At 65.2% G+C, this 115,343-nt stretch carries 103 protein-coding genes, 2 tRNA genes and 1 other RNA gene (2 of these 106 cut by a window edge); 35 read left to right on the forward strand and 71 right to left on the reverse strand.

What is annotated here, in order from left to right:
* Together pgi and zwf are read right to left on the reverse strand one after the other, a co-directional pair.
* On the reverse strand, positions 1–1,047 hold the 5' portion of the coding sequence (pgi, locus tag CKO27_RS01735) for a glucose-6-phosphate isomerase (RefSeq protein ID WP_200373134.1). The gene continues 603 nt to the left of window position 1, outside the view; 1,047 of the gene's 1,650 nt are visible here — the first part of the coding sequence; its start codon is at positions 1,045–1,047; its stop codon lies off the left edge, out of view.
* Positions 1,048–1,181: 134 nt separating this feature from the next.
* Positions 1,182–2,651 (reverse strand): glucose-6-phosphate dehydrogenase, encoded by a 1,470-nt coding sequence (zwf, locus tag CKO27_RS01740; protein ID WP_200373135.1) that lies wholly within the window; start codon positions 2,649–2,651, stop codon positions 1,182–1,184.
* Between the two features lie 117 nt (positions 2,652–2,768).
* Between zwf and glgA the strand changes: the two genes are divergently transcribed.
* A complete protein-coding gene (glgA, locus tag CKO27_RS01745) occupies positions 2,769–4,304 on the forward strand; it encodes a glycogen synthase GlgA (protein WP_200373136.1) in 1,536 nt (511 codons plus the stop codon).
* A gap of 93 nt (positions 4,305–4,397) precedes the next feature.
* Here glgA and panD read toward each other — a convergent pair whose 3' ends face one another.
* From panD to pcnB, 4 genes are all read right to left on the reverse strand, one after another.
* Entirely contained in the window at positions 4,398–4,778 is a 381-nt protein-coding gene (panD, locus tag CKO27_RS01750; RefSeq protein ID WP_200373137.1) for an aspartate 1-decarboxylase, read from the reverse strand.
* Positions 4,779–4,962: 184 nt separating this feature from the next.
* Positions 4,963–5,817, reverse strand: a complete 855-nt coding sequence (gene panC / locus CKO27_RS01755; RefSeq protein ID WP_200373138.1) for a pantoate--beta-alanine ligase — start codon at positions 5,815–5,817, stop codon at positions 4,963–4,965.
* Positions 5,818–5,834: 17 nt separating this feature from the next.
* Positions 5,835–6,638 (reverse strand): 3-methyl-2-oxobutanoate hydroxymethyltransferase, encoded by an 804-nt coding sequence (panB, locus tag CKO27_RS01760; RefSeq protein WP_200373140.1) that lies wholly within the window; start codon positions 6,636–6,638, stop codon positions 5,835–5,837.
* 157 nt (positions 6,639–6,795) lie between these two features.
* On the reverse strand, positions 6,796–8,130 hold the full coding sequence (gene pcnB, locus CKO27_RS01765; protein WP_200373142.1) for a polynucleotide adenylyltransferase PcnB: 1,335 nt from the start codon (positions 8,128–8,130) through the stop codon (positions 6,796–6,798).
* A 169-nt stretch (positions 8,131–8,299) separates the two neighbouring features.
* Here pcnB and CKO27_RS01770 point away from each other — a divergent pair.
* Together CKO27_RS01770 and CKO27_RS01775 are read left to right on the forward strand one after the other, a co-directional pair.
* A tRNA-Glu gene (locus CKO27_RS01770) sits at positions 8,300–8,374 on the forward strand.
* Between the two features lie 331 nt (positions 8,375–8,705).
* The gene (locus CKO27_RS01775; protein WP_200373144.1) at positions 8,706–9,281 is read left to right on the forward strand and encodes a class I SAM-dependent methyltransferase; all 576 of its coding nucleotides are present in this window, start codon (positions 8,706–8,708) and stop codon (positions 9,279–9,281) included.
* 196 nt (positions 9,282–9,477) lie between these two features.
* Here CKO27_RS01775 and pufA read toward each other — a convergent pair whose 3' ends face one another.
* The 5 genes from pufA to queC form a co-directional block, all read right to left on the reverse strand.
* Positions 9,478–9,627: a light-harvesting antenna LH1, alpha subunit gene (gene pufA, locus CKO27_RS01780; protein WP_200373146.1), complete on the reverse strand. Its 150-nt coding sequence runs from the start codon at positions 9,625–9,627 to the stop codon at positions 9,478–9,480.
* Positions 9,628–9,652: 25 nt separating this feature from the next.
* Entirely contained in the window at positions 9,653–9,787 is a 135-nt protein-coding gene (pufB, locus tag CKO27_RS01785) for a light-harvesting antenna LH1, beta subunit (RefSeq protein ID WP_200373263.1), read from the reverse strand.
* A gap of 294 nt (positions 9,788–10,081) precedes the next feature.
* Positions 10,082–10,726: a 7-carboxy-7-deazaguanine synthase gene (gene queE / locus CKO27_RS01790; protein ID WP_200373148.1), complete on the reverse strand. Its 645-nt coding sequence runs from the start codon at positions 10,724–10,726 to the stop codon at positions 10,082–10,084.
* Positions 10,723–11,817 carry a 6-carboxytetrahydropterin synthase gene (locus CKO27_RS01795; RefSeq protein ID WP_200373150.1) on the reverse strand — a complete coding sequence of 365 codons (1,095 nt, stop codon included), beginning with the start codon at positions 11,815–11,817 and terminating at the stop codon, positions 10,723–10,725. The genes queE and CKO27_RS01795 overlap by 4 nt, the downstream gene beginning before the upstream one ends.
* Positions 11,814–12,545 (reverse strand): 7-cyano-7-deazaguanine synthase QueC, encoded by a 732-nt coding sequence (queC, locus tag CKO27_RS01800; protein ID WP_338115832.1) that lies wholly within the window; start codon positions 12,543–12,545, stop codon positions 11,814–11,816. The genes CKO27_RS01795 and queC overlap by 4 nt, the downstream gene beginning before the upstream one ends.
* A 71-nt stretch (positions 12,546–12,616) precedes the next feature.
* Between queC and CKO27_RS01805 the strand changes: the two genes are divergently transcribed.
* Positions 12,617–13,318 carry a cytochrome b/b6 domain-containing protein gene (locus tag CKO27_RS01805; protein WP_338115833.1) on the forward strand — a complete coding sequence of 234 codons (702 nt, stop codon included), beginning with the start codon at positions 12,617–12,619 and terminating at the stop codon, positions 13,316–13,318.
* 133 nt (positions 13,319–13,451) lie between these two features.
* On the opposite strand, the gene CKO27_RS01810 is transcribed toward CKO27_RS01805, so the two are convergent.
* The 3 genes from CKO27_RS01810 to CKO27_RS01820 form a co-directional block, all read right to left on the reverse strand.
* Positions 13,452–13,913: a c-type cytochrome gene (locus tag CKO27_RS01810; RefSeq protein WP_200373154.1), complete on the reverse strand. Its 462-nt coding sequence runs from the start codon at positions 13,911–13,913 to the stop codon at positions 13,452–13,454.
* Between the two features lie 70 nt (positions 13,914–13,983).
* Entirely contained in the window at positions 13,984–15,969 is a 1,986-nt protein-coding gene (locus tag CKO27_RS01815) for a M48 family metallopeptidase (RefSeq protein WP_200373156.1), read from the reverse strand.
* Between the two features lie 9 nt (positions 15,970–15,978).
* Complete coding sequence (locus tag CKO27_RS01820) at positions 15,979–16,563, reverse strand: LemA family protein (RefSeq protein ID WP_200373158.1); 585 nt, start codon at positions 16,561–16,563, stop codon at positions 15,979–15,981.
* Positions 16,564–16,782: 219 nt separating this feature from the next.
* On the opposite strand from CKO27_RS01820, the gene CKO27_RS01825 reads away from it, so the two are divergent.
* Positions 16,783–16,872 (forward strand) — tRNA-Ser (locus CKO27_RS01825).
* Positions 16,873–17,053: 181 nt separating this feature from the next.
* On the opposite strand, the gene CKO27_RS01830 is transcribed toward CKO27_RS01825, so the two are convergent.
* The gene (locus tag CKO27_RS01830) at positions 17,054–17,230 is read right to left on the reverse strand and encodes a hypothetical protein (protein WP_200373160.1); all 177 of its coding nucleotides are present in this window, start codon (positions 17,228–17,230) and stop codon (positions 17,054–17,056) included.
* 233 nt (positions 17,231–17,463) lie between these two features.
* Between CKO27_RS01830 and CKO27_RS01835 the strand changes: the two genes are divergently transcribed.
* The 3 genes from CKO27_RS01835 (at position 17,464) to CKO27_RS01845 (ending at position 20,460) form a co-directional block, all read left to right on the forward strand.
* Positions 17,464–17,946 (forward strand): Crp/Fnr family transcriptional regulator, encoded by a 483-nt coding sequence (locus CKO27_RS01835; RefSeq protein ID WP_200373162.1) that lies wholly within the window; start codon positions 17,464–17,466, stop codon positions 17,944–17,946.
* 54 nt (positions 17,947–18,000) lie between these two features.
* Entirely contained in the window at positions 18,001–19,086 is a 1,086-nt protein-coding gene (locus CKO27_RS01840) for a TRAP transporter substrate-binding protein (protein ID WP_200373163.1), read from the forward strand.
* Between the two features lie 165 nt (positions 19,087–19,251).
* The gene (locus CKO27_RS01845) at positions 19,252–20,460 is read left to right on the forward strand and encodes an MFS transporter (protein WP_200373164.1); all 1,209 of its coding nucleotides are present in this window, start codon (positions 19,252–19,254) and stop codon (positions 20,458–20,460) included.
* Positions 20,461–20,494: 34 nt separating this feature from the next.
* On the opposite strand, the gene CKO27_RS01850 is transcribed toward CKO27_RS01845, so the two are convergent.
* A complete protein-coding gene (locus CKO27_RS01850) occupies positions 20,495–21,451 on the reverse strand; it encodes an ADP-ribosylglycohydrolase family protein (protein ID WP_200373165.1) in 957 nt (318 codons plus the stop codon).
* A gap of 294 nt (positions 21,452–21,745) precedes the next feature.
* On the opposite strand from CKO27_RS01850, the gene CKO27_RS01855 reads away from it, so the two are divergent.
* The 4 genes from CKO27_RS01855 to CKO27_RS01870 all read left to right on the forward strand — a co-directional run bounded on the left by CKO27_RS01855 (position 21,746) and on the right by CKO27_RS01870 (position 25,970).
* The gene (locus CKO27_RS01855; protein ID WP_200373166.1) at positions 21,746–22,297 is read left to right on the forward strand and encodes a YaeQ family protein; all 552 of its coding nucleotides are present in this window, start codon (positions 21,746–21,748) and stop codon (positions 22,295–22,297) included.
* A 400-nt stretch (positions 22,298–22,697) separates the two neighbouring features.
* Positions 22,698–22,940 (forward strand): OadG family protein, encoded by a 243-nt coding sequence (locus tag CKO27_RS01860; RefSeq protein WP_200373167.1) that lies wholly within the window; start codon positions 22,698–22,700, stop codon positions 22,938–22,940.
* 104 nt (positions 22,941–23,044) lie between these two features.
* Positions 23,045–24,832, forward strand: coding sequence for a sodium-extruding oxaloacetate decarboxylase subunit alpha (gene oadA / locus CKO27_RS01865; RefSeq protein WP_200373168.1), 1,788 nt, complete (start codon positions 23,045–23,047; stop codon positions 24,830–24,832).
* A gap of 4 nt (positions 24,833–24,836) precedes the next feature.
* Entirely contained in the window at positions 24,837–25,970 is a 1,134-nt protein-coding gene (locus CKO27_RS01870; protein WP_200373169.1) for a sodium ion-translocating decarboxylase subunit beta, read from the forward strand.
* Positions 25,971–26,022: 52 nt separating this feature from the next.
* Here CKO27_RS01870 and CKO27_RS01875 read toward each other — a convergent pair whose 3' ends face one another.
* The 3 genes from CKO27_RS01875 to CKO27_RS01885 all read right to left on the reverse strand — a co-directional run bounded on the left by CKO27_RS01875 (position 26,023) and on the right by CKO27_RS01885 (position 29,412).
* On the reverse strand, positions 26,023–27,963 hold the full coding sequence (locus CKO27_RS01875; RefSeq protein WP_200373170.1) for a bifunctional metallophosphatase/5'-nucleotidase: 1,941 nt from the start codon (positions 27,961–27,963) through the stop codon (positions 26,023–26,025).
* Between the two features lie 198 nt (positions 27,964–28,161).
* A complete protein-coding gene (locus CKO27_RS01880) occupies positions 28,162–28,479 on the reverse strand; it encodes a helix-turn-helix domain-containing protein (RefSeq protein WP_200373171.1) in 318 nt (105 codons plus the stop codon).
* Positions 28,480–28,764: 285 nt separating this feature from the next.
* A complete protein-coding gene (locus tag CKO27_RS01885) occupies positions 28,765–29,412 on the reverse strand; it encodes a DUF4126 domain-containing protein (RefSeq protein WP_207280552.1) in 648 nt (215 codons plus the stop codon).
* Positions 29,413–29,533: 121 nt separating this feature from the next.
* On the opposite strand from CKO27_RS01885, the gene CKO27_RS01890 reads away from it, so the two are divergent.
* Positions 29,534–30,028: a DUF2939 domain-containing protein gene (locus CKO27_RS01890; protein WP_200373173.1), complete on the forward strand. Its 495-nt coding sequence runs from the start codon at positions 29,534–29,536 to the stop codon at positions 30,026–30,028.
* A gap of 149 nt (positions 30,029–30,177) precedes the next feature.
* Here CKO27_RS01890 and CKO27_RS01895 read toward each other — a convergent pair whose 3' ends face one another.
* The 3 genes from CKO27_RS01895 to tal all read right to left on the reverse strand — a co-directional run bounded on the left by CKO27_RS01895 (position 30,178) and on the right by tal (position 33,619).
* Entirely contained in the window at positions 30,178–30,603 is a 426-nt protein-coding gene (locus CKO27_RS01895; RefSeq protein ID WP_200373174.1) for a universal stress protein, read from the reverse strand.
* Positions 30,600–32,066 (reverse strand): citrate transporter, encoded by a 1,467-nt coding sequence (locus CKO27_RS01900; protein WP_242470678.1) that lies wholly within the window; start codon positions 32,064–32,066, stop codon positions 30,600–30,602. The genes CKO27_RS01895 and CKO27_RS01900 overlap by 4 nt, the downstream gene beginning before the upstream one ends.
* A gap of 581 nt (positions 32,067–32,647) precedes the next feature.
* Positions 32,648–33,619, reverse strand: coding sequence for a transaldolase (gene tal / locus CKO27_RS01905; protein WP_200373175.1), 972 nt, complete (start codon positions 33,617–33,619; stop codon positions 32,648–32,650).
* Between the two features lie 223 nt (positions 33,620–33,842).
* Between tal and CKO27_RS01910 the strand changes: the two genes are divergently transcribed.
* Positions 33,843–34,376, forward strand: coding sequence for an HD domain-containing protein (locus tag CKO27_RS01910; protein WP_200373176.1), 534 nt, complete (start codon positions 33,843–33,845; stop codon positions 34,374–34,376).
* Between the two features lie 67 nt (positions 34,377–34,443).
* Here CKO27_RS01910 and CKO27_RS01915 read toward each other — a convergent pair whose 3' ends face one another.
* Positions 34,444–35,493: a DUF475 domain-containing protein gene (locus tag CKO27_RS01915; protein WP_200373177.1), complete on the reverse strand. Its 1,050-nt coding sequence runs from the start codon at positions 35,491–35,493 to the stop codon at positions 34,444–34,446.
* Between the two features lie 246 nt (positions 35,494–35,739).
* Here CKO27_RS01915 and CKO27_RS01920 point away from each other — a divergent pair, with 246 nt between their 5' ends.
* The 5 genes from CKO27_RS01920 to lnt all read left to right on the forward strand — a co-directional run bounded on the left by CKO27_RS01920 (position 35,740) and on the right by lnt (position 42,222).
* Entirely contained in the window at positions 35,740–36,381 is a 642-nt protein-coding gene (locus CKO27_RS01920) for a vWA domain-containing protein (protein WP_200373178.1), read from the forward strand.
* A 33-nt stretch (positions 36,382–36,414) separates the two neighbouring features.
* The gene (locus tag CKO27_RS01925; protein ID WP_200373179.1) at positions 36,415–37,467 is read left to right on the forward strand and encodes a TerY-C metal binding domain-containing protein; all 1,053 of its coding nucleotides are present in this window, start codon (positions 36,415–36,417) and stop codon (positions 37,465–37,467) included.
* 5 nt (positions 37,468–37,472) lie between these two features.
* Positions 37,473–39,014 (forward strand): PP2C family serine/threonine-protein phosphatase, encoded by a 1,542-nt coding sequence (locus CKO27_RS01930; protein ID WP_200373180.1) that lies wholly within the window; start codon positions 37,473–37,475, stop codon positions 39,012–39,014.
* An 88-nt stretch (positions 39,015–39,102) separates the two neighbouring features.
* Positions 39,103–40,602, forward strand: coding sequence for a helix-hairpin-helix domain-containing protein (locus tag CKO27_RS01935; RefSeq protein ID WP_200373181.1), 1,500 nt, complete (start codon positions 39,103–39,105; stop codon positions 40,600–40,602).
* 87 nt (positions 40,603–40,689) lie between these two features.
* Positions 40,690–42,222, forward strand: a complete 1,533-nt coding sequence (gene lnt / locus CKO27_RS01940; protein WP_200373182.1) for an apolipoprotein N-acyltransferase — start codon at positions 40,690–40,692, stop codon at positions 42,220–42,222.
* Here lnt and CKO27_RS01945 read toward each other — a convergent pair.
* Positions 42,219–43,031, reverse strand: coding sequence for a UDP-2,3-diacylglucosamine diphosphatase (locus tag CKO27_RS01945; RefSeq protein WP_200373183.1), 813 nt, complete (start codon positions 43,029–43,031; stop codon positions 42,219–42,221). The genes lnt and CKO27_RS01945 overlap by 4 nt on opposite strands.
* 225 nt (positions 43,032–43,256) lie before the next feature.
* Between CKO27_RS01945 and CKO27_RS01950 the strand changes: the two genes are divergently transcribed.
* Positions 43,257–44,477 carry an argininosuccinate synthase gene (locus tag CKO27_RS01950; RefSeq protein ID WP_200373184.1) on the forward strand — a complete coding sequence of 407 codons (1,221 nt, stop codon included), beginning with the start codon at positions 43,257–43,259 and terminating at the stop codon, positions 44,475–44,477.
* A gap of 102 nt (positions 44,478–44,579) precedes the next feature.
* On the opposite strand, the gene CKO27_RS01955 is transcribed toward CKO27_RS01950, so the two are convergent.
* The 18 genes from CKO27_RS01955 to thrC form a co-directional block, all read right to left on the reverse strand.
* Positions 44,580–45,197: a COG4315 family predicted lipoprotein gene (locus CKO27_RS01955; RefSeq protein ID WP_200373185.1), complete on the reverse strand. Its 618-nt coding sequence runs from the start codon at positions 45,195–45,197 to the stop codon at positions 44,580–44,582.
* 8 nt (positions 45,198–45,205) lie between these two features.
* Positions 45,206–48,574 carry a hybrid sensor histidine kinase/response regulator gene (locus CKO27_RS01960; protein ID WP_200373186.1) on the reverse strand — a complete coding sequence of 1,123 codons (3,369 nt, stop codon included), beginning with the start codon at positions 48,572–48,574 and terminating at the stop codon, positions 45,206–45,208.
* Between the two features lie 11 nt (positions 48,575–48,585).
* Positions 48,586–50,409, reverse strand: a complete 1,824-nt coding sequence (locus CKO27_RS01965) for a methyl-accepting chemotaxis protein (protein ID WP_200373187.1) — start codon at positions 50,407–50,409, stop codon at positions 48,586–48,588.
* A 29-nt stretch (positions 50,410–50,438) separates the two neighbouring features.
* Positions 50,439–50,972, reverse strand: coding sequence for a chemotaxis protein CheW (locus tag CKO27_RS01970; RefSeq protein ID WP_200373188.1), 534 nt, complete (start codon positions 50,970–50,972; stop codon positions 50,439–50,441).
* Positions 50,972–51,349 carry a response regulator gene (locus tag CKO27_RS01975; protein ID WP_200373189.1) on the reverse strand — a complete coding sequence of 126 codons (378 nt, stop codon included), beginning with the start codon at positions 51,347–51,349 and terminating at the stop codon, positions 50,972–50,974. The genes CKO27_RS01970 and CKO27_RS01975 overlap by 1 nt, the downstream gene beginning before the upstream one ends.
* Before the next feature lie 27 nt (positions 51,350–51,376).
* Positions 51,377–52,096, reverse strand: a complete 720-nt coding sequence (locus CKO27_RS25125; protein WP_200373190.1) for a response regulator — start codon at positions 52,094–52,096, stop codon at positions 51,377–51,379.
* Positions 52,097–52,444: 348 nt separating this feature from the next.
* Complete coding sequence (locus tag CKO27_RS01985) at positions 52,445–53,215, reverse strand: bacteriorhodopsin (protein WP_200373191.1); 771 nt, start codon at positions 53,213–53,215, stop codon at positions 52,445–52,447.
* A 236-nt stretch (positions 53,216–53,451) separates the two neighbouring features.
* Positions 53,452–54,450: a Brp/Blh family beta-carotene 15,15'-dioxygenase gene (locus CKO27_RS01990; protein ID WP_200373192.1), complete on the reverse strand. Its 999-nt coding sequence runs from the start codon at positions 54,448–54,450 to the stop codon at positions 53,452–53,454.
* Positions 54,425–55,660: a lycopene cyclase family protein gene (locus CKO27_RS01995; protein ID WP_200373193.1), complete on the reverse strand. Its 1,236-nt coding sequence runs from the start codon at positions 55,658–55,660 to the stop codon at positions 54,425–54,427. The genes CKO27_RS01990 and CKO27_RS01995 overlap by 26 nt, the downstream gene beginning before the upstream one ends.
* Before the next feature lie 15 nt (positions 55,661–55,675).
* Positions 55,676–56,020 carry a phenylpyruvate tautomerase MIF-related protein gene (locus CKO27_RS02000; protein ID WP_200373194.1) on the reverse strand — a complete coding sequence of 115 codons (345 nt, stop codon included), beginning with the start codon at positions 56,018–56,020 and terminating at the stop codon, positions 55,676–55,678.
* Between the two features lie 283 nt (positions 56,021–56,303).
* Complete coding sequence (locus CKO27_RS02005) at positions 56,304–57,470, reverse strand: PQQ-dependent sugar dehydrogenase (RefSeq protein ID WP_200373195.1); 1,167 nt, start codon at positions 57,468–57,470, stop codon at positions 56,304–56,306.
* Positions 57,471–57,495: 25 nt separating this feature from the next.
* The gene (locus CKO27_RS02010) at positions 57,496–57,954 is read right to left on the reverse strand and encodes a gamma-butyrobetaine hydroxylase family protein (protein WP_200373196.1); all 459 of its coding nucleotides are present in this window, start codon (positions 57,952–57,954) and stop codon (positions 57,496–57,498) included.
* A 236-nt stretch (positions 57,955–58,190) separates the two neighbouring features.
* On the reverse strand, positions 58,191–59,291 hold the full coding sequence (gene hemH, locus CKO27_RS02015) for a ferrochelatase (protein ID WP_200373197.1): 1,101 nt from the start codon (positions 59,289–59,291) through the stop codon (positions 58,191–58,193).
* A gap of 16 nt (positions 59,292–59,307) precedes the next feature.
* Positions 59,308–59,859, reverse strand: a complete 552-nt coding sequence (locus CKO27_RS02020) for a hemerythrin domain-containing protein (RefSeq protein WP_200373198.1) — start codon at positions 59,857–59,859, stop codon at positions 59,308–59,310.
* 45 nt (positions 59,860–59,904) lie between these two features.
* Positions 59,905–61,611 carry a potassium channel family protein gene (locus CKO27_RS02025; RefSeq protein ID WP_200373199.1) on the reverse strand — a complete coding sequence of 569 codons (1,707 nt, stop codon included), beginning with the start codon at positions 61,609–61,611 and terminating at the stop codon, positions 59,905–59,907.
* A gap of 40 nt (positions 61,612–61,651) precedes the next feature.
* On the reverse strand, positions 61,652–62,035 hold the full coding sequence (locus CKO27_RS02030; RefSeq protein WP_200373200.1) for a DUF6394 family protein: 384 nt from the start codon (positions 62,033–62,035) through the stop codon (positions 61,652–61,654).
* A gap of 220 nt (positions 62,036–62,255) precedes the next feature.
* Positions 62,256–63,827, reverse strand: a complete 1,572-nt coding sequence (locus CKO27_RS02035) for an alpha-isopropylmalate synthase regulatory domain-containing protein (RefSeq protein WP_200373201.1) — start codon at positions 63,825–63,827, stop codon at positions 62,256–62,258.
* Positions 63,824–65,221: a threonine synthase gene (gene thrC / locus CKO27_RS02040; protein WP_200373202.1), complete on the reverse strand. Its 1,398-nt coding sequence runs from the start codon at positions 65,219–65,221 to the stop codon at positions 63,824–63,826. The genes CKO27_RS02035 and thrC overlap by 4 nt, the downstream gene beginning before the upstream one ends.
* A gap of 412 nt (positions 65,222–65,633) precedes the next feature.
* Between thrC and CKO27_RS02045 the strand changes: the two genes are divergently transcribed.
* From CKO27_RS02045 to CKO27_RS02095, 11 genes are all read left to right on the forward strand, one after another.
* Entirely contained in the window at positions 65,634–65,891 is a 258-nt protein-coding gene (locus CKO27_RS02045; RefSeq protein WP_200373265.1) for a DUF4212 domain-containing protein, read from the forward strand.
* A 12-nt stretch (positions 65,892–65,903) separates the two neighbouring features.
* Positions 65,904–67,703: a sodium:solute symporter family protein gene (locus CKO27_RS02050; RefSeq protein WP_200373203.1), complete on the forward strand. Its 1,800-nt coding sequence runs from the start codon at positions 65,904–65,906 to the stop codon at positions 67,701–67,703.
* Between the two features lie 346 nt (positions 67,704–68,049).
* Complete coding sequence (locus tag CKO27_RS02055; protein ID WP_200373204.1) at positions 68,050–69,915, forward strand: putative nucleotidyltransferase substrate binding domain-containing protein; 1,866 nt, start codon at positions 68,050–68,052, stop codon at positions 69,913–69,915.
* 57 nt (positions 69,916–69,972) lie between these two features.
* Complete coding sequence (locus tag CKO27_RS02060) at positions 69,973–70,650, forward strand: exonuclease domain-containing protein (protein ID WP_200373205.1); 678 nt, start codon at positions 69,973–69,975, stop codon at positions 70,648–70,650.
* A 147-nt stretch (positions 70,651–70,797) separates the two neighbouring features.
* Positions 70,798–72,744 (forward strand): acetate--CoA ligase, encoded by a 1,947-nt coding sequence (acs, locus tag CKO27_RS02065; protein WP_200373206.1) that lies wholly within the window; start codon positions 70,798–70,800, stop codon positions 72,742–72,744.
* 236 nt (positions 72,745–72,980) lie between these two features.
* Positions 72,981–73,814: an NYN domain-containing protein gene (locus tag CKO27_RS02070; protein WP_200373207.1), complete on the forward strand. Its 834-nt coding sequence runs from the start codon at positions 72,981–72,983 to the stop codon at positions 73,812–73,814.
* A 26-nt stretch (positions 73,815–73,840) separates the two neighbouring features.
* Positions 73,841–75,556, forward strand: a complete 1,716-nt coding sequence (gene pilB / locus CKO27_RS02075) for a type IV-A pilus assembly ATPase PilB (protein ID WP_200373208.1) — start codon at positions 73,841–73,843, stop codon at positions 75,554–75,556.
* A 21-nt stretch (positions 75,557–75,577) separates the two neighbouring features.
* Positions 75,578–76,837: a type II secretion system F family protein gene (locus tag CKO27_RS02080; RefSeq protein ID WP_200373209.1), complete on the forward strand. Its 1,260-nt coding sequence runs from the start codon at positions 75,578–75,580 to the stop codon at positions 76,835–76,837.
* A gap of 5 nt (positions 76,838–76,842) precedes the next feature.
* A complete protein-coding gene (locus CKO27_RS02085) occupies positions 76,843–77,733 on the forward strand; it encodes a prepilin peptidase (RefSeq protein ID WP_200373210.1) in 891 nt (296 codons plus the stop codon).
* Positions 77,730–78,359 (forward strand): dephospho-CoA kinase, encoded by a 630-nt coding sequence (gene coaE / locus CKO27_RS02090; RefSeq protein ID WP_200373211.1) that lies wholly within the window; start codon positions 77,730–77,732, stop codon positions 78,357–78,359. Before CKO27_RS02085 ends, coaE begins: the two co-directional genes overlap by 4 nt.
* A gap of 278 nt (positions 78,360–78,637) precedes the next feature.
* A complete protein-coding gene (locus CKO27_RS02095; protein WP_200373212.1) occupies positions 78,638–78,913 on the forward strand; it encodes a hypothetical protein in 276 nt (91 codons plus the stop codon).
* Positions 78,914–78,966: 53 nt separating this feature from the next.
* On the opposite strand, the gene CKO27_RS02100 is transcribed toward CKO27_RS02095, so the two are convergent.
* The 6 genes from CKO27_RS02100 to CKO27_RS02125 form a co-directional block, all read right to left on the reverse strand.
* On the reverse strand, positions 78,967–79,881 hold the full coding sequence (locus CKO27_RS02100; protein ID WP_200373213.1) for a 2-hydroxy-3-oxopropionate reductase: 915 nt from the start codon (positions 79,879–79,881) through the stop codon (positions 78,967–78,969).
* Positions 79,874–81,103 carry a glycolate oxidase subunit GlcF gene (gene glcF, locus CKO27_RS02105; protein WP_200373214.1) on the reverse strand — a complete coding sequence of 410 codons (1,230 nt, stop codon included), beginning with the start codon at positions 81,101–81,103 and terminating at the stop codon, positions 79,874–79,876. The genes CKO27_RS02100 and glcF overlap by 8 nt, the downstream gene beginning before the upstream one ends.
* 9 nt (positions 81,104–81,112) lie before the next feature.
* Entirely contained in the window at positions 81,113–82,195 is a 1,083-nt protein-coding gene (glcE, locus tag CKO27_RS02110) for a glycolate oxidase subunit GlcE (RefSeq protein ID WP_200373215.1), read from the reverse strand.
* A 66-nt stretch (positions 82,196–82,261) separates the two neighbouring features.
* Complete coding sequence (gene ruvA, locus CKO27_RS02115) at positions 82,262–82,870, reverse strand: Holliday junction branch migration protein RuvA (RefSeq protein WP_200373216.1); 609 nt, start codon at positions 82,868–82,870, stop codon at positions 82,262–82,264.
* Positions 82,871–83,077: 207 nt separating this feature from the next.
* Positions 83,078–83,614, reverse strand: a complete 537-nt coding sequence (gene ruvC, locus CKO27_RS02120) for a crossover junction endodeoxyribonuclease RuvC (RefSeq protein WP_200373217.1) — start codon at positions 83,612–83,614, stop codon at positions 83,078–83,080.
* Positions 83,615–83,665: 51 nt separating this feature from the next.
* Positions 83,666–84,415, reverse strand: a complete 750-nt coding sequence (locus tag CKO27_RS02125) for a YebC/PmpR family DNA-binding transcriptional regulator (RefSeq protein WP_200373218.1) — start codon at positions 84,413–84,415, stop codon at positions 83,666–83,668.
* A gap of 309 nt (positions 84,416–84,724) precedes the next feature.
* Between CKO27_RS02125 and CKO27_RS02130 the strand changes: the two genes are divergently transcribed.
* The 3 genes from CKO27_RS02130 (at position 84,725) to yacG (ending at position 87,997) form a co-directional block, all read left to right on the forward strand.
* Positions 84,725–86,707, forward strand: coding sequence for an LOG family protein (locus tag CKO27_RS02130; RefSeq protein ID WP_200373219.1), 1,983 nt, complete (start codon positions 84,725–84,727; stop codon positions 86,705–86,707).
* 317 nt (positions 86,708–87,024) lie between these two features.
* Positions 87,025–87,792, forward strand: a complete 768-nt coding sequence (gene zapD, locus CKO27_RS02135) for a cell division protein ZapD (RefSeq protein ID WP_200373220.1) — start codon at positions 87,025–87,027, stop codon at positions 87,790–87,792.
* Between the two features lie 4 nt (positions 87,793–87,796).
* The gene (yacG, locus tag CKO27_RS02140; RefSeq protein WP_200373221.1) at positions 87,797–87,997 is read left to right on the forward strand and encodes a DNA gyrase inhibitor YacG; all 201 of its coding nucleotides are present in this window, start codon (positions 87,797–87,799) and stop codon (positions 87,995–87,997) included.
* On the opposite strand, the gene CKO27_RS02145 is transcribed toward yacG, so the two are convergent.
* The 4 genes from CKO27_RS02145 to CKO27_RS02160 all read right to left on the reverse strand — a co-directional run bounded on the left by CKO27_RS02145 (position 87,991) and on the right by CKO27_RS02160 (position 93,979).
* Positions 87,991–88,968: a Nudix family hydrolase gene (locus CKO27_RS02145; RefSeq protein ID WP_276570113.1), complete on the reverse strand. Its 978-nt coding sequence runs from the start codon at positions 88,966–88,968 to the stop codon at positions 87,991–87,993. The two genes, yacG and CKO27_RS02145, sit on opposite strands and share 7 nt — an antisense overlap.
* Positions 88,937–90,148: a bifunctional glutamate N-acetyltransferase/amino-acid acetyltransferase ArgJ gene (argJ, locus tag CKO27_RS02150; RefSeq protein ID WP_200373223.1), complete on the reverse strand. Its 1,212-nt coding sequence runs from the start codon at positions 90,146–90,148 to the stop codon at positions 88,937–88,939. The genes CKO27_RS02145 and argJ overlap by 32 nt, the downstream gene beginning before the upstream one ends.
* 12 nt (positions 90,149–90,160) lie before the next feature.
* The gene (secA, locus tag CKO27_RS02155) at positions 90,161–93,001 is read right to left on the reverse strand and encodes a preprotein translocase subunit SecA (RefSeq protein WP_200373224.1); all 2,841 of its coding nucleotides are present in this window, start codon (positions 92,999–93,001) and stop codon (positions 90,161–90,163) included.
* A gap of 99 nt (positions 93,002–93,100) precedes the next feature.
* Positions 93,101–93,979 (reverse strand): M23 family metallopeptidase, encoded by an 879-nt coding sequence (locus CKO27_RS02160; protein ID WP_338115835.1) that lies wholly within the window; start codon positions 93,977–93,979, stop codon positions 93,101–93,103.
* Between the two features lie 196 nt (positions 93,980–94,175).
* On the opposite strand from CKO27_RS02160, the gene CKO27_RS02165 reads away from it, so the two are divergent.
* Entirely contained in the window at positions 94,176–94,637 is a 462-nt protein-coding gene (locus CKO27_RS02165; RefSeq protein ID WP_200373226.1) for a DciA family protein, read from the forward strand.
* Here CKO27_RS02165 and lpxC read toward each other — a convergent pair.
* The 19 genes from lpxC to rsmI form a co-directional block, all read right to left on the reverse strand.
* Positions 94,634–95,545 carry a UDP-3-O-acyl-N-acetylglucosamine deacetylase gene (gene lpxC / locus CKO27_RS02170; RefSeq protein ID WP_200373227.1) on the reverse strand — a complete coding sequence of 304 codons (912 nt, stop codon included), beginning with the start codon at positions 95,543–95,545 and terminating at the stop codon, positions 94,634–94,636. The genes CKO27_RS02165 and lpxC overlap by 4 nt on opposite strands.
* A gap of 248 nt (positions 95,546–95,793) precedes the next feature.
* A complete protein-coding gene (gene ftsZ / locus CKO27_RS02175) occupies positions 95,794–96,957 on the reverse strand; it encodes a cell division protein FtsZ (RefSeq protein ID WP_200373228.1) in 1,164 nt (387 codons plus the stop codon).
* Between the two features lie 268 nt (positions 96,958–97,225).
* Entirely contained in the window at positions 97,226–98,461 is a 1,236-nt protein-coding gene (gene ftsA, locus CKO27_RS02180) for a cell division protein FtsA (protein ID WP_200373229.1), read from the reverse strand.
* A 6-nt stretch (positions 98,462–98,467) separates the two neighbouring features.
* Positions 98,468–99,259, reverse strand: coding sequence for a cell division protein FtsQ/DivIB (locus CKO27_RS02185; RefSeq protein WP_338115836.1), 792 nt, complete (start codon positions 99,257–99,259; stop codon positions 98,468–98,470).
* A gap of 1 nt (position 99,260) precedes the next feature.
* The gene (locus CKO27_RS02190) at positions 99,261–100,187 is read right to left on the reverse strand and encodes a D-alanine--D-alanine ligase (RefSeq protein ID WP_200373230.1); all 927 of its coding nucleotides are present in this window, start codon (positions 100,185–100,187) and stop codon (positions 99,261–99,263) included.
* Positions 100,184–101,089: a UDP-N-acetylmuramate dehydrogenase gene (gene murB, locus CKO27_RS02195; protein ID WP_200373231.1), complete on the reverse strand. Its 906-nt coding sequence runs from the start codon at positions 101,087–101,089 to the stop codon at positions 100,184–100,186. Before murB ends, CKO27_RS02190 begins: the two co-directional genes overlap by 4 nt.
* A 113-nt stretch (positions 101,090–101,202) precedes the next feature.
* Positions 101,203–102,630 carry a UDP-N-acetylmuramate--L-alanine ligase gene (gene murC / locus CKO27_RS02200; protein WP_200373232.1) on the reverse strand — a complete coding sequence of 476 codons (1,428 nt, stop codon included), beginning with the start codon at positions 102,628–102,630 and terminating at the stop codon, positions 101,203–101,205.
* The gene (gene murG, locus CKO27_RS02205) at positions 102,627–103,763 is read right to left on the reverse strand and encodes an undecaprenyldiphospho-muramoylpentapeptide beta-N-acetylglucosaminyltransferase (protein ID WP_200373233.1); all 1,137 of its coding nucleotides are present in this window, start codon (positions 103,761–103,763) and stop codon (positions 102,627–102,629) included. Before murG ends, murC begins: the two co-directional genes overlap by 4 nt.
* Complete coding sequence (gene ftsW / locus CKO27_RS02210) at positions 103,748–104,950, reverse strand: putative lipid II flippase FtsW (protein WP_200373234.1); 1,203 nt, start codon at positions 104,948–104,950, stop codon at positions 103,748–103,750. The genes murG and ftsW overlap by 16 nt, the downstream gene beginning before the upstream one ends.
* Entirely contained in the window at positions 104,947–106,323 is a 1,377-nt protein-coding gene (gene murD / locus CKO27_RS02215) for a UDP-N-acetylmuramoyl-L-alanine--D-glutamate ligase (RefSeq protein WP_200373235.1), read from the reverse strand. Before murD ends, ftsW begins: the two co-directional genes overlap by 4 nt.
* A gap of 5 nt (positions 106,324–106,328) precedes the next feature.
* Positions 106,329–107,411, reverse strand: a complete 1,083-nt coding sequence (gene mraY / locus CKO27_RS02220) for a phospho-N-acetylmuramoyl-pentapeptide-transferase (protein ID WP_200373236.1) — start codon at positions 107,409–107,411, stop codon at positions 106,329–106,331.
* Positions 107,411–108,769 (reverse strand): UDP-N-acetylmuramoyl-tripeptide--D-alanyl-D-alanine ligase, encoded by a 1,359-nt coding sequence (locus CKO27_RS02225; protein WP_200373237.1) that lies wholly within the window; start codon positions 108,767–108,769, stop codon positions 107,411–107,413. The genes mraY and CKO27_RS02225 overlap by 1 nt, the downstream gene beginning before the upstream one ends.
* On the reverse strand, positions 108,769–110,319 hold the full coding sequence (locus CKO27_RS02230) for a Mur ligase family protein (protein WP_200373238.1): 1,551 nt from the start codon (positions 110,317–110,319) through the stop codon (positions 108,769–108,771). Before CKO27_RS02230 ends, CKO27_RS02225 begins: the two co-directional genes overlap by 1 nt.
* The gene (locus CKO27_RS02235; RefSeq protein WP_200373239.1) at positions 110,316–112,088 is read right to left on the reverse strand and encodes a peptidoglycan D,D-transpeptidase FtsI family protein; all 1,773 of its coding nucleotides are present in this window, start codon (positions 112,086–112,088) and stop codon (positions 110,316–110,318) included. The genes CKO27_RS02230 and CKO27_RS02235 overlap by 4 nt, the downstream gene beginning before the upstream one ends.
* Entirely contained in the window at positions 112,075–112,365 is a 291-nt protein-coding gene (gene ftsL, locus CKO27_RS02240; protein WP_200373240.1) for a cell division protein FtsL, read from the reverse strand. Before ftsL ends, CKO27_RS02235 begins: the two co-directional genes overlap by 14 nt.
* The gene (rsmH, locus tag CKO27_RS02245) at positions 112,362–113,285 is read right to left on the reverse strand and encodes a 16S rRNA (cytosine(1402)-N(4))-methyltransferase RsmH (protein WP_200373241.1); all 924 of its coding nucleotides are present in this window, start codon (positions 113,283–113,285) and stop codon (positions 112,362–112,364) included. The genes ftsL and rsmH overlap by 4 nt, the downstream gene beginning before the upstream one ends.
* Before the next feature lie 48 nt (positions 113,286–113,333).
* Positions 113,334–113,789, reverse strand: coding sequence for a division/cell wall cluster transcriptional repressor MraZ (gene mraZ, locus CKO27_RS02250; protein ID WP_200373242.1), 456 nt, complete (start codon positions 113,787–113,789; stop codon positions 113,334–113,336).
* 302 nt (positions 113,790–114,091) lie between these two features.
* Positions 114,092–114,461: RNase P RNA component class A (rnpB, locus tag CKO27_RS02255), an RNA gene on the reverse strand.
* Between the two features lie 25 nt (positions 114,462–114,486).
* Positions 114,487–115,343, reverse strand: partial view of a 16S rRNA (cytidine(1402)-2'-O)-methyltransferase gene (gene rsmI, locus CKO27_RS02260; protein WP_200373267.1) — the 3' portion only. The gene runs 49 nt beyond the window's last position; 857 of the gene's 906 nt are visible here — the last part of the coding sequence; its start codon lies beyond the right edge, outside the window; its stop codon occupies positions 114,487–114,489.

Consider the following 115,343-nt stretch of genomic DNA (forward strand, 5'->3'; position numbering starts at 1 on the left):
TTGCAGATAGGCGGCCAGGAAGCGCAGGGATTGATCGTAAGGGAGCACGGCATGGGTGCGCGCCCCGGCGAAGTTGGCGTACCAGACGCCGATCAGGCCCAGGAGCGCCGGCATGTTGTCCTTCACATCCGCCGTGCGGAAGTGCTCGTCCATCGCGTGCGCGCCTTCCAGCAGTTCGACGAAGCGGTCGAAGCCGACGGCCAGCGCGATCGGCAGCCCGATCGCCGACCAGAGCGAATAGCGCCCGCCGACCCAGTCCCAGAAGCCGAACATATTGGCGGTGTCGATACCGAAGGCCGCGACCTTCTCGGCATTGGTGGAGACGGCGACGAAGTGCCTGGCCACCGCCGCCGAGTCACCGAGCGCGGCCAGCAGCCAGTCGCGCGCGCTGGTCGCGTTGGTCATGGTCTCCTGGGTGGTGAAGGTCTTGGAGGCGACGATGAAGAGCGTGGTCTCGGCGTCCAGACGTTGCACGGTCTCGACCAGATGGGTGCCGTCGACGTTGGAGACGAAATGGACCCGGAGATGCTCGCTCTGATAGGGCGCGAGCGCGGCGCAGACCATCTTGGGTCCGAGATTCGAGCCACCGATACCGATATTGACCACGTCGGTGATGCGCTTGCCGGTATAGCCGCGCCATTCGCCCGAGCGCAGGCGACCGACGAAGGATTCCATGCGCGTCAGCACGCCATTGACCAGCGGCATGACGTCCTCGCCGTCGACCAGGATCGGCCGGTTGGAGCGGTTGCGCAGCGCCACATGCAGCACGGCGCGCTGCTCGGTGTTGTTGATGGGCTCGCCACTGAACATGCGTCGGGTCCAACCCTTGAGATCGACCGCCTCGGCCAAGTCGAGGAGCCGCGCAAGCGTCTCCTGGGAGAGGATGTTCTTCGAATAATCCAGACGCAGGCCGGCGACCTCCAGGCTCATAGCCTGGACGCGACCGGGATCGGCCGCGAAGAGGTCGCCTATCCGCGCGTCCTTCATCTCATCATCCCAATGCTGCCTTAGCGCCTGCCATTGATGGGTCTGAGTCACGAGCGACATGATGATTGAGTCTCCTTATGGGCGGGATGGGGGCGCATTGGATCACAGTTAGCCGGCTTGGGCGACGTCAGGGGGCTTGGACCGCGTCTCCCAAGCCTGCGCGCGAGCTGGCGTCCTACCCGGTACACTCGGAATCACAACCCGTTGCGCCACTCCTGATCCTCACGGTCGAACAGGCGGTTCGCCTCCAGCGGTCCCCAGGATCCGGCCGGATAGGTGTGGATGAAGTCGCGCTCGATCGCCCAGAGCTTGAGCACGGGATCCAGGATCCGCCAGGCCCAGTCGACCTCGTCGAAACGCAGGAAGTGGGTGTGATCGCCCTCGATGACGTCGAGGATCAGCGCCTCGTAGGCGTCGATGTGCTCGGGCGGCAGGTTGCAACTGCTGGCGTCCAGACACTCGGTCTGGGTACGCATCTCCAGCCCCGGCTGCTTGACCTGGATCTCCAGTCGCATGCACTCGTTGGGCTGGATGTTGAGCAGCAGCCAGTTGCGCTGGAGTTTCTCGATGGCCGTGGATTGGAACAGCCGCTGGGGCGGGTGCTTGAAGCGGATGGCGATCAGCGAGTTGGTCTGACCGAGCCGCTTGCCGGTGCGCAGATAGAAGGGCACGTTGCGCCAGCGCCAGTTGTCGATGTAGAGCTTGAGCGCGGCATAGGTTTCCGTGGTGCTGTTATGCCCGACGCCGGGCTCCTCGGCGTAACCCGCCAGTTTGGTCTCTCCGCTCCGGCCCGGCCCATACTGAGCACGGAACGCCTGCGCATGCACCGTCTCGCGCGCGATCGGGCGGATGGAGCGCAGCACCTTGACCTTCTCGTCGCGCAGCGCCTCGGCATCCAGATTGGGCGGCGGTTCCATGGCGACTAGGGCGAGCATCTGGAGCAGATGGCTCTGGATCATGTCGCGCATGGCGCCCACCCCATCGTAAAAACCCGCGCGCTCCTCGATCCCGCGCGCCTCGGCGTGCGAGATCTGGACATGGTCGATATAGTTGCGATTCCAGAGCGGCTCCAGGATCAGATTGGCGAAGCGGAAGACCAGGATGTTCTGGACCGTGCTTTTCCCCAGATAGTGGTCGATCCGGTAGATCCGGTCCTCGGAGAAATGCTGGCGCAACTGGCGATCCAGGATGCTGGCGCTCTCCAGGTCGAAGCCGAAGGGCTTCTCCACCACCAGCCGGGACCAGCCCCCGTCTTCCCCGTGCAGTCCGTTGGCGGCGAGTTGCTCGACGATCGCCACGTAATGCCCCGGCGCCACCGCCAGATAGGAAAGCAGATTCGGCGGCAGCCCCTCGGCGCCCCTCAGCCGCTCGGCCAGCCGGCGAAAATCCTCGGGCCGTTCCACATCGCCGGGAGCAAAATGCAGGCGCCCGAGCAAACGTCTCAAAACCTCCGCATCCAGTCGCCCGGCGAAGTGTTCGCCGAGGAGCGCGGACACCCGCGCGCGCCAGTCGTCGTCCGACCAGTCACGCCGGCCAAAACCGAGGATACGGCTGCCCGGGTGCAGCCGCCCGGCCGCCTCGATGTGGTAGAGGGCCGGCAACAGCTTGTATGTCGCCAGATTACCGGTGGATCCGAAGATAAGAATCGTGCAGGGTTCCATCATTGGCCGGTTACCTCGATCCAGGGCAAGTGTGCTAACGTGAAGTCTGTCATAAGGTAGCCTCGCCTTGCATTTTCGTCTGCCAGACACATCCGTCTGGACTGAGAGATTTCCAAGAGAATGGAGCCGTCAATAAGCCCTTTTTCCTTTCCCGCTCTTGAGCCCAGTCGTCTGCGTGTGCTGATGGCCTCAAGTGAAGCGCATCCCCTGATCAAGACCGGCGGACTCGCGGATGTCGCCTCCAGTTTGCCCGCGGCCCTGCGCCAGCTCGGTCATGACGCGCGCCTGGTCATCCCGGCCTTTCCGCGCGCCGCGCGCGAGCTGCGCGAATCCAGGCCACTGTGCGAGATCAAGGTTCCGGGCAACCGCGCCACGATCCGCATCCTGGAGGGCCGGCACCCCGACCACGACCTCCCGGTCTATCTGGTCGACGCGCCCGACTACTTCGCGCGCGAGGGCAATCCCTACACCGACCCCACGGGACGCGACTGGGGTGACAATCCCGATCGCTTCATGCTGTTCTGCCGCGTCCTGGCGCGTCTGGCCCAGGGTCTGCCGGCGATCGGCTGGCGCCCGGACGTGCTGCATTGCAACGACTGGCAGACCGGCATGGCCCCGGCACTCCTGGAAGACCTCCCGGAACCTCCGGCGCGAGTCTTCACCATCCACAACCTGGCTTACCAGGGTCTGTTCGACCGCGCCACCTTCGACCGGCTCGCGCTCACGCCCTCGCTCTGGAGTCTGGCCGGGGTCGAATTCCACCAGCGCATGTCCTTCATCAAGGGCGGCATCATCTACTCGGACCGCGTCAACACCGTCAGCCCCACCTATGCCGACGAGGTGCGCACGCCAAGGTACGGTTTCGGGCTCGATGGCCTGCTGCGTCAAATCGGATCGCGCTTCAGCGGCATCCTCAACGGGATCGACTATCAGGTCTGGGATCCCGCGACGGATCCGCTCATCCTCCAGAACTATGATGTCGGGCGCTTCGGCCTTAAGGCCGAGAACAAGCTGGACGTGCAGCGCGAATTCGGACTGCCGCGCAGCGAGGATGCCTTCGTGCTCGGCTATATCGGACGCCTGGTGGAGCAGAAGGGCGTGGATCTGATCCTCTCCGTGCTCCCCGAGCTGCTACAGGATCCCAGGGTTCAGGTCCTGATCCTGGCCTCGGGCGAGCGCCAGACCGAGCAGGCGCTGCTCGACCTCGCCGAGGCCCATCCGCGTCAGGTCGGCGTATTCGTCGGGTACGACGAGATTCGCGCCCATCGCATCGAGGCCGGCTGCGACAGCTTCCTCATGCCCTCGCGCTTCGAGCCCTGCGGGCTCAATCAGATCTACAGTCTGCGTTATGGAACGCCACCGATCGTGCATCGCACGGGCGGACTGGCGGACACGGTGCTGGCGGCCACGCCCGAGAGAATCGCGGATGGATCGGCCACGGGCTTCGTCTTCGACGAGCCGCGACCGGCGGCGCTGCTTCAGGCCATCCGTCAGGCGATGCGCTTCTATCGAGAGGATCCCGAGGGCTGGCGCCGACTGGCCGTCACCGGCATGTCGCAGGATTTTAGCTGGGAGGCCAGCGCGAACCGCTACATCCAGCTCTACGCCGACGCGATCGCGGATCATCAGGGACAGAACAGCGCGGCATCGGCCTGAGGATCGCCGGAGCACGCTTGGAGGGTACGGCCTCCCCGGATCGCTCGTCCGAGGCAGGAGCGAGTGACCGGGGTGGCTGGCGGAGGAATCGAATCAGGCGGCTTGGGCGGGAATGGCGTCGCAGGTACGGATCACGCGGTTCTGCTCGTTGAGATAAACGAGGCTGGGCTTGAAACACTCGGCCTCGGCCTCGGTCAAGCCCGCGTAGGCGCAGATGATCACCCTGTCCCCAGGGGCGGCCTTGTGCGCCGCCGCGCCATTCACCGAAATCACCCGCGAGCCGGCCTCGGCGCGAATCGCATAGGTCGTGAAACGCTCCCCATTGGTCACGTTGTAAATCTGGATCTGCTCGTATTCGCGGATGCCAGCCAGCACCAGCAGTTCCTCGTCGATCGCGCAGGAACCCTCGTAGTCCACTTCGGAATGCGTCACGCAAGCGCGATGCAACTTGCACTTCAGCAAGGTTAAATGCATTGACTCGATCCTCTCTATGGCCGTCGGGCCAGGTCTTCCCATTCGATGAAGACTATTGTAATTCAGTTGACGCCAAGTCTACCGCACCCTTTGCTGCAATGCAGCATCCGACGATCATGGCGTCTTCAAAAGCGCCATCCCGTCCTCGGGCCTGCCGGGTCGACTAGGGCCAAGGACGCCGGATTCAGCCGGAATCCAGGGTCAGGCGCAGATTATCGATCAGGCGCGCCCGGCCGAGATAGGCCGCTCCCAGGATGACCAGATCGGCATCGCCCGAATGGGCCGGGCTCAGGTCCGAGGCGACACGAACGCTCAGATAATCGGGCCGCAACCCGCTCTCCAGGATAGCCTCCGTGGCCGCCCGCTCGACCCTTTCGATCGACTCGCCCTGCCGCAAGGACTCGCCGGCCTGTCGCAGCGCCTGATAGAGCGCGGGCGCGCGGAGCCGCTCCCCGGCGTCCAGATAGCCATTGCGTGAACTCATCGCCAGTCCGTCGGCTTCACGCACCGTCGCCACCCCGACGATCTCGACCGGCATGTCCAGATCCTCGACCAGACGCCGGATCACCAGGAGTTGCTGGAAATCCTTCTCACCGAAGAGGGCGACATCCGGCTGGGCCATGTTGAGCAGCTTGCAGACCACGGTGGCGACACCGGCGAAGTGCCCGGGCCGGGTGGCGCCGCAGAGGATGTCCGAAAGACCGGGAACCTCGACACGCGTCTGGATCTCCTGGCCGCGCGGATAGACCTCGCTGGTCCTGGGCGCGAACAGCAGATCGCAGCCCTCCCCGGCGAGTTGGCGCTGGTCCTCCGCGAGGGTTCGCGGATAGGCGTCCAGATCCTCGCCCGGACCGAATTGCAGAGGATTCACGAAGACCGTGGCGACCACGCGCTCGGCCCGCGCCCGCGCCTCGCGCACCAGTCTCAGGTGTCCGGCGTGGAGATTGCCCATGGTCGGCACCAGGGCCACCCGCTCGCCAGCCGAGCGCCAGGCGCCGACGCGCTCACGCAGATCCCGCACCCGCTCGATTCTATCCATCGGACCGTCCGGTTCACTCAATGGGGCGTCTCGTCGGCTGCGGGAAAGGTCCCGGCGCGAACCGCCTCGACATAGGCCGACACCGCCTCGGCGATCGAGCCACGCCCACGGAGGAAATCGCGACTGAAACTCGGCGGACGGCCAGGGTTGAGACCAAGCATGTCATAGAGCACCAAAACCTGACCATCGCAGCCAGCCCCGGCGCCGATCCCGATCACCGGAATGCTCAGGGTGCGGCCGATCTCGGTCGCCAGGGCCGCCGGCACGCACTCCAGCACCAGCAGACTGGCACCAGCGTCCTGCATCGCCAGGGCATCGTGCCGAATCGCCTCGGCCGAAGCATGATCCCGGCCCTGGAAACGATACCCCCCAATCCGGTTGACCGACTGTGGCAGGAGTCCCAAATGCGCGCACACGGGCACGCCCTGTTCCGACAACCGGCGCACGGTTTCCAGCATCGGCGCCCCGCCCTCCAGCTTGACGACCTGGGCACCGCCCTCCTGCATGAGACGAGCCGCGTTCTCGAGCGCGCGCTCCGGCGTGGCGCAGGCGAGAAAGGGCAGATCCGCCACCAGGAGCGCCCGCTCACGGCCCCGCGCGACGGCGGCGGTATGATAGACCATCTGCGCGACGGTCACGGGTACCGTGGTGGCATGGCCCTGCAGGACCATTCCCAGGGAATCTCCGACCAGCATGAGATCGACCCCGGCCGAATCCAGCAGGCGCGCGAAGCTGGCGTCGTAACAGGTGAGGCTAACGATCCGCTCGCCGCGCGACTTCATGGCGGCGAGCGTGGCGACGGACATGGGCGCAACGGACATCGTCGGCTCCGAATGAATCAAGTTGGCGGGAGAATAGCGGTCGGCCCGCGCGGGCGCTAGCGGATTGGTCCGGACGGGGCGCGGCGATCCTTTTCGACGCGACTCGCCAGGGATTGGATCACCGGCGGCCATGAGAGTTCTCAGCGATCGCCCGCCATCACCCCACGACCTCGTTGGCCGAACCACTGGGCTTGCGGCGGCGGCGCGGACGTCGGCGACCACGCGCGGCATCCGTCATGCTCGCGCGCTCCTGACTGCTCGCGTCCTGAAAGCGCGTCCACCAGGCCGCCAGTTCGGGATCCGACTCACCGGACTCGGCCCGCAGCAGCAGAAAGTCATAGGCCGCGCGGAAACGCGGATGGGTGATGAGGCGATAGGGCCGCTTGCCGTCGCGCTGTTCCAGGCGCGGTTGCAAGGCCCAGATCTCGCGCATCGGCAGCGAGAACCGTTTCGGAATGGCGACCAGCGGCTGTTGCCGGGAGCACACCTCGGACGAGGCCAGGAGAATCGCCTCGTTCGCCCCCATCCCCTCCGCGACTAGGGCCTCGAAGCGCAGACGCACCGGCTCCCAAAGCAGAACCCCGAAGAGAAAGGCCGGCGTGACCGGCTTGTCTTCCAGCAGACGCTTGTCCGTGTTGGACAGACCACGACTGACGAAGGTAATGGGGAAGTCGTGATCCTCGCGCGCCAGGGCGTCCTCGGTCGCCGGGAAGAGATGACCGAACAACCCGTAGTGACGGAGCTTTTCAAAGACCCCGAGTCCATAGCCGGAGTGGAAGAGCTTGATCAGCTCATCGAACAGTCGCGCCGCCGGGATATCGCCCAACAGATGCCCGAGATCGAAGAGTGGGCGCTCCGTCGCCGGCTCGATCGTGAAGCCGAGCTTGCAGGCGAAGCGCACCGCCCGCAGCATCCGCACCGGATCCTCCCGATAGCGTTGCTCGGGCTCGCCGATCAGGCGCATCTGGCCGAGACGCAGGTCGGTCAGACCACCGGCGTAGTCGACCAGCGAGAAATCCGCGATGTCGTAATAGAGCGCATTGATGGTGAAATCCCGCCGCAGCGCATCTTCCGCGATCGTGCCGTAGCTGTTGTCGCGCACGATCATGCCGTTCTCGACTTGCCGATCCGTCGTGGTGTCGTCATCCACCCCGCTGCCGCGGAAGGTCGCGACCTCGATGATGTCGCGCCCGAAATGGACATGCGCCAGCCGGAACCGTCGGCCGATGAGTCGGCAGTTGCGAAACACCTGGCGCACCTGCTCCGGCGTGGCATCGGTCGCGACATCGAAATCCTTGGGTTCGTGACCCAGGAGCAGATCGCGCACGCCTCCGCCGACCAGATGGGCCTGGAAATTCTCCTGCCTCAGGCGGTAAAGCACCTTGAGCGCGTTCTCGCTGATATTGGCGCGGGAGATATTATGCTCGGGACGTGGTACCACCACTGGACGGATGGCGAGCGTCGAGTCGAAATGAGGGTCGGATTCCTGCATGACCTTGTTCGAGTGGATTCCTTCAAGCTGAGGGCCACGTTCGCCGAGAGCGGAAACCGAGTCCGTGGACCCTCCCCGACCGAGCATGACTTCAAGGTAATTAGCCAGTAACAGCCGCTTGTCTAATACAGCGACATGCGTATAATACGCGATTCTTGGATGCTTTACCGCTCTCTTCGTCTAGTGGTTAGGACGCTGGCCTCTCACGCCGGTAACAGGGGTTCGAACCCCCTAGAGAGCGCCAATCACAGCAGGCGCTTCCACCCCAGGAGGAAGCGCCTTTTTGTTGTCCGCTCGCCTTGAACCTCGGCGCTGACCGCACGACCCAACGGATCGAAGACGACGCCGGTCCCGCCCGCGCCAGCCTCCACTCTTAACGCCAAACCCGCGCGCTTCCGAATCCTTGATGCCGGAGCACGTCCTCCGGCCGGACATCCGGAACTCGATTCGCGCGCCCGCCAAGACGGCTCGCCAGCGAACGCATTCGGCCAGAACGCCCCTATCCGCGCCTTTACACAAGGGACGAACCGCCGATGTCGCTACCGCATGTGCGATGCACGCACGGAATCCAGATCATGAAGACCCGGCACCCCGACATCCGGTCGCTGAACAAGACCGGAGTCAAGCCGGGCATTCACGGAACGCACGTCTGGCCGTCCAGCTTCATGATCATGGAATATCTGGAAACGCACCCCATGGAAGACGGACAGCGCGTCATGGAGATCGGTTGCGACTGGGGACTGCTAGGCATCTTTTGCGCCAAGCACTTCCCGGTCAAGGTACTTCTGACCGACGCGGACCGGCAGGTATTTCCCTACGTGGACACACACGCTCGACTGAACAAGGTCCAGGTACGGACGGAACAGATGGATTTCGAGCGCATCCCCGACCGACGTCTGCGCGAGCATGATGTCCTGATCGGCGCGGACATCTGCTTCTGGCCGGAACTCGGCACCCAGCTTCGCCGACTCGTCCAGCGCGCCCTGTCCCAGGATGTCGGTCGGATCATTCTGGCCGATCCGGGGCGGTCGACCTTTCTTCGACTCGCGGACTACTGCGAGCACCAGTTCGCGGCCACGCTCACCCCCTGGCAAACCAGCGGCCGGGCGAAATCGGATGGATACCTTCTCGTGATCGGCGGCGAAGGCTGAGATATGGAGCCGCGAGAGCGGGAGCCCACGCGAACGAAACGAGACACGAACAAAAACGGCGTTGGTAGCCTAGGCTACCAACGCCGTTTTTTAACCAACACCCTAAACCAAACTTTCTAGGCGGCTTGAGTTCAAGCCCGGAGCGGCTGGACAAACCAAGGTCCGCTGGCCTCGAAAGCGGTCGGTGGCGTGGTGCTTACTGCCAGCCCAGACCGACCGAGAAAACGACGGCATGCACGGCGATCGCCAGAAGCAGCAGCGCGTAAAAAATCGGCATCAACCAGGTAGCGGGATTCACGACCAGCCAGATCTTCCAGTCGTCAGCGGGATTGCTTGGTTTGCTCATCTTATTTGGCCTCGTGTGACTCGACTTAGAACCAGGGTTTCGCAGCGATGACGAACAAGTGAGCAAGCGCGGCCAAGCCGACGAATGCGGTGTAGGTCACTTTGAACTGCTCGTGGAATTCTTTGGCTTGCTGATCGGTAAGACCGGAAAGACTTGCCATTGGCTTGGTCTCCATTGCGGGTTTGGCGATTCCGCCACCCTTGACTTGGGCGGTCGGGGTTTTTTGTTCAGCCACTGAGTAAGGACTCCGAAGGAAATGAAACGATGTCGTAGTCGTGACGCGCGGGTAACGGCGCGAAAACGTTCACTTCCAACGACAATGCCTCGCCTGACCAGATGTCACGGGTTCAGGGGATTCCGCTGAGCGGTGTTGTCATCTTAACTTGACACTGCCAGTTGTCAAGCCCGATTTACAAAAGAAACCGAGAAAGTACGAATCGGAGCCACGCCTGCCTCAGGGGATATCCAGCCACTTGTGCATTTGCAGACCCAGGCGCCAGCGCGGATGGGCCTTGCAGTAGGCGATGGCCAGCCGGGTATTGGCGACGAGCCTCGGGCCATCCATCGGCTGGAGGAAGAAATGCCTGAAATCGAGCAGCCGCGCGCATGTCTCGGGGTCGATCTCGGGCTGAGGGTAGACCAGCTTGAGCTCATCGCCGGCCATCAACCGAAGCGGCGCGCCGGCCTTGGGGCTCACGCAGATCCAGTCGAGCCCCGGCGGCGCCTCGCGGGTTCCGTTGGTCTCGACGGCCACCTCGCCGCCACGCCGATGCAGGGCCTCGATCAGCGGGGCATCGAGCTGCAACAGAGGCTCGCCGCCCGTGCAGACGACGTAGGGCTTGACGCCCCCCGCCGACCCACTCGGCCACAGCGCCAGAATCCGCTCGGCCAGTTCCTCGGCGCCCCGATAGCGACCGCCACCCTCCCCGTCCGTGCCCCGGAAGTCGGTATCGCAGAAGCGACAGATGGCCCGGTCGCGATCCGCCTCCCGGCCCGACCAGAGGTTGCAGCCGGCGAAACGGCAGAAGACCGCCGGGCGACCGGACTGGGCGCCCTCGCCCTGAAGAGTGAGGAAGATCTCCTTGACCAGATAGCTCATGTCGGCAAGGCCGGACCCAGTTCGCCCCAGCAGAGCGAGGCCCCGCACCCAGGGGTGACGTGAAGATCGATGCGATCCAGCTCGGGCAGATCGCCCACCACCGCCGCGCGAATCCAGCGCGTCAGACTCCCTGGATCAGCCGCCGCCAGATCTGGCAGCACGTCGAGCCGATGGTGATCGAGACGCTCGTAGACGGGTTTGAACAGCCGCTTGACGTCGCCGTAGTCGATGGTCCACCCGAGCACGGCGTCCAGCGGCGCGGTGAGATGCAGTCGCAGCCAATAGCTGTGGCCATGCAAGCGCCGCCGCGCGTCGCCCTCCGGCGCCCTGACCAGCCTTAACGCACTCTCGAAACGCTGTTCCTTCCAGATGCGGTAATGGGCGCCATCGAAGTGACAGCCCGCGGTCGCGGTCTCGTAGACGCTGACCCAGGACAGCGCGGGGAATTCCGACTTGAGCCGCCGCCAGATCCAGCTCGCCAGCCGCTCGCTGGTCGGATTTTCCAACCCCTCGATGTCGTTGAGACAGACCAGATGCAGTTGCGCGCGCAGCGGCTCCCAAAGGGCGGCGAGCCGATCGAAATCGACACCCATGTCGCGCCCGGCCAGATCCTGGTCGGCGTGCAGGATGACCTCGAAGCCATGGCCGTGCATCCGCCCGCAGGGGTGCCCCTCCGGAACGTTCGGCAGTCGATGGGCGGACTCGAAGCGGAAACGGCGCCAGACGTGAATATGCTCCAAGCGGTCCAGATCCGCGCCCTGATCCCGTGTGCTCTGAATGCCAATGGATTGGATGCCGGGTACGGCGAGTCGCTCGCGCACCCAGCGGGCCAGATTCTCGTCGGTCGGAACCGCGAGGAAGTCATTGAGATCGCGATAGTCGAGCGCGCCGACGCAGCCCGTCAGCGCCTCGCCCAGGTCGTCGGTCTCGGCGCCCGGAAAGGACGCCCAATCCGTCGGCAGCTCGGCCCGGACACGCGCCAGGAAGCCATGGCCATGCCGGCGCCGACTGGGGTGTCCCTCCGGCAGAATGGCCACCCGACGCGCGGCCTCGAAGGGCGCGGCGGCGACATGAAACAAACGCTCGCTCATGAGCCAGCCTCGAACCGACCGAGCTGCGGATCGACCAGCCCCGCCTCGGTGAAGCCCTTGGCCCGCAACAGACAGGAGTCGCAACGCCCGCAGGGCCGACCCTCGGGGCCAGGATCGTAGCAACTGCTGGTCAGGGCATAATCGATCCCGAGCGCGACGCCCGCGCGGATGATCTCGGCCTTGGTCATCTGGATCAAAGGGGTATGGACTCGATAGACCTGACGCCCCTCGACCCCGGCCGCCGTGGCCAGATTCGCCAGGCGCTCATAGGCCGCGATGTACTCGGGGCGACAATCCGGATAGCCGGAATAATCCAGGGCATTGACCCCGATGAAAAGATCGCCCGCGTCCAGCACCTCGGCCCAGGCCAGGGCGAAGGACAGGAATACCGTATTCCTGGCCGGCACATAGGTGACCGGGATGCCCTCGCCCATCGCCCCCGGATCCCGCCCCTTGGGCACCTCCAGATCGGCGGTCAGGGCGGATCCGCCGAAACGGCGCAGATCGATTTCGGCGATGACGTGCTCCGCGACCCCCATGGACGCGGCGATCCGCTCCGCCGCGTCGAGTTCGATCGCATGGCGCTGACCATAGCGAAAGGAGAGCGCATAGGGGACGAACCCCTCGGACTTGGCGATCGCCAGGGTCGTCGTCGAGTCCAGCCCACCGCTCAACAGGACCACGGCCCGTTTCATGGAGACAGCTCGCCGGAGGCGCGACCGTGACACGCCGGCTTGGCGTCGACGGACGCTTTGGGTGACACTCTTGGCATGTTGTAACAACCAACCTCTGGTATCGGATGATGGAAGAAAACCGCATCAAACTTTGGGATCTGCCGACCCGCCTCTTCCACTGGCTCCTGGTCGCGCTCGTGGCGCTGGCCTTCGCGACCGGCCTGTCCGGCGGCAACTGGATGGTCTGGCATGGTCGTATCGGACTCGCAATCCTCGGCCTGCTGGCCTTTCGGCTCGCCTGGGGCTTCATCGGCTCGACCTACGCCCGCTTCGCCAAATTCGTGCGTGGACCTGGGACCATTCTCGCTTACTTGCGTGGTCATTGGCAGGGTGTCGGCCACAACCCACTGGGAGCCCTCTCGGTCTTGGTCCTGCTCGGCCTCTTATTGTTCCAAAGCCTGAGCGGCCTGTTCGCCACCGACGACATCGCCTTCAAGGGGCCACTGCAGGCGCTGGTTCCAACCGACACGAGCGACTGGCTCAGCGGTCTGCATCGCCAGGCGATCTGGCTCATTGGCGGGCTCGTCAGCCTGCATCTCGGCGCCACGCTGTTCCACACCTGGTTCCACAAGAACGATCTGATCCGCCCCATGCTCAACGGATACGCCTCGGTCAAGGATTCGACGGCGATTTCAGCCACCGGAGGCGGTCCGCTGGCCTTCCTCATGGCGCTCGCCATCGCGGCCGTCCTGGTCTGGATCGCCGCCGGGGGCCTGCTTCCGCCTCCTCCAGCCCCGCCGCCACCCGGAAGCGTGCCGAACTGGTAGGGACGTCGCCAGTCGCGAATTCGCCGGTCCAGCGGCGAGCGGCCGGATCCCCCCGACCCGACCATCCAGGTCGTAAAAACCAAGAGGCCGCCCAGAGGGCGGCCTCGGTCATCGGTGGCGAGCGGACAATCGATCAGTCGGCCCGATACTTCTTGTGACACGCCTTGCAGGCGTTACCCAGGTCACCGAAGGCGGCCTTGGTCTTGTCGGCATCCCCATCCGCGGCGACTTCCGCCAGGGTATTGGCCGCGTCGACGAAATCGCGGGCAATCTGGCCGACGTCTTCCATGTTCTGGAAGAGTTCCGGCTTCACCCGAGTCTTCACCTCACCGATATCCTTGTCGGTGCCCGGCCCGAAGAGGGCGCCCATGCCGGAGTTGGCGATACCCGCGATCGCGTTGGCGGCGGCCGAGACCTGATCGGCGTTGTAGTCGCCTTCCAGACTCGCCTTGATCTTGCCCATGTTCCAGCCCATGAACTCGTAACCGGCCTGACGGATTTCAATCTGCTCTTCCGGCTTGAGATCGGCGGATGCGGGACTGGCAAGGGCCACGGCGACGAGAGCGACGGCGGTGCTGGCTAGCATGCGTTTCATTGACTATCTCCATTTCGTTAGGGATCAGAAGTAAGCGTCCTTCCCGCGATCATCCGCGAGACGACCCAAGCTAGGCTTGATCGACGGCCGGCGTGAACACCGGCAAGGGCATCCGCAGGGTCGCGCAGATGGCCCGCAATAGTTCCAACTCAGCCACGACGACCCGTCCATCCGCGATGACGGTCGCCGCCATGGCACCGAGCAGACGTTGCTTGTCTTCCAGACGAAGCTGGTCGAGCCGGGCAAGCGCCCTGTCCAGCCGCCGGGACCAGCCCTGGCCGAGCCATTCCGACTCGAGCCAGCCCTCTTTGATGGCATCAAGGGCTTCTGGTTTCGCGCCGAGACGTTTTATTCCGGCCAGCAAGGCCGCGTGGGCGGCCTCCCGCGCCTCATGACCATGATGGGCGAGGAGGCTCAGCAACTCGACGACCTCCGGTGTGGCATCCGCGAGCTGACCACGACCCGCGATCCGGGCGGTCGCGGGACTCGCCCTATCCGCGAGGTATCGCGCCAGTAATTTCGCCAGGACGTACTCGAACAGATCGACCCGATCGTCCGCGTGGATCAGTCGCTCGACCAGATCCGAGAGGGCCGCGAGTTCCTGTTCGGGGCGTCGACGCAGCGCCGGAAAGCAGATCTCAAGAAGCGGTATCCGCAGTGCCGGCTCCAGGATGGGCGTGTCGCGCCGCAGCAGATCCACCTGTCGTTCCGCCTCCAGACCCAGCGCCTCGGCCACCATCGCAAGCTGACGCTCGCGAATCTCCGGATCCTCGCTCATCAGCAGATAGCAGATCACCTCCGGCGCCCATTCGGGCGTATGCGCCGCACGCTCCAGCGTCCTGGGGATCGCCGCCGCCAGGAGTCCGGCGTTCATCACCTGACCGAGCCCCGGTGCGCCCATCTCCAGGACCCGCTCCGGAGTCAGCGGCAGGCCGCCGATTCCAGGTGCTGCCTCGCGTACCGCGGCAGGGGCCGGAGCCTCAGTCTCCGTCTCCGCATCGAGCGCCTGCGAATGGCGCCGCATCCGCGACGCGATCTCCGTCAGCTCGCGCGGATCGAAACCCGGCTCGATCGCCCGAATACGCTCGACCAGGGGCGGATGGGTCGCGAACAGCGGCCTGGCCAGCCCCTTGGCGAAGAGCATATGGGCCACCTCCTCGGTATCCGCGGTCAAGACGGATCCGGAGCCCGCGGCGCCGATTTTCTTCAGCGCCCCGGCGATCCCGGATGGCTCGCGGGTAAAGCGCACCGCCGAGGCATCGGCCAGGAATTCGCGTTGACGCGAGACCGACGCCTGAATCAGGCGACCGAAGAAAAGTCCGACATAACCGACCGCGACCAGCGCCAGGCCGATCGCCAGGACACCCCGCCCATCGCGGCGCGCCGACAGCCGAGCCGAACTCAGCAGGAAACGCCCCAGCAACGCCAGCACCAGGATGCCGAACAGAACCCCCATCAGCCGAATGTTCAGCCGCATGTCGCCATTGAGGATATGCCCGAACTCATGGGCGATGACGCCTTGCAGCTCGGCCCGGCTCAGGGTCTCCAGCGCGCCCTGGGTCACCGCGACCGCCGCGTCGGCGGGCGTGTAACCGGCCGCGAAGGCATTGATCCCGGCCTCCTGCTCAAGCAGGTAGATCTCCGGCACCGGCACGCCCGAGGCGATCGCCATTTCCTCCACCACATGGCGCAGCCGTCGACGCAACGGATCCGTGGTATCCGGGGTCACCAGCGTACCGCCGAGCCCACGCGCCACCGTGCCGCCACCACCACGCAGGGTCAGGATACGCCACTGACTCGCCAGGGTGATCGCCCCCAGCGTCGCCACCGAGACCCAGAACAGCAGCGCCAGGTTCGGCTCGATATGACGCGCGAACAGCCCCGGCCCGATATCGCTCAGGTAGACATCCGGTCCCGACAGGTTCTGATCGGAGCCGAAGAACAGCAGCGCCACCAGATCGACGAGCGCCACGATGCAGACCAGCGCCAGCGCGAACAGCGCCAGCAGGCCCCAGGTCCGACGCCGGGCGCGGGCTTGATGCTCGAAGAAATTCATCACGCCGGCCTATTGGAAAGCGATCTGGACCGCCTCGCGCTTCTCCGGAGCCTCGATCTCCAGTAGTTGAGCCGGCTGGAAATTGAAGCTGTTGGCGATCAGGCTGCCGGGAAACATCTCGCGCAGATTGTTGTAGGCCATGACCGCGTCGTTGAACGCCTGACGCGCGAAGGCCACGCGATTCTCGGTACTGACCAACTCCTCCGAGAGCTGCATCATGTTCTGATTCGCCTTGAGATCGGGATAGGCCTCCGAAAGCGCGAACAGTCGACCCAAGGCCCCCGACAGCCCTTGATCGGAGGCCGAGAGCCGACGCATGGCATCGGCGTCGGTCGGATCTGCCGCCACCTGTTGCAAGCTGCTCACCGCCTGATTGCGCGCCTGGACGACCGCCTCCAGCGTCTCCCGCTCGTGTTGCATGTAACGCTCGGCGACCTTGACCAGGTTTGGGATCAGGTCATAACGCCGCGTCAACTGCACATCGATCTGCGCGAAGGCATTCCTGTAGGCGTTACGCCCGCCAACCAAGCGGTTGTAGATAACGATGGCCACGATCGCCAGCAGCACGACAACCCCGAGAAACACCCATCCCATGACACTCTCCCCCTGTGGATTCGGAAACGCGCGACAGGCCCCTGAAGGACGCCAAGTCTAAACCGATTCAAGGTGCCAGCGAAAACAGCCACCCGCCCGACAAGCCCCCGAGCGACCGTGCCTACCCGAACGGCACGAATCCAGCGTGGACAGAAACCGCGACCGGGATTATATTGTCATGCTTGCTGTTGGCCCGGCTCCAAGCCACCGACAGCGCTCGGAGAGGTGCCGGAGTGGCCGAACGGGCTTGACTCGAAATCAAGAGTAGGCGTAAGTCTACCGTGGGTTCGAATCCCACCCTCTCCGCCAAATCAATTACTTAAGCCTAGCCTTCCCCTCACGTATCGTTACAGGAATGTACCTGTAACTGCGTCCGCCCTTTCGATCCATCCAACACTCGGATCCGGACTCCCGATGAGGCCGCGGTACTCCCCGTAGTGACCCACGAAAAACCCGCCACGCGGGCGGGTCTCGGCGTGGAGGCATGCCGCTAGCGTTTCATCATCTCCATCAGCGTCGCGGCGATCCGTTTGGCTTGATCGCCCTTGATCTGGGTCGCTTCCATCTCCGAGCGTAGCTTGGCCAGAGTGGCGGCTTCCTGTCGCCTGGCTTCCGCCATGCGCTTCCTGGCCTGCTGGATGGGCGAAGGCTGGATGGTGTCGGGCATGGGTCATCTCCTGGATGTCGGCCTGATGGGCTTCAATTCGAGAACCTGAGTGTACAAGCCTTTTCGTCGCGTCGCGGGCACTCTTGATCCTCGACTGGGGCGGTAACGCGGACCTGGGCGTCAAAACCGGCGTTTCACGGTAAACTGACGCCCGACGCGCACGGAGATTTCTCTCGGACGATGAGCCCCGGCGTTCCCCGCCTTGGGCTTTGTGACAACCAGGAGTCGAGCCGATGAACGACATCAACAAATCGGAAGCCTTGGCCCAGTCGATATTGGGCGGCGAGCTGGATGAGGGCGAATGCCTGGCGCTGGCGGAACACATGGGGGTTCTGACCCTCAAGATCGGCGAGACGCTGGTCACGGAGGACGAGGACCGGCGCACGCTGTTCGTGCTGGCCGAGGGACGGCTGTGCGTCTGCAAGTCGGTCGGGGGGGCCGAGGAGACCGTCTATCAGATGCGCGCCGGTGAATGCGCGGGCACCCGCGCCTTCGTCGATGGCTCCAGGCGCCGGGCGGCGCTCCGGGCCGAGGGCGATGTGACCGTCCTGACCCTGGAGCCGGCCGACTTCGAGGCCATGGTCGAGACCCATCCGCGCCTGATCTACAAGGTCATGCGGGCCTTCTTCCGGATCACCCACGGCAACCTGATGCGGATGAATCTGGAGAGTGCCGAGATGCGCAATTACCTGCTGAAAACGGGCGGTCGATACTGAATCGAGGCGCCGCGGCATCGCTCAATTACAACCGCTCGAATCCTGGAGGATCCTATGCAGAGACGCGATTTCCTTAAATCCGCGGGTGTCGGCGCCGTGGCCGCTGGCCTTTCGCTTCCCGCCCGCGCGGAGACTCCCGCCATCAAGTGGCGCATGGCCTCAAGCTTCCCCAAGAGCCTGGACACCATCTACGGCGGCGGCGAAACACTCGCCAAGCGCGTCGCGGAGCTGACCGACGGTCGCTTCGAGATCCGGGTCTTCGCCGGCGGCGAGATCGTGCCGCCCTTCGGTGTGCTGGACGCGGTGCAGCAGAACACGGTGGAGTGCGGCCACACCGCCTCTTATTACTACTACGGCAAGAACAAGGCGCTGGCCCTGGAGACCACCCTGCCCTTTGGGCTGAACACGCGCCAGCTCACCGCCTGGATCCTGGCCGGCGGCGGCATGGAGCTGTTGCGTGAGATGTTCGCCGAATATGGTGTCGTCAATTTTCTGGGTGGGAGCACGGGCGCCCAGATGGGTGGCTGGTTCCGCAAGGAGATCAAATCGCTCGCGGATCTCAATGGGCTCAAGATCCGCATCCCCGGATTCGGCGCCGAGATCTTCTCGCGTCTGGGCGCCGTGCCTCAGTCGCTTCCCGGTGGCGAGATCTATCCCGCCCTGGAGCGCGGGGCCATCGACGCGGCCGAGTGGACCGTCCCCTATGACGACGAGAAGCTCGGCTTCCACAAGGTCGCCAAGTATTACTACTACCCAGGTTGGTGGGAGCCGGGCACGCACTTGGTCTTCTATGTGAACAAGGACCAGTGGGAGGCGCTTCCGCCGAGCTACCGGGCCGCCTTCGAGGTGGCCGCGAACGAGGCGCATCTAGAGATGCTCGCCGCCTATGACGCCAAGAATCCCCCGGCGCTGCAACGCCTGATCGCGAGCGGGGCGGAGCTGCGCCGCTTCCCGGACGACGTGCTGCTCAAGGCGTATGAGGTCGCGCAACAGGTCTACGGGGAGGAATCGGCCAATAACCCCACCTTCAGAAAACTGTACGAGGCCATGAGCGAGTTCCAGAAAGGCTCGGATGTCTGGTGGGGCATCGCCGAGTCCTCCATCTCGAACTTCGGTCAGGCCGTGCGCCGGATGAAATGACCGAGGGCTAAGCTCCGCCCCTGTCGCCATCCAACCCCGGCGAACGTATCGCGCCGGGGTTGATCGCGGTCAGGCCAGCCTCGATCTCCCGGAAGCCCCGGCGCCATCCGCTCGCGCCTCGACGTGACCTGGCCAGGGCACCCGGAAATCACTCTGGAGAAGCCCATGACCACCGACCATCCCGCCACGCGGACCTCCCCGACCGGACTAGCGATCTATCTGGGCGTGGTGCAGTTCTTTCTGCTCCTGACCTGGACGGTTTACGCCATCTATCTGCCCGGACTGCTTGAATCCGTCGGCATCGCGAAACAATGGGCCGGCTGGGTGCTGCTGGCCGATCAGGTGCTGTTCGCGCTGTTCGATATCACGGCCGGCTTCATGGCGGATCGCGCCTTTCGGCTCTACGCACGGATCGGTCCTCTGGTGATGGCGGTCACGGCGGTGTCCTGTCTCGCCTTTCTGCTGCTGCCCTGGCTGCCGGGCCTTGGGGCCAGACCCGAGATCTTTCTCGCCATCACCGCGCTCTGGGTGATGAGTTCCGCCGCGCTGCGCTCGCCGCTGTTCGGGTTGCTCGCGCGCCATGCCGCGACACCGGCGGTCCCGCGCCTGGCGGGCCTGGCCCTGGTCGGCCTGGGGCTGGCGGCGGCCCTCTCGCCCTATCTCGGAACCCTGTTGAAGGGGCAGGATCCGCGTCTGCCGTTCCTGATCGCGAGCCTGGCCCTGATGCTGGTCGCGGCGGGGGTAGTGCTCGCGGAGCGGCGGGGCGCCCTCGCCAAGCCGGCCGTCGAGGAGGACGCACCGGCGCGGCGGTTGCCGGTCCTGGGTCTGATGACGGCGGTTCTGCTGGCCGCGCTCGCCATCCAGGTCGCGGTCTTCATCCAGGCCGGCCCCCGCTATCTGCGCGAGGTCGATGCCGCCTGGCTGCCCTGGCTGCTGCCGGTCTTCTGGGTGGCCTTCAGTCTCCTGGCCTTCGTCGCCGGACGTTTCAACCGCCAATGGGGCACGACGCGGGTCTTCGTGATCGGCGCGGTCGTCGGCGCCCTGGGGCTGGGTCTGACCAGCCTTCCCGGCCTGGTCGCGGCGATCGGCGGCTATGCGCTGGCGGGGCTCGGTTGGGGCGCCGCCCTGCCGAGCGCCTTCGGGCTGGCCGCCGAGCGCGGGCGTCCGGATCGGGTCGCGACCCTGACCGGCGTGCTCTTCGCGGTCCTGGCCGGCGCGGCCTTCCTGCGCATCGGCCTCAACCTGAGCGGCTGGCCCACGCAGCCGGAGTGGACGAGCTGGATCCTGGCCACGCCACCGATCGCCTGGCTGCTGGGTGGCGCCCTGATGGGATTCTTGATCCACCGATACCTGACTCGCGCCAGATCGGTCTAGATGCCGCGCGGCGATCGGCGCCCCTGACCGGCGCCTAAAGCCCGGCGGATCCCCGCTCGGAGAGATCCAGCAGTCGGTCGGCCAGATCCAGGATCTCATCGGCGCGTGCGATGCGGGCTCGCCAGGACTCGGGGATGGCGTCCAGACCATAGTAGGCGCCCGCGAGCTGGCCATGGATGGCGCCCGTGGTGTCGGCATCCTCTCCCAGATTGACCGCCTTCAGCACCCCGTCGCGGAAATTGTCGGTCGTCCAGAAGGCCCAGAGCGCTGCTTCCAGCGACTGGACCACATAGCCGGTTCCCCGGATCGCCGGCGGCCGACGGTCCTTGAAGCGGCCCCTGGCGATGAGATCGATCTGATGACCGAGCGGATGCGCCACCCAATCGACACCCTCCGGGGCGAACCGGGAGGCGAGCAGTTCGTCCTTCGCAAGACCGTGCAGCGCGCCCACCATCAGCCCCGCCATGTACCGACAGGCGTCGACCGCCTCCGAGGCGCCGTGGGTGGTCCGCGACATGCCGCCGGCGCACCGCACCGCGCCCACCGGATCCGTCGCGAAGGCCAGCGGTACGGGGGCCAAGCGCATCAACGAGCCATTGCCGGCGCTGTGCGGATCCGTGGATCCGGCATAGGGATCGGCGCCGCTCTCGAAGCGGGCGAGCGCGGCGGCGATGGTGTTGCCGATGTCGAAACAGCGCCCGGTGCTGCTCCAATAGCCCTCGTCGCGCCAGCGCAGATAGCGGCGCATCTGGTCCTCGGGGTCGAAGCCGGCGCGCTCGATCAGGCTCTCGGCCAGACAGAGGGCCATGGCGGTATCGTCGGTCCACTGGCCGGGCGCGAGCCGGAAGGGTCCGCCGCCGACCATGTCGTCGATGGGCTGGAAGGATCCGGGCCGGGTGAATTCGAGCGTCGTGCCCAGGGCATCGCCCACGGCCAGGCCGATCAGGGCACCGCGATAGCGATCGCGTCGGGTGAGAGTGGATTCGGACATGTTTCAATCCGCGCCTGGCTTGGCCACGAGAAACCGTGCGGAACATGTTTCAATCCGCGCCTGGCTTGGCCACGAGAAACCGTGCGGAAGCGGTTAGGCCTCTCCCGCGCGGCATGATCTCCCTACGGGGAGAGGCTTCGTTTCAATCCACGCCCGGCCAAGCCGGGCGATACGCCACGGAAGAGGTTACGCCTCTCCCGTGCGGCATTATCCCCCTGAAGGGGGAGGTTTCAATCTGGAGATTTCGATGAGCCCCCGCCTTCCGAGCAACTCCACCGACTTCAGGATAGACCCATGGCCCTCAAAGCGACCCTGTTCAAGGCTCAAGTCACGATCAGCGATCTGGATCGACACTACTACGAGAGCCATGCGCTGACCCTGGCCCGTCATCCCTCGGAGACCGACGCGCGGATGATGGTCCGGCTGCTCGCCTTCTGTCTTTATGCCGACCCTCGGCTCGGCTTCACCAAGGGGCTCTCCACCGACGAGGAACCGGATCTGTGGCAACACAGCCTGACCGGCGAGATCGAACGCTGGATCGAGGTGGGTCAGCCGGACGAGCGACGTCTGCGCCAGGCCAGCGGGCGCGCCCGCGAGGTCATCGTGATCACCTACGCGGGCCGCGCGGCGGACCTCTGGTGGGAGCGGGTCGAAGACGGGTTGCGACGTCTGCGCAACCTCCGTGTGCTGGACGTGGCCAGCGCCGAACTCCAGGCCCTGACCGAACTGGTCGAGCGTTCCATGGATCTCCAGTGCACCATCGACGGCGGCCAGGTCTGGATCGGCGACGGACAGCGGACGGTGGAGTTGAATCCGACCCTGCGTCAGGGTCGGGACGGCCCATGAGGATCGGCTTGGCCCATCCACGCGGGTTTTTCACGAGCTCCGAGTCGACCCGTAGAATTGGCGCACGACCGACGCGAATACCAACCAGAAAGCCCGGAGTCGCGAAATCTTGCCGATCCACGTCTTCGCGGTTACGCTCGCGCCATTGCCTTGTCTCGGGTGCGGGCCATGCACCCCGAGAGGATGGTCGCTCGATCATCACTGACGAGACCGTTGGTCGCGGCACCGTCAATCCGCTGGCAACTGGTCGCGACCCGATTGGAATCGCGAGGCCCGCGCGGCTGGCACCAAGGTAAGCGTCTCTCGGAAAGGAGGCCGTCGGAGCCTAATCACTCCCGATCAGGGATGCCGTGGGAAAGCTGGCGCGTCCAAGCCGCGCGATAGGGTGGAACACTAGAGAATGAACGACAGCTCCTTGTTATTCGAGAGCCTGTGGCTGATGGTGATCGGCATGGGCATCGTCTATGGTTTCCTGCTGCTGCTGGTCGGCATCCTGCGGTTGATGTCCAGGGTGGCGTTGCGCCTCGCGCCAGACGAACCGCCGCCGGCTCCCTTGGCCCACAGATCCATCGGCAGCGGCGATTCGGAAGATCTGATCGCCGTCATCTCGGCGGCGATCGCGCGTTATCGCCACCCTCGTTGAGGCCGAGCGCCCAACAGCCCGCCAAGGATCCGAGCATCCCATTTGACCAGGCCCGGTCCAGGCGTCCCTGACGTCGGATCGGCGCGAACACGCGGAAATCTCCCATGAATACGAAGACCCCACTCGGTATCACCGAAGTTGTCCTGCGCGACGCCCATCAGTCCCTGTTGGCGACACGCATGCGCATCGAGGACATGCTGCCCATCGCCTCCAAACTGGATCAGGTCGGCTACTGGTCCATGGAGTCCTGGGGCGGCGCGACCTTCGACGCCTGCATCCGGTATCTGGGCGAGGATCCCTGGGAGCGTCTGCGTCTGCTCAAGGCCGCGATGCCGAGAACGCCCCAGCAGATGTTGCTGCGTGGGCAGAACCTGCTCGGCTATCGCCATTACGCCGACGATCTGGTCGAGAAGTTCGTGGAGCGCGCGGCGCTCAACGGGATTGGCGTCTTCCGCATCTTCGACGCGCTGAACGATCTGCGCAATCTGGAGCAGTCGGTCCATGCCGCGCTCGCCACCGACGCCCACGCCCAGGGCACCCTGTCCTACACCGTGAGCCCGGTGCACAACGTCGATTACTGGGTGGACCTGGGCCGTCGACTGGAGGACATGGGCTGTCACTCCATCTGCATCAAGGACATGGCGGGGCTGCTGCGTCCCTATGTCGCGGAGGAACTGGTCACCCGGCTGAAGGCGTCCTGCTCCATCCCGATTGGCATGCAATGTCACGCGACCACCGGACTGAGCACGGCGTCCATCCTGAAGGCCACCGAGGCGGGGATCGACATGGTCGATACCTCTATCTCCTCGATGAGCATGACCTACGGGCATTCGCCGACCGAATCGGTGGTCGCCATCTTCCAGGACACCGATCGCGATACCGGGCTGGATCTGTTGCTCCTTGAGGAGATCGCGGCCTATTTCCGCGAGGTCCGCAAGAAATACGCGCGCTTCGAGGGTTCACTCAAGGGCGTGGATTCGCGCATCCTGGTCGCCCAGGTTCCCGGCGGCATGCTGACCAACATGGAGAACCAACTGCGCGAGCAGGGCGCCGAGAATCGGATGGACGAGGTGCTGGCCGAGATCCCCAGGGTACGCGAGGAACTGGGCTTCCTACCCCTGGTGACCCCGACCTCGCAGATCGTCGGCAGTCAGGCGGTGCTCAACGTGATGATGGGCGAGCGCTACAAGAGCATCACCAGCGAGACCGCCGGCGTGCTCAAGGGTGCCTATGGCGCCACGCCCGCTCCCGTCAATGCCGAACTCCAAGCGCGCGTGCTCCAGCCCGGAGAGGATCTCATTACCTGCCGTCCGGCGGATGATCTGACGCCCGAGTTGGATCGCCTGACCGAGGAACTGGAAGGCATCGCCAGCGAGCGCGGTTTGAAACTGAGCGACCAGGTGACCGATGACGTACTCATCTACGCCATGTTCCCGCAGGTCGGTCTGAAATTCCTGGAAAACCGGGACAACCCCTCGGCCTTCGAGCCTCGCCCCTGGGAGATTCAGGAGAAGCCCGTCGCGCCGGCCCCGCTCGCGCCTGTCGCGCCGTGTGGTCCCGAGCGCTATCGGATCGATGTCAATGGCCGGTCCTACGATGTCAGCGTCTCGCCACAGGGCACGGTCGAATCCGTCGCTCCGGCAACCCAGGCCGCGGCTCCCGTGACGACCTCGGTTCAGGCGCGGAGCGTCGACTCACCGCTGGCGGGCACCATCGTCAAGGTGACCGTGGGCCTGGGTCAGGATGTCGCCTCTGGTGATGTCATTGTGATTTTGGAGGCGATGAAGATGGAAACCGAAATCCGCGCGCCCTGGGCTGGCCGTATCACGGAGATCCGCGTGAAGGAGGGCGACCCCATCGCGCTCGGCGCCCCACTGCTGACCCTGGGCTAACACCATGGAAGAAATCGACAAGCTCTGGCTATCCATGGGGATCGCCAATATGGAGTGGGGCCAGGTTCTGATGATGGCGGTCGGCTGCCTGCTCGTCTATCTGGCCCTGGTGAAGAAATTCGAGCCCCTGCTGCTGGTGCCGATCGGGTTCGGCGCGCTGCTGTGCAATATCCCGGTCGCGGGCATCGGCGGACCGGATGGCATGATCGGCATGATCTACCACGCCGGTATCGAGACCGGGATCTTCCCGCTGCTGATCTTCATGGGGGTCGGAGCGCTCACGGACTTCAGCGCCCTGATCGCCCGGCCCTCGACGCTGCTGCTCGGCGCCGCCGCGCAGTTCGGTATCTTCGGAACCCTGATCGGCGCGGTCGCGCTCAACTATCTGCCTGGCTTCGATTTCACCATGGCGGAGGCGTCGTCCATCGCCATCATCGGCGGGGCGGACGGGCCGACCGCCATCTTTCTGGCCTCCCGCCTGGCGCCCGAACTGCTGGGAGCGATCGCGGTCGCGGCCTACTCCTACATGGCGCTGGTCCCGATCATCCAGCCGCCGATCATGCGCGCCCTGACCACCAAGAAGGAGCGCGCGGTGGTGATGGAGCAGATGCGTCCGGTCTCGCGGCTGGAGCGCATTCTCTTCCCCTTCGTCGTGCTCATTCTCTGCGCGCTACTGCTGCCGTCCGCCGCGCCCCTGATCGGCATGCTGACCTTCGGTAACCTGCTGCGCGAGGCCGGTGTCGTGGAGCGGCTGAGCCGGGCCGCGCAGAACGAGATCATCAATGTCGTGACCATCATGCTGGGTCTGGCGGTCGGGTCGAAGCTCTCGGCGGACCAGTTCCTCCAGACGGAGACCTTGGGGATTCTGGTGCTTGGGGCTCTGGCCTTCTGCATGGGCACGGCCGCCGGGGTCATCATGGGCAAGATCATGTGCTATGCCACCGGCGGCAAGGTGAATCCACTGATCGGCGCCGCCGGCGTCTCGGCCGTGCCCATGGCCGCGCGAGTGGCCAACAAGGTCGGACTGGAGGAGAACCCGCACAACTTCCTGCTGATGCACGCCATGGGGCCGAACGTGGCGGGCGTGATCGGCTCGGCGGTCGCGGCGGGCGTGCTGCTCGCCCTAGTCGGGAACTGAGCCCTGGCTCCGGCAACGCGAGACAGGCGTTGCCGGGCCAGCATCCAATCGCTTATCGCCCCGTCGGACTCCCCCCAGTCGACTCGCAGGCCCTCGGAACTTCGGGGTCGGGTCGCTGGACTTTTCCTCCGGCATTCACGAAACGCCGTGTGCTGTACTCCGAGCAGGCGAGCGGGCGGACCTCGGGTGGGTTGGCGAGGATGGGATCGCCGGGCCGCGCGCCGCCAAGATCCTGCTGCAGATAATCGATGAAGCCCTGGGCATAGTCGATGAAGGTATCCACCGCGCGGCCGGAGTCGCTCACCGCCTTGAAGGTCGAGAACCCATCGCCGCCGCGCGCGAGGAAGCTGTTGGTCACGACCGTTACCTGGTCCGCGTCCTCCAATGAGGTCCATTGGATCCCGCCTTTGCGCCGGATCTCGATGTTCGAGAACCGACGCCCCTTGGGTTGGCTCAGATCCAGTTCCCAGCGCAGATTGGCGGCATAGGGATAGGCACCGGTGGAACCGTCGGTCCGGTCCATGAAACTGGAGACCGCCGTCTCCAGCGCCTGCCTGATCTCGGCGCCCGTCATCCGGAGATTGACCAGGGTGTTGGAGAAGGGCAGGAGTCGATGGACGTCATCGATGCTGATGGCGCCGGCCGGGAGGTCGATCCGAACGCCGCCGGCGTTCTGGATCGCCACGTCCGACTCGAAGCCGCGCGCCAGATAGGCGGCGCTGACCAGTTGCTGGATGTCGCCGCCATTGGCCTGGGTCGCCCGCGCGTCGCAGATGGCGCTGAGTCCCTGACCGGGAACCCGCTCCAGGCAGAGATTCTCGCTCGCCACGCCCACCAGGGTCGTCTTGAGCCGCTCCACGTCCCTGGAATAGAGATCGATGACGGCGGTGGTCGCCGCGTCCGGCTCGACGATCCCAAGCTCCGGGGCCGAGTCGATCCGACCGAGCACCGCTTGCCGGTCGGCGCCCTCCAGCGGCCGGCCATCGCGCTCGAAGCTGTCCCCCAGCAGCAGATGGGGTGTCCCCGCGCATTGAATCACCCGACCCTGGCTGTCGAAGCCCAGGCGCAGCTCGCCGACCAGATCCGTGTATTGCCAAGCCTGAGCGACGCAGACCGGATGGCCATCCAGGTCCGAGGCCAGCGTCGGATAAGGACCGCTGGGATTCAGCCCCCAATGGGCGAAGGACTCGCCGAGCAGGGTGTGCGAATCGCCCCCCAGGATGGCGTCGACGCCGCGCAGCTTGCGCGCCAGATCCAGATCGTTGAGGTACTGGTAGTGCGTCAGCAGGATGATCTTGTCGATCCCCACGGCGGTGAGCGCGTCGATATGACGCTGCGCGCTCTCGCGCTCGTCCAGGAATTGGGTCGAGGCGAGCGGGCTCGATGAATTCCTGGTCTTGCTCGCGATATCGAGGCCAAGAATGGCGATCCGCTGACCGCCAACCTCCTTGATGACGTATGGCTGGATCAAGGCCGCCGTCGCCTCCGGATACAGCGGCGTCCCCAGCGCGGGGACCACGTTGGCCGCCAGCACCGGGGTCCGGCAACGCTCGGGGTCGCGGTTCAGATAGCCGATGAATCGCGCGAGACCCGCGTCGCCGTTATCGAATTCGTGATTGCCCAAGGCCAGGGCATCGAAGCACACCTGGTTCATCGCCGCCGCGTCGGCCTCGCCCCTGAACAGGGAGAAATAGACGCTGCCGGTCATCGCATCGCCCGCGTGCAGGGTCAATACATTCGGGTGCCGCGATCGCAGTTCCCTCACCTTGGTCACGACACGGGCGAAACCGCCCGTCTCGACATCCGTGGCGGCCGCCCCGTCGCCCCCGAATCTCAGCCTGAGACCGCGATTGGAGTCGAGATGCGAATGGTGGTCGTTGATGTGCAGGACGGTGAGTTCGAAGCTCGGCGTTTCGACGGGTCCGGCCAAGGGGTGACCCAAGGCCATGACGGTCAGCAGGGTCACGACCAGGGATAGGGTCGGGCTCGACATGATCGGCTCCTGTTCTTAAGGCGATGTCCAGGAAACCTTGTACCAGTGATCGGCCCGACCATGGACAGGATCGGCAGGATTTCGCGGGATTAACTGGAGTGCTGCGGTAGCCGATTTCCTCCAGGCTGGGCCGGCGCGGGTCGTTCTTGAGTTTGGGACGGTCGGCCAGGACAGGCATGTGGTTGAGCCTGCGGGCGCTCATGCGATGGCTTGAATCCCTTTCTTCTCGATGATGGTCAGGAGTCGCAGCGCCGGGCCACCGGGGCGCTTAACGCCTCGCTCCCAGTCCGAGACGAGGTTCTTGCTCACGTTGATGTAGCGGGCAAAAACAGGCTGCGAGAGATGCTCTCGCTCGCGTAGGGCGCGGATAGCCTCGGGCGAGAGGGGGGCGACCGGCGTCAAACAGGCGTCGTCGAACTCACGCATGGTTTGCTTGCCGATGGCGTCCGCCGCGTGGAGGGCTTCCATGGTTTCATGGATCGAAGCCAGCGCGTCGCCGCGGTATTGCTTAGCCATGATCATCCACCTCTAAAAATTGCCCGTTCTGGATCAATGCCGCGAGTTGATCATCGGTCAGATCAAGGACGTGCCGCGCGGCCTTCTGGAAGACCGACTCGTTGTGAGGGATGAGCGCGGAGACCAAGGATCCCTCCACCCCTGGAGCCGGATGCCGGGTTGTCGGGGCGAATGAATTCGCCCCTACAAGGATGTCGGGCGACGTCCACGTCGCGCGCGTCGCTCCGAGCCTTGAAACCGTGGCCGGGCGGACGATCCCAGTACGAAGACAGTTGATGATACGCCCTAAGGTTCCCCCCGCGGTCTCTCGGGGTCGCGCGGTTCGTCCCGTCCGCCGCCGAACAAGCGCGCGACGAATCGAAATACCCGCTTGATCCCACGCCACACCTTCGGCAGCAGCCAGACCAGCATCAGCAGGAAGAGGGCGAGCAGCCCCAGGAATACGGCTGGATGATTGATCGCGATGAACAGACCCGCCACCACGCCGACGTCCTCGGTGACGGAGGCGGCCCAGTTGGTGAAGGGCTCGGGCGAGGTGTTGATCAGCACGCGCGTGCCCGACTTGGCGGCATGCGAGGCGGCGGCGAGCCCGCCGCCCAGGAGGGCCGCCGCGAGATCCGCGCCCGGTCCGAGATCGCCGATCGCGCCGGCGGCCAGCATGGCGCCGGCCGGGATGCGCACGAAGGTATGCAGCGAATCCCAGGCGGTGTCGACGCCCGGAATCTTGTCGGCCACGAACTCGACCATGTACATCGCGCCCGCCGCGAGCAGCACCAGCGGGTCCGTCAGGATCTCAAGCCCAGGCGGCAGATCCAGATGGCCGCTCGTCCCGAGCAGACCCAACATCAGGACCGCGGCATAGAGATTGATGCCGCTGGCCCATCCAGCCCCCAGGGCCAAGGCCAGGGTTTGAGTCAGATCGTCCACGGGCATTCCTCGCTGCGATGGATATAGGGCTGGGATTATAGACGCGGCCTCGCTCGCCGCCGCGTGCTCGAATGTCCCGGTCTCATCCGCGATACTGCACGGCCATCATCCCAAGGAGAACTCACTCATGACTCGCCTGTTCGCCTTTCTACTGGCCTTCCTGGTCATCGGCTACGCTGTTTGGCCCTATTACGGCGTCTATCGGCTGGATAGCGCGCTCGGCGCGGACGAGGCGCGGGCGATCGCGCCATTCGTCGATCTTCCGGCGATCCAGGCCAACTACAAGGAACGCATTGGCGGCGCGCTCAAGGAGATGGTTCCCGAGAGCAACCGCGAGGGCGAACGTGTCATCGCCTGGCTCGCCGAAAGCCTGCGGCCATTCGGCGAGGCCGCCCTGGAGCAGACCATCACCCTGGACTGGGTGCGCCACCAACTGCGCGAGGCCGCCTCCCGCTCGACCGAGGAGCGCCCGGCTTACTTCATGGCTGGAATCGATTACGCCTTCTTCGAGTCCTGGAACCGCTTCCTCGTTCGGCTTGGACCGCCCGAGAGCGCGACGCGCGTGGTCATGAGACTTCAAGGCGCGAGTTGGCGGATAACGGATATCCTGGAACCTGATTAGCCCAGCCGGATCCCGCCTGCTCAAACTCAAGCCCCGCATCACGGCGGCTCAGGCGACTGGCCGCCGTGATGCGGGACATGACACGCCAGCGACCGCCGCCGCTGGCATGAGCCCTATCGCTGATTGGGACAACCCGATTCCGGACCGGTCTAGCGGACCAGCGTGACCGGTATTTTCACCAGATGAATGACCTGGGTCGCCACCGACCCCATCAGCAGGCTCGCGAGTTCCCCCCGACCATGACTGCCCATGACGATGGCGTCGCAGCCCTGCTCATTGGCGTAATTCGCGATGGTTTGCGCGACCGGCCCGATGAGCACCTCGGCCCGGTACGGGAAGCCCGCTTCGTCGAGCAAGGCGCGCGCCGCCGCCATCTCGGTCTCGCCCTCGGCCTGCTGGGTATGCGCGATCTCTTCCTCGGTCAGAAAACGTCGGACCTCCCAGGCATCGACCGGTCGACGCACATTGATCAGATGGATCTCGGCCGGCTCCTTGCAGCGAGCCAGGCGTATCAGATAGCGGACCGCGTTCTCCGAGGACTTCGAACCATCGACCGGCATCAGAAACTTGATCATTGAGTGACCTCCCGTGCCGCCCCTGGCTGGGCGGCGAATTGGATGGTGGATGCTTGACCCTGCGTGGCGATCGGTTGCGCCGCCCGCGAGACATTCGCCGCCGGTGCTTCCGCGTCATGGGCCGCATGCGGTTGCCAGCCGAGGGTGAGGAAGAGCGCGGCGAAACCGATCACATAGGCGACGGCCACATGCCAGCCGTGACGCAGCCAGGAACCAACCGATTTGGCTTGCGGGTAAAGATTCGAGAGCGCCACGCCGGCGGAGCTGCCAAACCAGATCATGGAGCCTCCGAAGCCAACCGCATAGGCCAGCATTCCCCAATCGAAGCCGCCCTGCTCGATCGCGAGCGCGGTGAGCGGGATATTGTCGAACACGGCCGAGACGAACCCCAAGGTGAAGGCGGAGTACCAGGAGGCCTCGGGCAGTTTCTCCACGGGCATCATCGAGGCGCAGACCACCAGGGTCAGCAGGAAGAGACTGCCCTTGAAGGCCTCCGGCAGCAGGCTCCACTCGGGCTTGCGCAACGCGGTGGCCAGCAGCAGGGCAACCCAGACCGCGACGCCGAGAACCGGAAAGGTGTTCCCCAGATCCTTGAAACTGGAGTTCACGACAATGTTGGTACCGACGGCGGCGATGAGAATCCAGGCGACGATACCAAGCCGTGTCCAGTCGATCTGGCTTCCCGCCGGGACATCGCGCACCATCGGCGAGAAGCGATGCTGTTGGAGCGCGGCCGGGATGCCGAACACCACCAGGGCCACGCCAGCGGCGACATAGGCGTGGAACACCTCCGAGGGCGCGACGCCGGAAATCCACATCATGGTGGTCGTGGTATCGCCGACCACGCTGCCGGAGCCGCCGGCGTTGGAGGCGGCGACGATCGCCGCGAGATAGCCGATATGCACCCGACGCTGGAAGACGGTAAAGGCGATCGTACCGCCGATCAGGGCGGCGGCGATGTTGTCGAGGAAGCTCGACAGCACAAAAATCGCGGCCAGGAGCGCCAGCCCGCCGAACCAGCCGCCCGGCAGGTAACGGGGCAGGATCTGGGGCATCCCGCTATCCTCGAAATGTCGCGCCAGGAGCGCGAAGCCGAGCAGCAGACCAAGCAGGTTGGTCAGAATGACCCATTCATGCCCCAGGTGTCCCGCCAGACCGGCCAACCCCATGCCGGCGTGAAAACCCGTGAAGGTGAGTTTGTACAGCGTGATCGCGCCAAGACCGGTCAGGGCCACGGGAAGGGTGTGATTGTGAAAGAAGGCGACCCCGAGCAGGGTGAGCGCGAAGAGGATGAATTCGATCGGCACACCCAAGAGCGCGATCTCATGGACCGCCGGCGCGGCATTGGCCGTGAGCGGGACCAGCGTGCTGATCAGGATCAGGGCGATGACCTGGGGCCAACGCAGGCGTCGAAACGCGGGCATTCCCTGGGCGGCGGGTATCAAGCTGGGTTGGGAGTTCAATCGATCAACCTCTTAAACTGCATCTTATGTTGTCGACGGTTTCCATGCCGTGTCGCCGAGACGCGCTCCTGTCGGGGCTTCCGAGTACGGAACGATCAGGTTGCGATCTGGTTGAGTCATGTAAGTCTTGATCGGGCGCGACCCATTGATTCATGCGCGTGAAGACCGCCGGGATTCCGTGGTGGATGAGACAGGGAATGAATCGCTGCCCTGTCCCTGGGCATGGCGGCAACCCCTGTTGCCCGTCCATATTCCCAAGGCCCACCCGCTCAACCGCCATGGACGTCGCATCGACGACCGGGTGGCGAGCGGCGCGATCTTGTTCTTGCCGCGGGTGAGCTGTCAATGAAAGGCCTCGTGCCTCAGGGGGATTCGCTCGAACGGCACGTCCCATCGACGCCTTCCGGGGTGGAGACGATCCTGTGCGAACGTGGTTTGCCGAGCGTGCCGAACGGCCGGGCCGGCTATTTTTCAGGCGAGGGATCCGGCCTGGCCGACGAAGGTGGCCAATCGGGTCGGGGGAAAAGGATCTTGCCTGTCGCCGCCACCCTCCCGCGAAGAGTCATGGCGGCGCGGATCGCCTAGGAATGCTGGCAAACCTCGTGGGCGAATTGCTCCAGCTTGCGGGTATCCGCGGCGAAGAGACGGATGCCCTCGGCGAGTTTCTCGGTGGCCATGGCCTCTTCGTTGAGATCCCAGCGGAAACTGGCCTCGTCGAGGGAGACCCTGGGGATATCCATGGCGAGCGCCTTTTCCGGGTCGAGTTTCCTCGGCAGATCGCCCTCGGCGGAGGCGAGTTCGCCGAGCAGGGCGGGCGCGATGGTGAGATAGTCGCAGCCGGCCAGTTCCAGGATCTCTTCCAGAGTGCGGAAACTCGCGCCCATGACGACCGTCTGGTAATCATGGCGTTTGTAGTAGTTGTAGATGCGCGTGACGGATCGAACGCCCGGATCCTCGTCGGAGGGATAACCCGCGACGTTCTCGGCCTTCTTGTACCAGTCGAGAATACGGCCGACGAAGGGCGAGATGAGGGTCACGCCCGCGTCGGCGCAGGCGACGGCCTGGGCGAAGCCGAACAGCAGGGTCAGATTGCAATGAATGCCCCGGCGCTCCAGCGCCTGCGCCGCGCGAATGCCCTCCCAGGTCGAGGCGATCTTGAACAGCACCCGTTCCGTCGGATCGATCCCGGCCTCCTGGTAAAGCTTTACCAACTCCTCGGCGCGACGCAGGGTGGCGTCGCTGTCGAAGGAGAGACGCGCGTCGATCTCGGTGGAGACCCGCCCTGGGACGATCTTGAGGATCTCGACGCCGAAGTTGACGGCCAGTTTGTCCATGGTCCAGCGCGCCCGCGCCAGGCTGTCTTCGCCGCCCCGGTTCATGCCGAAGAGCACCGCGTCCTCGACCAGTTCGCGATAGGGCGGCATCTGGGCGGCCTTGTAGAGAAGCGAGGGATTGGTCGTGGCGTCCTGGGGCTGGTAGTCGAGAATCGACGCGAAATCGCCGGTATCCGCGACCACGGTGGTCATGCTCTTGAGTTGCGCGAGTTTGCTCATGCGTCGGGGCCTCTGGGTTGATGGTTCGGCCAGGCATCCAGCCGTCTGGCCGAACGGGATGACGGGTTCGACAAGTGTCGAGCCCGTTGGTTTTCGTGCTCACCGCCGCCGATTCCGGCACGGCGGGTCGGGCGTTGTTCCATTCAACGATCGATCCCAACTGGAGGCTGGAGAATCGGCGCGAGCGGCGAGTCGATCAAAGATGCGATAGAACGGAGGAACGATGGATCAAGCGGATTTTTCGCGAGTCGTGGACGCCCTGGGTTTCGCGGCCCACAAGCATCGGGATCAGCGGCGCAAGGACCAGGAGGCATCGCCCTATATCAACCACCCCATCGCGCTGATGCGGGTGCTCTCGCTGGAGGGGGACGTGCGGGATCCGCTCGTGCTCTGCGCGGCCCTGCTCCATGACACGGTGGAGGATACCGAGACCACGCCCGAGGAACTGGCCGAGCGTTTCGGCCCCGAGATTCGTGATCTGGTGATGGAGGTCACGGACGACAAGCGTCTGCCCAAGGAGGAGCGCAAGCGTTTGCAGATCCAGCGCGCCGGGGGCGCGAGCGAGCGGGCGCGGCTGGTGAAGCTCGCCGACAAGATCTGCAATCTGCGCGACATGGCGGACAGTCCGCCGCATAGCTGGGACTTGCGCCGACGTCGGGAGTATTTCGATTGGGCCGCCGAGGTGATCTCGCGGTTACGCGGGACTCACCCCGAACTGGAAGCCCTGTTCGACCGAGCTTACGCACGGCGGCCCTGAAGGATTGTGCCGGCATGGGTTGCCGGCACGGTTCGTTGCAAGCGTGGCGCTCAATCTCGAGACGCGGTCATACGCCTTCCCCCACGCCATCCGCATGCTTTCGTTTGTAACGCACCGAGGAAATCAGAGCGAAGACGATGAAGGCGACGCCGATCAGGCCGGTGATGACCTCGGGGATATGGAACACGATGCTCGCCAGCATGATGCCCGCCAGGGCGCCGATCGCCCAATGCGCGCCGTGCTCCAGGAAGACGTACTCGTCCAGGGTGCCCTTGTTGACCAGATAGACGGTCAGCGAGCGCACGAACATGGCGCCGATGGCCAGACCCAGCATGATGATGACCACGTCGCGGGTAATGGCGAAGGCCCCGATCACGCCATCGAAGGAGAAGGAGGCATCCAGCACCTCCAGGTAGAGAAAGCCCGCGATGCCCGAGCGCTTGGCGGTTTCCACCATGGCCTCGCCTTCCTCTTCGTTCTCGAAGAGGCTGTCAAGGCTGCTCACGGCGACATAGAGGATCACACCGCCGACACCCGCCACCAGAAGCGACAGACGCTCGGCCGGTTCAAGCGGTAGGAACGCCTGGAGGAGAAAGAGCACGACCAGCGCCACCATGACCTCGATGGCATCGAGCTTGCCAAGCCGCGACAGGCGTTCCTCAATGGCGCCGAGCCAGTGCAATTCCTTCTCTGAGTTCAGCATGAAATAGAGGAACACCAGCAGGAGGAACATCCCGCCGAAGGCCGAGATGCCGATATGGCTCTCCTCCAGGTACTTGGCGTATTGCTCCGGTTGTTGCAGCGCCATGGAGGCGACCTCTCCCATGCCCTGCCCGGAGGCGATGGCCACGATCACGATGGGAAAGACCAGGCGCATGCCGAAGACGGCGATCAGGATACCGACGGTCAGGAAGATCTGCTGCCATTTGGCGTCCATCTCCTTGAGTACGGAGGCGTTCACCACGGCATTGTCGAACGACAGACTGACCTCCATGACACCGAGGATGATGACCAGGAACACGGCGGCCATGCCCCCCGCCGGCGTCTGAAGTCCCCAATAATAGGCGGCGATCACGCACGCGATGGTGACCAGGATGGAATAACGAAAGGCTTTCATCGACTACCCTATTCGAGTGGTTTAGGTACGTTTCTCCAAGGCGCACTTTAACCGATTTTAGTGGCGCTCACGGGGCGCGATCACGGGGCGTCGAGGGTGTAATGGATCGGGCCAGCGGAGGCCGGGCAACCTCCAGCCTCCTGGTCGCGAGGATTTGAAGGCAAGGGGCGCTTCCAATAGGATGCGGATCAGTGGCCTCGCCATCGGTCAACACCCCCATCGTCCACGAAATCCGAGCGCGACGAAATGCCCATCAGAAGACTCCCCGTCTACATCCTGCTCGACACCTCCGGCTCCATGCGCGGAGAGCCCATCCACTCCGTCAACGTCGGTCTGCGGGCGATGTTCAGCGCGCTGCGGCAGGATCCCTATGCCCTGGAAAGCGTCCATCTTTCCATCATCACCTTCGATATCGAGCCGCGTGAGTATCTACCGCTGACCCCATTGGACGGCGTGAACATCGGCGAGATCCAGGCGCCGGATTCCGGCGCGACCTTCCTGGGCGCGGCGCTGGAGTTGCTGCTCCAGTGCGTCGATCGCGATCTGCGCCGGAACACGCCCGAGGCCAAGGGCGACTGGCGTCCGCTGCTGTTCCTCATGACCGATGGAAGCCCCTCCGACCTGCACGCTTTCCGCCAGGCGATTCCGGAGGTCAAGCGGCGCGATTTCGGCTCGATCGTCGCCTGCGCCGCCGGACCCAAGGCCCGCCAGGACTATCTGCGCGAACTCACCGACCGGGTCGTCACGCTCGACACCCTGGACGCGGCGGCCTTCTCGGGCTTCTTCAAGTGGGTATCCGCGAGCGTCGCGGTCGGGTCGAGCAGCGCCGGCCTCGCGGATCAGGTCTCGCTGCCGCCACCCCCGCCCGAGATCCAACTGTTACCTTGATTCAAGACGATCCACCTTGGCAGGAGTACATCCATGCGCAGGCTTCCCGTGTTCTTCGTCCTGGACTGCTCGGAGTCGATGGCCGGAGACAATCTCAAGAAGATGGAGGATGGCTTGCAGGCCGTCGTGCGCGCGCTGCGCGGCGATCCGCATGCGCTGGAGACGGTTCATCTTTCCGTCATCGCTTTCGCCGGGATCGCGCGGACCATCGTCCCGCTGCTGGAGATCGCCTCCTTCTATCCGCCGAAGCTCCCGCTGGGCGGCGGCACCAGTCTCGGCGCCGCGCTCGACACCCTGATGGGCGAGCTTGACCGCTCGGTCGTCCGGACCACCGCCGAACGCAAGGGCGACTGGAAGCCGATCGTCTATCTCTTCACCGACGGACACCCGACCGACGATCCGGGACCGGCGATCGAGCGCTGGAACGCGCGCTACGCCAGTCGCGCCAACCTGATCGCCGTGGGCATCGGCCAGGGCGCGGATTTTTCCCGACTCAAGCGTCTGACCGAACAGGTGATTCTCTTCGAGGAGACGCGGGAGGGTGACTTCCGGACCTTCGTCAATTGGGTCAGCGCCTCGCTGGTCGCCCAGAGCCGAAGCCTGGGCGAGGGACTCTACAATCAGGCGCGGCCGCTGCTGGACAAGCGTGTGCTGACGCTCGTCAAGGAGCCGCCGCCGACCCCGGTCGACGAAGCCTGCGTGACCCTGGTCGGTCGCTGTCAGAAGACCCGCAAGCCCTACCTCATCAAGTACGACCGTGAACTCCAGGATGTCGCCACCAACGACTTCCAGTTCCAGGTCTCGCTCTACCGGCTGTCGGGCTGCCATGCGCTCGACGAGGACTATTTCGCCTGGTCGGACCCGCGCGCGAGCGACCGCAAGGTCAATACCACCGAGCTGATCGGCGCGCCGGCCTGCCCGCACTGCGGCAACGCCACGGCCTTCGCGAAATGCGGCTGCGGTCAACTGCTATGCATCAATGGCCCTGGGAAGGCGACCTGCCCCTGGTGCGAGACCACGGTGGTCTTCGCGCCCTCGCCCTCCGCGGACGATACCGGGTTCGAGGTCGGTCGCGGGCGAGGGTGAAGCCGATGTCCGACAGCCCCGAAAAACCGAGGCCCCAGGCGCGCGAGGTCTTCGCCCCGAACATCGAGAACCTGGTGCAAGGTCTGTTTGGGCGCGGGGCCTATCCATTCTTCGACACCTCGGGGGTGACGCCCGAAGCGCTCTCGGAGTTCGTCCAGCGCGAGGAGGTGTTCGAGGCCGCCTTCCAGTTCGCCACGACCCTGATGACACTCTGGCGGGCAGGCCATCCAGAAACACCGCTGAGGCCCCTTCCCCCACCCAGCCGGGGTGGCTCCAGCGACAGCCAGTCGACCCCGTCCCAGCCTCGGACGCAACCCGCCGGACTCCGGCCTGGTCAGGTTCCCGCCGCCGCCTCACCCAGGCCCCAAGCGCTGGAACCCAGGGCCTCCTTCCGTCTGCCCAACGGGAAAGTTGGCGTCCCTTATGTCGAACGCATCGCCGGCGGGGAGAGCGACGGCGGGGTTTTCCGGATCCTGGACGCGCGGGTTCCCGCCGGGCTTGGTCTGACCTTCGATCCCGCGAGCGGCGAGCTGAGCGGAACTCCGATCCTGGACGGCGAGCACCGGATCGCGCTGCGCTGGACCCTCGACGGGAAGGGGCCGTACTCCGGTGACGGCGCGCTGATCGTCAATCCAGACCCCAGGAGTCTATGGAAAGTCGTGGAACCTCCCGCCGACGCGCCCTATCGGAAACCCCACGCTGACGGCCGCTGGCTGTCGGGACAGGGGTTCAGGCTCGCCGCCGCCAGCCGACGCGGCCGTTCTCACGAGCACGCCGGGAGCTTCAGGGATGACGACTTCCTCATCCATGCCGACCCGTCCAGCGGCTGGAGTCTCATCCTCGTCGCCGACGGCGCCGGCAGCGCGCCCTGGTCCCGCGAGGGTTCCAGACTCGCCGTCTCGGTGGCGGGCGAGCATCTGCGGACACGACTGGCTGGCGATCTCGGGACCAGCATGGCCGCCGCCCTGGCTCGATGGGACGCCGATCCCTCGGCCACCAGGCAGACCATGGGCGAGGCGTTCGGCGAGCTCTTCCGCCAGGCGTCCCTGTTGGCCGTGGAGGCTATCGAGCGGGAGGCCCTGGCCCAGGGCGCCGCGTTCCGGGACTACGCGACCACACTGCTGGCGGCGGCCGTCCGGCGCGCGGGTCGCGAGACCTTTCTCGCGACCTTTTGGATGGGCGACGGGGCGATCGCGGCCTACGAACCCGGCGGTGGGGTTCGGCTCATGGGGACACCCGACAGCGGCGAGTTCGCCGGACAGACACGCTTTCTGGACCGGGCCGCGCTCTCCGCCGGGGACTTCGCCAAACGCATCGGCATCGGCCGCTACTCGGATCCGACGGTGGTCCTGCTGATGACCGACGGGGTGTCCGATCCCTATTTCGAGACCGACAATGGATTGAGGGATCCAGCCCGCTGGGACCGGCTCTGGGAGGAGATCGCGCCACGCCTCGATGCGTCCGAGCCGGACCAGCGACTGATCGATTGGCTCGGGTTCTTCTCGCCGGGTCATCATGACGATCGCACCCTGGCCCTGCTCTGGTGAGCGGCCAGGCAACCGCTCTTGTCCCGACCCAAAGGGGCCAGTAACCGACCGCGATCACCCTGTTTTACAAACACTCCAGGAGCGCCCGATGGCCAGGGTCGTCACATGCCAGACGTTCGAGGGGCGGACGGTCGCGTTCGTCGATGAGGTCATCGGATCGGGTGCGATGAAGGAGGTCTATTTCTCGCCCGACCGCTCCTATATCGTCGCCTTCTACAAGACGCGCCCGGATCCTCGGGCGAGGGAACGTCTGGAGATGATCACCGGTCGCTACCGGGAGAGCATCTTCGATCAGGTCGGCGGCGACTACTGGCGCAACCTCTTCTGCTGGCCGACGGCGATGCTGGAGCACCAGGGTCGACTCGGGCTGGTGGCGCCGACCTATCCGGGGCATTTCTTCTTCGAGCACGGTTCGCGGAACGACGACAGGCTCGGCATCAAGGGCAAGGAAAAGGAGGGCAAGTGGTTCGCCGCCGCCAATCTGCGCAACCGCTTCGTCGATCCGCGCGAGCTTGGCGACTGGCTCGGTCATCTCCAGGTCTGTCTGCGGCTCGCGCGCGCCGTGCGTCGTCTGCACATGGCCGGACTCGCGCACTCGGACCTTTCCTATAAGAACGTCCTGGTCGATCCGTCGCGCGGCCTGGCCTGCGTCATCGATGTCGACGGCCTGGTGGTGCCCGGCAAATATCCGCCCGACGTGGTCGGCACGCCCGATTTCATCGCCCCGGAGGTGGTCATAACCAGCCATCTCCCCAAGGACGACCCCGCCCGCCAGTTGCCGCGACGCGAGACGGACCTGCATGCCCTGGCGGTCCTCATCTATATGTACCTGCTCTACCGGCATCCACTGCGCGGCGGCCAGGTGCATGACATCGACGACGAACAGCGCGACGAGCGTCTGGCCATGGGCGAGCGGGCGCTCTTCATCGAGCACCCGAGCGAACCGGGCAACCGGATCCGAGTCGCGGACGCCAAGCCGACCGAACTGCCCTGGGCGGATACCGAGCGGTTGCCCTTCACGCTCACCGGACCTTATCTGTCGCCATTGTTCCAGCAGGCCTTCGTCACCGGTCTGCGCGACCCATCCCAGCGTCCATCGGCGAACGACTGGGAGACCGCCCTGATCAAGACGGTCGATCTGATTCAGCCCTGCCGGAACCTGGGTTGCGAGCAGAAATGGTATCTGTTCGACAACTCGACCCAGCCCCGCTGTCCCTTCTGCGGGACCGCCTTCCACGGTCAGCTACCGGTCCTCAACCTTTACTCGTCCAGGGCGGAGGGGCTGTTCCGGCCGGACAACCGTCGCCTCATGGTCTGGACCGGCCAATCGCTCTTCGCCTGGCACGCCAACAGCCTGATCGTCCCTAACGAGCGGCTCGCCGAGACCGAGAAGGCCCGTGTCGGCTATTTCGTCTTCCATGCCGGGAGCTGGTGGCTGGTCAACGAGCGCCTTCCCGACCTGATGGACCTGGCGACCAAAACCCCGGCGCCGATCGGCGGCCAGCTCCAGCTCCTGGATGGTCAGCGGATCCTCTTGGCCAAGGGAGAAGGCGGTCGACTCGTCGTGGTGCAGATGGTCGAGATTTGAGCGCGGTCGCGCTTTCTTCATTTGACCCTGGGAGTGGCGACTGCTAGAAACGGCGGCCTCTCCTCTGTCTAGCCCCCGGCGGTTCTCATGCTCCCCCTGCTCACTTCGCGCTTTGGCCCGATCTGGCCTTCGCTGCTCGCGCTCGGTTGTGGCGGGCTGACGGTCCTCGGCTTCGCGCCCTTCTCGTTGTTTCCGGTCGTGGTCATCGCACTCGCGGGCTTCTACCAGTCCTTGATCGGCGCCACGCCGCGCGCCGGATTCTGGCGCGGCTGGCTGTTCGGCGTGGGCCTGCTGGGCTTCGGGGTCTTCTGGATCCGGATCAGTCTGAACGAGTTCGGCAACATGGACGCCTGGGTGGCGCATCTGCTCACGGCGATCTTCATCGGCGCGATGGCGCTCTATTACGGGGTCGTCGGCTGGCTGATCCGCCGTCTGGACCAGGGCACCGCCTGGGTCGGGCCGCTGCTCCTGCTGCCCGGCGGCTATGTGCTGCTGGAATGGCTGCGCGGCTGGCTCTTCACCGGTTTCCCCTGGCTCAACCTGGGCTACACCCAGATCAGCGGACCCCTGGCCGGCTACGCGCCACTGATAGGGGTGCATGGCCTGAGCCTGCTGGTCGCGCTCTCGGGCGGTCTGCTGTGGGGATTGGTCCGTTGGTCGGGCCGGGCGAGACTGGCCACCGGGATCGGCCTGGCGGCCATCTGGCTCGGCGGCGCCCTGCTGGAGCGAATCGAATGGACCGAGCCCTCCGGCCCAGCGTTCAAGGCCAGCGTGCTTCAGGCCAACATCCCCCAGGAGGTCAAGTGGACCCCAGATGCCGGGGTGATGATCGCGGAGACCTATCTGACGCTGACCAGGGAGCACCTGGATTCGGATCTGATCGTCTGGCCCGAGACGGCCCTGCCGGATTTCCTGCACCAGATCCGCGCGCCGCTGATCGATCCGCTGGCCGAACTCGCCCGCGAGGAAGGGACCGAGATCGTGCTCGGCATTCCGGTGATGGATCTGGAGTCCGGGCGTTATTACAACGGCCTGCTGGGCATCGGCACCCAGGAGGATTTCTACGCCAAGCGCCATCTGGTGCCCTTCGGCGAGTTTCTGCCCTTCAAGGACTGGCTGGGGCCGCTGGTGCGGCTGTTCGAGGTTCCCATGTCGGACTTCAGTCGCGGCGACAGCGAGCGCCCCCTGCTGGCCGTGGGTCGACACCAGGCAGGCGTTTCCATCTGCTACGAGGATACCTTCGCCGCCGAGGTGGTCGAGGCGCTGCCCGAGGCGGCCTATCTGATCAATGTCAGCAACGACGCCTGGTTCGGAGACTCGCTCGCCCCGCATCAACATCTGGAAATCGCCCGGATGCGGGCGCTGGAGAACGGACGGTTCATGATCCGCGCCACCAACACCGGGATCTCCGCCATCGTGGATCACCGGGGCCGGGTCATCGCCACCCTGCCATCCTTCGTCAGCGGGGGAATCGCGGCCGAGGTCCAGCCACGCCAGGGAGCCACACCCTTTACGCTGGTCGGCAACTGGCTGGCGATCGGATTGGCGCTGGCACTGGTCGCGGCGGCTTCCCTGTTCCGCCTGATCGGCTCGGGGATGGCGAAAGGCCGAGCGCCCTAGCTCGCCCGCGCCAGCGCGACGACGGTCTCGGGGACGCGGATGGACTCCGGGTAGGCGTCCGTCCAGCGCAGCAGTTCCAGACGACCGTCGTGGTGCTCGACCAGCGCGGTGCAACTCTCGACCCAGTCGCCGCAGTTGCAGTAGGTCAGACCATCGATGTCGCGCATCTCGGCCTGGTGGATATGACCGCAGATCATGCCGTCCAGGGCACGCCGCTCGGCCTCCATCGCCACGGCCTTCTCGTAGCTGCCGATATAGCTGACCGCGTTCTTGACCCTGTGCTTGAGGTAGCCGGCCAGGGACCAGTACTTGAGGCCGAACAGCGACCGGATCCGACTCAGCGAGCTGTTAAGCGCGAGCAGGTTGTCATAGGCGCGCGATCCGAGCTTGGCGAGCCAGAGGCTGTTCTGCACGACCCCGTCGAACTTGTCCCCGTGCAGCACCAGGAAACGCCGGCCATCGGCGGTCGTATGGATGACTTCGTCACGCACCTGGACATCGCCGAAGCAGGCGCCGAGATGATCGCGGAAGAGTCCGTCATGATTGCCGGGGATATAGATGACCTCGGTTCCCTCCCGTGCCTTGCCGAAAATCTCGCGCACCACCTGATTGTGGGCCTCGGGCCAGTAGAGACCGCTTTTCATCGCCCAAAGATCAATGATGTCGCCCACCAGATAGAGTTGCTTGCACTGGGTCGACCGGAGGAAATCCAGGACAAATCCGGCCTGGCAGCCGCGTAATCCCAGATGTACATCCGAGATGAAGATACTGCGGTACTTCAAGGGGTTCATGCGGCTGATGTCGGACATGGGCGACCGGCCTCTGACGGATAAATTTCCGGCAATGGTCGCCAAATTCGATGACCAGCCGGTTGAGGCCCGGTGAAGATGCGATGAAGAATTTGGTCGCTAGCCGGTGGCGGACAGGGATTGTCACTGGTTCACGTCTCTGGCCGGCTCCCGCTCTCCGGCACGCCCGATCTATACTTAGCGTTTGGCCCGCGTGGGCTTTTTACCCTGATCTGGAGCAAGACGATGGCGCAAGGCGCAATCAAAAAGGTGGTCCTGGCCTATTCCGGCGGACTGGACACCTCGGTCATTCTGAAATGGCTGCAAGAGGAGTACGGCTGCGAGGTGGTGACCTTCACCGCCGACATCGGCCAGGGCGAGGAGTTGGAGCCGGCGCGCGCCAAGGCGACGGCGGCCGGGGTCAAGGAGATCTATATCGACGATCTGCGCGAGGAGTTCGTGCATGACTTCGTCTTCCCCATGTTCCGCGCCAATACGATCTACGAGGGCGAGTATCTGCTCGGCACCTCGATCGCCCGTCCGCTGATCGCCAAGCGACTGATCGAGATCGCCGCCGAGACCGGCGCGGATGCCATCGCCCACGGCGCGACCGGCAAGGGCAACGATCAGGTCCGCTTCGAGCTGACCGCCTACGCGCTCAACCCCGAGATCAAGATCATCGCCCCCTGGCGCGAGTGGGATCTGCTCTCGCGCGAGAAGCTGATGGCCTATGCCGAGCAACACGGTATCGCGGTCGAGATGAAGCGCGACGGGACCAAGTCGCCCTATTCCATGGACGCCAACCTGCTGCATATCTCCTACGAGGGCTATGACCTGGAGGATCCCTGGGTCGAGCCGGGCGCCGACATGTGGCGCTGGAGCGTCGCGCCCGAGGAGGCCCCGAACGAGCCAACCACCATCGAGCTAACCTTCGAGCAGGGCGATCCGGTCGCCATCGATGGGAAGCGACTGAGTCCGGCGGAACTGCTGGCGGAACTGAACCGCATCGGCGGGGCCAACGGCATCGGTCGCGCCGACCTGGTCGAGAACCGCTATGTCGGCATGAAGTCGCGCGGCTGCTACGAGACCCCCGGCGGCACCATCCTGCTCAAGGCCCATCGCGCCATCGAGTCACTGACCTTGGACCGCGAGGCGGCGCATCTCAAGGACGAGCTGATGCCGCGCTATGCCAGCCTGGTCTACAACGGCTACTGGTTCACGCCGGAGCGTCAAATGCTGCAAGCCGCCATCGATCACACTCAGAAGGTCGTCAACGGCGAGGTGCGGATGCGGCTCTACAAGGGCAACGTCATGGTGGTCGGGCGCCGGTCCGAGACCGACAGCCTCTTCGACGCCTCGATCGCGACTTTCGAGGAAGACGCCGGGGCCTACGATCAAAAGGACGCGACCGGCTTCATCCGGTTGAACGCGCTGCGTCTGCGGGTCGCCGGGCGTAAGCGGGGCTGATCCGGACAGTCACCCGTCCGGTCTCTAGCCGTTGGGCGGTTCAGGTGTCATCCAGTCGCGACCCTGACCGCCCAACCCGTCCCTTCGCTCGGTGCGAACAGGTCATCCAGGCCGGACAAGTACCGCGAACCAGACCCCATCGACTCCGTCGCCAGTGACGTCGCCGGGATTCTCGTCGCCGATCCAGCGGTAGAGTGGCCGCCCCTCGTAACTCCACTGCCAGCTTCCGTCCGCGCGCTGGAGCCGACCGAATGGCGCGGCGGGCCTGATCGCCTCGGACGCCGCGAGGGGTCGCCATGCCCCGAGGCAGCCATCGCCGCAGGCCGAGGGATCCGCGCGCTCCGCGACCGGCGCATAGAGGGTTCGCCCCCCATGATCAGCAAGCACCGCGCCAAGGCGGCCCTGCTCGACCCTGAAGGTTTCCGCGACAGCCGCGAGTTCGACGACCCGCGCCAGTAGATGGCGCTCCCGCCGAGGCTCATCCTCGCCCCGATCCGAGATGGCCGGGAGTGCCGCGGGCGCGGGCATCGGGGCCGACGGCATCGGCGCGACCGGCCGAGGCGCGGCCGAATATCCTGGCGCGGGATACCCCTGGGGCGCGTATGGGGCGTAATAGTATGGCTGGGGATAATAGTAATAACCTTGGGTCGTCGGCGACGGCTCCGCTTGAGAGATCGCCGGAAACGACAGGGCCAGACAACTCAGAATTCCAATAGGCATCCATCCATTCACTGGGACGCAGGCTCCACGGCTTGTTGAAGAAAATCCAGTACCTCTTCGTCGCGATAGGGTTTGACGAAATAGGCATCGACCCCGGCCCGCACCGCCTCGCGCCGATGCTTCTCGGTCGAGCGCGAGGTGATCATGGCGATCGGCAAGGCGCTGGTCGCGGGCTGCGAGCGCAGGTGCGCGGTCAGCTCCAGACCGTTCATCTGAGGCATCTCCATGTCGACCAGCAGCGCGTCCACCGGGTCGCGAGCAAGGATCCGGATCGCCTCCAGGCCATCGCGGGCGGCGAGCGGCCGGTAACCGCTGTCCTCGACGAGCCGGGACAGGATCCGTCGCATGGAGAGCGAGTCATCGACGACCAGAACGGTCGGAGGCCGCGCGCGCTCGGTCGCTTGCTGGGCGAGCCTGTCGGAGCTATCGGCGCCCGCGACGACGCGCGACAGGCCGCGCGGCTCGATGATGGGAACCACCCGACCGTCGCCCAGGATCGACGCCGACATCAATCCCGGCACGCGCGGGATCAGCGCGCCGAGCTTCATGATCACCAGCTCGCGGCCTTCGAGCAGCGCCTCGACCATGATCGCCCGCTCGCCGATCTCGGAATCCACCAGCAGGACCACCTGGCGGCCCTGCCTGGGATCGCGCGCCGGCACACCCATGAGACTGTTGAGATGGCTCAGGGCGAAGGTGCCTTCGGCGTGGCGGAAGGTCCAGCCATCCCCGGTTTCCTGGATCTCGCCTTCGTCCGAGACCACCGCCAGCCGCACTTCGTTGGCGGGAATCGCCAGCAACTGCTCATCGCAGCGGACGAGCAGACAGTAGAGGGTCAGCAAGGAGGCGGGCAGTCGCACCGTGAGCCGATAACCCTTGCCGGGCTCCGAATCAATCGCCAGCGAACCTCCGAGCGCTCGGACGGTGCTGGCCACGACATCCATGCCGACGCCCCGACCCGACACCTGCGTCACCTGACCGCGGGTGGAGAAGCCGGGCCGAAGCGTCAATAGGGCCGCTTCCTGATCCGACAGCTCGGCGTCGGCGTCGATCAGCCCGATGTCGATCGCCTTGGCGCGGACCCGCGCCAGGTCCAGGCCGCGTCCGTCGTCGCCGATGACGAGCTGGATCCGGTCGCCCAAGTGTCCGAACCCGATGTCGAGCCGACCCTGACGCGGCTTGCCCGCGATCTCCCGCTGGTCGCCCAGCTCGATGCCGTGATCGATCGCGTTGCGAATGACGTGCAGCAGGACGGGCATCAGCCGGTCCATCACCTCGCCGTCGATCCTCGTCTCCCCGCCGTGAACGATCAGCTCGACCTCCTTGCCGGTCGCGCGGCAGGTCTGGCGCGTCACGCGCTGCAAGCGCGCGACGACCGAAGCGACCGGGACCAATCGCGTCGCCATGGTCAACTGACGCATCCGCTGGCTCAGCTTGATCTGCTGACGCGACAGCTCGTCGAGATCGCCGAGCGTCTCGCCCAGGGTTCGCGCCAGCTCGCGCGCATCGCTCACGCCCTCGTTGAGGTGACGGGTGGCGATGTACATCTCGTTGTACTGCTCCAGTTCCAGCGGGTCGAAGACGCTTTCGGGACTGGAAGAGCCGCCTCCGACGCCCTGACTGCCCAGCCCGCGCAGATCGACCAGTTTTTCCAGCTCCGCCACATACAGGAAATTGCGCTGCTCGATCTCGCCGGACTCGCGCAGGGTGCGTTGTGCCTGCCGCAGCCGCTCCTCGGATTGCGAGAGAGTCATCGTCAGCTCGCCGACCTGACGCAGGAGATCGTCGATCACCCGGGCGGGAACCTGGATATAGGCTTCGTCCTCGTCCGGAGCGGCCTCGGGAGCCGCCTCCGCCGAGTCGGAGGCCACCGTGGAGCGCGGCGCGGACGCCTCGTCGCCGAGCGCGGCAAGGCCCTCGCGATCGATGCGATTGGCCCAGTCCAGCACCTCCAGCATGATCGGACGCAGCGCCTCGGGATCCCAGGGTTCGACGCCTTCCAGGACGTCGAACATGATCGCCAGTCCATCGGCCCCCGCCGTCAGGGTCTCGCCCAGGGCCGCGCTCGGCGCCACGCCCTGCTCGGTCAGGAATTCCAGAAGATCTTCCAGGTGATGACTCAGGACCGCGATGGCGCGCACGCCGCAGACATTGGCCGAGCCTTTGAGCGTATGCGCGAAACGCTGGGCCTCGCGCAACGCCGCCTCACCGCCCGCCCCGGCGATAATCCGTTGCAGGACCGTCGCCAATCCGAGCGCCAGATCGGGTCCCTCGCGGCGGAAGCTGGCGAGGATCGCGGCATCGATCTCCTCGGCCGGGCGCAGATCCAGATCCTCGGGCTCGATCTCTCTCGCGCGCGACGGACGCTCCTCGCTCTCCACCAGCAGCGGATCGCGGTACAGCTCCAGGATCAGCTCTTCGGCGTTGACCGGCGACAGCGGGTTCGGCCAGCGTGGATCGAGCAAGGTCTCCACCAGCTCGATCCGCGTCGACGCGACCAGCGGTGCCTCCAGATACTCCAGCAGACACCGCGGCAGACGCTCCAGATCCTCCAGCATGGAATCCGGCCAGGCGACCTCCGGGGGCATGGCGGCGAATTGATATCCGAGACTGGCGCATAGCGTCGCCAGGGACACGAAGCCCGCCTCGGCCGCCGCTCCGGCGAATCGCGCCAGAATGTCGCGACAGGCGCGCGCGGCACCGGCGCGAGCCTCGCCATCGCTCGCGCCGGCGATGGCCCGGATGCGTCGCAGCAACTCCTCGCGGCTATCCTCGACGGCATAGGCCAGAAGCGCATAGAGCTCGGCCGCGGCGTCGCCGAGCTCGGTCTCGTCGGGTTCCTCGATCACCTGATGCGCGGCGACGGCCGACGCGAGCGAAGCCCCCCGAGGCGGCTCTACCCCGCCGCGCTCGGCCGCGACCCGTTCCAGCGGTTCGGCGGCTTCGGGCTCTGGCTCGGTTCGCGGTTCGGCAGGCGCGCGCCATCGGGACGCGGACTCGTCGCTCAGGGGCGGGTCGAAGGACTCCGAAGTCGCCAGATCAAGCAGCGCCTCGATGACTTCCTCGTCGTCGGGCGCCTCGAAGTGAGCCTCCAGCAGGGCCAGCAGTTCCAGAACCAGCGCCATGGCCTCGCCATCGCTGTCCTCGGCCAGATCGGGAAGGCCGCTGACGGCCATCTCCATCAGCCCCAGCAGTTCGGCCAGATGCGGCCCCAGCGGCTCAAGCCTTGACCAGATATCCGCCAGAATTTCGGCGAAATCATTCGCCGCCGCCAGGCGGTCCTCGCTCGACGCCGAGGACTCGCCGGCCAGTTCCACGGCCTCTTGCAGCGCGGGCGCCGCCGCGACAAAGACCTCGGCCATCGCGCCAGGGTTCATGTTGCTCGGTCCTAGCCCTGAACGGGCTCGTTGGCCTTGGCCGGCGTCGGCAGACGGAACAGCGCGATCGCCTTGATCAATTGCTCCGAGTCATCCACAAGCCGATTGGTCTCCAGCGCCTGATGATCGAGCTGATCGGTGGTCTCGACCGAGCTCGCGCGCATGGACTCGACGCGCTCCATCAGGGCGCGGTTGGCATCCACCTGCGCCTGGGCGCGCGCGTCGATCTGACGTACCGCCTCGGCCAGATCGGTCGTGTTGCGCTGGGTCGCCAGCATCAGCTCGCCCGCGCCCTCGACCGTGCGTGATTCGGTTCCGACGGCCTCGGTCGCCTCGTTCACCGTCTGAATGCTATCCAGGGTCTCCACCTGGATGTTGGCGATCAGGGTCTCGATCTGGCTAGTCGCGCCGCGCGAGCTGTCGGCCAGACGCTGCACCTCCTGGGCGACCACGGCGAAACCGCGTCCGGCCTCGCCGGCCGTCGCCGCCTGCATCGCGGCATTGATGGCGAGGACGTGCGTGCGCTCCGAGAAGCTGTTGATGATGTCGACGATCCCGCTGATCTCCTGGGATCGCTCGCTAAGGCGCTTGATGCGCTTGCCGGTCTCCTGAATGGTGCCGCGGATGTTGGCCATGCCCGCCACCGCGCCCTTGACCGCGGCCAGCGCCTGGTCGGTGGAGGCGGACGCCTTTTCGGCCGACTCATGACAGAAGCGCGCCAGCTCGGCGACGCCGATAATCGCCTCGACCGCCTCCGCCAGGTCATTGGCCGTCTGCTCGATGGCCTCGCGCTCGACGGCGGCCACCTCGACCACCCGTCGCCCCTGTCCCTGCACTTGCTCCGAGGCCCGACCCACCCGCTCGGCGATCTCGCGCACCTGTAGCAGCACCCGGGCGCTCTCGGAGGTGATCTGGTTGAGGGCGTCGCGCAGCGGACCCGTGATGTCTTCCTTCACGGGCACCTTGAGCGTCAGGTCGCGCGCCTGACTGATCTCGGCGCCGACCACCAGCATCTCGATGATGGAGTCGTTGAGTTGGTCGTTCTGACGCTCCAGGAAATCGATGCCGCTGTTGAAGGCATCGACCGTGCGACCGAGCTCGTCGTCCGCGTCGGGCGCGAGACGCTCCGAGAAATCGCGGCGCGCCTCCATGCCATGCAGCGCGTTGCGGATGCGCTCGGCCGGGCCGAGGATGAAACGCTTGGAGAGCTTGGCGATGGCCAGATAGATGACGATGCCGGTGAGCATCGCGCTCAGGACCAGCAGCGCGATGATCAGCACGGTCGTGACCTCGCGCTGGTGCTGCGTGTCCGCCGTCAGCACGGAGAGGCGCTCGTCCAGATAGGTCTCGGCCGCCGAGCGGAAGCTCTGGTTCAGACCGATGACCACCTTGCCGACTTCCCGGCCGCCTCGCTCGATCGGAAACTCGCGAAAAGGCTTGGTGGCGTCCACCGCCTCCGCGCCTGGGATCGCCTTGCCGATCAGACTCGCGCCGGTGGCGTCCTGGATATCGACGAAGCTGAATTCCGGATCCTGCTCGACGAGCGTGGCCAACGCCGAAAGATTCGTGCCCACGTCCAACGCCGGCTCGCGTCGCGCCAGTTCCGCGAGCAGCACGCCCGCCGTCTCGATCGAGCGGATGGTCTTGAGTTGAAGCTGACTCGCCAGCTCGCCGCGTGTCTCGGCGTCGAGATCGCGCGCCAGCACCGAACGCTCTTCGTCGAGACCGTCGAGGCCCCACAAAATGGCTCCGGAGACGAGCACGAACACCGCGAGCACCAGGGCGGTGGTGGCGATGGTGAGCTTCGCCGAGATACTGAGGTCGGTAAGTTTCATGATGAGTCCCTTAACGAAATGACGACGGCTCAGAGCCTGCCGGCGTGACGGGCGAGCCGGCTCAGGAGTCCGCCGAGATCGAGTTCGGCGTACCGGATCCCTTCCACGTCAAGACCGCGGAGGATGAGATCCTCGGGCAGACCCGGCCAGGGTGGCTGAAGTTGGGCGCTCGCCTCCGCCGCAAGCCTGATGACGGTGATCTCGTCGATGCGCAAGGCGGCGCGGGCATCGCGCTCGCCCAGCACGAGGAAATAACCGCGCGCCGAGACCCCGCCGCCAGCGAGCAGGGCGCCCAGGTCGTATACGGGGACCAGTTCGCCGCGAAAATTGGCGAGCCCAAGACACCAGGGTTTGGTGAACGGCAGGCGGGCGAGGAACAGCGGGGGAGAGACCTCGGCCGGGAGGTCCATGGGGATAAGGAACCAGTATTCGCCAATCCGGAAGGCGTGAGCGATCCGGCCCGCGTCCAGCCCCGGATCCTCGGTCGCGACGGCCGGCGCGAACCAGCGCAAGGTCTCGGGGTCCAGCGGCGCCCGTTCGGTCTCCCGAGCCTGGGGGTCCATCAGGGCGCCGCCTGGCCGCCGAGGAGTCGCTCGACATGCCGCAGCACGTCCTCGGCCGAGCAGGGCTTGACCACGTAGCCCTTGGCCCCCTGCAACTGCGCCCAGACCTTGTCGGCTTTCTGATTCTTACTGCTGACGATCACCACCGGAACGCCGCCCAGCTCCGGATCCTCGCGCAGCGAGCGGGTGGCGTGATAGCCGTCGATGTCGTCCATGACGATATCCATGAAGATCAGGTCGGGACGTTGCTCGCGCGCGATCTCCATCCCTTCCCTGCCGGACGCGGCGGTTATGACCACATGCCCGGCCTTGACCAGCATGTTGCGCAAATGATCGCGATCGGTCGCCGAATCTTCCACCACCAGTAGCTTTGCCATACCCTTGATCTTGTCCTCGAAATGTATTTATTTCAGATAGCGGTGCAGCGTTTCATCCAGGCTGCCGATCGCCAGGGGCTTGGTGAGATAGCCATCCGCGTGGGCGAGCGAGCCGCGAAGTTTGTCGATCCGCGAGGTCTTCCCGGTCAACATCACGACCGGTGCCTGAACGTGGATCTCTTTTTTCAACTGGCGCGACACGTCATAGCCATTGATGCCGGGGAGCATCACATCGAGGAAGATGAGGTCGTAAGGCCGTTCCCGAGCCTTGATCAGCGCCTCTTCGCCCGTCTCCGCGAAATCGACCTCGAAGCCCTCCTTGGCCAAGCGCACCTCCATCATCTTGCGGACCGATTCGCTGTCGTCGACCACCAGGATGCGTCGGATCAGACCCGCCACCCCGGCGTGAGTCTCGGACACGCCGGAGCCAGCGATGAGATGGCGCGGCATATCGTCGTGGATCGCGAGTTCGGGGGCGAAGTGATAGACGTCGGTGACCAGTTCGTCCAGGGCCTTCAAGACCCGGCTGGCCAGCACCGGACGCTTCACGAAGACACTCTTGACGCCCTCGAACAGGTCGGAATGCTTGCTGGCCATGCCGATGCGGATGACCGGGAAGTCCGTCCGGCGGAGCCGTTGACAGAGCTCGACCCAGGACTCCGCGCCCGCCGGCAGATCCTCGTTGAGGAGACAGATGTCCGGCCGATCCCGTCCGTTCTCCCAGCGCACGTATCGCCGGGAACGCACGACGGAAAGCTTGAAGGCACTTCCCAGCGCCTTATGCTCCCGATCGGGAAACCCGCACAACGCGACCGTGAACTCTCTGCTTGCGGCTGTGGTCACTTTGGAATCACCGTTTCTTAACACAGAATTTCAGCCGGCGATCATTGCCGATCGGCTGGCGCATCGGCCCTTGTGGACCGGGGCGGCCATCATGAGCCGCGCTTTTTGGAATTCAGACGGATATCGATTCGACGAGAGGCGCGCCCATGGCTGGGACACGCCCTGGTTAAAACCGCGCCAGATTAACCCGCCGGCCGCCTGTCGGACCTTGATCGCTCTCACAGATCCGACACGGCGAGTGAACCGCCCCGGTCAGGCGTCGCGGGCGAAACGCTCGCGCCTCGCCCGCGAGATCTCGCGCGCGGCGTGGATGACCAGCAGCCCCCAGATCACCTTGTTGACGAGGTCGCCCAGGTTGAAGGTGAACTCGCGCAGCACCACGCCGATGCCTTGCTCGAACAGCACGGTGTGAAAGTAGCCCGCCGGATAGATGGTCCAGCCGACCAGAATGAAGAAGAACATGTAGCCGAGCGTATCGCGCTGCGCGGGGATCAACTCGTCGCTGGGCAGCTTGCGCAGCACGCGGTAGATCGAGATGAGCATGGAGACCCAGAGCGTGACGCCCAACGCGAAGCACAGAAGACTCAGGTTGGTCGCCTCGCCCGCGCTCAACATCGACTGCTCGCCGACATACCCCGCCGAGATCATCCCGGCATCGGCCAGCGCCAGCCCCAGCGCGAACCCCGTGCCGACCCGCTCGACGCCGATCAACAAGGGGAACATGAGGATCAGCATGACGGTGGTGATCAGCCAGTACCCATAACGGACGGATAGCGGAAACTCGCCCAGGGCGCGAATCAGGATGGCTGGCTCCGCCGCGCCGCTCACCAGAGGTTGAAGGCTCGCGAAATAGTACAGATGCAGGGCCGAGGACAGGCCGCAAATGATGACATTGAGCAGCACGAGCAAACGGAGCTTCGGCTCGATCCGCGGAAACTGAGCGAGGAAATAGACCACCGCGAGGAACGCGGCCAGGCTACAGAATAAGAACGAGAAATAGGTCAAGCTGAACAATGTGGTCATGGGTTCCGTTCCTGTCTTTCGGAATGTCGCGCGCGAAGCCGCGCGGTACTCGGGTTCCGGCCGAGGCGACACGCCCGATGCCCCAGCCGGGATCGCAAGATTAAACCCAATGCCTGGACGGGGGTGAAATTGTGCCGAAGCGGCCCGCTCACGGCCCGCGCGCCGATGGCCATGCGCGACGCCGGATGCGAAAACCGTGACGTCGAGCCCATGGCGTCGCGCCGGGAGCCTCCGCGCTAGGGGCTATCCATGGCTCCCTGGCCATCAGGATCGCGCGGTGCGACAAAACGCAGACTCATCACGAGGAGCGCGTGGGGAAAGGTCAGCGCGGCCAAACCGATGAACAGCACCTGAAGCGTCGCCTGGATCCCGGCGCGCTCGGGCGAAAGCAGCGCGAAGGCGCCAAGCGCCAGCACCCAGGTCAGGAGCGTCATCGGCCAGGCGTGGTCGAGCGCGCGCCTAACGGCCCCGGAACGCCGCGCCGATTCACCGGCCATCGCATAGCGCGTCAGATAACGGGCCGAGTGCAGCAGTCCGAAATACACCGCGAACGCGACCAGGGGCGGCGTGACCACGAAGAGCGCGGCGATGGTCGCCAGCTCGATCAGCGTCCACCATTCGCGCCGAGGGAGCGATGCGCGGCGCGCGAACAGGCCTCCCAGGAGCGACGCGGCCAGCAGGAGCAGCAACGGCCACAGCGCCCCGACCCCCTGGGTCAAGGCCAGCGCGGCCTCGGTGGGGATCAACTGACCGAACAGCCAGGCCGTCTGCGCCGGATGGAAGGCGAGCGGGAGCACGATCGGCATGGCACCGCGCAACAGCACCTCGGCGATGTAGCCGGACCTCCACGCCAGCGGTGCCCGCGTATCCTCGACGCCCCAGTGCAACACCGTCGCCGCCAGAAAGGCCGCGAGCATGGGCGCGGGAAAGGCGATCCATGCCGCGATCACCAGCCCCCCGAGCAGGAGATAGAGCACGAATCCGACCCACAGAAGCTCGGCGCGTCCGAGTCGCGCGGCTAGGGCTTTCATATGCATGAAATCCAGCGCGCCGTGCGGAATGCCCAGCAACGCCACCGAGACGACGGCGAGCGCCATCTCCAGCGCGAACGGAAGGCGCGCGTCGAGCCATCCCCAGAGGAGAATCGCGACCGCGGACATCGCCAGAAAGCTCGCGACCTGGAGCTTATCGGCCCGGCTTGGGTCTTCCCTATCGAGGATCGCTGACGTGATCATAAGGTTCTCGCTCTGATTGTGGAGGCGCCGCGCCAATCCAGCACGGGTCATCGGTTGGTCGAAGCCTGGACGTGAGCGCGCGTCTCACCGCCGTTTTAAGGAAAGGCCAGGTCGGCAGGGCGGCGATCACATCGAAATAATCCCCGAGGCTCCCTCGATCGGAGAGGAAGCGCACCGTGGCGTCGGCCTCGACCTGGTCGAAAATCGCAAAAAAGGTCGCCGCCGTGGTGGCGGGTTCGTCGCGCAGACGTTGGAGAAAGATCCCGTCCACCCAGCCGGACAGGGCCGAATAGGGTCGCGCCGGGATCGCCTCGGGGCCGGACGCGACCAAGGCGGCGGCGAAGGCTTGCGACCAGCGCTGAATGGCGAGGAACGCATATCCGGTGCTGGGCCTGACCAGCCCGGCGCGCGTCCCGATCGGGTGATAGCCAGCGGGCCACCGGGAGCGCGTGGCGATCGGCAAGCCCATCGGGATCGCACCGCGCTCTCGGTCGAGAATCGCGTAGCGCTCGGCGCCAAGACGGGTCGCCAGATAATCCCGCAGCCATCGTTCGTCGCGCTCGCGATCCCCGAACGGCTCGCTGGAAAGTCGGGTCGTCTCGACCAGGGCCTCGGTCGGCGAGTAGGGCAGCACATAGCAGAAGGCCCCGCCGCCGGCCTGGTCGGTCCAGAAGTCCATGAGGGTGACGCAGGATGGGTCGAACAGCGGCTCCTGGACACGCACATGCCAGCCCAGGAAATGCTGCGTCAGCACCGGCGGACCGAAGGCGGGCGCGGGGGGACGGGCGTCGAGCAGAATTGGCGCGCGCACTGGACCGCGCGTGGTTTCCACCTCGAAACCGCTGGACGTCGCGGAGACCCGACCCGCTCGGGTTTCCCGCCAGAGCGCCATGGTTGGAACGGCGGCGAGGCACCGCAGCGCCGAGGCGTAGAAACGGTCGGCCGGTATCCGCTCGTAAGCGTAGGCGTGCGTGGACTGCCGGGCCTCGCGTTCGCCCAGGCGCACGGACCAGGTCGTCCAGCGGTGCGTGACGCAGTCCTGGAAACTATGTGGCCAAAGGCTCCAGTAACACCACAGGCGGTCTCGCGCGTAATCCTTCCGGGGCTCGACGATCAGGACACGACCCGCGTAACCCCGCCCAGCCAGTTCGACGGCCAGGCTCAGGCCCGAGCATCCGCCCCCGAGGATCAGCAGATCGACCTGCTCCACCGGCCGCGACCGCTATCAAAAGGTTCCGCCGTTCCAGCCGAACAGATGTCCGGGCGGCGCGGCGAACTCGATATAGATTCGCTCGGAGGGCACGCCGAGCGCCCCGGACATGAGATCGCACAAGGCGCGCGAATAGTCGCTGGTCTTGTCCTCCGGCAGTCCCAGACTCTTGAGTTCGAGGTAGGCGGCGGGCCGGGCATCGCCGGCGAAGAGGATGTCGCGGCCATCCTCGAGAATCACCATGACATAGGATTCGGGCTTGCCGAGCATCTCGGCCAGCGCGCGGGACGCGGTGGCGAGCAGGTCGGCGCGGCGATCGGTGGGGGCTTGGACGTTGGTCAGGATGCGGAGCGTGGGCATGGGCATGGGTCTCGTGCGTTGGACAACGGGGCCAATGATAGGGCAAGGCCGCCGGTATCGTCCGTTCCAACGCATCCCAGGTGCGACCACACGGTGAGGCGTACCAGCCATCACCCGTAGGATGGGCAGAGCGAGAGCGATGCCCATCCCGTACGCTCCGAGGCCCAAGATACAAGGCCATGGTCGCACCCACGCATCCCGAACCCTCAAAGCGAACGCGAAACGGGGCGATCCCAGGCGTCGCTCCCGAAACCGGCCGGGCCGGATCCACTGAAGACCCGACTCACCGATCGAGCGGCAGGATCCGCAACAAGGCCCCATCGCGCTGGTCGGTCAAGACATAAAGATAGCCATCCGGTCCCTGACGCACGTCGCGGACGCGCTGGCCGATGGTCAGTTTTTCCTCGCCGATCACGGTCTCGCCATCAAGCTGGATCTTGCGGATCTGGCCGAACTTGAGCGCGCCGCTGAAGAGCTGTCCCTTCCAGCCCGGATAGCGGTCGCCGCTGTAGTAGGCCAACCCGCTGGGCGCCTTGGACGGGGTCCAGTTCACCTTGGGCGCGGGGACATCGGCGCGCTGGCCGTGGTCGGAGATCGCCGGCCCCCAGTATTCCTTGCTGTAGGTGACCTCGGGCCAGCCGTAGTTCTGTCCGGGGATGATGAGGTTCAGCTCATCGCCACCTCGGGCGCCATGTTCGGTGGCCCAGACGCGCCCGCTCTCGGGGTCGCGGGTCAGTCCCTGGATATTGCGATGACCCAGGCTGTGGATCTCGGGCCGAGCGCCGACCTCGCGGGTGAAGGGATTGTCCGCCGGAACGCCGCCATGCTCGTCCAGCCGCACGATCTTGCCGAACAGGGTTCCAAGCCGCTGGGCTTGCCGACGAATGGGCTCGCCCCGGAAGGAGACCGGCGTATTGCCGCCATCGCCGAGGCTCATCAGCAGAGTCTTGTCCGGCAGCCAGAGAAGCCTGGAGCCGAAATGCTGGCCGTCCGACTTGGTGTCTGGATTCTGGAACAGAATCTCCAGATCCGCGAGCCGGTCGCCGGTGAACCGACCGCGAGCGAGCGCGGTGCGGTTGGCCTCACTGGTTCCGGTCGCATAGGTGAGGTAAACCCAGGGATGGCGCTCGAAGTCCGGATGCGGGGCGATGTCCATGAGTCCGCCCTGCCCGTGGGACAGAATCTCCGGAAGACCGCCGATGGGCGTCGGATCCAGCTTGCCGTCGCGGATGAGGCGCAGCCGTCCAGGCCGCTCGGTCACCAGGGCGGATCCATCCGGCAGCCAGGCGATGGACCAGGGATGCTCAAGCCCCTTGACGAGGGTCTCCGCGCGCCAACCGCGCGCCTCGGGCACATCGCCCGTGGGCTTGACCGGACCCGGAGGGGAGGCGCCATGCGCGAGGGCAACGCAGACCAGGAGACAGGGAAGCAAGGCGGAAGGGGATTTCATCCGGTGCTCCGCATGGATTCGAAGTCTAGGCCGGGGACGGGGCGTCACCGGCCGGATCGGCTTCGGCGACTGGCCGCTCGGATGGAGCTTCGCCGCGCGCCTGAAGCGTCTCGAATGGATCGGGCGCCCGGCGCGCCTGCCCGGCATCCTTGAGCCGTCCGAGATAATCGAGCCAGAGCGGCTGCCAGGCGCGGCCCAGCTTGTACAGATATTGCCAGTCGTAGAGACCCGAGTCGTGACCGTCGTCGAAATGGATCTTGAGCGCGTAGAGGCCGATCGGCTGCAACTGCGTGATATTCACCCCCTCCTTGCCGACCTGGAGCTTGGCCGTGGCGGGTGAATGGCCGCGCACCTCGGCCGAGGGCGAATAGACCCGCAGATACTCGCAGGGCAGACGGAAGCGCGCCCCATCGTCGAACAGGATCTCAAGCACGCGGGACTGCTGGTGCAGTTGGATATCGGTCGGGAGCGAATGCTGTTCCATGGAAAACCCGGTCGTCGCGAATGGCTGTTGCGGGCCATGATTGGGGCGGGTTGACGAACGCCAACCATCCAGGGGACGGGGAAAGCGGGTCGGACGGGTTTCGCCGCGCTCCCCATCCATGCCCCTTGAGGCTCGGAGCCAGGAGGATGGGGATGCCGCCTCTCGGCCAGGCTCGGCCGGCTTATGTCTTGAGCTTTCGGAGTTTGGAGGATGGGTTTCGCTTTGCTCTACCCATCCTACGCCTTGGCCCCCATGGCGCGCGCGCGGGCGGCACGGGCGGCGAGTCCGGCGGCGTCGATCGCGGGTCCGCGTACCTCCGGCCAGCCACCGCAGTGCCGGATGATCAGATCGGCCAGCATCGCCATGTGGTCGGCGTCGTCGTTCAGGCAGGGGATGTAGCTGTAGGACTCGCCACCGGCCTCCAGAAAGAGGTGGCTGTTCTCGATCGAGATCTCTTCGAGCGTCTCCAGACAGTCGGCGGAAAAACCGGGCGAGAGCACCTGGACCGACTTCACGCCTTGCGCGCCCCATTCCTTGAGGGTGACGTCCGTATAGGGCTTGAGCCATTCGCGCTTGCCCAGACGGGACTGGAAGGAGAGGAACCAGCGCTCGGGGGGCAGTTCCAGATGTTCGGCGACCAGTCGCGCCGTTTTCTGGCACTGGCAATGGTAGGGATCGCCCTTCTCGAAATACTCCTTGGGGATACCGTGAAAGGAGAACAGCAGGCGCTCGGCCTGACCCTCCTTGGCCCAGTGCGCGCGGATACTGGCGGCGAGCGCCTCGATATAGCCTGGCTCGTCGTGGTACTGGTTGATGAAGCGCAGCTCCGGCAGCCAGCGCCAGCGCCTAAGTTCCTGGGTGACGGCATCGAAGACCGAGGCGACGGTGGAGGCGGAATACTGCGGATAGAGCGGGAAGACCAGAACCCGACGGGCGTTGGCCAGCCGCAGCTCGGCCAGACCGGCGGCGACCGACGGGTTGCCGTAACGCATGGCCAGGGCGACCTTGACCGGACCGCCCAGCCGGGCATCGAGCAAGACCTGCATCGCCCTGGCCTGACGTCTGGAGATGTCGAGCAGGGGCGAGCCGTCCTGGGTCCAGATCGAACGATAGGCCGCCGCCGAGCGGGCCGGCCGCGTCCTCAGGATGACGCCATGCAGCAGCAGCATCCAGGGCAGTCGCGCCATCTCCACGACGCGCCGGTCGGAGAGGAACTCGGCGAGATAGCGCCGCACGTCCGACACGCCGGGCGTATCCGGGGTGCCGAGATTGACCAGCAGGACACCGAGACATTCCGGCGTGTCGTGGCGATAGTCAGGAGAATCCAGGAAGGTCATCCAAGGTACTCGTTCTTCAGTTGTGTATTTGCTCGAAGAGTTGGCGATAAAGCGCCTTGAACCGCCGCGGGTCGGGACTGCCGAACAGCGGATCCTCGGCGACAGGCGCGACCGCCTCGATCTCGGCCCAATCCGCGTCGGTCAGACATTCGCTGGCGATCGGAAAGGCCTCCCGGTCCTCTAGGACGATGTGCCCTCGAAAATTCCCGACCAGGGCGCGGCCGTCGGCCTCCACGTCCTCACGCAACAGCACCTCCTCGCGCAGGATTCCCCCTAACGCGGTGCGAAACCGCTTGGCCAGTTGGCTTAGCCCGGCGTGTTGACGCATCAGGATGCCGAAGACCTCATGATGTCCGGCGCCCTTGTCGAGCACGCGCTGGAAAATGAGATCCTCGGTCGGGTGATGGACGGTGTCGGCATAGGTCTCCATGTATTCAAGCAATTCCTCCATGAGTTCGTAATCCGGTTCGGCGCCGTCGTGAAACCGATTGAGCACCTCCTCGAGCAGATCGATCAACCGGCCGAGCCGGGCGTGATCTTGAGCGAGTTTTATCATGACGGGATGCATATGCCTTCTCCTCGGGTGGACCAGCGATCGCTGGCCAGTATGACATCATCGGGATCGTTGCCAAGCCGCGATCCAACGCCAGACGGCGCCCTCGCGCCGGCTCTCCCCGGTCGCGACATAGCCTAGCGCATGGAGATTGCGCAGCCCCCAGTCCATGTGCCAGCGCGCCTCCTCGCGACCGCAGAAGAGCAGACGGTCCTCCTCGTGAATCCGATCGTCGAGATCCGGCAGCAGAAAACGCTCGTCGTTGCGGATCAGTAGCAGCGGGATGGCCAGCAGTTGCCGGTCGCGATCCCGAGGATCCCGCAGCAGGGTTCCCAGGGTAACGGGGCGGCCGCGCTGGTCGGCATCGCAGAGCGCGAACGCCTGCGTCCTGTCGACGGTTACCTCCCAGACATAGGGCTTGCGCTCATCGACTAGGGCGATGATCCGGCTCACCAGCACACCGGCCCAGCTCTCGTCCTGAAAGCGGGCCAGGTTGGTGAAATCCGCCAGCAGCGGGGTAACCAGGCGCACCCGGATACGATGGGCGATGATGGTGCTGGGATTCATGATCGCATGCGCCCCGACGCGATCGAACAGCTCCTGATTCTGGATATGATTCTCGCGCGCGATCACGAAGAGGTCCGAATTCAGCGACAGCGCGGTCATGATGATGGAGAGATTGTCGGCGTCATGATCGGTTCCGGCGACCAGCCCGACGGTCCGCCCGATCTCCGCCTGCTCGAGCGTCACCGCCTCGGTGCCGCGACCGTGCACCACCCCCTCCGGTGGAATACCCGTCTTGTGCGGGGCCGCCTCGATGACGGACAGCTCGAATCCCTGTTCCTTGAGATGCTTGTACATGGCCTTGCCGAAGCGACCATAGCCGCAAATGATCCAACGGCCTCGGCTCGGCGGGTATTTCGGCTCGCTCAGCACGTCGCCGCCGTATCCGGAGAGCCAGTCGACCAACAGGGTCTGACAGGGCGCCTGAATGGCGACGGCGATGTAAAGCGCGAAGGTGTCGAAGGGGTCATAGATATGATCGGTGCCGAAGGAGGCCATGTTGGCCTCGGTCTCGTGCGAATCGGCCCGGCAGATGACCTTGATGCGGGGATGCAGCAGCTTGGAGGCGATGGCGATCTTGAGATTGGCCTCGTTCACGTTGGTCAGGGCCACCACGCCCTGGCACAGGGGATGATTGAGTCCCGCGGCCCGCAGCATCTGGGGACCGCGCGCGTCCGCGCAGAGCGCGGGCACGAACTCGCGCTGGTTATCGAGCTGGAGCACGCTGATCCGCTCGGGATCGACATCGATCACGACCGCCTGGAGGTGGCGATCGGTCAAGCCGCGAACCAAGGCGCCCCCGGTCTGACCATAACCGCAGACCAGATAGAAGGGCTGAGTCAGCCGACGCACCCGATTGCGAAAGCTCAGTTCCGCGATGGCCTTTTGCAGCGCGGCGTCCTGCAGGAGCGCGATCAGATTGCCGACGGCATAGATCCAGACCGCGACCGTGAAGAACACCGAGATCGAGACCCAGAGGCGCTGGGCATCGGTGAAGGCGTTCGGCAGCTCGCCAAAACCGATGGTCGTCGACATGTAGCTGACGAAATAAAAGGCATGAAAAAGGCTCATCGTGGTCGGCTGGCCGGCGGCATCCTGGGCGGTGATGAGCGCCAGCCCCGCCATCGCCACCGCGTAGACAACGATCAGCGTCAAGAGCGGCGCGCGCATCCGCCGCAGGATGAGAAAAAAGATGGTATCCATGACAGCCTATACCCGGACAGCCCCGAAGGCGCCGCTCGTGCTAGCGGCGCAGCATGACGGTCTCGATCACCAGCAGCGTCACCGACACCACGTTGGCGATCATGGCCCCGCCGGACAGGGAGACGATGCTGGCCATGACCGATGGGGTCATTCCGATATCGGTCGCGTGGACCGCCAGTGTCCAGACCAGGGACGCGGCCAGCAGTTGCAGCATGGCCACCAGACTGGTCGCGAGCAGCACCGCGCCCATCTGGGTGCGGTCGCCGAACTTGAGCACGGTGGCGATCATGTTGACGACCACCACCGCGAACAGCTCCCAGGCATGATGATGATCAGGATTGTCGATATCCCCGACGAAGAAGCCGAAATTCAGGGTCAGGGCCAGGACGATGAAAAAGCCGAAGACGACTTTCTCTGGATTCATGGTCGGGTTTCCCGTGGTTAGAAGAGTTCGGCGTCATGGTCGCCAGTCGCGTCCACAAGGCCATTCAGCCTAAAAAGAGCTGTCAGCTTTCAGCCTCCAGCCTCCAGCCTCCAGCCTCCAGATATTGGGAATCAGCCACTTGGCCATTGACCGGGACCGGCCGAGGCTCACCCATGGGTGAAGCCTGCAAAAGGCTGGAGGCTGATCGCTGGCGGCTGATTCAGACGCGGGCCGACGGCTCGGCGCCCGCCTTGCGCTCCGCCAGTTCCCGATGCATCAGAATGTTGAGCATGCGCAGCGTGGCGGCGATGGCGGCGAAGACCTGGTTGGCGTGGACGCCGCGCGTGCGCAGCTCGCCCTGCTCGGTCTGCCAGGTGATGCTGCATTCGGTGAGCGCGTCGGTGCGCCCGCCCTTGGGGATGCGGACCTCGAAATCCGTGAGCGCCGGCAACGCGAAACCCTGTTTCTTGAGAACCTTGGACAGGGCGCTGGTGAAGGCGTCGTAACCGCCATTGCCGGCGCCGGACGCGGCGTGGATCTCATCGTCGAGCCGGATCTTGATGCTGGCCATGGACGCCAGGTCCAGGCTGGACGCGATGGAGCATCCCAGCAGCTCGGCGTGATCGTAGTCCTTGCTCTCCAGCACCTCGGCGATGATGAAGGGCAGATCCTCGGCGGTGATGGTCTTCTTGGAATCGCCCAGTTCGACGATGCGTTTCAAAACCTTGCGCTGATTGTCCTCGGACAGATCGATATCGAGCCGTTCGAGATTCTTCGACAGCGACGCCTTGCCCGCCAGCTTGCCAAGGGCGTATTTGCGCCGCCGGGCGAACCGCTCGGGCGAGAGCCGACTGTGATAAAGGCTGCCCTTCTTGTCGCCGTCGGCGTGGATGCCGGCGGTCTGGGTGAAGACATCGGCCCCGACGATGGGGGCGTTGTCAGCGATCCGCTTGCCGGAGAAGTATTCGACCAGCTCGCTCACGCGCGCCAGGTGGGTCTCGTCGATCCCGATCTCGAAGCCGAGCTGATCGCGCAGATTGACCGCGACCTCCGCCAGCGAGGCGTTGCCGGCGCGCTCGCCGAGACAGTTGACGGTGCAGTGCACGGCGGCGGCGCCGGCCTGGGCGGCGGCCAGGACATTGGCGGTCGCCAGTCCGTAGTCATTGTGCGGATGGAAGTCGAACAGGAGGCCAGGGAAGCGCCGGACCATGTCCGAAACGGCGGCGGAGACCCGATCCGGGGTCATGACGCCGAGCGTATCGGGCAGCATGAAGTGACCGATGCCGGCGTCCGCGAGGCGCTCGACCAGTGCGTAGACATAGCCGGGGTTGTCTCGGTAGCCGTTGGACCAGTCCTCCAGATAGAGGTTGGTCTGAAGACCATGCGCGCAAGCGTGCTCAATGGTGACGCGGACATCGGCGAGGTGCTGGTCGAGCGTCTTGCCGAGCTGGCCGCGACAGTGCTTCTCGCTGCCCTTGGCGAGCAGGTTGATGACGCGCCCGCCGGCGCTCCGGATCCAATCCACGCTCTGGCCGCCGTCGACGAAGCCCAGCACCTCGACCCGTTGCGCCAGATCGCGCTCCTCGGCCCAGGCGATGATCTGGGCGACGGCCGCGGCCTCGCCGGAGGAGACGCGCGCCGAGGCGACCTCGATGCGGTCGACCCGAACCTGTTCCAGCAGCGCCTTGGCGAGATTGACCTTCTCGTCGGGCGAAAAGGAGACGCCCTGGGTCTGCTCGCCGTCGCGCAGGGTGGTGTCCATGATGCGGACATAACGACCGGTCGCGCTCATGAGACCGATCCCGCCGCCAGCGTCGCTTCGAGATGACCCTTGACGGCCGCGACCGTCGCTTCCAGCTCGCTACAGCGCGACTCTTTTTCCATCAGTCCTTGCAGGGATGGCGGCTGGGGCGCCTCGCGACCGATCGCCCGCGTCACCGCCTCGCCGAACTTGGCCGGATGAGCCGTCGCGAGACAGACCGCCTCCGGCAGGCCGCGCGCCGCGCGCACCCCGACGGCGGTGTGCGGACAGAGGATGTAGCCGCTCGCCCCATGGGTGGAACGGATCTGTTCGAGGGTTTCCTGGTCGGACACCGCCGCCGCGTCGAAATCGGCCCGGACCTGCTCGTGGCGGTCCGCCGTGACCTCAAGCCGTCCCGTGCGCCGCAGATCCTCCAGCAGGGCGCGCACCCGTTCGGCGTCCCCGTCATGCAAGTAATAGAGGTAGCGCTCGAAATTGGAGGCGATCTGGATATCCATGGCCGGGCTCAGGGTCTGATATACCTGTTCGCCGACGGCATAGACGCCGGTCTCGACGAAGCGCGTCAGGATATCGTTGCGGTTGGTGGCGATCACCAGCCGATCGATCGGCAACCCCATGCGCTTGGCGACATAGCCGGCGAAGACGTCGCCGAAATTGCCGGTCGGCGCCGAGAAGCTCACCCGGCGCTCGGGATCCCCGCCGCTGACGCGCCCCCAAGCGTAAAAATAATAGACCGTCTGAGCCAGGATCCGCGCCCAGTTGATCGAGTTGACCGCGCCCAACCGGTAGGCGGACTTGAATGGCAGGTCGTTGAAGAGCGACTTGACGATGTCCTGGGCGTCGTCGAAGGTTCCGCGCACCGCGATGTTGTGCACGTTGGCGTCCAGCACCGTGGTCATCTGGCGTTCCTGGATCGGCGAGACCCGGCCCTTGGGATGCAGGATGAAGATCTGGATCCTCTCCTTGCCGCGCACGCCGTATATGGCCGCCGAGCCGGTGTCGCCGGAAGTCGCCCCGATGATGTTGAGGCACCCGCCCTCACGCTCCAGCAGGTATTCGAACAGGTTCCCCAGGAGTTGCAGGGCCACATCCTTGAAGGCGGCGGTGGGACCGTGGAACAGCTCCAGGATCCGGACGCCACCCGGCTCGACCAGGGGCGTGACCTCCGGGTGCGTGAAGGTCGCGTAGGAACGCTCGATCAGCTCACCGAGATCCTCGCGCGCAATGTCCTCGCCGACGAAAAGTGTCGACACTTCGAGCGCCAGCTCCTGAAAGCTCAGCGTCGACCAGGCCCGCAGCCGCTCGGGTGCGATCCATGGAATCTCGGTGGGCACCAGCAGACCACCATCCGTCGCCAGGCCCATCATCACGGCCTGGGAAAAACCGACCGGCGGTATGCCACCACGGGTGCTTGTGTAACGCATCATATTCTCTGTGATTGATAGGCTTCGGATCGTCAACGGTTCGCGGCCGTTCGTTGCGACCCGCCACCAGGGATCAGACTAAGAAAACCCAGGGCGATTGGCAACCGGCCATGAGTCATCAACGGACCATCCAACACCCTTTCGATCAAACTTCGGGGCGGCATTGCCAGACGGATTCTCACCCCATGGCGATGGCCAGGCACGTTGACAGCATGGCAAGCGCAACCAGACAATGCCGACAATCCGCTTATTCGGCAGATAAAGGCGGATGAATCATAACGAAGATCGAGGGGGCTTCTGCCATGTTCGAACACACCAACCCGCGTCATCGCGCGGGCGTCTGGTGCTTGCGCCCCGTCACCCCGGAACTTCCCGGCAACCACCGCAACCCTTGCACGGAGTGACACCAAAAATGACACCTGACAAGCGCGCGGATTATTGGCGGGCGAATCTTCGCCTTCTAACAATCCTTTTGATCATCTGGTTCATCGTCTCCTACGGCTTCGGCATCCTGCTGGTCGAACCGCTGAACGCGATCAAGCTGGGCGGTTATCCGCTCGGGTTCTGGTTTGCCCAACAAGGGTCGATTTACGTCTTCGTGGTGCTGATCTTCATCTACGCGGCCTTGATGAACCGGCTCGACAAAAAATTCGACGTCGAAGAAGACTAGGGGGCCGACATCATGACCGAACTCGAACTCTGGACCTATGGCATCGTCGGCTTCACCTTCGTGCTCTATATCGGGATCGCGATCTGGGCGCGCGCCAAGACCACGGGCGAATTCTACGTGGCCGGCGGTGGCGTGCATCCCGTGGCCAACGGCATGGCGACCGCGGCCGACTGGATGTCGGCGGCCTCCTTCATCTCCATGGCCGGCATGATCGCCTTCGGCGGCTACGGCGGCTCCGTCTTTCTGATGGGCTGGACCGGCGGCTATGTGCTGCTCGCGCTGCTACTCGCGCCCTATCTGCGCAAGTTCGGCAAGTTCACGGTGCCGGAATTCATCGGCGACCGTTATTACTCCAACTCCGCGCGCGTGGTGGCGGTGGTCTGTCTGATCCTGGCCTCGGTGACCTATGTCATCGGTCAGATGACGGGTATCGGCGTGGCCTTCTCGCGCTTCCTGGGCATCTCCTATGAGATGGGCATCATCGTCGGCATGGGCATCGTCGCGGTCTACGCCATCATGGGCGGCATGAAGGGCATCACCTATACCCAGATCGTGCAGTACGTGGTACTGATTCTGGCCTATACCATCCCGGCCATCTTCATCGCGCTGACCCTCACCGGCATGCCGATCCCGCAGATCGGACTCGGCGGAACCTACCTCGGCGATGGCAGCGGTATCTCGCTGCTCGGCAAGCTCGACCAGGTGGTCACGGATCTCGGCTTCAAGGAATACACCACCCAGGTCATGGGCAGCTCGCTCAACATGTTCGTCTACACCCTGTCGCTGATGATCGGCACCGCCGGACTGCCGCACGTCATCATCCGATTCTTCACGGTGCCCAAGGTTCGCGACGCGCGCTACTCCGCCGGTTGGGCGCTGGTCTTCATCGCCCTGCTCTACACGACGGCCCCGGCGGTCGGCGCCATGGCCCGACTGAACCTGATGGATACCATCCAGATCGGACCGGTCGGCGAGGAAACCGGCAACCTGGTCTATGACGAACGTCCGGACTGGTTCAAGCGCTGGGAGACCACCGGACTGCTCAAGTTCGAGGACAAGAACGGCGATGGCCGCGTCCAGTATTACAACGACACCAATCCGGAGTTCGCCGCCAAGGCCGAGGAGTTCGGCTGGAAAGGCAACGAGATGGTAACGGTCAACAACGACATCATGGTGCTGGCCAACCCGGAGATCGCCGACCTGCCCGCCTGGGTCATCGCCCTGGTGGTCGCCGGCGGTCTCGCCGCCGCGCTCTCGACGGCGGCCGGTCTGCTGCTGGCCATCTCATCGTCGATCTCGCATGACCTGCTCAAGGGCGTGATGATGCCGAGAATCTCCGAGAAGAACGAGCTGATGGCCGGACGGCTATCCATGATCGGAGCCATCGTGCTGGCCGGCTATCTGGGCCTCAACCCGCCGGGCTTCGCGGCTGGAACCGTGGCCCTGGCCTTCGGTCTCGCGGCCTCGTCGATCTTCCCGGCGATCATGCTGGGCATCTTCTCGAAACGGACCAACAACATCGGCGCGATCGCGGGCATGGTGACCGGTATCACGGTGACCCTGCTGTACGTGTTCCAGCATAAGGGGATCTTCTTCGTCAAGGGCACCGAGTTCCTGATGCCCGAGTTGGGCATGGGGGCCAACTGGTTCCTGGGCATCACGCCCGAAGCCTTCGGCGCGATCGGGGCGTTGGCGAACTTCACGGTCGCCATACTCGTCGCCAGCCTCACGGCGCCACCACCCGAGCACATTCAGCACTTGGTCGAGGATGTGCGCATCCCGCGTGGAGCCGGCACCGCCACCGCGCACTAAAGCGGCGTCTCGACGGTTCGACGCACGGATCAAGCCCCGCTCCGGCGGGGCTTTTTTTGTTTTGGAGACAGGCCTCATCCTGAAAGACGCAACGAAATCGCCACGTCGAAGCCATTGAAGCCGCCCTCCCGATGGGTCTCGCACACCCGCGATCCATTGACGTCCGCAATGGATTGAATCGCGTCCAGACCGTACCGGACGGGCGCTTTCATGTTTCAATAGTCAGCATAGCGGATGTCGATCGGGCTCGAAGCACACTGGCCAAGCCTTCGCGGGCGGCGCGGGACGTTGGGCGAGACCAAGCCCAAGAACAGACGTCATGTCAAACAACGGGGGAGTAACCACGATGGATGTCGAACTGATCGAGATCCAGGAATTCCTGGCCAGCCATCCGCCCTTCGATCAGCTCCCCGAGGAGACCCTGGCGCGTCTGCCAAGACGCCTGTCGGTGCGCTATTTCCGCCGCGGCACCCCCTTTCCGCCCGAGAAGCCGGAGCAGCCCTGCCTGTACATCCTCCGACGCGGCGCGGTCGAACTGCGCGACCCGCAAGGCGAACTGGTCGGCAAGCTGGCCGAGGGCGATCTCTGCGAGATGCATTGCCGCGCGGCCGGGAGCGAGTTCAACTACCTGGGCAACACCGCCGAGGACACCCTGGTCTATGCCCTGCCCTGTTCGGATCTGGCGGATCTGCGCGCGGGGCACGCGGCCTTTTCGGAGCACTTCGACCAGTCCATCTCGAGCCGCTTGCGCAAGGCCCTGGATGTGGTGACCGAATCACCCTCGACCGGCACCGGCCTCATGACGGTGCGGGTGCGCGACATGGTCAAGCGCGCGCCCATCTCCACCGGCCCCGAGACCAGTATCCGCGAGGCGGCGCGGATCATGTCCGAGCACCATGTCTCCTCGTTGCTGATCATGGACGAAGGGCGACTCGCCGGGATGATCACCGACCGCGACCTGCGCGGTCGCTGCGTCGCCGCCGGACTGCCGACGGAGCGGCCGGTGCGCGAGATCATGACCGAGAAGCTGACCACCGTGGACATGGAAACGCTCGGCTTCCAGGCCCTGATCACCATGACCCGGCTGAATGTGCATCATCTGCCGGTGCTGGAGAACAATCAGGTCGCGGGGCTCATCTCCTCGACCGATCTCACGCGCTTTCAGAGTTCCAATTCCGTCTATCTGGTCGGCGACATCCATCGCGCCGACTCGATCGAAACCCTGGCACGGATCAGCGCGAAAATCGGTGAACTCCAGGTCCATCTGATCACCGGCGGAGCCACGGCCAACCAGGTCGGCCAGGCCATCAGCGCCATCACGGACGCCATCACCCTGCGCCTGATCGATCTGGCCGAGGCCGACCTCGGCGCTCCACCCGTCCCCTATGCCTGGATCCTGGGCGGATCGCAGGCCCGTCGCGAGCAGTCCTCCCATTCGGATCAGGACAACGCCCTGCTGATCGCCGACCAGGCCAAGCCGGAAGACGACGCCTATTTCGCCGCGCTCGCCCGATTCGTGAACGAGGGTCTGAACGCCTGCGGTTTCGTTTATTGCCCAGGCGATGTGATGGCCAGCAATCCCAAATGGCGCCAGCCCCTGCGCATCTGGTACAAGTATTTCGTCAACTGGATCCTCAAGCCCGAGCCGATGGCCCTGATGCTGTCGAACGTTTTTTTCGACCTGCGCCCGCTGCACGACCCCGAGGGTCTGTGCTCCGAGTTGCAGGAGCGGGTTCTGGAGAAATCACGCGCCAACCGCATCTTCATCGCCTACATGGCCGCTAACGCGCTGAAGAACCGACCACCGCTGGGCTTCTTCCGCAACATCGTCCTGATCCAGGGCGGCGATCACGATCACACCTTCGACATCAAGCATCGCGGGATCGTCCCCATCATCGACCTGGCCCGGGTCTACGCCCTGTCGGCGGGAATCCCGGAGACCAACACCATCGAACGGCTACAGGCCGCCGCCGAGCAGGGCGCGCTGAGCAAGGACGGCGCGGCCAACCTGATCGACGCCCTGGAGTTCATCGGCACGCTGCGCGTGCGCCACCAGGCGCGTCAGTTACGCAATGGCGAGAAGGCGGACAATTTCCTCTCGCCCGATGGCCTGTCCCCACTTGAGCGAGGTCACCTCAAGGAGGCGTTCCTCTTGATCAACACCATGCAGGAAGCCCTTGGACAGCGTTACCAGGCGGGTCGTTTTGCCTAGCCATCGCACCGGCTTCGGCTCCACCGTCCGCGCGGCGCGCAACCCAGGGAGCCACTGATGTCGTTCCTGCTCGACTGGCGAAGACGCTGGCAGCTTCGGCACGCCCCGGAGAGTTCCCTGCGAACCTATCTGGAGCACCCCTTTGCGCGGGCGCGGACCGACTACCGCGAATTGGACTATCTGGCCATCGACCTGGAGACGACGGGGCTCGATACCCGTCAGGATCTGATCCTCAGTGTCGGATACGTCACCCTCCACGGCACCGCCATCGATCTTTCGACCGCCCGTCACCGCGTGGTTCGCATCGATCGCTCCATCCCGGAGGCGAGCGCGGTGATCCACCAGATCACGGATGATCAGTCGGCGCGAGGCGGCGAGATGGTGGATGTGCTCGAAGAGTTGCTCCAGGTGCTCGCGGGCAAGGTGATGATCGCCCACCACGCGACCATCGAGCAGGGGTTTCTGTCCAATGCCTGCAAACGCTGCTGGGGCCTGGGACTGCCGATGCGGGTCATCGACACCCAGGTGCTCGCGCACCGGACCTTCGAGCGCCGCCAGATTCCATTCAAGGCGTCGGATCTACGCCTGCATTCGCTTGGCAACCGCTACAATCTACCCCGCTACGGCGCCCACAACGCCTTGAGCGACGCGCTGGCGGCGGCGGAGCTGTTCCTGGCCCAGGCCGCCTATCGCGACGACGGCAAAGGTTTGCCGTTGGCCGATTTCCTCTGTTGAGGCCGATACTTTATGTATCCTACCTAGATACTCGCTTGTTCGACGGTTTAGTATTATCGACGCTGACCGGCCGCCGGGACCGAGGCTCTCGTCTTGCGCCGCGCCGGCTCTTACACCACACCATCCAGAATCGAGGAGATGACATCCATGTCGGAAGAAAAGGTCTATCCAGTCCCGGCCGCGATCGCCGCCAAGACCCATGTCAATGCCGAGCAATACGCGGCCATGTACCAGCGCTCGATCGATGACCCCAAGGGCTTCTGGGCCGAGCAGGCCGAGACGTTCCTGAGCTGGTCCAAGCCCTGGGACTCGGTGATGGACTACAGCTTCAAGGCCGACGATCTGCACATCAAGTGGTTCGAGGGCGGCAAGCTCAACGTCTCCTATAACTGTCTGGATCGTCATCTGGCCACCCGCGGCGATCAGGTCGCCATCATCTGGGAAGGCGACAATCCAGAGGAAGACCGCAAGATCACCTATCGCGAGTTGCACGCCGAGGTCTGCAAACTGGCGAACGTGTTCAAATCGCGCGGCGTCAAGAAGGGCGATCGGGTCTGTATCTATCTGCCGATGATCGCCGAGGCGGCGGTCGCCATGCTGGCCTGTACCCGCATCGGCGCGGTGCACTCGATCGTCTTCGGCGGCTTCTCGCCCGATTCGCTGCGCGACCGCGTGCTCGACTCCGAGAGCAAGCTGATCATCACCTCCGACGAGAGCGTGCGCGGCGGACGCCACATCCCGCTGAAGAAGAACGCCGATGTGGCGATGCTGGAATGCCCGAACGTCGAGACCGTGGTCGTGGTGCGGCGCACCGGCGGCCAGGTCGAATGGACCGAGGGCCGCGACATCTGGTACGACGAGGCCATCGCCGCCGCCTCCGCCGAGTGCGTGCCCGAGGAAATGGACGCCGAGGATCCGCTGTTCATCCTCTACACCTCCGGCTCCACTGGCAAGCCCAAGGGTGTGCAGCACACCACCGGCGGCTATCTGGTCTACGCGGCCATGACCCACAAATACACCTTCGACTATCAGGAAGGCGAGGTCTACTGGTGCACCGCCGACGTCGGCTGGGTCACCGGACACACCTATATCGTCTATGGCCCGCTGGCCAACGGCGCCACCTCGCTGATGTTCGAGGGCATTCCGAACTATCCGGATATGTCGCGTTTCTGGGAAGTCATCGACAAGCACAATGTCGCGATCTTCTACACCGCGCCCACCGCCATCCGTTCGCTGATGCGCGCCGGCGAGGAGCCGGTCAAGAAGACCTCGCGCAAGTCGCTGCGCATCCTGGGCTCGGTCGGCGAGCCGATCAACCCGGAGGCCTGGGAGTGGTATCACCGCGTGGTCGGTGACGAGCGTTGCCCGATCGTCGACACCTGGTGGCAGACCGAGACCGGCGGTCATCTCATCACCCCGCTGCCGGGCGCCACGCCGCTCAAGCCCGGCTCGGCCACGCGCCCCTTCTTCGGCGTCGTCCCGGCGCTGGTCGATCCGGCGGAAGGCACCCTGATCGAGGGTCCGGGCGAGGGCGCGCTGGTACTCTCGCGTCCCTGGCCGGCGATGATGCGCACCCTCTATGGTGATCATGGGCGCTTCGCCGACACCTACTTCCGCCAGTATCCGGGCTATTACTTCACGGGCGACGGCGCGCGACGCGACGCCGACGGCTATTACTGGATCACCGGACGTATCGACGACGTGCTGAACGTCTCGGGTCATCGTCTCGGCACCGCCGAGATCGAATCGGCGCTGGTGCTGCATCCGCATGTCGCCGAGGCCGCCGTGGTCGGCTACCCGCATGACCTCAAGGGTCAGGGTATCTATGCCTATGTGACCCCGATGGCGGGTGTCGAGCCGACCGACGAACTCAAGAAGGAACTGGTCGCCATGGTGCGCGGCGAGATCGGTCCGATCGCCATCGTCGACATCATCCAGTGGGCGCCCAGCCTGCCCAAGACCCGTTCGGGCAAGATCATGCGCCGGATTCTGCGCAAGATCGCCGCCAACGAGATCGACTCGCTGGGCGACACCTCGACGCTGGCCGATCCGACCGTGGTCAACGACCTGATCGATAATCGCGCCATCAAGTAAGGGCTCGGATCCGGCTTGGCCTGGGATGCCTGGCGCGCATGCGTCGCGCCAGGCATCCTACCGCTTACCAGGGTTCCTTCCAGATCGCCTGGAACGGCGCGGGCCGCGCCTTACTGGTCATACGTCCAGTTACAAGGGATTTTCAGATATCGCAAGGGACTTCATCCTGACCCTCGCCGTTCGGTGATCGGCGTCGAATCAGGTCGTTTTCATATTTCCATCGTACGAGGTTCGGTTTGTCTGCAAATTTTCGAGTTGGAGTTTTCGTCGACGCGGAGAATGTGCGTTACAACGGTGGCTATCAGATGCGTTACGACGTACTGCGTCGATTCGCGGGACGCGAGAATGGCGTCCTTCAGCGTCTGAACACCTACATGGCCTTCGATGCCGAACGGGCACGCGAGGATTCGGAATACAAGAAGAAGGCTCAGACCTATCAGCAAATGGTCCGTGATTTCGGTTGGAAGATCACGGTCAAGGAAGTCCGCCGTTATACCGACGAGGCCGGCAATGTCACCACCAAGGCCAACGCGGATCTGGACATGGCGGTGGACGCGATGCTCCAGGCGGACAAATTGGACCAAGTCCTGCTTGTCACTGGCGATGGCGATTTCATTCAGGTCGTCAATGCCCTGCAAAACAAGGGCTGTCGGGTGGAGCTGATCGGCTTCAAGAACGTCTCGCGCCAGCTTCAGCGGGAAGTGGACGCCTTCTATTCCGGTTTCCTGATCCCGGATCTGCTCCCCATCGCCTACGAGCCCCGCAACGAGTGGGCCAAGCCGGGATCCTGCGTTCGCGGTGTCTGTACCAAGTGGTTCGCCGACAAGGGCTACGGCTTCCTGCGGATCATGCAGAACATCTCTCCGAACCTCTGGATCACCGATCCACGCGAGGGGAATTCACCCTATGCGAGCGTCTTTTGTCATGTCAACGAACTCGCCGAGGACGTGACCGAGGACTTGCTCATGAACCGTGAAACGGTGCTGGAGTTTTACGTCAACGAAAGCGAACAGAAGGATAATGGACTGGTCGCGAACAATGTGAGGCTCGCGTTTTCGGTCAATCGATAAAGACTGCGACATAGGAAAGGCCGCCAATGTCAACGGATCAAGCCAAGATCAAACCATCTGGACTGGCCTGGCGACTGGTCAAGGATCAATTGCTCTCCGAGCAGCAGATGCTTGACGCCTATCAGGAGGCCATGACCCAGGGGCGAGCCTTCGTGCGTCATCTGGTCGAGCAGAAGCTGCTCGACAGCCGCCGGATCGCCATCGCGGCCTCGCATGAATTCGGTGTCCCCCTGCTTGATCTCGGTGCCTTCGAACCGAGCAACCTGCCACTCAATCTGGTCGACGAGCGCCTGATCAGCAAGCACCGGGCGCTGCCACTCCTGCGCCGCGGCAACCGTCTCTTCCTAGCACTCTCCGACCCCACCAACGATCAGGCGCTTGAGGAGATCCGCTTCAATACGGGTCTCGCCACCGACGCCATCCTGGTCGAGGAAGACAAGCTCCAGGCGGCGATCGAGTTAGCGATCCAGTCCCAGGACACCACCAATGTCAGCGACTTCGTCGACTCCGACCTGGAAAAGATCGATGTCGGAGGCGACGAGGACGAGCAGCGCGACGAGTCGGATGCCAACATCGACGAGGCGCCTATCGTCCGCTACATCAACAAGATCCTGGTGGATGCCATCACCTCCGGGGCCTCGGACATCCACTTCGAGCCATTCGAGAAGTTCTTTCGTATCCGCTTCAGACAGGACGGACTTCTGAGCGAGGTGGCCAACCCGCCGCTGAACCTCGCCGGACGGCTCACCGCGCGTCTCAAGGTCATGTCGCGGATGAACATCGCCGAACGGCGCGTCCCCCAGGACGGACGCATCAAGCTCAAGCTGAGCCGCACGCGCGATATCGATTTCCGCGTCAACACGCTCCCGACCCTCTACGGCGAGAAGGTCGTGCTGCGTATCCTGGACTCCAGCTCGGCGCAGGTCGGCATCGAGGCGCTTGGCCTCGAGGCCGAGCAACGTGAGGCGTTTCTCAACGCGATCCAGAAACCCTATGGCATGATCCTGGTCACCGGACCGACCGGATCCGGCAAGACGGTGTCGCTCTACAGCGCGCTCAACATCCTGAACAAACCCGAGATCAACATCTCGACCGTCGAGGATCCCGTCGAGATCCAGGTGGCCGGCATCAATCAGGTCAACATGAACCCCAAGACCGGCTTGACGTTCGCCTCCGCCCTGCGCTCCTTTCTCCGTCAGGATCCGGACATCATCATGGTCGGCGAGATCCGTGACCTGGAAACCGCCGAGATCGCGGTCAAGGCGGCCCAGACCGGCCACCTGGTGCTTTCGACACTGCACACCAACGACGCGCCGCAAACCCTGACCCGTCTCGCCAACATGGGTGTCGCCCCCTTCAACATCGCCTCCTCGGTCCTGCTCATCATGGCGCAGCGACTGGCCAGGCGCTTGTGCGTGCACTGCCGGACGAAGGTGGATATCCCGCCCGCGGCCCTGCGCGAGGAAGGCTTCACCGACGCCGACATCGAGGACGGCATCACCGTCTACGGACCAGTCGGCTGCCAGCACTGCAACAAGGGGTATCGTGGTCGCGTCGGGATCTTTCAGGTCATGCCGGTCACCGAGGCCACCTCGCGCCTGATCCTCGAAGGCGGCAATTCCATGCAGTTGGCCGACCAGGCCCAGCGCGAGGGCATCTACGATCTGCGTCAATCCGGGCTCCGCAAGGTCAAATCAGGGATGACCAGCCTGGAAGAGATCAACCGGGTCACCAAGGAATAATTCCACCACGGAGTCATCGTCATGGCACTCGCAACAGCGACCAAGTCCAGAGTCAAGCCAAAGGCCAAGCCCGAAGCCGAAAAGGCGCGCGTATTCGCCTGGGAAGGCATGGATCGGCGCGGCTCGCGGGTCAAGGGCGAGTCGCGCGCCGCCAACATCAACGCGGTGCGCGCCGATCTGCGCCGGCAGGGCGTCAACCCAACCAAGGTAAAGATGAAGGCCAAGCCGCTATTCAGCGGCAAGAAGAAGATCACCGGCCAGGATCTCTCCATCTTCACCCGCCAGCTCGCGACCATGATGACCGCCGGCGTACCCCTGGTGCAGGCATTCGATATCGTCGGACGCGGCCATGACAATCCGGCGATGCAGGACATCATCCTTTCGATCAAGCAGGACATCGAGAGCGGCACGGCGATGTCGATCGCCATGAGCAAGCATCCGCTCTACTTCGACGACCTGGTGTGCAGCCTGGTGGCGGCGGGCGAGCAGGCCGGCGTGCTTGACATCCTGCTCAACAAGATCGCGACCTATAAGGAAAAGACCGAGTCGATCAAGGGCAAGGTCAAGAAGGCACTCTTCTATCCTGCGGCGGTCATCGCCGTGGCGATCATCGTCACCGTGGTCATCCTGCTGTTCGTCATTCCCCAGTTCAAGGAACTCTTTACCAGCTTCGGCGCGGACCTGCCGGCCTTCACCCTCATGGTCATCGGTCTGTCCGACCTGATTCGGGAATGGTGGTGGGCGTTCCTGGGCGGCATCGCCGGCACCGTTTACGTGATCCGCTATTCCTTCAAGCGCTCCAGACGCTTCCGCGAGATCGTGGACCGCGCCAGTCTCAAGATCCCGGTCATCGGTAGCATCCTGAACAAGGCCGCCCTGGCGCGTTTCGCGCGCACCCTCTCGACCATGTTCGCGGCCGGCGTGCCGCTGGTCGAAGCCCTGCAATCGGTCGCGGGCGCGACCGGCAACATCGTCTATCAGGACGCGGTCCTGAAGATGCGCGAGGAGGTCGCCACCGGTCAATCGCTGCAACTGGCGATGCGTCAGCGCGACATCTTCCCGCACATGGTCATCCAGATGACCGCGATCGGCGAGGAGTCCGGCGCGCTCGACGACATGCTGGGCAAGGTCGCCGACTTCTACGAGGAACAGGTGGACAACGCCGTCGACAGCCTGAGCAGCCTGCTCGAACCCATGATCATGGTCGTCATCGGCGGCCTGGTGGGCAGTCTGGTCGTAGCCATGTATCTCCCGATCTTCAAGCTCGCCGCGGTCGTCTGAGTCCGATGTCCGGAAATCAATGGATCCTTGTACTCCAAGAGAGCCCCTGGCTGCTCAACGGGACCGCCGTGCTGCTCGGGTTGATCCTGGGCAGTTTTCTCAACGTGGTCATCCTGCGACTGCCGAGGATGATGGAGGCTGGCTGGAAACGCGATTGCGCCGAACTCTCCGGGACATTGGAGCCGACCCCGGATGAGTCCGAGCCACCCCTCAGCCTGTCCTCGCCCGCCTCGACCTGCCCCGCATGCGGACACCGGATCCGCGCCTACGAGAACATCCCGATCCTGAGCTATCTGCTGTTGCGCGGGCGCTGTTCCGCCTGCCGGACCCCCATCAGTGTCCGCTACCCCATCGTCGAGGGCTTCACGGCGATCATGACCCTGGTGGTCGTGATGCAGTTCGGTCTGAGCTGGCAGATGCCCGCCGCCCTGCTCCTGACCTGGGCGCTGATCGCCCTGGCCCTGATCGACTACGACACCCAACTCCTCCCGGACAGCCTCACCCTGCCGCTGCTGTGGCTGGGACTTGTCCTGAGCCTGTTCGGACTCTTCACCGACAGCCAGACGTCCATCATCGGCGCGGTCGCCGGCTATCTGAGTCTCTGGACCGTCTTCCAGCTCTTCCGGCTCATCACCGGCAAGGAAGGCATGGGCTATGGCGATTTCAAGCTGCTGGCGCTCTTCGGGGCCTGGCTCGGCTGGCCCTACCTGCCCCAGATCATCCTGCTCTCGGCCGTCACCGGGGCGGTGCTGGGCGTCATCCTGATCGCGACCGGCCGTCATCAAAGCGGCAAGCCGCTCCCCTTCGGTCCCTACCTGGCCGCAGCCGGCTGGATCAGCCTCGTCTGGGGCGAACAGATCAACGACGCTTATCTGCGGATAAGCGGACTCGCTTGAATCCCCCTCGGTTGGTCGTCGCGCTGACGGGCGGCATCGGCAGCGGCAAGACCACCGTGGCCGACCGCCTCGGCGAACTGGGCGCCGGAGTCATCGACACCGACCAACTCTCACGCGAGCTGACGGCCATCGGCGGGGCCGCGCTGGGACCGATCGCCGCCACCTTTGGCGCTCGGGTCATGCTCCCGGACGGATCGCTCGATCGCGCCCGACTGCGCCAGATCGTCTTCGCCGATCCCGAGGCGCGCGCGCGTCTGGAGGCCATCCTTCATCCAGGCATCAAGGCCCTGATGATGGAGCGGCTCGCGGCGCTCCAGACCCCCTACGCCGTCCTGGTGGTCCCACTCCTCTTTGAAACCGGCCAGGAGACGCTCGCCGATCGCGTCCTCGTGGTCGACATACCCGAGTCGCTCCAGATCGAGCGGGTCACCCGCCGCAGCCAGATCCCCGAGGACGAGGTCCGACGCATCATCGCGAGCCAGATCCCGCGCCGGGAACGGAACGCGCGCGCCGACGATCTCATCGACAACCGCGGCGATCTCGCCAATCTGGAGCACCAGATCCAGCGTCTTCACGCGGATTACAGTCGGATCGCCGCGACCCCGGACAGCCCACAAACACACTAAGCTCGCGGCCCATCCACGCATAGCGAACGCCAGCCATGACCCGCGTCCTGGATGACAGGGCTCGCCCTTTGGTTTCCGGAACGCCTTGCACCGCCCCATCGACTTCCATTTAAGTCTCTTTCGCCCTGCTAAAAAATCGATCGAACCGGCATTGGGCGATTTCCAGCTATCTCCAGGATCGGAAAACAGTTGCGCTTCGTGTTATGCGTGAGATATATCTATCTCTCCGTTTACACGTAAAGCGCATAGCGCATTCCAAGGACAGAGCGAGGAAAACGATGAGCAACCCATTCACCAAAACCATCCGCGCGACCCTTCTCCTGACCACCCTGCCCATGCTTGGGCTTGTGTCGCAGCCGACGCTGGCGGCCTCCGACTGTAAGGGCTTGGCGCAGGATGCATGCGCGGCGAAAGAGCACTGCCGCTGGATGAATGGCTACACCAGGAAGGACGGCATCCAGGTCTCCAGCCATTGCCGTATCGGCAAACCCAGCAAGGCCTCCGACAGCCCCGCTTCGATCATCAACGACAAAGACAGCACGGCTTCACGTTGAGAGGCACCAGGGCGCGGGCCTCCGCGCCCTGGAATAGACGATGAAAGCGGCTCTCAACCGATCCCTGACGGGAGCGAGGAGTGGGCCGAAGGCTCCCGACTCAGATCCCTCAACACCAGGTAGATCGCCGACGAATCCAGCTCGCCGAGCCCTTGACCGACCAGGACGTCGAGATAGCGGGCAACGGCGTTGGCGGACGGCAGGGACAGACCCAGCTCCTGGGCGGCCTCGGCAACGATCCGCATGTCCTTCTGGTGCAGGCGAGCCTTGAATCCAGGCTCGAAATTCTCGTCGATCATGCGTTGCCCATGGACATCCAGCACGCGACTACCCGCGAAACCGCCGAGCAGGGCCGCGCGGACGCGGGCCGGATCCACGTCGGAGGCCTGGGCCAGCCGCATGGCCTCCGCCACGGCGACGATGGTGGCCCCAACGAGGATCTGGTTGCAGGACTTGCAAACCTGCCCGGCCCCATGGCCGCCGACATGGACGATGTTCTCCCCCATGACATGGAATAGTGGAAGCACCCGCGCGAAGGTCGATTCGGCGCCGCCCACCATGATCGACAGGCGCCCGTCGATGGCGCCGGCCTCGCCGCCCGAGACCGGGGCATCCAGCATCTCGACCCCGCGCTCGCCGAGTCGCTCCGCCAGACGCCGCGTGACAGCGGCCGAGATGGTGCTCATGTCGACCACGACCGATCCTGGATGAACACCGGCGAGCACGCCGTTCTCGCCCAGGATGACGGATTCGACATCGGGGGTGTCCGACACCATGGTGAAGATCACATCCGAGCGATCGGCCAGTTCGGCGGGCGAACCGCAGGCGCTGGCCCCCGCCTCGATCAATGGCCGCATGGACTCGACCCGGCGCGCATGAACCGCCAGGGAATAACCCGCGCGGAGCAGATTCAGGGCCATGGGTCGCCCCATGATGCCCAGACCGATGAAGCCGATCCGCTCACCCATGCGCCCTAGCCTCCTCCAGATCCAGCAATTCGAGCCAATGCACGACCGGGGTTCCCGTTCCGCCCGCCAGATGGAGCTGACAACCGATATTGGCGGTGGCGATGACCTCGGGCGCGTCCGATTCCAGGGCCGCCACCTTGTCGACCCGAAGCTGCCCGGCGAGCACCGGCTGGGTCAGCGAATAGGTTCCGGCGGATCCGCAGCAGAGATGGCCATCCGGTACATGGGTCGGAGTGAAACCAAGCCCCGCCAGGATGGGTTCGACCACCCGTTTGAGCTGTTGTCCATGCTGAAGACTGCAAGGCGCGTGGAAGGCGACCCGGCGGCCCCGTCCAGGCGAGCCGAGCGGCGACAGATCCTCCTGTCCCAGGATCTCGGCCGGGTCACGCGCCAGGGCCGCGACCCGCGCCGCCTTGTCGGCGTAAAACGGATCCTGGGCCAGAACCTCCCCGTACTCCTTCACCAGGCTCCCGCAACCGCTGGCGCTGACCAGGATCGCCTCGCAGCCGGCCTCGATCTCCGGCCACCAGGCATCGATGTTGCGCCGCATGGCCTCCAGCCCCGCCTCGCGGGCGTTCAGATGATAGGCCACCGCGCCGCAACAGCCGGCCTCGGGGGCTTCCACCAGGTCGATCCCCAGGCGGGATAGAACGCGCGCGGCGGCGACATTGGTCCGGGGGGTGATGACCGATTGCACGCAACCGGCCAGCGCGAGCATCCGGCGGCGCCCGACCGGCCGAGGCCAGGCGCGCGCCGGCTGGCGAGGCGGCAGTTTGGCCTTGAGCCCGAGCGGCAACAGCGGGCGCACCCGCTGTCCCAGCCAGACCAGAGGGGCCAGGCGTGCGCGATAGGGGACGATCCAAACGAGCGCCTGGCGCAACCATCGCTCGCGCCAGGGCCGGGTGACACGCGCCTCGACGTAATGACGGCCGATGTCCGCCAGGCGCGCGTAACGCACGCCCGAGGGACAGGTGGTCTCGCAGGCGCGGCAGGTGAGACAGCGATCCAGGTGGCGTTGCGTGATCCGCGTGGGCGCCTGCCCCTCCAGCACCAGCTTGATCTGATAGATGCGTCCGCGCGGCCCATCGAGCTCGTCGCCGAGGAGCTGATAGGTCGGGCAGGTCGCGGTGCAGAAACCGCAGTGAACGCAGGCCCGGAGAATGGCGTCGGCCTCCTGGCCCTCGGGCGTGCGCAGGAATTCGGGCAGGATCTCGGTTTGCACGCTGATCCCCTAAAGACTGGCGTAGAGACGGCCGGGATTGAGGAGGCCCATCGGATCGAAGGACTGCTTGACCTGGCGGTGCAGCCGCATGAGCGGCTCGGGCAGGGGCGGATAGACCTCGCCAGCGCGGTCGCCGCCGCGAAAGAGCGTGGCGTGACCACCCAGTCTGGCGGCCTCGGCGCGGATGGTCGCGGCCTCCGCGTCGCTGCGCAGCCAGCGCTGGGATCCGCTCCATTCGATCCATTGGGGTCCGGCGAGCGCCAGAGTCGGGGCCGCCTGGGGCAGGGACAGACGCCACAAGGGGGTCTCGCCCTGGAAGAAAGGATGTTGCTGATCGCGGACCCCGTGGTGCCAGAACGCCTCGGCCTCGGACGCCTCGACCGGTTCTCCGCCGATGCGCTCCGCCGCCTCGATCAGGCCCGGCCCGGTACCGGACAGGCGCACCCAGAGACGCTCGCCATCGCAAGAGGTCGCCGTCACCGGCCAAGGCTTCGCCGCCCATCGGGTCATTCGGGTCAGCGCCTGCTCCAGGCCAGCCTCCAGGACCAGGGTCCGGGTCGCCGGTGGAATCGGCAACACCTTGAGGCTGACATCCAGCAGGATACCCAGGGTTCCCAGGGCGCCGACCATGAGCCGCGAGACGTCGTAACCGGCGACGTTCTTCATCACCTCGCCGCCGAAGCGCAGCACCTCCGCGCGCCCGGTCAGGACCCGGACACCCAGCACCAGATCGCGCGCCGAGCCCTGGTAGGGCCGGGCCGGACCGGACAGTCCGCAGGCGATGGTTCCGCCCAGGGTGGCCTCGGAAGCGTCGGGAGCCCGGAAGCGGGGGGGCTCGAAGGGCAACATCTGACCCTGCTCGGCCAGCGTGGTCTCCAGTTCCGCGAGGCTGGTTCCACACCGGGCGGTCACCACCAGTTCCTTGGGCTGGTAATCGAGAATGCCCGCATGCCCCGCCAGACTCAGCGGCTCGCCACGCGCGACCCGACCCATGAACGTCTTGGTGCCACTCCCCAGGAGCGCCAAGGGCCTCCCGCTCGCGGCCGCGGCCTCGACGCGGGCCTGAAGCTCGATCGTCAGATCCTTACCCACGGTCCGCCCTCGATCTGAGTTGAGATGGAAAGTAACCGAGCCAGGTTCCGCGCCGGGCGGGACCGGTCAGGGAGGACTGACCGTGCGCAGCGCGCTCCGGATGATCTCCTCCGACGTCTTGGCCCCATCGTCCGCCGCGCGCGCCATGCGGTTCGCGTCCGGTGGCCGGTAGCCGAGCGCCACCAGCGCGCTCACGGCATCCGCGAGGGCCTGATCCCGCTCGCCACCGGCCGGCCGGGGCATCCCGATTCCCGGCGAGCCACCGGCGCCCAATCCATCGATCCGATCGCGCATCTCGATCACCAGGCGCTGCGCGGTCTTCTTGCCGATGCCGGGGATGCGGATCAGGGCGTCGCTGTCCTCCTGCTCGACGCATTGCGCGAAGCGTGCCGCGTCCATGCCGGAGAGGATCGCCAGCGCCATGCGCGCGCCCACGCCCGTGACCTTGATCAGGGCGCGAAACAGCGCCCGATCCTGATCGCGGATGAAGCCGTAGAGTATCTGCGCATCCTCGCGCACCACCAGATGGGTGATCAGGGTCACCGTCCCGCCCACCGGCGGCAGCTCGTAGAAGGTGGACATGGGCGCTTCCAGCTCGTATCCAACCCCGCCCACGTCCAGCAGCAGTTGCGGCGGTTGCTTCGCCAGGAGCTGACCACGGAGCCGACCGATCATTGGAATCGGACGGCAGGGAGGGATCGACAGGCGACAGCCGATCGATTGAGATTGGATAAGGACCATTCAAACATCATCGTTCCGCCGCCCGCCTCGCGAATAAGGAGAAGCCAGCCAAAAGCAAGGCCGCGCCCAGCCAACTGACAACTGACAACTGACAACTGACAACTGACAACTGACAACTGACAACTGAAACCATCCCCCGCCTCAGGGCCGCCAGTCGCGCCAGGAGGCCGCAGCGCGCTTGCGTGTCGGAAGGCCCATCGAGTGGGCGTGACAGAGCGCGATGGCGAGCGCGTCGGCCTCGTCCTCGCCTGGGGTTTCGGACAGTGATAGCAGGACTCTCACCATGTGCTGAACCTGCGATTTCTCGGCCCCGCCAGTCCCGACCACCGCGAGCTTGACCGATTTCGGGCTGTATTCGTGCACGGTCACCCCACCCTTGAGACCGGCGCAGAGCACCGCGCCGCGCGCCTGGCCGATCTTGAGCGCCGCCGTCGGGTCGCGCGCGAAGATGAGCTGCTCGACGGCCATCTCGTGAGGCTGATACTCGGCCACGATGGCGGCGATCCGATCGAAGATGAGACCCAGACGACCCGGCCAGGGCTGGTCCCCGACCCGGATGCAACCGCTCGTGATTCTGACGCTGTGGCGCCCATCGCTATCGATCACGGCAAAGCCGGTATTGCGTGAGCCCGGATCGATCCCCAGGATGCGATGGCGTAGGTTCGTGGCGGGGATCATCGCGGAGCGGCCGCGATACCGGAGCGCATCGAGCCGGGAGCCCAGCCGCGATCAGGCATCCAGCGCCGCCAGGATCTCGTCGGCGATGTCGGCGTTGTGATAGACCTCCTGCACGTCGTCCAGATCCTCCAGTTGCTCGACCAGCTTGAGCAGCTTCTCGGCGGTCTCCAGGTCGAGATCGATCAGCGTGGCGGCGTTGTAACTGATCTCGGCGACCTCGGTGTCCAGCCCGGCCTGGGTCAGCGCCTCCTTGACGGCCGCGAAGTCCTCGGGCGAGCTGATGACATCGAGCGAGCCGTCGTCATTGACCACCACATCCTCGGCGCCGGCCTCGAGCGCCGCCTCCATCACCTGCTCCTCGCTGGTCCCCGGCTGGAAGCTGATGACGCCCTGCTTGGTGAACAGATAGCTCACGGAACCATCGGTTCCCAGATTGCCGCCACGCTTGCTGAAGGCATGCCTGACCTCGGAGGCGGTGCGATTGCGGTTGTCGCTCATGCAATCGACCATGACGGCGACCCCGCCGGGGCCGTAGCCCTCGTAGCGGATTTCCTCGTAATTCTCACCCTCCATGCCGCCCGCCCCGCGCTTGATGGCGCGCTCCACGGTGTCGCGCGGCATGTTGGCGCCGAAGGCCTTGTCCATGGCCAGGCGCAGACGCGGGTTGGCGCCGGGATCGCCGCCGCCCTCGCGCGCCGCGACCGTGACCTCGCGGATCAGCTTGGTCCAGACCTTGCCGCGCGTCTTGTCCTGCGCGGCCTTGCGATGCTTGATGTTGGCCCATTTACTGTGACCGGCCATGGATGGTTTCTCCTGACATGGAATTCGGCCCGGGACGGGTCACCGGGCAAGCCGAGGCGCGAAGGCGGCGCCCGACTGGGGAGCCCCAGGCTGGGGATCCACCCCCATCGAACGGGGCTCCGACGAACGCGGAGCGCCGGCCGTGCGTCTTGTTCAGCGGCGCATATTAGCATCCCGAGCCGGCCGCCTGGTAAGCGCCGGGCGCGCGCGAGGCTGAAATGGCGACGCTGAGCGGCGCGGGCACTGTGCTAATCTTGGCGACCCGATTCCCGCCCGCCGCCCCGACGATCCGAATCCCGAGAGCCCGCTATGTACGCGACACCCGAAACCGCCGATGGCTGGATCACGCACTTGCTCGCCATGGACGACGAGGGCTTCGTCGTCGCGGCGCGCTTCGCCATCTCGCCCGCCTTTCGCCGCCTGGTGGGGGGGCGCGAAGCGGATCTGGTGTTCGCCGCGCGCAGTCGTCTGGCACGCATGGGAATCAACATCCTGCCGCTCGGCGAGCCCGATCTGAACGGGGATCATTGCGACATCCAGTTGCGCATCCTGGCCGCCATCCGCTCCTATGGCATCGCCGCCCATCTGGAGCGCATCGTGGTCCCAGGGCTGCGCGTCGGCCGCCTGGTGTTCTGCCCGACGGACAATCGGCTCGATTCCGCCGGGATCCATCGGCTCATCCGCGACAATAGCCTGCAGGTTCCAGCCGGCTTCTCGCTTGATGGTCACGGGTATCTCATCCTGCGTCCACAGCAGCGGATCTATCGTTTCCAGAAGCCCCTGACGCCCGACGAGGTGACGGCCATCGCGACCCACGCCGACGGCAAGGATCTGCTCAACCGGCTACAGATACGCGAGAAGGTCGATCATATCGAGCTGCCGCCCAGGGACGGACTGGTCACCGCCTGCTCGATGTTCCTGCATCGCCATTACGTGGTGCTCCGTAACCTGGACGAGTCGCTGGGGGTGCACCTGCAAGCCACGGTGCTGGATCCGGTCTCCACGCGCGGAACCAACGTCTATCTGGAATTCATCAACCGCACCGAGCAACTCATCATCAATCCGAGCGTGGCCGCCTCGGTGCACGAGGCGATTCGGGTGGATCCCAAGCCGCGTTACTGGCATGGGCGCCCGGACGACCGCGAGGAGCCGGAGCCGCGCGAGACGATCGACGCGACGGGTTACCAGGCCCTGCTCGGGATCTTCGATCGGCTGGAGGCCAGTCCGGTGGGGAATCGCTACTCCCATCGCATGACGGCCATCACCCGCGATGCCCAGGCCCTCATGGACGGCGTGGATCCGGATCTGGTCTGGACCCAGCCCCTGACGCCTCGGGATCCGCGCGGCGGAACCGACCTCGCCGCCGGCCTGGTCGCGGAAGGGCTGGACCTCAACACTCGGACGGAGTGCGGAACCGAGATCCTGGCGCGACTCCCGGACGAGGCGCGCGCCACACTCTTGCTCGGCTATTTCCCGAACCTGATCGAGCACACCCAGATCTGCGAGGCCGCGCTGCGCCGGCGCCTCTCCCGCATCGTCTTCCGGCGCGCCTCCTTCGAGCACGGACCCTTCCTGTCCTCCCGCGATCATGGGCGACTGGCCGACTACGAAGGACTCGGGCTGCGGGTCTTCTGGTGCAACGAGCCGCGCGGTCATGTGGTGCGCCATGTCTTCAGGGGATTGCGTGGCTACTTCACGACCCCCGATCAGGTGGATCGCTTCCGCTCCTGCCTGATCTTCGCCGTCTATGGCTCGACCAAGCCGCTCAACGACCAGGCCGCGCGCCAGGTGGAACGGCTGCTCGTGAATCTGCGCGGCCTGTTCGGCAGCGATATCGGGATCCTGACCGGCGGTGGCCCAGGCGCCATGCAACAGGTGACCGATGCCGCGCACCGACAGGGGCTGATGGTCGGCTCCAGCTTCATCGAGACCATCGATCAGGAGCCCAACCAGACCGCCGAGTTCTACCAGACCTTCCAGGCACGTAGCCGACAGGCGCGGCAGCGCTGGTTCGAGATCGCGAGCTTCCATCTCTTCCTGGTCGGCGGCGTGGGCACGCTTGAGGAGATCGGGCTCACCCTCACGGACATGAAGCTGGGCGTAATCGAGACCGGCCCCGTGGTGTTTTTCGACAGCTCTGGCGGAGATTTCTATTGGGATGGACTGCGCCGCCAGCTCGATGAGATGGAGCGACAGGGCCGTGTGCCGGGTTGGCTGATCGAGCAGATTCTGATGACGACCGATCCAGACGCCATCCCGAGGTTCTACAAGCAGGCCCTCAGACTGGGCTGAACGCGCGCGAGCGGGAGCGAATCGCGGCCCGCTCGTGACATGACGCACCGAAACCAGGACAATTCCGGGGAGGCCCTCGCGCATCGTGGAACAGAGGTTCGGGAGGCGCCGATCGATGCGGACGTCAGGGCGTCGGTCGAGGATCGGAAGACGAGGATATCCAGACTCATTACATGGTTGGCGACATGCGCGCCTTGACCCGGTCGGCAGCTTCCAGGCCATCCGCGGCATGGATCGGCTCAGCGCCGCCGTAACAGTTACTTGGTCGCCTGGCGAGCCGCGTTCCGACCGCGACCAGCCGGACTCGAGACAAGGCCGTGTCAACATTGATCACCTTCGAACATCCTCTCAACGAACGTATCCGAACCTTCCTGCGGCTCGAACATCTGTTCCGTCAACTGGACCAGTTCGTCCACCAGGAGGATCAGCGATCGTCGCGCTGCGCCATCTGGGTGCTGCTGGACATCGTCGCGGTCACCGCGCGCGCGGATGTCAAGAACGAGATTCTGAAGGAGCTTGATCGCCACATCGGCAATCTCAATCGACTCTCGACCCAACGCGGCGTCGATCCGGAGGCGCTGGCCGAGGTGCTGGACGATCTGCGTCGAGCCATCGACGGCATCCAGCAACTCAATGGCCCCATCGGTCACGGCGCGCGCGAGGACGAATTTCTCAAGGCCATCGCGCAGCGCAGCAGCATCCCTGGGGGCACCTGTAGCTTCGACCTGCCGCACTTCCACTATTGGTTGATCCAGCCGACGGAGCGCCGTCAGGCCAGGTTCGGTGAATGGCTCGGGGATCTCAAGCCAGCGATCGAGGCCATCCAGCTCGCGCTCTCGCTGGTCCGCTCAAGCTCGGCCTCGCGCCAGGTCGTCGCCGAGGGCGGCTTCTACCAGGAGGCCATCGACCCCCTGGCGCCGGCTCAGATGCTGCGCGTCGGCCTGGAGGGCGAGGCGGCCATCTTCCCCGAGATCAGCGGTCACAAGAACCGCTTCAGCATTCGCTTCATGAATGCCGAGCCCCAGGGTCGGGCGACCCAGCACGGCGCGGATGTCTCGTTCCGCCTCACCTGCTGCGTCTTCTGACACCATGGTCACGACAGTCGCCTGTCCTCATTGCGGCAAACCCGTGGCCTGGACCGAACAGGCACGCTGGCGCCCCTTCTGCAGCGAGCGCTGCCGTCTGATCGATCTGGGGGATTGGATCGACGAGCAACATCGCATCGCCGATCCCACCGACGCGCCGAGCGAGGATCCCCCGGCCTCCGAGGACGAACCCTACCGTCACTGACCCGGCCAGAGCCCGCGGATCGCCCCGATCCCCTGCGCGCCGTGACGGAAAGCCTCTTCCAGATCCTCGGACCTCAGCCCGCCTAGGGCATAGACCGGAAGCGGCACGAGATCCACCAGATCGGCGAAGGTCCGCCACCCGAGCGGAATCGCCTCGGGATGACTGGCCGTGACCTGGACTGGCGAGAGTACGCCATAGTCCAGACCAAGCTCGGCCGCGCGGGCCAGTTGGGCCTGATCGTGACAGGAGGCGCCGACGATCTCGTTCGGCCGCCCAGGGCGCTCGGAAAGCCCCATGAGCGTCTGGCTGGTCAGGTGCAATCCGTGCCGTGGGACGCCGTCCACCGATCGCGGATCGCGATTGAGCAGGAGGCACGCCCCATGCGGCTCGCACAGAGCGTGGGCGGATCTCGCCAGCCGGACATAGTCGTCCAGCGACAAGTCATGCGCCCGCAGTTGGACAAGCCGGATGCCCGCCGTCAACACCTGGGCGAGTCGCTCAAGGAAATCGACTGGTCGGCGAGGATCCTCGCCCGTGATCAGCAGAACGGGAGGAAGGCGCAGGGCATTGATGATGGGCCGGTCGGCCGCCGGGAATCGTCCCGGATCCATGGCCTCCGGCGCCACCCAGGCCAGCGGCTGACCTTCGCATCCGACCGGAACGCCGGAATAACGGTCCACCCGACGCACGTCGAGTAGCACATGACGATCGCCGTAATCATGATGAACCCGGATCAAGGGCCGGCTGGCAAGAACCTGGATACCCAACTCCTCGTTCAGCTCGCGCCTCAGACCCTCCTCGGGAGTCTCGCCGATCTCCAGCTTGCCGCCGGGAAATTCCCAGAGACCGCCCTGATGGACGTGATCCGGACGCTTGGCGACGAGGATGCGCCCATCGGCATCGGCGATCGCGCCCGCCATCACATGAACGGACGCCGGGCTAGCTCCGGTATTCGGCGTTGATGCGGACATAGTCGTAGGAGAAATCGCAGGTGAGCACACGCGCGACGGCCTCTCCGCGGCCCAGCGAGACACGGATCAGGATCTCGGGCTCGGCCATGACCGCGGCCCCCGCCTCCTCCCTGTAATCCTCCGCCCGTCCGCCCGCCTCGACGATCCGGGTCGCGCCAAGCGCGATGTCGACACGCTCGATATCCAGGTCGACGATGCCCGCGCGGCCGACGGCCGCCAGGATGCGCCCCCAATTCGGATCGGAGGCGAAGAGCGCGGTCTTGACCAGCGGTGAATGGGCGATGGCGTAGGCGACGCGCCTGGCCTCGTCATGATCGACCGCTCCCTCGACCAGCACGGTGACCAGCTTGGTCGCGCCCTCGCCATCGCGGATGATCGCCGTGGCGAGATCCTGGCAGACGGCTTCGACAGCCGACAGCAAGGCCGCGTGGTCCGGATCGGCGGCGTCGCGGATAAGCGGATTGCCGAGCGCCCCGGTGGCGACCAGGACGCAGGCGTCGTTGGTCGAGGTGTCCCCGTCCACGGTGATGGCATTGAAGGAACGATCCGCCACCGACTGGAGACAGGACTGGAGGATTCCGGACTCGACGGCGGCATCGGTCGCGATGAAGGCGAGCATAGTCGCCATATCGGGACAAATCATCCCGGCGCCCTTGGCGATGCCGGTCACGGTCGCCCGCTCGCCCCTCAGCTCGAACGATCGCGATCGCAGCTTGGGCACCGTGTCGGTGGTCATGATGGCCCGCGCGGCGACTGGCCAGGCCGAGGCGTCGAACCGACCCAAGAGCTCGGGCAGCGCCGCCGCGATACGCTCGACCGGAAGATGCTCGCCGATCACGCCAGTCGAGAAGGGCAGAACCTCCTCCGGCCGGCAGCCCGCCCGCTCGGCCAGGGCCGAGCAACTGGCCAGCGCGTCCCTTAGCCCCCGCTGGCCCGTTCCGGCATTGGCGTTACCCGAGTTGATCAGGAGATAGCGCGGAGCCGCGTGGAGCAGGTGGTGACGCGCCAGGGTCACGGGCGCCGCGCGAAAGGCGTTGCGGGTGAAGATGGCGGCGCAGGCGGCGCCGGGGGCGATCTCCAGCACCAGCAGATCATCGCGCCCCTGGTAACGAATGCCGGCGCCCGCCGTGGCCAGTCGTATCCCAGGGACGGGCAGGAACGATGGATCGGTCGCGCTCATGGCGTTTGCGTCCTAGTTGACCTGGCCATGGCACTGTTTGTACTTCTTGCCGGAACCGCAGGGACAGGGTTCGTTGCGGCCAACCTTGCGACCATCGCGCACATAGGGCTGGTGCGTCTCGTCAGAGGGGTCATGGGCGTTCGGATCCTTGTCCTGTCCATCCAGGTCACCGCCAAATCCCTCGAAGACCTCGTGCTTGAACTCGAAACCCTTGCGCTCGGCGGGGACCGGTGACGGTTGAGCGGCGAATCCCGGTCCGGGCTCGCCTTCGCCGGACTGAATCTCCAGCTTGGCCAGCGTCGTCACCACATCCTGCTTGATGCCATCGAGCATGGCCGAGAACATCTGGAAGGCCTCGCGCTTATATTCCTGCTTGGGATTCTTCTGGGCATAGCCGCGCAGGTGGATACCCTGACGCAGATAGTCCATCGCCGCCAGATGGTCCTTCCAATGACCGTCGAGGGTCTGCAACATCACCGCCTTCTCGATCTGGCGCATGTTCGGCGACCCGACCAGCGTCTCCTTGTCCCGATAGCGCTGGAGCAGGGTGTCGTGAATACGGGCACGCAGACTCTCCTCGTGCAGGTCATGATCCCGATCCAGCCAGGACCGGATCGGCCAATCCCCACCGAAGTGCGCGGACAGAACCTCGCTCAGTTCGCCGACATTCCATTGCTCCTCCAGGCTCTCGGGCGGGATGCAGGTATCGATCAATCCCTTGAGCGCATCCTCGCGCATGGCGATGACGGTATCGGAAATATCGGTCACGTCCATCAGGTCGCGGCGCTGGCGATAGATCACCTTGCGCTGATCGTTGGCGACATCGTCGTATTCGAGCAGTTGCTTGCGGATATCGAAGTTGCGTCCTTCCACCTTGCGCTGGGCGTTCTCGATCGCCTTGGTCACCCAGGGGTGCTCGATCGCCTCGCCCTTCTGCATGCCGAGCCGCTGCATCATCTTGCCAACCCGCTCGGAGGCGAAGATGCGCATCAGGTTGTCTTCCAGCGACAGATAGAAGCGCGAGGATCCAGGATCGCCCTGACGGCCGGAACGACCGCGCAACTGGTTGTCGATGCGGCGCGATTCGTGGCGTTCGGTGCCGACCACATGCAGGCCACCGGCGGCGATGACCTGCTCGTGACGCTGCTTCCAGGCGGCGCGGATGGCGTCGCGATCGGCGTCGGGGCCGGCGTCTTCCAGCTCGGCCTCCAGATTGCCGCCGAGCACGATGTCGGTTCCGCGACCCGCCATGTTGGTCGCGATGGTCACGGCGCCCGGCCGGCCGGCCTGGGCGATGATGCCGGCCTCGCGCTCATGCTGCTTGGCGTTGAGCACCTCGTGGGGGATGCCCTCCTTCTCGAGCTGAGCCGACACCAACTCCGAGGTCTCGATCGAGGCGGTGCCCACCAGCGCGGGCTGGCCCCGCTCGACGCAGTCGCGAATGTCGTTGATGATCGCCTGGTATTTCTCTTCCTGGGTCAGATAGACGAGGTCGCCCCGATCGTCGCGCACCATCGGCTGATTGGTCGGGATCACCACCACTTCCAGACCATAGATCTGCTGGAACTCGTAGGCCTCGGTATCGGCCGTGCCGGTCATGCCCGAGAGCTTGGGGTAGAGCCGGAAGAGATTCTGGAAGGTGATGGAGGCCATCGTCTGGTTTTCAGGCTGAATGGCGACGCCTTCCTTGGCCTCGACCGCCTGATGAAGCCCTTCCGACCAACGCCGACCCGGCATGGTGCGGCCGGTGAACTCGTCGACGATGATGATCTGACCGTCGCGCACGATGTACTCGACGTTTTTCTGGAAGAGCACATGGCCGCGCAGCGCCGCGTAGACATGGTGCATGAGCACGATGTTGGCGGGATCGTAAAGCCCGGCACCCTCTTCCAGGACGCCGATCTCGACGAGCATCCGCTCGACCTTCTCGTGACCTTCCTCGCTCAGATAGACCTGACGCGCCTTTTCATCGACGGAGAAGTCCCCCGGTCCGAAATCCGGCTGACCCTCCTCGTTGGTGATGGGGGCCTGGCGCGTGAGCCTGGGAATGAGCGTATTGATCCGCTTGTAGAGATCGGTGCTGCCTTCCGATGGACCCGAGATGATGAGCGGCGTGCGCGCCTCGTCGATCAGGATGGAGTCAACCTCGTCGACGATGGCGTAGAAGGGGTCGCGCTGGACCCGCTGCTCGGGCGTGAACGCCATGTTGTCGCGCAGATAGTCGAAACCGTACTCGTTGTTGGTGCCGTAGGTGATATCCGCGGCATAGGTCTCGCGGCGGGTCACGGGCCGCATGTGCCGATAGCCCTGACCAGCCGAGGATTCGAACGTGGGATCGAATAGATAGGACGCCATGTCCGGCCCCATGCCGCCGGAGGAGTTGATGACGCCAACCGAAAGCCCGAGAAAATGATACAGCCGGCCCATCCAGGCGGCGTCGCGGCGAGCCAGATAGTCGTTGACCGTGACGACATGCACGCCCTTAGCGGGCAGCGCGTTCAGATAGGCCGCCAGGGTGGCCACCAGGGTCTTGCCCTCGCCGGTGCGCATCTCGGCGATCTTGCCGTCGTTGAGCACCATGCCACCGACCATCTGCACATCGAAGTGCCGCATGCCGAGGACGCGCCGGCCCGCTTCACGCACGACCGCGAAGGCTTCGGGCAGCAGGCTGTCGAGATCCGCGCCGGCCTTGAGCCGAGCGCGAAACTCCTCCGTCTTGGCGGCGAGCGCCTGATCGGAGAGTTGGGCGAGTTCGGGCTCGAGCGCACTGATCCGCGCCACCGTCTTCAGCAGTGTTTTGACGAGCCGATCGTTGCGGCTGCCAAAGATCTTCTTGAACAGATGTGTAACCATCGAAGGAACTTAAAGGCTCTGGCGGAAATCGGCGGATGATACCGGATTTCGATAACGAAGGTCGCGGCGCATTCGATTTGGCGCCGCGGATGATGCGGATCAGCCGTTGAGATCGGCGTCCGTGCTGGCCAGCCGGCGAGTCGGCATGGCGCGCAGATAGGACATGGGATTGACCGACCGGCCGTCCTTGATGACCTCGAAATGGACATGCGGACCGGTCGCGGTTCCGGTCGATCCGACGGTCGCGATCTTCTGCCCCTGCCTCACCATCTGACCTTTCTTGACGAGATTGCTGGTGTTGTGCGCGTAGCGGGTCACCAGACCGTCCATGTGCCGGATGTCCACCAGGTTTCCGTAGCCGCCCTTGCGACCGACGAAGGACACGACACCGTCCGCGACCGCATGGATGGGAGTGCCGCGCGGACTCCCGAAATCGACGCCGGCGTGGAAAAGGCGCGCCTTCTTCACGGGATGGATTCGGAAACCATAATTGGAGGTGATGTACCCCGAACGCACCGGCCAACCAGCCGGGAGCGCCTGAGCGGTCAGCTCCCTCTCCATGATGTGGCCTTCGATGACGTCGAGCTTACGCTGACGATCCTGGATGAAGCCCACGAAGCTCGAGAGTTCGTCCGCCAGTTCCTTAATGGAATAGTCACGGGCCACCCCGGTTTCCGGCCCACCCTGGGGAGGCGGATTCTCGAAGTCGAACTCCTCCGGGTTGAGGCCGGACATCTGGACCAAGCGCTCCCCGAGGGCATTGAGCCTCATGAGCTGCGCCTGCATCTCACCGAGACGGGCGACCATCGCGTCCACCTCGCGGGGCAAGGACGATTGACCGACCTCCCGCGCGAGCGACCGGTTGACGGACGGGCGATCGAGGCTAATGTTGGCGAGGTCCGGGCTGGAGGAGTAGTGTCCGATCCAGAATCCCAGCCCAGCGCCGGCCAGGGAAAAGGCCAGGACAGCGAGGAACAAGACAACAGCATGTCCACGAGTGGTTTGTTTGCGATTGATCCGAGGCATGAGTGTATCTCTGCTACTGGTCAAATTTGGCCATCGACCCGTCCGCCGTGCCCGGCGCCGAGACGCCCTTCGTCGATATCGACCAAACGAAGCCGGCGGTCGGGTTCGGTGAGCCGCCGCGATTCCGCGACGAAGGGAGGGGTTTGACGTGCCAGCGCGCTTTTCGCATATCCGCGACCATCTGCGCACACATGGAATTGCCCGCGACCTGCTCGAGCGGAGCCGTCGGGAGCGAGATCTGGTCGCGGCGCTGAGGGCGCGTCTACCCGAGAATCTGGAACCGCACTGCCTTGACGCGGGGGTCGCCGACGGCAAACTGACCCTGTTTCTCGATTCACCGGCCTGGCTGACCCGCGCGCGTTTTCAATCCGAGGCGATCCTGGCCTCGCTGACGTCATACAAAATCGACGAGATTCGATTCCAGGTACGCCTGCCTGACAAACATGGATCGACTGACCGATCGCGTGTCGCGCCATCCCGACGGCTCTCGGAAACCGTGGTGAAACACCTGCTCGAGGCCGCGGAGCATCAGACGGACAAAGGGCTGAGCGACGCACTCAGGAATCTCGCGCGACGCCACGCTCAAGAGACGCCAGACAGCCGGGATTAAACGGCTGGAACCGGTTGCGCGTAACAAATCGGCGCCGCCGCGGAGTCCTCGAATACGACCTCTTCCCAAGCCGCTTCATCCGCGACGAGCGCGCGCAGCAGCTTGTTGTTCAGGGCATGGCCGGATTTATGCCCTTGGAATGCCCCGATCAGGGTGTGGCCCAGCAGATAGAGATCCCCGATGGCATCCAGGATCTTATGTCTGACGAATTCGTCTTCGTAACGCAGACCTTCCTCGTTCAGGATCCGGTATTCATCCACCACCACCGCATTGTCCAGACTCCCGCCCAAGGCCAGATTCTGCTGACGCAGGGCCTCGATCTCGCGCAGGAAACCAAAGGTGCGAGCACGGCTCAGTTCGCGCACGAACGAGGACGTAGAGAAATCGACGACGGCCTGATTGGCACGCGACTGGAACGCCGGATGGTCGAATTCGATCGAGAACTCCACCTTGAAGCCATCGTAGGGCGTAAAACGCGCGACCTTGTCACCGTCGCGCACCTCGACAGGACGCTTGATCCGAATGAAGCGCTTGGGACGCGGCTGCTCCTGCACGCCCGCCGATTGCAGCAGGAAGACGAAGGGCGCGGCACTGCCATCCATGATGGGCACCTCGGCGGCACCCAGGTCGACATAGGCATTGTCGATCCCGAGACCGGCGAAGGCCGCGAGCAGATGCTCGACCGTCGACACCTTCACGTCGCCTCGCACGAGGGTCGTCGACAGCCGGGTATCGCCAACGTTGAAAGGCGTTGCCTTGATGACAACCGGCCGATCCAGATCGACACGACGAAAGAGAATCCCCGTATCCGGCGCGGCCGGGCGAAGCGTCAGCTCCACCTTCTCGCCGGTGTGCAGGCCGACTCCGGTCGCCCGGATTACATTTTTCAAGGTTCGCTGCTTGAGCATCGATCGGGATCTCCCATCGCAATCCACGGCGGCTGTCGGCGCATCCGGCCAGCTTTCGACTACCGCACATGATCCGGACGAGTCTTGCCCGGAGCCACGGTCGCTGTCCTTTCAAATCGCCCCGCGCTTCCATTTGGAAGCGCGTCGACAATAGCCTAGGGTTTTCCCGGAAGTTTTTCAAGCCCAATCTCAAAGCGAGCACTACATCATTGTTTTCATAAACCTTCTTATTAGAGGGAAAGCCCTGATCAATCAGCCTGACGACGCAGAAACGCCGGAATGTCCAGATAGTCCAGATCGTTCTGCTCGTTCGTCTCGGTTCCCGCGGCGCCACCGGCCTTGCGGTAGATCGCCGGACGGCGCTCCATTTCCCGATAGTCCGGCGCCGCATCGTCGGCATCACCGGTCACGAGCCGCATCGCGGGCTCGCCGCTCGGACGCTTCAGCTTGACGCGGCGCTCGCCCAGACCCGTGGCGACGACGGTCACGCGCAACTCGTCCTCCAGCTCCGGATCGACGACCGTTCCAACGACCACCGTGGCATCGTCGTCGGCGAAATCGCGCACCGTGTTGCCGACTTCGTCGAACTCACCGATGGTCAGGCTCATGCCGGCCGTGATGTTGACCAGGATGCCCTTGGCGCCGGCCAGATCGATATCCTCCAGCAGGGGGCTCTTGATCGCGGCCTCGGCCGCCTCGCGGGCGCGATGCTCGCCGGTCGCCGAGCCGGTTCCCATCATGGCGACACCCATGTTGGACATGACGGTCTTGACGTCCGCGAAGTCGACGTTGATCAGGCCGCGGCAGGTGATGAGTTCCGCGATGCCCTGGGTCGCGTTGAACAGGACGTCATTGGCGGCCTTGAAGGCATCGAGCAGGCTCATGTCCTTGCCGAGCACCGCCAGAAGCTTTTCGTTGGGAATGGTGATCAACGAGTCGACGTGCTGGGCAAGTTCGCAGATTCCCTCCTCGGCGATCCGACGGCGCTTGGCGCCCTCGAAGGGAAACGGCTTGGTCACCACGGCCACGGTCAGGATACCCAGCTCCTTGGCGACCTGCGCCACGACCGGAGCCGCGCCCGTACCCGTGCCGCCGCCCATGCCGGCGGTGATGAAGACCATGTCGGCCCCTTCCAGCGCCTCCTGGATACGATCGCGATCCTCCATGGCCGCATGCCGTCCGACCTCCGGATCCGCGCCGGCTCCCAAGCCCTTGGTGATGCCCGCGCCCAGTTGTAGGATGGTCTTGACATTGGAGCTTTTCAGCGCCTGAGCATCGGTATTGGCGCAGATGAAGTCGACACCCTCGATGGTCGACGCCACCATGTGGTTGACCGCGTTGCTGCCGCCGCCGCCAACTCCGATGACCTTGATAACGGCATTCTGACTGTGCGTATCCATCAATTCGAACATTGATTTATCTCTCCGGCGCACTAGGCGCGCCACCATGAACTTGTAATCCGGCCATGGGCTCGACACCCGCGACCCCCCCCGACTTGACCAGTACGCTCGCAACGCCCTGGCTAGAAACCAGCCATCCTGGCCTCCGATTCCGATGAAGCCCCGCGTTAGGCCATCAACTCGCCCGGCAACCGGAAGCGTCAACAACAAGGCTCCCAGCACTCATCATCCATTGCGATCCACTGGCGTCCTTCCCAGCGCATCGCTCACGATCACTCGACTAGAAATTCCCTTGAAACCAGCTTCGCAGACGCGCCAGAACCGCCTTGAGTCCGAGATTCTCGGACAACTCCGGACGCCGCGCGAAGCGATGCTGCCGCGCGTACATCAACAACCCCACTCCGGTCGAGTGTATCGGATTGTTGACGACCTCCTCCATCCCGAGAACATAGTGGGGCACACCCAGGCGCACCGGCATGTGGAAGACCTCCTCGGCCAACTCGATCAGGCCCTGCATCTTGGCGCTGCCGCCAGTCAGGACGACACCGCCCGCCACCAGGTCCTCGAAGCCACTGCGACGCAGCTCGTTGTGCAGCAGGGTCAGCAACTCCTCGTAACGGGGCTCGACCACCTCGGCCAGTGTCTGGCGCGAGAGACGTCGCGGCGGACGATCGCCGATGCTGGGAACCTCGATGGTGTCGCCGTTCGCGGCCAGTTGGGTCAGGGCGCAGGCGTGCTGGACCTTGATCTGCTCGGCATGCTGGGTCGGCGTGCGCAGCGCGACCGCGATGTCGTTGGTGACCTGATCGCCCGCGATCGGGATCACCGCCGTGTGACGGATCGCGCCGTCCGTGAAGACCGCCAGATCCGTGGTGCCGCCGCCGATATCGACCACGCAGACGCCCAGTTCCTTCTCGTCCTCGCCGAGCACCGAGTAGCTGGAGCTCAATTGAGCCAGCACTAGATCGTCGACCTCCAGGCCGCAGCGGCGGATGCATTTGATGATGTTCTGCGCCGCGCTCACCGCGCCGGTGACCATGTGGACGCGCGCCTCCAGACGCACCCCGCACATGCCGATCGGCTCGCGGATGCCCTCCTGGTCGTCGATGATGAATTCCTGCGGCAGGATATGCAGGATCTTCTGGTCCGCCGGGATGGCCACGGCCCGCGCCGCGTCGATGACGCGGTCCACGTCGGCCTGGGAGACCTCGACCTCCTTGATGGCCGTGATCCCGTGCGAGTTGAGGCTGCGCACATGGCTGCCGGCGATCCCGGCGTGAACCGAGTGGATCTCGCACCCGGCCATCAGCTCGGCCGCTTCCACCGCGCGCTGAATCGACTGGACGGTGGACTCGATGTCCACCACCACGCCCTTCTTGAGCCCCCGAGAAGGATGGGTTCCGATGCCAATGATCTCGATCTGATCGTCGTCCTTCAACTCGCCGACCAGACAGGCGATCTTTGAAGTGCCGATATCCAGCCCCACCAGCAGGCTCTTGTCGTTACGTCTCGACATCCAAATTTATCCTCGATTGCCGGATCGCGCGATGCGATCGGGATGCGCGCGGACCTTCGAATCCGCATTCGGCGCCCATTTCACGGAAAAGCCGTTGCTATAGCGCAGGTCGACCATCAAGGGCTTCCCGGCGGCCTCCAGTTGTGGCGCGCTCGCGATATAGCGCGACAGGCGTTCCTCGACCAGGCCCGTGCCCAGGCGCAGCTCGGTCCCCATCACGAGAGCGACACGCCAGTCGCCACGCGGATCGACCGACAGGGTCTGAATCAAATGTCCGACCAGCATCAACTCCTCGCGCCACTTCAGATAGCGCGCGGTCACCTCGGGGGCGCGCGCATCGTCACCCTCCAGCAGCGGCAGACCGGGCGGAATGGTGCCGCCGCCCGGACGGAAGACGACCCCCTCGGCGGTCACCAATCCATCCAGGTTCCAACGGGCGATCGGACGATGCTCCTCGACTCGTACCCGCAGCGTATCGGGCCAGATCCGCCGCAGGCTCGCCCGACCGACCCAGGGCAGATCCTCGGCGGCGGTCTTGAGATCGGCCAGATTGGCGGTCAGGATCCCGCCACGCAGGCGCTCGCCCAGGTTCTCCTGCAAGAGCTGGGAAGAGTGATGGTGCAGCTCGCCCTCCACCTGAATCACGCGGATCGGCAAGAGTCGGGGCTCCCACTGACCAAGGAGCCAGATACCGGCACCCATGACCAGGAAGGCGAGAATCCCGAGCAGGGCACGCAGGCGCGAGCCGACTCCGGCTCGCGCCTCGGGCTCATTGGCGGTTTGGCTGTGGCTAGTCACGTCAGGTGCTCGTCTCGAGGATGCGCCAGACTAGGTCATCGAAATCGATGCCGGCGACCCGTGCCGCCATGGGCACCAGGCTATGATCGGTCATGCCTGGAACCGTGTTGATCTCCAGGAGGAAAGGCCGTCCTTCCCCGTCCAGCATCATGTCCACCCGACCCCAGCCGCTGGCGCCGACCACGTCGAAGGCCCTCAGCGACAGCTCGCGGAGATTCGCCTCGACCGCCGCGTCGAGACCGCTCGGACAGTGGTAACGGGTGCTGTTGGCCTGATACTTGGCCTCGTAGTCATAAAAGGCATGCGGGGTTTCCAGCCGAATCATTGGCAGCGCCTCTCGACCCAGAATGGCGCAGGTGAGTTCGGTTCCCTGGATCCAGCGCTCGGCGAGGACCAGCGCATCGAACTCGGCGGCCGCGCGCCAGGCGCGCTCGAGGGCCTCCTCCGACTCCACGCGCGCCATCCCGATGCTGGAACCTTCGTGAACCGGCTTGATCATCAGGGGGAAACCGAGCGCGGCCGCCGCCGGTAGATCCGCCGCCTCGCGCAGCAGCACGAAGTCCGCGGTTGGAAGCCCACAGCCCGCCCAGGCTAGCTTGCAGCGGTATTTGTCCATGCCGAGCGCCGAACCCAGTACACCGGAACCGGTGTAGGGCATCCCGATGGTCTCCAGCGCGCCCTGGATCAGCCCATCCTCGCCACCCCGACCGTGCAGGATGATGAAGGCCCGGTCATAGCCGCCCGCGCGCAGACGTTCCAGGATGGCCTCGTCCGGATCCAGTGGGTCCACATCGACCCCAAGACGCTGGAGCGCCTCATGTACCGCGCGACCGCTCTTGAGCGAAATTTCGCGTTCCGCCGCGCGCCCGCCCATGAGCAGCGCGACCTTGCCAAACTTGGTTGACGAGCGATCCGTCTCGATTGTCATGGTCTCTCTCCGGCGACGCGTCGCACCTCGGGCACCAGTCGAATACCCGTGCGACGCTCGACCGCCTCTTGTACATGGTTGATGAGGCTCGCGATATCGGTCGCGGTCGCGTCACCACTGTTGATGATGAAATTCGCGTGCTTCTCCGAGACCTGGGCCCCGCCGATGCGCAATCCCTTGAGCCCCAGGGACTCGATGAGGCGCGCGGCATGATCCCCCGGCGGATTGCGGAACACCGAGCCACAGCTCGGAAGCCCGACGGGCTGAGTCGCCGCGCGGCGATCGAGCAGGGCGCGAATCCGGGCCAGGCCCGCCTGCCCGTCGCCATGGGGTAGTTCCCACTCGGCGGCGAGGAACCATTCGCCCGGCGGACCCTTGACCTGACGATACGCGGGCACGTAATTCCCCGCCTCGCGCTCGCGGATCCGGCCGGCGCGATCAAGGGTCCAGACACGTTGGACGCACGCCCAAGTCTCCCCCCCCCAGGCTCCCGCGTTCATCGCCAGGGCGCCGCCCATCGTGCCTGGAATTCCCGCCAGGAACTCGACTCCGACCAGATCGTGCCGAGCGGCGAAACGCGCCAGCTTGGCGCAGGAAACGCCGGCCTCGGCATGGATCCGGGTCTCGCCCCGACGCTCCAGGGCGGTCAGCCCACCCTGGGTCAGGATCACGGTCCCATCGAATCCCTCGTCTCCGATCAGGAGGTTGCTCCCAAGACCCAGCCAGAGCAGCGGCTCCTCCGGATCCAACCGACGCATAAAGGCGACCAGATCCTCGACATCGGCCGGTCGATAGAAGCGTCGCGCGGGACCGCCAACCCGCCAACTCGTGTAGCGAGCGAGCGGTTCGTCGGTGAGCAGATCACCTCGCAAAGGCGCCGTCGTCAAAGACTCGACGGACATTGGATACCGAACATCGCCGGACAGGCGGCCTGGGCCGGCGCGCTCAAGGCGCTCCGCTCCATCGCGAGGCGCTTGAGGCGCGATGGCCGCATCCGGTCTTTCCCGGTCGGTCGTCACAGCCCTTGCTCGATCAGGCCTGGCAGACGCGCCGCCAGACCACCGATATCGCCCGCCCCGCAGACCAGCAGGATGTCGCCGTCGCGGATCAGATTGGCGAGCAGACCAGGGACCGCGTCGAGCCCCTGCGCGAAGACCGGGTCGAGCGTGCCGCGCGTGCGGATGGCCCGACTCAGCGCGCGCCCGTCGGCGCCGGTGATGGGCGTCTCGCCCGCCGGGTAGACCTCGCAGAGCACCAGGGCGTCCGGGGTCGACAGCACCTCGACGAAATCCTCGAACTGTTCCTGGGTTCGGCTGTAGCGATGCGGCTGGAAAACCAGGACTAGGCGCCGCCCCGGCCAGCCGGCACGCGCGGCCTCCAGGGTCGCCGCCAGCTCGCGCGGATGGTGTCCGTAATCGTCCACCACCAGCAACCGCCGGCCCTGGGGATCCCGGATCTCCCTGGCCACGAAGCGCCGCCCCACGCCCTGGAAGTCAGACAGCGCCCGGACGATGGCCTCTTCGTCGACCCCCAGTTCCAGGGCCACGCTGATCGCGGCCAGGGCATTGAGGACGTTATGCCGGCCCGGCAGATTGAGCGTGACCGGGAGCGGACGATCCAGTTCGGCGCCATGCACGAGAAAGGAGGTCCGCATGCCCTCCTGACGCAGATCCGTCGCCCGGACATCCGCCTCCGGACGGGTTCCATAGGTCCGGATCGGGCGCGGCACCGTGGGCGCCAGCGCGCGGACCTCGTCATCGTCGATGCAGAGCACCGCCAGCCCGTAGAACGGCAGGTGATGCAGGAATTCCATGAAGGTCTCGCGCAACCGATTGAAATCGTTCCCGTAGGTACGCATGTGATCGGCGTCGATGTTGGTGACGATCGACACCATCGGCTGAAGATAGAGAAAGGAGGCGTCGCTCTCGTCGGCCTCGGCCACCAGATACTTGGTGGTGCCCAGCTTGGCGTTGGCCCCGGCGCTGTTGAGCTGACCACCGATGACGAAGGTCGGATCCAGCCCGCCCTCGGCGAGGATGCTCGCCACCAGACTGGTCGTGGTCGTCTTGCCATGGGTTCCGGCCACCGCGACGCCGTAATAGAAACGCATCAGCTCGGCCAGCATCTCGGCGCGCCGCACGATCGGGATGCGCGAGGCGCGCGCCTGCTGGATCTCCGGATTGGTCTCGTCGATGGCGGTGGACACCACCACGGCATCGGCGTCGGTCACCTGCTCGGCGCGGTGCCCGATGAAGACCTCGACCCCGAGCCCGACAAGCCGGCGTGTCACCGCGCTTTCGCGCTGGTCCGACCCTGCCACCTCATAGCCCAGATTGGCCATCAGCTCGGCGATACCGCTCATGCCGGCGCCGCCGATGCCGATGAAGTGCAGGCGACGCACGCGCCCCATGCGCGCGGCGGTGTGCTGACGATGGGCGCTCATGGACGCGCGACTCCCTTGGTGGTTTGATCGCCCAGCGACGCCGGGCGGCCAGCCCCTCCGGCGGCCAGTTGCAGACAGACGGCGGCGATCCGGGCGGCGGCCTCGGGCCGCGCCCGGCCTCGCGCCGCCTCGGCCATCGCCAGCAAGCGCGTCCGATCGGCGAGGAGTTCGGTCAGCGAGTCCATCAGGCCAGCACTCGTCAGGTCGCGCTGAATGACCAGACGGGCCGCGCCGACATCGGACAGATAACGGGCGTTGCCGACCTGATGGTCGTCCACGGCGAAGGGATAGGGCACCAGGATCGAGCCGACGCCGGCCGCGGCCAATTCGGACACCGTCAGCGCCCCGGAGCGACAGACCACCAGATCGGCCCAGGCGTAAGCCTCGGCCATGTCCTTGATGAAGGGCACGACATCGGCCTCGACGCCCGCCTGACGATAAGCCGCCCTGGCGGTGTCGATGGTGCGCTCTCCAGCCTGATGCCGAACCAGGGGCCGACCGGCGGACGGCATGGCCGCCAAGGCACGCGGCACGGTCTCGTTCAGGGCTTGGGCGCCCAGTGAGCCACCGAGGACCAGGAGACGGGGAACGCCAGTCCGACTGGAGAAACGCTCGCGAGGCTCGGGGATATCCAGGATTTCGCGACGCACCGGGTTCCCGGTCGCGACCGCTCCGCGCCCAACCGGGAAACTCCCTGGAAAGGCCTCGAACACCTGGTTAGCGATGCGCGCCAGCCATTGATTGGTCAGGCCGGGCACGAAGTTCTGCTCATGAATCAACAGTGGCACGCCTAGGGCACGCGCCGCCAGACCACCCGGACCAGAGGCAAAACCACCCATGCCGAGCACCAGCGCCGGCCGGCGACGGCGCAGGATCCCCCCGGCCTGCCAGAGCGCGCCCGCCAGACGAAACGGAGCCTTGAGCACCGGGCCGACGCCCTTGCCGCGCAGTCCCTCGATACGGATCCACTCCATCTCGAAGCCATGCTCGGGCACCAGCCGCGACTCCATACCCTGGCGCGTGCCGATCCAGAAGACCCGCGCGCCCTGCTCGCGCAGATGCTCCGCGACCGCCAGGGCGGGAAACACATGACCGCCGGTCCCACCGGCCATGACACCTAGGCTCGGACCCATCGCAACCCCCGCTTGGGTCCGGTCTCGGACTCCAGTTGACGCACCAGGATGTCGATGCGCAGCAGCACGGCGACCGCCATGCAGCCGACGATCAGGCTGTTGCTGCCATAGCTCAGGAACGGCAGGGTCAGTCCTTTCGTCGGGAGAATGCCGACGTTGACACCGATGTTGACGAACGCCTGAAGGCCGATCCAGATCCCGATCCCCTGGGCCACATAGGCCTCGAAGGGACGCTTCAGCGCCTCCGCCCGCGCCCCGATGGAAATGGCGCGCCAGCTCAGGAAGGCGAAGGCCGAGATCAGAACCAGCATGCCGACCAGGCCCAGTTCCTCGCCGATCACCGAGGCCAGAAAGTCGGTGTGCGCCTCGGGCAGGAAATACTGCTTCTGAATCCCGTTGCCCAGGCCCACGCCAAACCATTCGCCACGCCCGAAGGCGATCAACGCCTGACTCAGTTGGTAGCCGGAGTTGAAGGGATCCTCCCAGGGATTAAGAAAGGAGACGACCCGTGCCAGGCGGTAGGGAGACAGGATGACCAGGGCCACCAGTCCGGCGGCGACGACCCCGAGCAGGAGAACGAATGGCATGAGGCTGGCGCCGCCCAGGAACAGCAGTCCCATCACGGTCGCCAGCATGACCGCCGTGGTTCCGAAGTCCGGCTGCATGAGAATCAGGGCGGCCGCGATCCCGATCAGGAGCATCGGCCGAACGAAGCCGGAAATCTGATTCGCGACCTTGTCGGCATGGCGTACCAGATAGCCGGCTACATAGATGACCGCGAACAGCTTGACGAACTCGGAGGGTTGCAGATTCAGCGGGCCAAGCGGGATCCAGCGGGTCGCGCCATTGACCGTGCGCCCAATCCCAGGAATCAGCACCAAAATCAGCACCAGGACGCTAAGCAGGAACAGCCAGGTGCCGTAACGCTCCCACCACTCGGTCGGCACGCGGAAAGTCAGGAGTCCGGCCGTCAGGGCGAGGCCCAGGGCCAGTCCGTGGCGCATGGTGTAAAAGAAGGGATCCCGACAGCAGGTCTCGGCGATCGACATGGAAGCGGACGTGACCATCACGAAACCAAAGGCCAGCAGCCCGAACGCGCAGAAGAACAAGGCGTAATCCATGGGTTGGATCAGGCGCTCGCGCCGACGCGAGCCAACCCGTTTGGAACGCACCGCGGCCGTCGTCATGGCAGCCTCCGCACGGCGTCGGCGAAGACCCGGCCGCGATGTTCATAGTTATCGAACATGTCGAAGCTCGCGCAGGCCGGTGACAGGAGCACGCAGTCGCCGGGGCGCGCCAATTCGGCGGCCAGCCGGACCGCCTCGGCCAAGTCTCCGGCATGGACCATGGGCACGGCTCCCTGCAAAACGGCCTCGATCCGCGCGGCATCCCGCCCGATCAGCACCAGACCCCGAGCGGCCCTCGCCACGGCCGGACGCAAGGGCGCGAAATCCGCGCCCTTGCCCTCGCCCCCCGCGATCAGCACGATGCGACCGGGCACGCCCTCGGGCGCGAGCCCCTCGAGGGCCGCGACCGTCGCCCCCGGATTGGTGCCCTTGGAATCGTCATACCAGCGCACCCCGCCACGCTCGACGACCAGTTCGCTGCGATGGGGCAATCCCGGAAAACCGCGCAGCGCCTCGCACGCGGGCGTCAAGGGGATCTCGCAGGCGCTCGCCAAGGCCAGGGCCGCCAGGGCATTGGCCAGATTGTGCCGACCTGGGATCGCCACCTCCGAGGCCGGCAGGATGGGTTCAAGCCCCCGGCAGATCCAAACCTGTCCGTCGATCGAGCGCGGCCCGAAATCCTCGGCCTCCGGCGCGTTCAGGGTGAAGCCGATCTCGCGCGCACCGACGCGGGGCATCGCCGCGACCACGGGATCGTCGCGATTGATCACCACGATCCGCGCCCCCTGGTAGACCCGTGCCTTGGTTTCGGCATAAGCCGCCAGGCTCGGATAGCGGTCGAGATGGTCCGCCGAGACATTGAGCACCACGGCCACCTCGGCGCGCAGGCTCGGCGTGGTCTCCAACTGGAAGCTGGAGAGTTCGACCACGTAGAGATCGACCGACGCCTTGATCAGATCCAGCACCGGCTCGCCCAGATTGCCGCCAACCGCGGCCTGACGTCCGGCCAGCCGGGCCATTAGCCCGACCAGTGTCGTCACCGTGCTCTTGCCGTTCGAGCCCGTGATGGCGCACAGCGGGGCTTGCCGATCGCGCGCGAAAAGTTCCACATCGCCGATCGCGGGGACGCCGCGCGCCATCGCCTGCTGGATCAGCGGTTCGGAGATGGGCACGCCGGGGCTGACCACCAGCTCGGAGGCGGCGGCGAAGACATCCGGCTCGAAACCGCCGAGAAACACCGCGATCTCGGGCATCTCGGCCTGAAGCGCCTCCAACCCCGGAGGACGCGCGCGGCTATCGGTGACCGCGACCCGCGCGCCTCGCGACCTCAGGTAACGCGCGCAGGACAAACCGGTCTTGCCCAAACCGACAATCAGGGTCTTGGAGTCGGGTATCTTGGCCCGATCGATCGCAACCGAGTGGGAGTGGCTCATGGCGCTCACCGGATCTTCAGGCTCGCGAGACCGATCAGCACCAGGACCACGGTCAGGATCCAGAAACGGACGATGACGCGCGGCTCCGGCCAGCCCTTGAGTTCGAAATGGTGATGCAGCGGCGCCATGCGGAAGATGCGCTTGCCCGTCAGCTTGAAGGACATGACCTGCAACATGACCGAGACGGTTTCCATCACGAAGACGCCGCCCATGATGAACAGCACCAATTCCTGACGCGCGGCGACCGCGACCACGCCCAGCGCGGCCCCCAGCGCCAAGGCGCCGACATCACCCATGAAGACCATGGCCGGGTAGGCGTTGAACCAGAGAAATCCGAGTCCGGCCCCGACCAGCGCGGCACAGAAGATCACCAGCTCGCCGACCTCCGGAATGTGAGGGATCAGCAGATAGTTGGCGATCTGGGCATGCCCGGAGGCATAGACGAAGATCGCCAGGGCACCGGCGACCAGCACGGTCGGCATGATCGCCAGGCCGTCGAGTCCGTCGGTCAGGTTGACGGCATTGCTGGCACCGACGATCACGAAATAGGTCAATAGAATGAACCAGGGGCCGAGCTGGATGGCCAGGCTCTTGGCATAGGGAATCAGCAGGGCCGTCTCCGCCGGTGAGTTGGCGGTCGCATAGAGGGCGAAGGCCGCCGCGAAGCCCGCGAGGGTCTGCCAGAAATATTTCCAGCGCGCGATCAGTCCGCGCGGGTCGCGCATCACCAGCTTCTTGTAGTCATCCACCATGCCGATGGCGCCGAAGGCCAGGGTGGTCAGCAACACGATCCAGACATAGCGATTGGTCAGATCCGCCCAGAGGAGGGTGGCGACGGCCACCGCCACCAGGATGAGCGCGCCACCCATGGTCGGCGTGCCGGACTTGGAGAGGTGGCTTTGGGGACCATCGTCGCGCACGGTCTGGCCGATCTTGTAGGCGCGCAACCGCTGAATCATGGGACGGCCGACCAGCAAAGAGATCGCCAGAGCGGTGAGGACGCCAAGAATCGCGCGCAGCGTCAGATAGCGGAAGACAGCGAAGCCGCTATGGTGCTCGGCAAGCCAATCGGTCAAGAACAACAGCATTAGGATTTCACCTCGGCGCACAGCGCCTCGACAACAACTTCCATCCGGGCCAGACGTGAGCCCTTCACCAAGACCCGATCGCGCGCACCCAGTTCGGCGAGGAGACTGGCGACCAGCGACGCCTGATCGGGAAAATGCGCCGCGCCCGCGCCGAAGGCACGACTGGCGCCGGCGCTCAGGGTTCCGACCGTCGCTAGGCGGTCCAGGCCCGTGGCCCGAGCGCGCGCGCCGATCTCTTCGTGCAAGCGCGGCGCCTCCGGCCCCAACTCGCCCAGGTCGCCCAGCACCAGCCAGCGCCGCCCCGCGAGTCCGGCCAGCACCTCGATGGCGGCGGCGATGGAATCCGGGTTCGCGTTGTAGGTATCGTCGATGAGGCCGACGCCCCGGCAGTGACGCGGACAGAGACGACCCTTGACCGGCCGCAGGGAGGCCAGGCCGTCACGGATGGCCGTCGCCTCGACCCCCATCGCCATCGCGCCCGCCGCGGCCGCGAGGGCATTACGGACGTTGTGATGGCCGGCGAGCCGCAGGGTCAGCGGCATCTCGATCGCGCCGAGTCGGGCCGTGAATTCGGTGCGAAAGCCATCCTCGTCCCAGCTCACCCGAATCGAGGCCGCCTCGGAGGTCACATCGGCGGGTCCATCGAGGGCGAAGGTCAGCCGCTGCCGGCCCTCGGCCAGCGCATCCCAGAGCCCGGCATGAGGCGAATCGCCGCTCGTGACGAAGACACCGCCGGCCGGAAGACCGCGGGCGATCTCGCCCTTGGCGCGCGCGACCCCCTCGACACTGCCGAATCCCTCCAGATGCGCCCGACCGGCATTGGTGATGAGCGCCACCTCCGGGCGGGCGAGGTCGGTCATGTAGCCGATCTCACCGGGATGATTGGCCCCCATCTCCAGCACCAGGAAGTCCTCGTCACGGGCGCGCAGCAGGGTCAGGGGCATCCCGATGTCATTGTTCAGATTGCCTTGGGTGGCGCGGACCCGGCCGACTTGCGCCAAGATGGCCGCGATCATCTCCTTGACGGTCGTCTTGCCGTTGCTGCCCGTGATGGCGATCAGGCGGCCGGGGATACGATCGCGCCAGGCGGCGGCCAGCCGCCCAAGGGCGAGGCGGGTATCGTCGACAACCCATTGGGGCAGATCGAGTGGCAGGGGATGATCCACCACCGCCGCGACCGCGCCGGCCGCGCGCGCCGCCGCCACGTAGGCATGCCCGTCGAAATTATCCCCTCGCAGGGCGATGAAGAGCTGCCCCGAACAATCGGCGCGTGAATCCGTCCCGACGGACTCGAAGGCCGTGTCGGGTCCAATCAAGGTTCCGCCGGCGCGCTCGACGGCTTCGGCCAGGGTCCACATCAGTGGTGACCCTCCTGCCATTCGCGCAGTGCCTCGACAACCTGCGCGCGGTCGCTGAAATGGACCTTGAGATCACCCATGTCCTGTAGTGTTTCGTGGCCCTTGCCGGCGACCAACACGGCATCGCCCGTTCCAGCGAGCGCGATCGCCAGCCGGATCGCCAGGCCGCGCTGGCGCTCGACCCGGACGGCCTCGGGAGCCGCGACCCCGGCGAGAATATCCGCGATGATGGCCTCCCCAGGCTCGCCGCGCGGGTTGTCGTCCGTCAGGATAAGCCCGTCGCACAGCCGCTCCGCGATGGCGCCCAGGCGTGGGCGCCGGCCGACATCCTCCCGGCCACCACAGCCCAACACGCAGAACAGTCGGCGGCGGGCATGGAGACGCAGATCCGTCAGCGCCCTTTCGACGGCCTCCGGCGTTCGTGCCGAGTCGACCACCACCAACGGCGCTCCCTCGCCCCCGAAACACTCCATCCGACCTGGCGCCCCGCGAAGCCGCGAAAGCACGCGCGCCGCGCGCTCGAGCGACGCGCCACGCGAGCGCAGAACCGCCAGAACGGCCAGCAGGTTGGAGGCACTGGAGCGGCCGATCAGACCGACATCGACACTGGCCTGCTCGATGTCGTCCTCACCGACGCACTCGAGGTTCAGCCGCAGACCCAGCGGGAGCGTTTCGATGGCCGTGGCGCGCAGCAGGAAATCGCATCGAGCCGGTTTTCGCGCGTCGGGGCGGGCGCTGTGGACGGTCGCGGAAACAGTCGGCGGCAAGGCCGCGAGAATCGCCCCGGAATCCGGATCGTCCAGACTCGACACGACGCGACCCGAATCCGGCAGGAGCGCGAGATCCCGAACCACCGCGGTCAGGGCCGACGGATCGCCCCCCGTGACGTTCGCGAGGACGAGGTGACTGAAACGCACTGCCGCCACCCGCGACCGGGTCGCCGGATCCGAGCGCAGTTCCAGGATCACGGATTTAGCCCCTCGACCCGCCAGATCGTCCAGCGTCCACTGGAGCCTCAGCGGATCCTGTTCGGCTTCGGGCCAGGCGTGAAGATCATCGGGAAAACCAATGCCGAGTCGCCCCACCAGCGCGCTCGCCTGCTCGGTGTCGAGGGCCTGGGCCAGCAAATGACCGAGGGTGGCCTTGCCAGGCGCACCGGCGACGCCAAGCACCTCCAGACGTGCGCTTGGCACCCCATGGAAGCGGTCGGCGATCGCGCTCAACCGATCGCCCAGACCGTCGACAGGGATGACCGGCAGACCAAGCCGGTCGTTCAGATATTCGATGTCGGTGCGCGACCAGGATTCGCCGATCTCGGCGAGGATCGCGGTCGCGCCACACCGCTTGACCTCCTCGGCGAAGGCCAGGCCATGGACCCGAGAGCCCTGGCGGGCCATGAACAAGGCCCCCGGGGCCAGCGTCCGGCTATCGAGCGTCAGGCTCGAGATCCGGCGATCCTCGAGCGGTGGGCGCCGAGGCTCCAGGTCGACCAGCCCCCCGAGGAGATCCCCGAGGCGCCAGGCAGGGCCGGCGTTCGCGAGGGCCATCATGGTGCCGCGTCTCGGTGATGGGCGAGCAGCATGGCGGGCGCGAGTTCGTCCGGCGGGACGTTGAAGAGGCGCAAGGCACCCTCCATCACCTTCTGAAAGACAGGAGCGGCAACCGTGCCGCCATAGTAGGACGCGCCACCCGGCTCATCGATCATCACGACCATGACCAGACGCGGCTGGCCCGCCGGAACGAAGCCCGCGAAAACCGACTGATAGCGGCCTCCGCCATAGCCCGCCTTGCCCGCGGATTTCTTGGCCGTTCCCGTCTTGCCCCCGACTCCGTAACCAGGAATGGCGGCTAGCTTGGCCGTGCCCTTCTCGGACACCACCGTCTCCATCATGGCCCTGACCTTGCGCGCGGTGTCTGCGCTCAGGATACGGACCTCCTCGGCCCTGGAGCCAACGGCGGAGGGATCGCGCTTGAACAGGGTCACGGGCCGCTTCACTCCATCCGCGGCCAGGACGGAATAGGCCTGAGCCAACTGGAGCGATGTCACGGAAAGACCATAACCGAAGGCCTGGGTCGCGTACTCGAAGGGCCGCCAAGTCGAATGGTGCCGGAAATTACCCCGGCTTTCCCCCGGGAAGCCAACACCCGTGGCATGACCAAAGCCCAGTCGATCGTAGAGACTCCAGAGGTCGGCATAGCTCATCATCTGGGCGATCTTCACGGACCCGACATTACTGGACTTGGTAATGATGCCGGTGACGTCCAGGGTTCCGTAGTTGTGCACGTCGCGCACGACGTTCTTGCCGACGTTATAGGTGCCGGGTCCGGTCGCGATCCGCGTCGTGGGCGACACCAGACGCTTTTCCAGGGCCGCCGCGACGACCAGGGGTTTCAGTGTCGATCCGGGCTCCATGACGTCCGTCAGGGCGCGGTTGCGACGGCGGTCGATGCCACCACTGCGGTCGATGTTCGGGTTGAAGCCCGGCTGATTGACCATCGCCAGCACCTCGCCCGTGGCCACATCCAGCACCACGACGGTGCCACCCTTGGCCTTGTGCTGCGTCACGGCGGCCTTGAGCTCCCGATACGCCAGATATTGCAGCCGCCGATCCAGACTCAGGACGAGATCGCTTCCCGGACGCGGAGCCCGGATCTGTTCGACCTCCTGAACGATCCGCTTGCGTCCATCGCGAATGACGCGATGCAGTCCTGGCTCGGCCTTGAGAACGTCGTCGCGAGCGAGTTCGATCCCTTCCTGGCCGTGATCCTCGATGTCCGTGAACCCGATGACATGCGCGAAGACCTCCGCTCCTGGATAGAATCGGCGGTACTCGGTGTCGAAATCGACGCCCTCGATCTTGTGTCGCGCGATCACCTCGCGCGCCGCGTTCGACTCCTCGAGGCTGATGCGGCGCTTGAGATAGATGAAACCCTTGTCACGGTTGGCCTCGATCTTCTCGCGCAATTGACCGCCATCCATCCCCAGGGCGGTCGCCAGCGATGGAATCGCCTCCAACTGGTTGACCAGCTTGCGCGGCTCCGCCCAGACGGTTTCCACGGGCGTGCTGACCGCGAGCGGCTCGCCGTTGCGGTCAAGGATCATGCCGCGCCGGGCCGCGATGACACCATCGCGCAGATAACGCGCCGCGCCTTCCTTCTGCAGGAATTCGGTCTGAATGACCTGACGGTAAAAGACGCCACCCGACAGGGCGACGAACGCCAGGGACAGCGCGCCCACCAAGAGCCGGCGACGCAGCGGCAGGTTGGGTTTGCTCCGGCGAGTCGAGACCCGTCGAGCGCGACGATTACGGATGACCATGACCAGTATCCTCGATCAGGAGTACGTCGCCGACCCTCGGGGGGAACATTCCAAGCTCGTGCCGCGCCTTGCGCTCGACGCGCCCATGGGTGGAAAGCGCGGCCTCCTCGAGCCGCAGGCGGTTCCACTCCACGTCGCTGGCGTCGCGCTTGGCTCTCAGATCCTGCAGTTGCGCGAAATGAATGCGTGTCATGTATTTGGTATGGATGACCCCGATCGACGTCAGGATGATGGCGAACGAGAGCCCGGCGATAGTGACCAGATGACGGCGTATCATGGCAACCGCTCCGCCACGCGCATGATCGCGCTCCGGGATCTTGGGTTGAGCGCCTCCTCCTCGGCCGACGGGCGCGCCGGTTTGCCGATCGCTCGCAGACGCCCATGGTTTTCCATCGCCCTCACCGGAACGCCCTTCGGGAAATCGAACCCCTTGGTCTCCTTGCGAATGAAGCGTTTGACGATCCGATCCTCCAGCGAGTGGAAGCTGATCACCACCAGTCGACCGCCGGTCGACAAGGCGTCGCAGACCTGATCGAGACAGCGACGCAGTTCGTCCAACTCGCCATTGACCTGGATGCGCAGCGCCTGGAAGGTTCGGGTGGCCGGATGCTTGCCGGGCTCGCGCTTGGGTACGGCACGAGCGACCAGTTCGGCAAGCTGGGCGGTGGAGCGGATCGGCGCCTCGCCGCGGGTCTCGACGATCGATCTGGCGATCCGCCTGGCGAAGCGCTCCTCGCCGAACTCGCTCAGAACGGCGGCGATTTCGGACTGGCCGGCGCGCGCGAGCCATTGCGCGGCGGATTCACCGGCGTCCGGGTCCATGCGCATATCGAGCGGACCATCGGCCCCGAAGCTGAATCCACGCTCCGGCGTATCCAACTGAGGCGAGGAGACGCCGAGATCCAGAAGCAGACCATTCAGCCGGCCAAGCAGACCGGCCTCCGAGAGAACCGACCCCATGTCGGCGAAGGATCCCCGGTGGACCGAGAAGCGAGCGTCGGACGCGGCCAGGGACCGCCCGGCCGAAACGGCATCCGGATCCCGATCGAACCCGAGCAGACGCCCGGCCGAACCCAGTCGCTCAAGGATGGCGCGGCTGTGCCCACCTCGACCGAAGGTTCCGTCGATATAGATCCCATCCGGTTGCACCAGCAAGGCGGACACGCTTTCCTCCAGTAATACAGGCTTGTGCGGCAAACAGTTGTTCTCTTGGTCATCATCGTCATGCAACGGCGGGCGGGAGCCTCAAAGCGTCAAGGCGCCAAGACCCGCCGCCAAGGCCAGATCACCGATCGCCACGTCGTTCAAGGCCGCCTCGTTTCGAGCGTGCCACGCCTGTTCGTCCCAAATCTCGAATTTGATGCCCTGGCCAACGAACGCGGCACGTTTATCGAGGGAGGCGAATTCACGCAGATAGTGCGGCAACAGGATCCGACCCTGGGCATCGATATCCACTTCTTGTGCATTGCCAACGTAGAGCCGTTGCAGGGAGCGCGCGGTGGGATCGAGCGCGGGGAGCGCGGCGAACTTTCGTTCGATGATTTCCCATTCGGGCTCTGGATAGAGGAGCAGGCAGCGATCCCGATCCACCGTCACGACCAGATGGGAATCGCACGTCTCCTGCAAGCGCTCGCGGTGTCTGGACGGAATCGCGAGACGTCCCTTGGCATCCAGGTTGACGATGGAAACCCCCCGAAACACCAGCGCACCTCTCGCAAGCCCGCTTTCGGCGAAACGCCCCCGGATTCCCCACTCTTCCCCACTCCATCCTCATGTTAGAGAGGGACTGGATCAACGTCAAGAAACCCTTGGGCTTTATTCTTGAGAGTCAGCAACTTACAGGCCGAAGATGAACAACGGCTCAGACGTCGGAAAAACGCCTAGTATTCAGCATAATGAACACGTGAGCTAACAAATGAAGTCAGAAATGCGCTGCAACTTACAGAGGCTTCGATGGAGCTCCAAGGGAGCCCCGGGAAGGAAGACGCGGGGAATGATTGGGGGTAAGGAGTCGGCCGATAAGCCGGGTTCTGTCAAGGACAGCCATTCATCTAGGACAGGCGTCACCGCCTGCCTCAAGCGACCTACCCGGGAACACGCGCGGGCCGCGCGTCGCAGTCGAGACTGCCTGTTCCCCTATTTGGTCTTGCTCCGGGTGGGGTTTACCCTGCCACTGATGTTGCCACCAGCGCGGTGCGCTCTTACCGCACCTTTTCACCCTTACCGACCGAGCCGAGCACGGAGCGGCGGTATCTTTTCTGTGGCACTTTCCGTGGACTCGCGTCCCCCAGGCGTTACCTGGCACCCTGCCCGATGGAGCCCGGACTTTCCTCCCTTTCCGCGAGCGGAAAGAGCGGCTGCCTGGCCAACTCCTTGGCCGGCATGGTACCAGAGAGTATCATCCGCTGTCGCGCGGTCCACCGGGGCGAGTCCCCGACGGGTGTCGATCCGACTCGCTCCCCAAGCCCAGGTCGAGCCCTAACTGATAGAGGGCGTTCTTCTTGCCGCCCGTCAGGCGCGCGGCCAGGGCGGCAGCCTGACTCAGCGGCAACGACTCGCCCAGTACGCGCAGGACCCGCGCGCATTCCTCCTGCCGCGCATCGCCATCCCCGTCGGGGCAGCCTTCCACCAGGACCACCATCTCGCCGAGACGTTGCTGCTCGTCCGATTCCAGGCGACGCATCAGTTCCTCGGCCCGCCCCGTGAGGAAGGTCTCGAAGCGCTTGGTCAGCTCGCGCGCGATGACCAGGCGCCGGGAGCCACCCAGGACCGATTCGATGTCTTGGAGCGTCGCCAATACCCGCTTCCCGCTTTCGTGGATGATCAGGGTTCCAGGCTCGCGGGCGACGGCCTCGAACCAAGCCAGACGCCGAGCCTGCCCTCTGGGAGGAAAGCCGAGGAAGAGAAAACGGTCGCTCGGCAGACCGGAGGCGGACAGGGCGCAGATCGCGGCGCTGGCCCCGGGAACGGGCGTGACCGTCAGGCCGCGCGAGCGAGCGGCGGCGACCAGGGTATAACCGGGATCGCTGATCAGGGGCGTGCCGGCGTCGGAGACCAGGGCGAGGTTCCGACCCTCCTCCAGGGCGTCCAGCAAGCGCGGCGTCACGGCGGTTTCATTGTGTTCGTGATAAGCGATCAAGGCCCCGGAGATCCCGAAATGACCGAGCAGCTTCCGGGTCTCTCGGGTGTCCTCCGCGGCGATCAAGTCGACCTCGGACAGAACCTTACGCGCGCGGTCGGTCAGATCCCCGAGAT

Origin of the sequence: Thiocystis violacea (genome assembly GCF_016583575.1) — a bacterium.
Taxonomy (GTDB): Bacteria; Pseudomonadota; Gammaproteobacteria; order Chromatiales; family Chromatiaceae; genus Thiocystis; species Thiocystis violacea.

Bases quoted from the DNA above. Each gene is read 5' to 3' on its own strand.
- zwf (WP_200373135.1), bottom strand. From the start codon at position 2,651: ATGATGGAACCCTGCACGATTCTTATCTTCGGATCCACCGGTAATCTG.
- glgA (WP_200373136.1), top strand. From the start codon at position 2,769: ATGGAGCCGTCAATAAGCCCTTTTTCCTTTCCCGCTCTTGAGCCCAGT.
- panD (WP_200373137.1), bottom strand. From the start codon at position 4,778: ATGCATTTAACCTTGCTGAAGTGCAAGTTGCATCGCGCTTGCGTGACG.
- panC (WP_200373138.1), bottom strand. From the start codon at position 5,817: ATGGATAGAATCGAGCGGGTGCGGGATCTGCGTGAGCGCGTCGGCGCC.
- panB (WP_200373140.1), bottom strand. From the start codon at position 6,638: ATGTCCGTTGCGCCCATGTCCGTCGCCACGCTCGCCGCCATGAAGTCG.
- pcnB (WP_200373142.1), bottom strand. From the start codon at position 8,130: ATGCAGGAATCCGACCCTCATTTCGACTCGACGCTCGCCATCCGTCCA.
- CKO27_RS01775 (WP_200373144.1), top strand. From the start codon at position 8,706: ATGAAGACCCGGCACCCCGACATCCGGTCGCTGAACAAGACCGGAGTC.
- pufA (WP_200373146.1), bottom strand. From the start codon at position 9,627: ATGAGCAAACCAAGCAATCCCGCTGACGACTGGAAGATCTGGCTGGTC.
- pufB (WP_200373263.1), bottom strand. From the start codon at position 9,787: ATGGCAAGTCTTTCCGGTCTTACCGATCAGCAAGCCAAAGAATTCCAC.
- queE (WP_200373148.1), bottom strand. From the start codon at position 10,726: ATGAGCTATCTGGTCAAGGAGATCTTCCTCACTCTTCAGGGCGAGGGC.
- CKO27_RS01795 (WP_200373150.1), bottom strand. From the start codon at position 11,817: ATGAGCGAGCGTTTGTTTCATGTCGCCGCCGCGCCCTTCGAGGCCGCG.
- CKO27_RS01805 (WP_338115833.1), top strand. From the start codon at position 12,617: ATGATGGAAGAAAACCGCATCAAACTTTGGGATCTGCCGACCCGCCTC.
- CKO27_RS01810 (WP_200373154.1), bottom strand. From the start codon at position 13,913: ATGAAACGCATGCTAGCCAGCACCGCCGTCGCTCTCGTCGCCGTGGCC.
- CKO27_RS01815 (WP_200373156.1), bottom strand. From the start codon at position 15,969: ATGAATTTCTTCGAGCATCAAGCCCGCGCCCGGCGTCGGACCTGGGGC.
- CKO27_RS01820 (WP_200373158.1), bottom strand. From the start codon at position 16,563: ATGGGATGGGTGTTTCTCGGGGTTGTCGTGCTGCTGGCGATCGTGGCC.
- CKO27_RS01830 (WP_200373160.1), bottom strand. From the start codon at position 17,230: ATGCCCGACACCATCCAGCCTTCGCCCATCCAGCAGGCCAGGAAGCGC.
- CKO27_RS01835 (WP_200373162.1), top strand. From the start codon at position 17,464: ATGAACGACATCAACAAATCGGAAGCCTTGGCCCAGTCGATATTGGGC.
- CKO27_RS01840 (WP_200373163.1), top strand. From the start codon at position 18,001: ATGCAGAGACGCGATTTCCTTAAATCCGCGGGTGTCGGCGCCGTGGCC.
- CKO27_RS01845 (WP_200373164.1), top strand. From the start codon at position 19,252: ATGACCACCGACCATCCCGCCACGCGGACCTCCCCGACCGGACTAGCG.
- CKO27_RS01850 (WP_200373165.1), bottom strand. From the start codon at position 21,451: ATGTCCGAATCCACTCTCACCCGACGCGATCGCTATCGCGGTGCCCTG.
- CKO27_RS01855 (WP_200373166.1), top strand. From the start codon at position 21,746: ATGGCCCTCAAAGCGACCCTGTTCAAGGCTCAAGTCACGATCAGCGAT.
- CKO27_RS01860 (WP_200373167.1), top strand. From the start codon at position 22,698: ATGAACGACAGCTCCTTGTTATTCGAGAGCCTGTGGCTGATGGTGATC.
- oadA (WP_200373168.1), top strand. From the start codon at position 23,045: ATGAATACGAAGACCCCACTCGGTATCACCGAAGTTGTCCTGCGCGAC.
- CKO27_RS01870 (WP_200373169.1), top strand. From the start codon at position 24,837: ATGGAAGAAATCGACAAGCTCTGGCTATCCATGGGGATCGCCAATATG.
- CKO27_RS01875 (WP_200373170.1), bottom strand. From the start codon at position 27,963: ATGTCGAGCCCGACCCTATCCCTGGTCGTGACCCTGCTGACCGTCATG.
- CKO27_RS01880 (WP_200373171.1), bottom strand. From the start codon at position 28,479: ATGGCTAAGCAATACCGCGGCGACGCGCTGGCTTCGATCCATGAAACC.
- CKO27_RS01885 (WP_207280552.1), bottom strand. From the start codon at position 29,412: ATGCCCGTGGACGATCTGACTCAAACCCTGGCCTTGGCCCTGGGGGCT.
- CKO27_RS01890 (WP_200373173.1), top strand. From the start codon at position 29,534: ATGACTCGCCTGTTCGCCTTTCTACTGGCCTTCCTGGTCATCGGCTAC.
- CKO27_RS01895 (WP_200373174.1), bottom strand. From the start codon at position 30,603: ATGATCAAGTTTCTGATGCCGGTCGATGGTTCGAAGTCCTCGGAGAAC.
- tal (WP_200373175.1), bottom strand. From the start codon at position 33,619: ATGAGCAAACTCGCGCAACTCAAGAGCATGACCACCGTGGTCGCGGAT.
- CKO27_RS01910 (WP_200373176.1), top strand. From the start codon at position 33,843: ATGGATCAAGCGGATTTTTCGCGAGTCGTGGACGCCCTGGGTTTCGCG.
- CKO27_RS01915 (WP_200373177.1), bottom strand. From the start codon at position 35,493: ATGAAAGCCTTTCGTTATTCCATCCTGGTCACCATCGCGTGCGTGATC.
- CKO27_RS01920 (WP_200373178.1), top strand. From the start codon at position 35,740: ATGCCCATCAGAAGACTCCCCGTCTACATCCTGCTCGACACCTCCGGC.
- CKO27_RS01925 (WP_200373179.1), top strand. From the start codon at position 36,415: ATGCGCAGGCTTCCCGTGTTCTTCGTCCTGGACTGCTCGGAGTCGATG.
- CKO27_RS01930 (WP_200373180.1), top strand. From the start codon at position 37,473: ATGTCCGACAGCCCCGAAAAACCGAGGCCCCAGGCGCGCGAGGTCTTC.
- CKO27_RS01935 (WP_200373181.1), top strand. From the start codon at position 39,103: ATGGCCAGGGTCGTCACATGCCAGACGTTCGAGGGGCGGACGGTCGCG.
- lnt (WP_200373182.1), top strand. From the start codon at position 40,690: ATGCTCCCCCTGCTCACTTCGCGCTTTGGCCCGATCTGGCCTTCGCTG.
- CKO27_RS01945 (WP_200373183.1), bottom strand. From the start codon at position 43,031: ATGTCCGACATCAGCCGCATGAACCCCTTGAAGTACCGCAGTATCTTC.
- CKO27_RS01950 (WP_200373184.1), top strand. From the start codon at position 43,257: ATGGCGCAAGGCGCAATCAAAAAGGTGGTCCTGGCCTATTCCGGCGGA.
- CKO27_RS01955 (WP_200373185.1), bottom strand. From the start codon at position 45,197: ATGCCTATTGGAATTCTGAGTTGTCTGGCCCTGTCGTTTCCGGCGATC.
- CKO27_RS01960 (WP_200373186.1), bottom strand. From the start codon at position 48,574: ATGAACCCTGGCGCGATGGCCGAGGTCTTTGTCGCGGCGGCGCCCGCG.
- CKO27_RS01965 (WP_200373187.1), bottom strand. From the start codon at position 50,409: ATGAAACTTACCGACCTCAGTATCTCGGCGAAGCTCACCATCGCCACC.
- CKO27_RS01970 (WP_200373188.1), bottom strand. From the start codon at position 50,972: ATGGACCCCCAGGCTCGGGAGACCGAACGGGCGCCGCTGGACCCCGAG.
- CKO27_RS01975 (WP_200373189.1), bottom strand. From the start codon at position 51,349: ATGGCAAAGCTACTGGTGGTGGAAGATTCGGCGACCGATCGCGATCAT.
- CKO27_RS01985 (WP_200373191.1), bottom strand. From the start codon at position 53,215: ATGACCACATTGTTCAGCTTGACCTATTTCTCGTTCTTATTCTGTAGC.
- CKO27_RS01990 (WP_200373192.1), bottom strand. From the start codon at position 54,450: ATGATCACGTCAGCGATCCTCGATAGGGAAGACCCAAGCCGGGCCGAT.
- CKO27_RS02000 (WP_200373194.1), bottom strand. From the start codon at position 56,020: ATGCCCACGCTCCGCATCCTGACCAACGTCCAAGCCCCCACCGATCGC.
- CKO27_RS02005 (WP_200373195.1), bottom strand. From the start codon at position 57,470: ATGAAATCCCCTTCCGCCTTGCTTCCCTGTCTCCTGGTCTGCGTTGCC.
- CKO27_RS02010 (WP_200373196.1), bottom strand. From the start codon at position 57,954: ATGGAACAGCATTCGCTCCCGACCGATATCCAACTGCACCAGCAGTCC.
- hemH (WP_200373197.1), bottom strand. From the start codon at position 59,291: ATGACCTTCCTGGATTCTCCTGACTATCGCCACGACACGCCGGAATGT.
- CKO27_RS02020 (WP_200373198.1), bottom strand. From the start codon at position 59,859: ATGCATCCCGTCATGATAAAACTCGCTCAAGATCACGCCCGGCTCGGC.
- CKO27_RS02025 (WP_200373199.1), bottom strand. From the start codon at position 61,611: ATGGATACCATCTTTTTTCTCATCCTGCGGCGGATGCGCGCGCCGCTC.
- CKO27_RS02030 (WP_200373200.1), bottom strand. From the start codon at position 62,035: ATGAATCCAGAGAAAGTCGTCTTCGGCTTTTTCATCGTCCTGGCCCTG.
- CKO27_RS02035 (WP_200373201.1), bottom strand. From the start codon at position 63,827: ATGAGCGCGACCGGTCGTTATGTCCGCATCATGGACACCACCCTGCGC.
- thrC (WP_200373202.1), bottom strand. From the start codon at position 65,221: ATGCGTTACACAAGCACCCGTGGTGGCATACCGCCGGTCGGTTTTTCC.
- CKO27_RS02045 (WP_200373265.1), top strand. From the start codon at position 65,634: ATGACACCTGACAAGCGCGCGGATTATTGGCGGGCGAATCTTCGCCTT.
- CKO27_RS02050 (WP_200373203.1), top strand. From the start codon at position 65,904: ATGACCGAACTCGAACTCTGGACCTATGGCATCGTCGGCTTCACCTTC.
- CKO27_RS02055 (WP_200373204.1), top strand. From the start codon at position 68,050: ATGGATGTCGAACTGATCGAGATCCAGGAATTCCTGGCCAGCCATCCG.
- CKO27_RS02060 (WP_200373205.1), top strand. From the start codon at position 69,973: ATGTCGTTCCTGCTCGACTGGCGAAGACGCTGGCAGCTTCGGCACGCC.
- acs (WP_200373206.1), top strand. From the start codon at position 70,798: ATGTCGGAAGAAAAGGTCTATCCAGTCCCGGCCGCGATCGCCGCCAAG.
- pilB (WP_200373208.1), top strand. From the start codon at position 73,841: ATGTCAACGGATCAAGCCAAGATCAAACCATCTGGACTGGCCTGGCGA.
- CKO27_RS02080 (WP_200373209.1), top strand. From the start codon at position 75,578: ATGGCACTCGCAACAGCGACCAAGTCCAGAGTCAAGCCAAAGGCCAAG.
- CKO27_RS02085 (WP_200373210.1), top strand. From the start codon at position 76,843: ATGTCCGGAAATCAATGGATCCTTGTACTCCAAGAGAGCCCCTGGCTG.
- CKO27_RS02095 (WP_200373212.1), top strand. From the start codon at position 78,638: ATGAGCAACCCATTCACCAAAACCATCCGCGCGACCCTTCTCCTGACC.
- CKO27_RS02100 (WP_200373213.1), bottom strand. From the start codon at position 79,881: ATGGGTGAGCGGATCGGCTTCATCGGTCTGGGCATCATGGGGCGACCC.
- ruvA (WP_200373216.1), bottom strand. From the start codon at position 82,870: ATGATCGGTCGGCTCCGTGGTCAGCTCCTGGCGAAGCAACCGCCGCAA.
- ruvC (WP_200373217.1), bottom strand. From the start codon at position 83,614: ATGATCCCCGCCACGAACCTACGCCATCGCATCCTGGGGATCGATCCG.
- CKO27_RS02125 (WP_200373218.1), bottom strand. From the start codon at position 84,415: ATGGCCGGTCACAGTAAATGGGCCAACATCAAGCATCGCAAGGCCGCG.
- CKO27_RS02130 (WP_200373219.1), top strand. From the start codon at position 84,725: ATGTACGCGACACCCGAAACCGCCGATGGCTGGATCACGCACTTGCTC.
- yacG (WP_200373221.1), top strand. From the start codon at position 87,797: ATGGTCACGACAGTCGCCTGTCCTCATTGCGGCAAACCCGTGGCCTGG.
- CKO27_RS02145 (WP_276570113.1), bottom strand. From the start codon at position 88,968: ATGTCCGCATCAACGCCGAATACCGGAGCTAGCCCGGCGTCCGTTCAT.
- argJ (WP_200373223.1), bottom strand. From the start codon at position 90,148: ATGAGCGCGACCGATCCATCGTTCCTGCCCGTCCCTGGGATACGACTG.
- secA (WP_200373224.1), bottom strand. From the start codon at position 93,001: ATGGTTACACATCTGTTCAAGAAGATCTTTGGCAGCCGCAACGATCGG.
- lpxC (WP_200373227.1), bottom strand. From the start codon at position 95,545: ATGCTCAAGCAGCGAACCTTGAAAAATGTAATCCGGGCGACCGGAGTC.
- ftsZ (WP_200373228.1), bottom strand. From the start codon at position 96,957: ATGTTCGAATTGATGGATACGCACAGTCAGAATGCCGTTATCAAGGTC.
- ftsA (WP_200373229.1), bottom strand. From the start codon at position 98,461: ATGTCGAGACGTAACGACAAGAGCCTGCTGGTGGGGCTGGATATCGGC.
- CKO27_RS02190 (WP_200373230.1), bottom strand. From the start codon at position 100,187: ATGACAATCGAGACGGATCGCTCGTCAACCAAGTTTGGCAAGGTCGCG.
- murB (WP_200373231.1), bottom strand. From the start codon at position 101,089: ATGTCCGTCGAGTCTTTGACGACGGCGCCTTTGCGAGGTGATCTGCTC.
- murC (WP_200373232.1), bottom strand. From the start codon at position 102,630: ATGAGCGCCCATCGTCAGCACACCGCCGCGCGCATGGGGCGCGTGCGT.
- murG (WP_200373233.1), bottom strand. From the start codon at position 103,763: ATGGGTCCGAGCCTAGGTGTCATGGCCGGTGGGACCGGCGGTCATGTG.
- ftsW (WP_200373234.1), bottom strand. From the start codon at position 104,950: ATGACGACGGCCGCGGTGCGTTCCAAACGGGTTGGCTCGCGTCGGCGC.
- murD (WP_200373235.1), bottom strand. From the start codon at position 106,323: ATGAGCCACTCCCACTCGGTTGCGATCGATCGGGCCAAGATACCCGAC.
- mraY (WP_200373236.1), bottom strand. From the start codon at position 107,411: ATGCTGTTGTTCTTGACCGATTGGCTTGCCGAGCACCATAGCGGCTTC.
- CKO27_RS02225 (WP_200373237.1), bottom strand. From the start codon at position 108,769: ATGTGGACCCTGGCCGAAGCCGTCGAGCGCGCCGGCGGAACCTTGATT.
- CKO27_RS02230 (WP_200373238.1), bottom strand. From the start codon at position 110,319: ATGATGGCCCTCGCGAACGCCGGCCCTGCCTGGCGCCTCGGGGATCTC.
- CKO27_RS02235 (WP_200373239.1), bottom strand. From the start codon at position 112,088: ATGGTCATCCGTAATCGTCGCGCTCGACGGGTCTCGACTCGCCGGAGC.
- ftsL (WP_200373240.1), bottom strand. From the start codon at position 112,365: ATGATACGCCGTCATCTGGTCACTATCGCCGGGCTCTCGTTCGCCATC.